General features: G+C 70.2%; 111 protein-coding genes and 2 pseudogenes (1 of these 113 only partly in view). 50 read left to right on the plus strand and 63 right to left on the minus strand.

The window, feature by feature from the left end; translation table 11 throughout:
- The first annotated feature begins 268 nt into the window (after positions 1-268).
- Positions 269-694, plus strand: a complete 426-nt coding sequence (locus GON04_RS00220; RefSeq protein WP_157395997.1) for a DUF6869 domain-containing protein — start codon at positions 269-271, stop codon at positions 692-694.
- Positions 695-1161: 467 nt separating this feature from the next.
- Positions 1162-2209, plus strand: a pseudogene (locus GON04_RS00225) (IS30 family transposase).
- Between the two features lie 77 nt (positions 2210-2286).
- On the opposite strand, the gene GON04_RS00230 reads toward GON04_RS00225, so the two are convergent.
- The 7 genes from GON04_RS00230 to GON04_RS00260 form a co-directional block, all read right to left on the minus strand.
- Positions 2287-2712: a hypothetical protein gene (locus GON04_RS00230; RefSeq protein WP_157395998.1), complete on the minus strand. Its 426-nt coding sequence runs from the start codon at positions 2710-2712 to the stop codon at positions 2287-2289.
- A complete protein-coding gene (locus GON04_RS00235; RefSeq protein WP_157395999.1) occupies positions 2691-3293 on the minus strand; it encodes a LysR family transcriptional regulator in 603 nt (200 codons plus the stop codon). Before GON04_RS00235 ends, GON04_RS00230 begins: the two co-directional genes overlap by 22 nt.
- Before the next feature lie 190 nt (positions 3294-3483).
- Positions 3484-3807 carry a hypothetical protein gene (locus GON04_RS00240; RefSeq protein WP_157396000.1) on the minus strand — a complete coding sequence of 108 codons (324 nt, stop codon included), beginning with the start codon at positions 3805-3807 and terminating at the stop codon, positions 3484-3486.
- Positions 3808-4246: 439 nt separating this feature from the next.
- Complete coding sequence (locus GON04_RS00245) at positions 4247-5350, minus strand: hypothetical protein (RefSeq protein WP_157396001.1); 1104 nt, start codon at positions 5348-5350, stop codon at positions 4247-4249.
- 25 nt (positions 5351-5375) lie between these two features.
- On the minus strand, positions 5376-6263 hold the full coding sequence (locus tag GON04_RS00250) for a hypothetical protein (RefSeq protein ID WP_157396002.1): 888 nt from the start codon (positions 6261-6263) through the stop codon (positions 5376-5378).
- A gap of 31 nt (positions 6264-6294) precedes the next feature.
- On the minus strand, positions 6295-7140 hold the full coding sequence (locus tag GON04_RS00255; RefSeq protein WP_157396003.1) for a thioredoxin fold domain-containing protein: 846 nt from the start codon (positions 7138-7140) through the stop codon (positions 6295-6297).
- Positions 7141-7770: 630 nt separating this feature from the next.
- Positions 7771-8721: a MerR family transcriptional regulator gene (locus GON04_RS00260; protein WP_157396004.1), complete on the minus strand. Its 951-nt coding sequence runs from the start codon at positions 8719-8721 to the stop codon at positions 7771-7773.
- Positions 8722-8821: 100 nt separating this feature from the next.
- Between GON04_RS00260 and GON04_RS00265 the strand changes: the two genes are divergently transcribed.
- Together GON04_RS00265 and GON04_RS00270 are read left to right on the plus strand one after the other, a co-directional pair.
- Complete coding sequence (locus tag GON04_RS00265; RefSeq protein ID WP_157396005.1) at positions 8822-9322, plus strand: fasciclin domain-containing protein; 501 nt, start codon at positions 8822-8824, stop codon at positions 9320-9322.
- A gap of 34 nt (positions 9323-9356) precedes the next feature.
- Positions 9357-9812, plus strand: a complete 456-nt coding sequence (locus GON04_RS00270; protein WP_157396006.1) for a fasciclin domain-containing protein — start codon at positions 9357-9359, stop codon at positions 9810-9812.
- A gap of 321 nt (positions 9813-10133) precedes the next feature.
- Here GON04_RS00270 and GON04_RS00275 read toward each other — a convergent pair whose 3' ends face one another.
- Together GON04_RS00275 and GON04_RS26650 are read right to left on the minus strand one after the other, a co-directional pair.
- The gene (locus GON04_RS00275; protein ID WP_157396007.1) at positions 10134-11132 is read right to left on the minus strand and encodes a protein NO VEIN domain-containing protein; all 999 of its coding nucleotides are present in this window, start codon (positions 11130-11132) and stop codon (positions 10134-10136) included.
- A 109-nt stretch (positions 11133-11241) separates the two neighbouring features.
- Positions 11242-11438 (minus strand): annotated as a pseudogene (locus GON04_RS26650) (IS30 family transposase); the annotation flags it as partial.
- Between the two features lie 995 nt (positions 11439-12433).
- On the opposite strand from GON04_RS26650, the gene GON04_RS00280 reads away from it, so the two are divergent.
- The 3 genes from GON04_RS00280 (at position 12434) to GON04_RS00290 (ending at position 13462) form a co-directional block, all read left to right on the plus strand.
- Positions 12434-12619, plus strand: coding sequence for a hypothetical protein (locus tag GON04_RS00280; protein WP_157396008.1), 186 nt, complete (start codon positions 12434-12436; stop codon positions 12617-12619).
- 73 nt (positions 12620-12692) lie between these two features.
- Positions 12693-13112 carry a response regulator transcription factor gene (locus GON04_RS00285; protein WP_338050858.1) on the plus strand — a complete coding sequence of 140 codons (420 nt, stop codon included), beginning with the start codon at positions 12693-12695 and terminating at the stop codon, positions 13110-13112.
- Between the two features lie 119 nt (positions 13113-13231).
- Positions 13232-13462, plus strand: coding sequence for a hypothetical protein (locus GON04_RS00290; RefSeq protein ID WP_157396009.1), 231 nt, complete (start codon positions 13232-13234; stop codon positions 13460-13462).
- A 138-nt stretch (positions 13463-13600) separates the two neighbouring features.
- Here GON04_RS00290 and GON04_RS00295 read toward each other — a convergent pair whose 3' ends face one another.
- Both GON04_RS00295 and GON04_RS00300 read right to left on the minus strand, forming a co-directional pair.
- On the minus strand, positions 13601-14146 hold the full coding sequence (locus GON04_RS00295) for a DNA-deoxyinosine glycosylase (RefSeq protein ID WP_157396010.1): 546 nt from the start codon (positions 14144-14146) through the stop codon (positions 13601-13603).
- An 82-nt stretch (positions 14147-14228) separates the two neighbouring features.
- Positions 14229-14396: a hypothetical protein gene (locus GON04_RS00300; RefSeq protein WP_157396011.1), complete on the minus strand. Its 168-nt coding sequence runs from the start codon at positions 14394-14396 to the stop codon at positions 14229-14231.
- Between the two features lie 246 nt (positions 14397-14642).
- Here GON04_RS00300 and GON04_RS00305 point away from each other — a divergent pair, with 246 nt between their 5' ends.
- On the plus strand, positions 14643-16103 hold the full coding sequence (locus GON04_RS00305; RefSeq protein WP_157396012.1) for a recombinase family protein: 1461 nt from the start codon (positions 14643-14645) through the stop codon (positions 16101-16103).
- A 125-nt stretch (positions 16104-16228) separates the two neighbouring features.
- On the opposite strand, the gene GON04_RS00310 is transcribed toward GON04_RS00305, so the two are convergent.
- Complete coding sequence (locus GON04_RS00310) at positions 16229-16501, minus strand: hypothetical protein (RefSeq protein WP_181653562.1); 273 nt, start codon at positions 16499-16501, stop codon at positions 16229-16231.
- A 313-nt stretch (positions 16502-16814) separates the two neighbouring features.
- Here GON04_RS00310 and GON04_RS00315 point away from each other — a divergent pair, with 313 nt between their 5' ends.
- On the plus strand, positions 16815-17354 hold the full coding sequence (locus tag GON04_RS00315; protein WP_157396014.1) for an MASE1 domain-containing protein: 540 nt from the start codon (positions 16815-16817) through the stop codon (positions 17352-17354).
- A 527-nt stretch (positions 17355-17881) separates the two neighbouring features.
- On the plus strand, positions 17882-18628 hold the full coding sequence (locus GON04_RS00320) for a helix-turn-helix domain-containing protein (protein ID WP_157396015.1): 747 nt from the start codon (positions 17882-17884) through the stop codon (positions 18626-18628).
- Positions 18629-19133: 505 nt separating this feature from the next.
- On the opposite strand, the gene GON04_RS00325 is transcribed toward GON04_RS00320, so the two are convergent.
- Positions 19134-19931: a DUF2182 domain-containing protein gene (locus GON04_RS00325; protein ID WP_232532907.1), complete on the minus strand. Its 798-nt coding sequence runs from the start codon at positions 19929-19931 to the stop codon at positions 19134-19136.
- A 50-nt stretch (positions 19932-19981) separates the two neighbouring features.
- Between GON04_RS00325 and GON04_RS00330 the strand changes: the two genes are divergently transcribed.
- Complete coding sequence (locus tag GON04_RS00330; protein WP_157396016.1) at positions 19982-20587, plus strand: DUF1326 domain-containing protein; 606 nt, start codon at positions 19982-19984, stop codon at positions 20585-20587.
- Positions 20588-20636: 49 nt separating this feature from the next.
- Here the strand turns inward: GON04_RS00330 and GON04_RS00335 are convergent, their stop codons facing one another.
- Positions 20637-24458, minus strand: a complete 3822-nt coding sequence (locus GON04_RS00335; RefSeq protein ID WP_157396017.1) for a DUF3427 domain-containing protein — start codon at positions 24456-24458, stop codon at positions 20637-20639.
- A 184-nt stretch (positions 24459-24642) separates the two neighbouring features.
- Positions 24643-25515, minus strand: coding sequence for a hypothetical protein (locus tag GON04_RS00340; protein ID WP_157396018.1), 873 nt, complete (start codon positions 25513-25515; stop codon positions 24643-24645).
- A 279-nt stretch (positions 25516-25794) separates the two neighbouring features.
- Here GON04_RS00340 and GON04_RS00345 point away from each other — a divergent pair, with 279 nt between their 5' ends.
- The 4 genes from GON04_RS00345 to GON04_RS00360 are packed head-to-tail and all read left to right on the plus strand — an operon-like array spanning position 25795 to position 30275.
- Positions 25795-26769, plus strand: a complete 975-nt coding sequence (locus GON04_RS00345; protein WP_157396019.1) for an HlyD family secretion protein — start codon at positions 25795-25797, stop codon at positions 26767-26769.
- A complete protein-coding gene (locus GON04_RS00350; RefSeq protein WP_157396020.1) occupies positions 26766-27710 on the plus strand; it encodes an ABC transporter ATP-binding protein in 945 nt (314 codons plus the stop codon). Before GON04_RS00345 ends, GON04_RS00350 begins: the two co-directional genes overlap by 4 nt.
- Complete coding sequence (locus GON04_RS00355; protein WP_157396021.1) at positions 27710-28837, plus strand: ABC transporter permease; 1128 nt, start codon at positions 27710-27712, stop codon at positions 28835-28837. Before GON04_RS00350 ends, GON04_RS00355 begins: the two co-directional genes overlap by 1 nt.
- A gap of 1 nt (position 28838) precedes the next feature.
- Positions 28839-30275 (plus strand): efflux transporter outer membrane subunit, encoded by a 1437-nt coding sequence (locus GON04_RS00360; protein WP_157396022.1) that lies wholly within the window; start codon positions 28839-28841, stop codon positions 30273-30275.
- Here GON04_RS00360 and GON04_RS00365 read toward each other — a convergent pair.
- Both GON04_RS00365 and queC read right to left on the minus strand, forming a co-directional pair.
- Positions 30272-30625 (minus strand): DUF1428 domain-containing protein, encoded by a 354-nt coding sequence (locus GON04_RS00365; protein WP_157396023.1) that lies wholly within the window; start codon positions 30623-30625, stop codon positions 30272-30274. The two genes, GON04_RS00360 and GON04_RS00365, sit on opposite strands and share 4 nt — an antisense overlap.
- Positions 30626-30716: 91 nt before the next feature.
- Positions 30717-31415 carry a 7-cyano-7-deazaguanine synthase QueC gene (gene queC / locus GON04_RS00370; RefSeq protein ID WP_157396024.1) on the minus strand — a complete coding sequence of 233 codons (699 nt, stop codon included), beginning with the start codon at positions 31413-31415 and terminating at the stop codon, positions 30717-30719.
- A gap of 219 nt (positions 31416-31634) precedes the next feature.
- Between queC and GON04_RS00375 the strand changes: the two genes are divergently transcribed.
- Entirely contained in the window at positions 31635-32309 is a 675-nt protein-coding gene (locus GON04_RS00375) for a glutathione S-transferase family protein (RefSeq protein ID WP_157396025.1), read from the plus strand.
- Positions 32310-32351: 42 nt separating this feature from the next.
- Here GON04_RS00375 and GON04_RS00380 read toward each other — a convergent pair whose 3' ends face one another.
- Positions 32352-33341 carry a Bug family tripartite tricarboxylate transporter substrate binding protein gene (locus GON04_RS00380; protein WP_157396026.1) on the minus strand — a complete coding sequence of 330 codons (990 nt, stop codon included), beginning with the start codon at positions 33339-33341 and terminating at the stop codon, positions 32352-32354.
- A gap of 133 nt (positions 33342-33474) precedes the next feature.
- Positions 33475-35712, minus strand: a complete 2238-nt coding sequence (locus GON04_RS00385; RefSeq protein ID WP_157396027.1) for an ATP-binding protein — start codon at positions 35710-35712, stop codon at positions 33475-33477.
- A 198-nt stretch (positions 35713-35910) separates the two neighbouring features.
- Here GON04_RS00385 and GON04_RS00390 point away from each other — a divergent pair, with 198 nt between their 5' ends.
- The 3 genes from GON04_RS00390 to GON04_RS00400 all read left to right on the plus strand — a co-directional run bounded on the left by GON04_RS00390 (position 35911) and on the right by GON04_RS00400 (position 39035).
- Entirely contained in the window at positions 35911-36378 is a 468-nt protein-coding gene (locus GON04_RS00390; protein WP_157396028.1) for a response regulator transcription factor, read from the plus strand.
- A gap of 598 nt (positions 36379-36976) precedes the next feature.
- Positions 36977-37591 carry an exonuclease domain-containing protein gene (locus tag GON04_RS00395; protein ID WP_181653577.1) on the plus strand — a complete coding sequence of 205 codons (615 nt, stop codon included), beginning with the start codon at positions 36977-36979 and terminating at the stop codon, positions 37589-37591.
- 61 nt (positions 37592-37652) lie between these two features.
- Positions 37653-39035, plus strand: a complete 1383-nt coding sequence (locus GON04_RS00400; RefSeq protein ID WP_157396030.1) for an amidase — start codon at positions 37653-37655, stop codon at positions 39033-39035.
- Positions 39036-39406: 371 nt separating this feature from the next.
- On the opposite strand, the gene GON04_RS00405 is transcribed toward GON04_RS00400, so the two are convergent.
- The 7 genes from GON04_RS00405 to GON04_RS00435 all read right to left on the minus strand — a co-directional run bounded on the left by GON04_RS00405 (position 39407) and on the right by GON04_RS00435 (position 45997).
- Entirely contained in the window at positions 39407-40177 is a 771-nt protein-coding gene (locus tag GON04_RS00405; protein ID WP_157396031.1) for an ABC transporter permease, read from the minus strand.
- A complete protein-coding gene (locus GON04_RS00410; protein WP_157396032.1) occupies positions 40174-41028 on the minus strand; it encodes an ABC transporter ATP-binding protein in 855 nt (284 codons plus the stop codon). The genes GON04_RS00405 and GON04_RS00410 overlap by 4 nt, the downstream gene beginning before the upstream one ends.
- 38 nt (positions 41029-41066) lie before the next feature.
- The gene (locus GON04_RS00415) at positions 41067-42035 is read right to left on the minus strand and encodes an ABC transporter substrate-binding protein (protein ID WP_157396033.1); all 969 of its coding nucleotides are present in this window, start codon (positions 42033-42035) and stop codon (positions 41067-41069) included.
- 8 nt (positions 42036-42043) lie between these two features.
- Positions 42044-42541 (minus strand): VOC family protein, encoded by a 498-nt coding sequence (locus GON04_RS00420; protein WP_157396034.1) that lies wholly within the window; start codon positions 42539-42541, stop codon positions 42044-42046.
- Entirely contained in the window at positions 42538-43788 is a 1251-nt protein-coding gene (locus GON04_RS00425) for an FAD-dependent oxidoreductase (protein ID WP_157396035.1), read from the minus strand. Before GON04_RS00425 ends, GON04_RS00420 begins: the two co-directional genes overlap by 4 nt.
- Positions 43785-44897 (minus strand): cyanuric acid amidohydrolase, encoded by a 1113-nt coding sequence (gene atzD / locus GON04_RS00430; RefSeq protein ID WP_157396036.1) that lies wholly within the window; start codon positions 44895-44897, stop codon positions 43785-43787. Before atzD ends, GON04_RS00425 begins: the two co-directional genes overlap by 4 nt.
- Before the next feature lie 77 nt (positions 44898-44974).
- On the minus strand, positions 44975-45997 hold the full coding sequence (locus GON04_RS00435) for a LysR family transcriptional regulator (protein WP_157396037.1): 1023 nt from the start codon (positions 45995-45997) through the stop codon (positions 44975-44977).
- A 78-nt stretch (positions 45998-46075) separates the two neighbouring features.
- Here GON04_RS00435 and GON04_RS00440 point away from each other — a divergent pair, with 78 nt between their 5' ends.
- Positions 46076-47287, plus strand: a complete 1212-nt coding sequence (locus tag GON04_RS00440; protein ID WP_232532908.1) for an MFS transporter — start codon at positions 46076-46078, stop codon at positions 47285-47287.
- 56 nt (positions 47288-47343) lie between these two features.
- Positions 47344-47925, plus strand: coding sequence for an NnrU family protein (locus GON04_RS00445; protein WP_157396038.1), 582 nt, complete (start codon positions 47344-47346; stop codon positions 47923-47925).
- Between the two features lie 353 nt (positions 47926-48278).
- Here GON04_RS00445 and GON04_RS00450 read toward each other — a convergent pair whose 3' ends face one another.
- Positions 48279-48569: a GIY-YIG nuclease family protein gene (locus GON04_RS00450; RefSeq protein ID WP_181653563.1), complete on the minus strand. Its 291-nt coding sequence runs from the start codon at positions 48567-48569 to the stop codon at positions 48279-48281.
- 288 nt (positions 48570-48857) lie between these two features.
- On the opposite strand from GON04_RS00450, the gene GON04_RS00455 reads away from it, so the two are divergent.
- Positions 48858-49175, plus strand: a complete 318-nt coding sequence (locus GON04_RS00455; protein WP_232532909.1) for a hypothetical protein — start codon at positions 48858-48860, stop codon at positions 49173-49175.
- A gap of 27 nt (positions 49176-49202) precedes the next feature.
- On the opposite strand, the gene GON04_RS00460 is transcribed toward GON04_RS00455, so the two are convergent.
- The 4 genes from GON04_RS00460 to minC form a co-directional block, all read right to left on the minus strand.
- Positions 49203-49670: an SRPBCC family protein gene (locus GON04_RS00460; RefSeq protein ID WP_157396039.1), complete on the minus strand. Its 468-nt coding sequence runs from the start codon at positions 49668-49670 to the stop codon at positions 49203-49205.
- A gap of 93 nt (positions 49671-49763) precedes the next feature.
- Positions 49764-50030 carry a cell division topological specificity factor MinE gene (gene minE, locus GON04_RS00465; RefSeq protein WP_157396040.1) on the minus strand — a complete coding sequence of 89 codons (267 nt, stop codon included), beginning with the start codon at positions 50028-50030 and terminating at the stop codon, positions 49764-49766.
- 3 nt (positions 50031-50033) lie between these two features.
- On the minus strand, positions 50034-50849 hold the full coding sequence (minD, locus tag GON04_RS00470) for a septum site-determining protein MinD (protein ID WP_157396041.1): 816 nt from the start codon (positions 50847-50849) through the stop codon (positions 50034-50036).
- Between the two features lie 14 nt (positions 50850-50863).
- Positions 50864-51610: a septum site-determining protein MinC gene (minC, locus tag GON04_RS00475; protein ID WP_157396042.1), complete on the minus strand. Its 747-nt coding sequence runs from the start codon at positions 51608-51610 to the stop codon at positions 50864-50866.
- Between the two features lie 175 nt (positions 51611-51785).
- On the opposite strand from minC, the gene GON04_RS00480 reads away from it, so the two are divergent.
- Complete coding sequence (locus GON04_RS00480; RefSeq protein ID WP_157396043.1) at positions 51786-52280, plus strand: hypothetical protein; 495 nt, start codon at positions 51786-51788, stop codon at positions 52278-52280.
- A 51-nt stretch (positions 52281-52331) separates the two neighbouring features.
- On the opposite strand, the gene GON04_RS00485 is transcribed toward GON04_RS00480, so the two are convergent.
- From GON04_RS00485 to GON04_RS00505, 5 genes are read right to left on the minus strand one after another with little or no spacing between them, the layout of a single operon-like run.
- A complete protein-coding gene (locus GON04_RS00485; protein WP_338050860.1) occupies positions 52332-53813 on the minus strand; it encodes a UdgX family uracil-DNA binding protein in 1482 nt (493 codons plus the stop codon).
- Positions 53810-54247 carry a polyhydroxyalkanoate granule-associated phasin gene (locus GON04_RS00490; protein WP_157396045.1) on the minus strand — a complete coding sequence of 146 codons (438 nt, stop codon included), beginning with the start codon at positions 54245-54247 and terminating at the stop codon, positions 53810-53812. Before GON04_RS00490 ends, GON04_RS00485 begins: the two co-directional genes overlap by 4 nt.
- 20 nt (positions 54248-54267) lie before the next feature.
- Positions 54268-55326: a lysylphosphatidylglycerol synthase domain-containing protein gene (locus GON04_RS00495; protein ID WP_157396046.1), complete on the minus strand. Its 1059-nt coding sequence runs from the start codon at positions 55324-55326 to the stop codon at positions 54268-54270.
- The gene (gene clsB / locus GON04_RS00500; protein WP_157396047.1) at positions 55323-56567 is read right to left on the minus strand and encodes a cardiolipin synthase ClsB; all 1245 of its coding nucleotides are present in this window, start codon (positions 56565-56567) and stop codon (positions 55323-55325) included. Before clsB ends, GON04_RS00495 begins: the two co-directional genes overlap by 4 nt.
- Before the next feature lie 9 nt (positions 56568-56576).
- Complete coding sequence (locus GON04_RS00505; protein WP_157396048.1) at positions 56577-57344, minus strand: endonuclease/exonuclease/phosphatase family protein; 768 nt, start codon at positions 57342-57344, stop codon at positions 56577-56579.
- Positions 57345-57512: 168 nt separating this feature from the next.
- Between GON04_RS00505 and GON04_RS00510 the strand changes: the two genes are divergently transcribed.
- The gene (locus GON04_RS00510) at positions 57513-58073 is read left to right on the plus strand and encodes an acyloxyacyl hydrolase (protein WP_157396049.1); all 561 of its coding nucleotides are present in this window, start codon (positions 57513-57515) and stop codon (positions 58071-58073) included.
- Positions 58074-58236: 163 nt separating this feature from the next.
- The gene (locus GON04_RS00515; RefSeq protein WP_157396050.1) at positions 58237-58749 is read left to right on the plus strand and encodes a hypothetical protein; all 513 of its coding nucleotides are present in this window, start codon (positions 58237-58239) and stop codon (positions 58747-58749) included.
- Between the two features lie 84 nt (positions 58750-58833).
- On the opposite strand, the gene GON04_RS00520 is transcribed toward GON04_RS00515, so the two are convergent.
- The gene (locus tag GON04_RS00520) at positions 58834-59298 is read right to left on the minus strand and encodes a Spy/CpxP family protein refolding chaperone (RefSeq protein ID WP_157396051.1); all 465 of its coding nucleotides are present in this window, start codon (positions 59296-59298) and stop codon (positions 58834-58836) included.
- Between the two features lie 233 nt (positions 59299-59531).
- Between GON04_RS00520 and GON04_RS00525 the strand changes: the two genes are divergently transcribed.
- On the plus strand, positions 59532-59915 hold the full coding sequence (locus tag GON04_RS00525; RefSeq protein WP_157396052.1) for a hypothetical protein: 384 nt from the start codon (positions 59532-59534) through the stop codon (positions 59913-59915).
- 32 nt (positions 59916-59947) lie between these two features.
- Here the strand turns inward: GON04_RS00525 and GON04_RS00530 are convergent, their stop codons facing one another.
- The gene (locus tag GON04_RS00530; protein WP_157396053.1) at positions 59948-61063 is read right to left on the minus strand and encodes an alkene reductase; all 1116 of its coding nucleotides are present in this window, start codon (positions 61061-61063) and stop codon (positions 59948-59950) included.
- Between the two features lie 146 nt (positions 61064-61209).
- Between GON04_RS00530 and GON04_RS00535 the strand changes: the two genes are divergently transcribed.
- On the plus strand, positions 61210-62427 hold the full coding sequence (locus GON04_RS00535; protein ID WP_157396054.1) for a YbfB/YjiJ family MFS transporter: 1218 nt from the start codon (positions 61210-61212) through the stop codon (positions 62425-62427).
- Here the strand turns inward: GON04_RS00535 and gstA are convergent.
- On the minus strand, positions 62420-63028 hold the full coding sequence (gene gstA, locus GON04_RS00540) for a glutathione transferase GstA (RefSeq protein WP_157396055.1): 609 nt from the start codon (positions 63026-63028) through the stop codon (positions 62420-62422). The two genes, GON04_RS00535 and gstA, sit on opposite strands and share 8 nt — an antisense overlap.
- Before the next feature lie 85 nt (positions 63029-63113).
- Here gstA and GON04_RS00545 point away from each other — a divergent pair, with 85 nt between their 5' ends.
- Positions 63114-64307 (plus strand): AsmA family protein, encoded by a 1194-nt coding sequence (locus GON04_RS00545; RefSeq protein ID WP_157396056.1) that lies wholly within the window; start codon positions 63114-63116, stop codon positions 64305-64307.
- 99 nt (positions 64308-64406) lie between these two features.
- Complete coding sequence (locus GON04_RS00550; protein WP_157396057.1) at positions 64407-65243, plus strand: transglutaminase-like domain-containing protein; 837 nt, start codon at positions 64407-64409, stop codon at positions 65241-65243.
- 7 nt (positions 65244-65250) lie between these two features.
- Here GON04_RS00550 and GON04_RS00555 read toward each other — a convergent pair whose 3' ends face one another.
- The 3 genes from GON04_RS00555 to GON04_RS00565 all read right to left on the minus strand — a co-directional run bounded on the left by GON04_RS00555 (position 65251) and on the right by GON04_RS00565 (position 67878).
- Positions 65251-66006 carry a class II aldolase/adducin family protein gene (locus GON04_RS00555; RefSeq protein ID WP_157396058.1) on the minus strand — a complete coding sequence of 252 codons (756 nt, stop codon included), beginning with the start codon at positions 66004-66006 and terminating at the stop codon, positions 65251-65253.
- Positions 66007-66095: 89 nt separating this feature from the next.
- Positions 66096-66383 carry a YkgJ family cysteine cluster protein gene (locus tag GON04_RS00560; protein WP_198349183.1) on the minus strand — a complete coding sequence of 96 codons (288 nt, stop codon included), beginning with the start codon at positions 66381-66383 and terminating at the stop codon, positions 66096-66098.
- Between the two features lie 913 nt (positions 66384-67296).
- The gene (locus tag GON04_RS00565) at positions 67297-67878 is read right to left on the minus strand and encodes an NADPH-dependent FMN reductase (protein WP_157396060.1); all 582 of its coding nucleotides are present in this window, start codon (positions 67876-67878) and stop codon (positions 67297-67299) included.
- 130 nt (positions 67879-68008) lie between these two features.
- Here GON04_RS00565 and GON04_RS00570 point away from each other — a divergent pair, with 130 nt between their 5' ends.
- From GON04_RS00570 to GON04_RS00605, 8 genes are all read left to right on the plus strand, one after another.
- A complete protein-coding gene (locus GON04_RS00570; RefSeq protein WP_157396061.1) occupies positions 68009-68263 on the plus strand; it encodes a type II toxin-antitoxin system Phd/YefM family antitoxin in 255 nt (84 codons plus the stop codon).
- Positions 68260-68682 carry a PIN domain-containing protein gene (locus GON04_RS00575; protein ID WP_157396062.1) on the plus strand — a complete coding sequence of 141 codons (423 nt, stop codon included), beginning with the start codon at positions 68260-68262 and terminating at the stop codon, positions 68680-68682. The genes GON04_RS00570 and GON04_RS00575 overlap by 4 nt, the downstream gene beginning before the upstream one ends.
- A 2-nt stretch (positions 68683-68684) precedes the next feature.
- The gene (gene mnmG, locus GON04_RS00580) at positions 68685-70634 is read left to right on the plus strand and encodes a tRNA uridine-5-carboxymethylaminomethyl(34) synthesis enzyme MnmG (protein WP_157396063.1); all 1950 of its coding nucleotides are present in this window, start codon (positions 68685-68687) and stop codon (positions 70632-70634) included.
- On the plus strand, positions 70631-71278 hold the full coding sequence (gene rsmG / locus GON04_RS00585; protein WP_157396064.1) for a 16S rRNA (guanine(527)-N(7))-methyltransferase RsmG: 648 nt from the start codon (positions 70631-70633) through the stop codon (positions 71276-71278). The genes mnmG and rsmG overlap by 4 nt, the downstream gene beginning before the upstream one ends.
- A gap of 44 nt (positions 71279-71322) precedes the next feature.
- Positions 71323-71937, plus strand: coding sequence for a LysE family translocator (locus GON04_RS00590; RefSeq protein WP_157396065.1), 615 nt, complete (start codon positions 71323-71325; stop codon positions 71935-71937).
- A complete protein-coding gene (locus tag GON04_RS00595) occupies positions 71934-72746 on the plus strand; it encodes a ParA family protein (RefSeq protein ID WP_157396066.1) in 813 nt (270 codons plus the stop codon). Before GON04_RS00590 ends, GON04_RS00595 begins: the two co-directional genes overlap by 4 nt.
- Positions 72747-72799: 53 nt before the next feature.
- Positions 72800-73339, plus strand: a complete 540-nt coding sequence (locus tag GON04_RS00600; protein WP_157396067.1) for an RBBP9/YdeN family alpha/beta hydrolase — start codon at positions 72800-72802, stop codon at positions 73337-73339.
- A 105-nt stretch (positions 73340-73444) separates the two neighbouring features.
- On the plus strand, positions 73445-74368 hold the full coding sequence (locus GON04_RS00605) for a ParB/RepB/Spo0J family partition protein (protein WP_157396068.1): 924 nt from the start codon (positions 73445-73447) through the stop codon (positions 74366-74368).
- A gap of 40 nt (positions 74369-74408) precedes the next feature.
- Here GON04_RS00605 and GON04_RS00610 read toward each other — a convergent pair whose 3' ends face one another.
- On the minus strand, positions 74409-75833 hold the full coding sequence (locus GON04_RS00610; RefSeq protein ID WP_157396069.1) for an FAD-binding oxidoreductase: 1425 nt from the start codon (positions 75831-75833) through the stop codon (positions 74409-74411).
- Between the two features lie 73 nt (positions 75834-75906).
- Positions 75907-76737 (minus strand): EF-hand domain-containing protein, encoded by an 831-nt coding sequence (locus tag GON04_RS00615; RefSeq protein ID WP_157396070.1) that lies wholly within the window; start codon positions 76735-76737, stop codon positions 75907-75909.
- A 137-nt stretch (positions 76738-76874) separates the two neighbouring features.
- Between GON04_RS00615 and GON04_RS00620 the strand changes: the two genes are divergently transcribed.
- Positions 76875-77441 carry a cob(I)yrinic acid a,c-diamide adenosyltransferase gene (locus GON04_RS00620; protein WP_157396071.1) on the plus strand — a complete coding sequence of 189 codons (567 nt, stop codon included), beginning with the start codon at positions 76875-76877 and terminating at the stop codon, positions 77439-77441.
- Between the two features lie 18 nt (positions 77442-77459).
- Here GON04_RS00620 and GON04_RS00625 read toward each other — a convergent pair whose 3' ends face one another.
- From GON04_RS00625 to GON04_RS00675, 11 genes are all read right to left on the minus strand, one after another.
- Positions 77460-77894, minus strand: coding sequence for a hotdog fold thioesterase (locus GON04_RS00625; protein WP_157396072.1), 435 nt, complete (start codon positions 77892-77894; stop codon positions 77460-77462).
- Complete coding sequence (locus GON04_RS00630; RefSeq protein WP_157396073.1) at positions 77894-79270, minus strand: solute carrier family 23 protein; 1377 nt, start codon at positions 79268-79270, stop codon at positions 77894-77896. Before GON04_RS00630 ends, GON04_RS00625 begins: the two co-directional genes overlap by 1 nt.
- Before the next feature lie 67 nt (positions 79271-79337).
- Positions 79338-80279, minus strand: a complete 942-nt coding sequence (locus GON04_RS00635) for an alpha/beta fold hydrolase (protein ID WP_157396074.1) — start codon at positions 80277-80279, stop codon at positions 79338-79340.
- 194 nt (positions 80280-80473) lie between these two features.
- Complete coding sequence (locus tag GON04_RS00640) at positions 80474-81076, minus strand: TetR/AcrR family transcriptional regulator (protein ID WP_157396075.1); 603 nt, start codon at positions 81074-81076, stop codon at positions 80474-80476.
- A 257-nt stretch (positions 81077-81333) separates the two neighbouring features.
- Positions 81334-82653, minus strand: a complete 1320-nt coding sequence (gene fahA, locus GON04_RS00645; protein WP_157396076.1) for a fumarylacetoacetase — start codon at positions 82651-82653, stop codon at positions 81334-81336.
- A 10-nt stretch (positions 82654-82663) separates the two neighbouring features.
- On the minus strand, positions 82664-83470 hold the full coding sequence (locus tag GON04_RS00650; RefSeq protein ID WP_157396077.1) for a cyclase family protein: 807 nt from the start codon (positions 83468-83470) through the stop codon (positions 82664-82666).
- Positions 83471-83502: 32 nt separating this feature from the next.
- On the minus strand, positions 83503-84258 hold the full coding sequence (locus tag GON04_RS00655; RefSeq protein WP_338050863.1) for an ABC transporter permease: 756 nt from the start codon (positions 84256-84258) through the stop codon (positions 83503-83505).
- Positions 84255-85007 (minus strand): ABC transporter permease, encoded by a 753-nt coding sequence (locus GON04_RS00660; protein ID WP_157396079.1) that lies wholly within the window; start codon positions 85005-85007, stop codon positions 84255-84257. The genes GON04_RS00655 and GON04_RS00660 overlap by 4 nt, the downstream gene beginning before the upstream one ends.
- Positions 85007-85777 (minus strand): ABC transporter ATP-binding protein, encoded by a 771-nt coding sequence (locus tag GON04_RS00665; protein ID WP_157396080.1) that lies wholly within the window; start codon positions 85775-85777, stop codon positions 85007-85009. Before GON04_RS00665 ends, GON04_RS00660 begins: the two co-directional genes overlap by 1 nt.
- Positions 85777-86721 carry an ABC transporter substrate-binding protein gene (locus GON04_RS00670; RefSeq protein WP_157396081.1) on the minus strand — a complete coding sequence of 315 codons (945 nt, stop codon included), beginning with the start codon at positions 86719-86721 and terminating at the stop codon, positions 85777-85779. The genes GON04_RS00665 and GON04_RS00670 overlap by 1 nt, the downstream gene beginning before the upstream one ends.
- Entirely contained in the window at positions 86718-87389 is a 672-nt protein-coding gene (locus GON04_RS00675) for a TetR/AcrR family transcriptional regulator (RefSeq protein WP_157396082.1), read from the minus strand. Before GON04_RS00675 ends, GON04_RS00670 begins: the two co-directional genes overlap by 4 nt.
- 150 nt (positions 87390-87539) lie before the next feature.
- Here GON04_RS00675 and GON04_RS00680 point away from each other — a divergent pair, with 150 nt between their 5' ends.
- A complete protein-coding gene (locus tag GON04_RS00680; RefSeq protein ID WP_157396083.1) occupies positions 87540-89579 on the plus strand; it encodes an acetoacetate--CoA ligase in 2040 nt (679 codons plus the stop codon).
- Positions 89580-89581: 2 nt separating this feature from the next.
- Here the strand turns inward: GON04_RS00680 and GON04_RS00685 are convergent, their stop codons facing one another.
- Complete coding sequence (locus tag GON04_RS00685; protein WP_157396084.1) at positions 89582-90490, minus strand: LysR family transcriptional regulator; 909 nt, start codon at positions 90488-90490, stop codon at positions 89582-89584.
- 89 nt (positions 90491-90579) lie between these two features.
- Here GON04_RS00685 and GON04_RS00690 point away from each other — a divergent pair, with 89 nt between their 5' ends.
- Genes GON04_RS00690 through GON04_RS00705 form a run of 4 tightly spaced genes read left to right on the plus strand, consistent with a single transcriptional unit; the run spans position 90580 to position 94448 of the window.
- Complete coding sequence (locus GON04_RS00690) at positions 90580-91692, plus strand: aromatic ring-hydroxylating oxygenase subunit alpha (RefSeq protein WP_157396085.1); 1113 nt, start codon at positions 90580-90582, stop codon at positions 91690-91692.
- Positions 91689-92645 (plus strand): PDR/VanB family oxidoreductase, encoded by a 957-nt coding sequence (locus GON04_RS00695; RefSeq protein ID WP_157396086.1) that lies wholly within the window; start codon positions 91689-91691, stop codon positions 92643-92645. Before GON04_RS00690 ends, GON04_RS00695 begins: the two co-directional genes overlap by 4 nt.
- Positions 92646-92677: 32 nt before the next feature.
- Positions 92678-93661 carry a Bug family tripartite tricarboxylate transporter substrate binding protein gene (locus tag GON04_RS00700; RefSeq protein WP_157396087.1) on the plus strand — a complete coding sequence of 328 codons (984 nt, stop codon included), beginning with the start codon at positions 92678-92680 and terminating at the stop codon, positions 93659-93661.
- Between the two features lie 4 nt (positions 93662-93665).
- Positions 93666-94448, plus strand: a complete 783-nt coding sequence (locus tag GON04_RS00705) for a class II aldolase/adducin family protein (protein ID WP_232532910.1) — start codon at positions 93666-93668, stop codon at positions 94446-94448.
- Here GON04_RS00705 and GON04_RS00710 read toward each other — a convergent pair.
- From GON04_RS00710 to GON04_RS00720, 3 genes are read right to left on the minus strand one after another with little or no spacing between them, the layout of a single operon-like run.
- Entirely contained in the window at positions 94445-95347 is a 903-nt protein-coding gene (locus tag GON04_RS00710; protein ID WP_157396088.1) for a DMT family transporter, read from the minus strand. The genes GON04_RS00705 and GON04_RS00710 overlap by 4 nt on opposite strands.
- A gap of 34 nt (positions 95348-95381) precedes the next feature.
- Positions 95382-95810, minus strand: coding sequence for a MarR family winged helix-turn-helix transcriptional regulator (locus GON04_RS00715; RefSeq protein ID WP_232532911.1), 429 nt, complete (start codon positions 95808-95810; stop codon positions 95382-95384).
- On the minus strand, positions 95810-96319 hold the full coding sequence (locus tag GON04_RS00720) for a flavin reductase family protein (protein ID WP_157396184.1): 510 nt from the start codon (positions 96317-96319) through the stop codon (positions 95810-95812). Before GON04_RS00720 ends, GON04_RS00715 begins: the two co-directional genes overlap by 1 nt.
- A 50-nt stretch (positions 96320-96369) precedes the next feature.
- On the opposite strand from GON04_RS00720, the gene GON04_RS00725 reads away from it, so the two are divergent.
- Positions 96370-97413, plus strand: a complete 1044-nt coding sequence (locus GON04_RS00725; protein ID WP_157396089.1) for a 2,5-dihydroxypyridine 5,6-dioxygenase NicX family protein — start codon at positions 96370-96372, stop codon at positions 97411-97413.
- Between the two features lie 31 nt (positions 97414-97444).
- Positions 97445-98230, plus strand: coding sequence for an alpha/beta fold hydrolase (locus GON04_RS00730; protein WP_157396090.1), 786 nt, complete (start codon positions 97445-97447; stop codon positions 98228-98230).
- Between the two features lie 43 nt (positions 98231-98273).
- Here the strand turns inward: GON04_RS00730 and GON04_RS00735 are convergent, their stop codons facing one another.
- A complete protein-coding gene (locus GON04_RS00735) occupies positions 98274-99164 on the minus strand; it encodes an amidohydrolase family protein (RefSeq protein WP_232532912.1) in 891 nt (296 codons plus the stop codon).
- Positions 99165-99167: 3 nt separating this feature from the next.
- Entirely contained in the window at positions 99168-100145 is a 978-nt protein-coding gene (locus GON04_RS00740) for a tripartite tricarboxylate transporter substrate binding protein (RefSeq protein WP_157396091.1), read from the minus strand.
- A gap of 116 nt (positions 100146-100261) precedes the next feature.
- Here GON04_RS00740 and GON04_RS00745 point away from each other — a divergent pair, with 116 nt between their 5' ends.
- From GON04_RS00745 to GON04_RS00755, 3 genes are read left to right on the plus strand one after another with little or no spacing between them, the layout of a single operon-like run.
- On the plus strand, positions 100262-101521 hold the full coding sequence (locus GON04_RS00745) for an acyl-CoA dehydrogenase family protein (RefSeq protein WP_157396092.1): 1260 nt from the start codon (positions 100262-100264) through the stop codon (positions 101519-101521).
- 10 nt (positions 101522-101531) lie between these two features.
- Entirely contained in the window at positions 101532-102410 is an 879-nt protein-coding gene (locus GON04_RS00750; protein WP_181653564.1) for a M14 family zinc carboxypeptidase, read from the plus strand.
- Between the two features lie 59 nt (positions 102411-102469).
- Positions 102470-104812 (plus strand): xanthine dehydrogenase family protein molybdopterin-binding subunit, encoded by a 2343-nt coding sequence (locus GON04_RS00755; RefSeq protein WP_157396093.1) that lies wholly within the window; start codon positions 102470-102472, stop codon positions 104810-104812.
- A gap of 27 nt (positions 104813-104839) precedes the next feature.
- Here GON04_RS00755 and GON04_RS00760 read toward each other — a convergent pair whose 3' ends face one another.
- Positions 104840-106129: a D-amino acid dehydrogenase gene (locus tag GON04_RS00760; protein WP_157396094.1), complete on the minus strand. Its 1290-nt coding sequence runs from the start codon at positions 106127-106129 to the stop codon at positions 104840-104842.
- Positions 106130-106218: 89 nt separating this feature from the next.
- Here GON04_RS00760 and GON04_RS00765 point away from each other — a divergent pair, with 89 nt between their 5' ends.
- A complete protein-coding gene (locus GON04_RS00765) occupies positions 106219-106830 on the plus strand; it encodes a TetR/AcrR family transcriptional regulator (protein WP_232532913.1) in 612 nt (203 codons plus the stop codon).
- Here the strand turns inward: GON04_RS00765 and GON04_RS00770 are convergent.
- Positions 106827-107630: a metallophosphoesterase gene (locus GON04_RS00770; protein ID WP_181653565.1), complete on the minus strand. Its 804-nt coding sequence runs from the start codon at positions 107628-107630 to the stop codon at positions 106827-106829. The genes GON04_RS00765 and GON04_RS00770 overlap by 4 nt on opposite strands.
- A gap of 210 nt (positions 107631-107840) precedes the next feature.
- Between GON04_RS00770 and GON04_RS00775 the strand changes: the two genes are divergently transcribed.
- Positions 107841-107979 carry the 5' portion of a hypothetical protein gene (locus GON04_RS00775; protein WP_157396095.1) on the plus strand. It continues 35 nt past the right edge of the window, so 139 of the gene's 174 nt are visible here — the first part of the coding sequence; it begins with the start codon at positions 107841-107843; the stop codon falls past the right edge of the window.

Consider the following 107979-nt stretch of genomic DNA (forward strand, 5'->3'; position numbering starts at 1 on the left):
GGCAGCGCAATGAGCGCACGACGCACGCAAGACCAGTGGCAAGGCGGCATTCAGCCTGCTGAGGTGCGGTTGCCACGCCTGGTATGGAATGTGCAACTCGCACATTCATAGGAGACGTCGCGTGCGAACCCACTCAACTACCCGCCGCCGTTTCGTGCTGGCCCACGCCAGCCACGTCGCGTGCCTGGCACCACCGATTTCCGCGCCAATTGCGCCCGCCGCCGTCCCGAGCTGCTGCGACCGCACCGCGGAAGATGCAGCCGCTGTCGTGGAACTGGAGCCCGCCGAGATCGTCGACTGGGCGCGCGCCTACTGCCTGGCCCAGCAGGACCCCGACCTGCTGACCTTCGACTCCCATCCCCTGTGGTGGGCGGTCGAACGCTTCATGCTGTTCTCGGAGGCGGGCCGCCTCGAGGATTGCTGGCGCGCCATCCTGGCGGTGCTGTGCGTCACTGCCGATCCGGACGTGCTGGGGGTGCTGGCTGCGGGGCCGCTGGAGGACCTGATCGAGCGGGCCGGTACGGACCTCGCGGACCGCATCGTCTGGCAGGCCTGGACCGATCCCGCCTTCCGCCGCCTGCTCGATGGCGCATGGGAGTGCGGGCGGCCGGAAGTCTGGACGCGCATCGCCGCCGTGCGATCCCAGGCCGGGCAGCTGGTGGTGCCGACCGCGCCGATGCACCAGATGAACTGACGGGGGGCCAGCCGAGGTGCCGGATGGACCTCGTCACAAAAACCACGGACGCTGCAGCAACTGCGGCGCGGAGAGCCGCACAAGAGGCTGAGCGGGCCGCCGCGGCGGAGCAAATCAAACCACCCACCGTAAGCCCTTCGTTTCCCCCATCGTAATCTCGGCTCCTGCGCGTACTTCGCATGCGCTCCGCCAAGCCGTCCAACAACCGCGCAGAGCGAGCCCACCGGTATGCATCAGTGCTGCGCCGCTGAAATCGCCGCAGCCTTCAGGAAGGAGGCGGGGCTCATCTCGCTGTAGCTGGCGTCGTTTAGTGGGCACCATTGCCTGACAAGTTGCAGCAGACATCGCTGGTGTGGGGGGTACCGCTGCACAGCGCGCGAGCCATTCTGCGAGACGGCAGCTTCGGGTGGCGGATTCAACTGATCGACGCAACACACTAGCCAGCGCAAGCAGAAGGGGAGTGTGGATTGCGGAGAAGATCAAGAACCAAGTACACGGAAACGCAGAAGGCGCTGATGTGGGAGCGATGGAAAAAGGGGAAGACCCTTCACCAGATCGCTCGCCTTTTCGACCGCCCTCATACCTCGATCTGGCAGATCCTGGCGGAATCGGGTGGCATCCGCCCTCCTGAGCGCCGCCGTTCCAAGTTGGCTTTGACCCTGGCCGAGCGAGAGGAAATTTCCCGCGCCTTGGTGGCCGGCGAGTCCATACGCGCTGTCGCCGTCCGGCTCGCGCGCGCTCCCTCCACCATCAGCCGGGAAATCGCCCGAAACGGTGGCGCCTCTTGCTATCGAGCTGCTCAGGCCGACCAAGCGGCTTGGCAGGGGGCACATCGGCCCAAACAGTGCAAGCTGGCTCAGAGCGCCAAGTTGGCCCGCCTGGTGACGCACAAACTCCAGCGCCAGTGGTCGCCCGAGCAGATCGCGGGCTGGCTAAAGCATACTTATCCAGGCGACGAGAGCCTGCAGGTGTCACACGAAGCCATTTACCGAAGCCTCTTCATCCAGGCGCGAGGTGCTCTGAAGAAGGAACTGCTCGAGCATCTGAGGCGAACGCGTGGAATGCGCCGCCCACGCCACCATACGCAGAAGGCCGCGGTGCACGGCAAGATCTCTGACGCGATCTCGATCAGCGAGCGTCCTGCTGCGGTCGAAGATCGAGCAGTGCCAGGACATTGGGAAGGCGATCTGTTCTTCGGCAGTGGCAACAGCCAGATCGCGACCCTTGTGGAGAGGCAGACACGATACGTGATGCTGGTGAAGGTGGGTGGCAAGGACACGCAGACTGTAGTCGATGCACTTGTGCGCCACGCCCGAGAGCCCATGGCAGCGCGGCTCGAATGGGAACACCAATGGGCTGCTCAGGCAGTACCTGCCCAAGGGCCTGGACATCTCAGGCTACTCGCAGACCAGCTTGGATGCGATCGCACGAAAATTGAATGAGCGTCCGAGGAAGACTCTGGGCTTCAGGACGCCGGCTGAGATGTTCGACGAATGCGTTGCGTCGACCGGTTGAATCCGCCACCCAAAGCAGCCATGGCGTACCGAGGGGCTCCCGCTGCGATGCTTTCGCGCATGCGTCAACCCGCCCGCCTATCCCTTCAATATCGCTTCGACAACGGTCTGCACGTCCAACGCTTCCTGCACAGTGGCCAGGTGATGCGTGTCCCCATGCGTCATCCGCTCTACTCCCTCAAGTTGCCATCGCAGCACGAGCGAGCGCATCCGTTCATTCGGCATCGCCGCTTGATCAGGCACCCACGCCCCATCGACCAACCGCTCTGCTATCGACCAGTCGCGCAACCGAATTGCGCCTCGATCGCCCCACAACGTCCAGGTGTTGTGGTCGTCCTTCAGCGTAGTCCCCACACCTCCCGTCAACATTGCTGGCAACCCTCCTGCAGTCAGCTGCGCTGCAATCGCTCGCTCACTGGTATTGGGCGATTCAAATCGCGCCCGTCCCGCCTGCAAAACCATCGCCCCGCACAGCCGCCGCGTCAGGAAGAGGAAGTGCGACACCACTTCCCTTTGGGCGCGAGCATCGGGAAGAACATACAGTCGTGCTTTTCCAGGTCCTCGATCCGGCGCGGCGTGCCGCGCTTCGCCAGATATGCAGGCGAGGCGACCAGGACGAGCCGGCTGACCGCGAGCTTTCGTGCGACCAGGTTCGGCGCCGGGGGCGACGACCGGATGCCGAGGTCGAAGCCCTCGGCGCCCAAGTCCACCGCGCGATTGCTGCAGGAGAGCTTGACCTGGATCTTCGGATACTGCTTCTGGAATTCGACGATTGCCGGCAACACGTGCCGCACGGCGAACGCCGGGATCGCGGTAATCTTCACGATTCCGGCCGGCTCGGACTGGGCCTGCGTCACGCGCCGCTCGGCAAGTTCCGCTTCGTGCAGGATGTTCACGCAGTGCTCGTACACGATGCTGCCGGCTTCGGTCAGGCTGAGCTTGCGCGTCGAACGGTTCAGCAGCTTCACCGCCAGCGAGCGCTCCAGCGCGCTGACCTCCCGGCTTGCGAGCGATTTTGAGATGCCGAGCTTGTCGGCGGCGGCGGAAAAACTCTTCGCGCCCATCACCTCCGCGAACACGTTCATGCCGGCCAGCCTGTTCAGCGACAGGATGGTCCCAGCCGCCGCAGCGACCCCTGCAATCCACGTACGCGTTTCCCTGCACGTTTACGTTGTTCACGCTCGTGCTGCTGACGTCGGTGCTGCGCGCATCGACCCGCGTGCTTCCGACCTGGCCTCTCCTGCGCCGGAATCACGTGGCTTATTTCGCTCGCCTTTACTTCAGCGGCAGTGGTGGTAGCGCAATGCCTCCTTCGCGCAAGGCCTCCTCCCAGTACGACTGGACCATCAACTTGCGGTGCTCGGGATCCAGAAACGGGTGAGACGGTGGCGCGTGCTTCGCGAGTTCGCCCACGAAAGCGTTCATCGCCTTGGTGTACGCCGCCTTGCCCGCCGCCTGGAACCGAAGCTGCCGACCGAGTTCGGCGCTGTATTCGATGAGTCGTAGACCGTATTCCTGCTCGCAGCGCACGTCTCGCCGCAACTGCTCGACCTGAGCGCTCCTCAGTGCCTCCCTAGCTTCCGTAAGGCGCTGGCTCATGGGTTTCGCCTTGGGCTGAACGTGCGGCATCGGGGGTGTGGCAGGTATCGCGGGCGCCCAGTGCTGGTGCGCATCCGTGTCGCCCTGCGCAGTGATGCCGCCGGTCCCCTGGCACTGCTCGCACCTGCGGCTCACCGGCACGTACTGCGTGCCCTGTCCACCGCAAAGCGCGCACTGCACTTGCCCGCTGTACGCCGGCGCGTCCTGGCCGAACGACTGCCGGCTCGCCTCGACCGCGCCGCTGCCCCCGCAACCGGCGCAGGGCTCGTGCGCATGTCCATGAAACCAGCCGGTTCCGCCACATCCAGAGCAATTCAAGGTAGCCCTCGCTCGCCATCTGTGAAACACCAGTCGTGAGCGCACATGACAGGTCTGGGTTCAGCGCCGGACGTTGGACGATCAACCGGGGACCGACTGTTGCGGCCATGCCAGCGGCACTTCACCGCGCGACGGCCAACGAGCCGGCCTCGAACGTGGGCGAGTTCTTTAGGTCTGGGCACCACTGGTTGGGTAGACTCGGGTCGGCGCCCCGCTTGAGGAGCCAAGCCTCCAGCTCCGAATCGCGCATCAACTTCGCAAGCTCCAGCGGACGGAGCGTGGCCATCATGCAGTTCGGTTTGCCGACGACATCGGGGGCGCCTGCCCGGACCGCGCCGTCCTCCAGTCCGCCGGACCACAGCACACGCGCTGCCTTGGCGTCGACGGTGTCAAGCGTCCTGGTCGCAACATACAGGTCGATGATGTCGAACCGGTTCGGGTTCCGTTCCCGAATCAGGATTCGCAGTGCTGGTCCGAGGGCGGATGGCAGCCGATCCCCGTCGGCGAGCATCTTCTCAATCACTGAGCGCCTCGCCCCCATGGCGATCGCGCAGTTCAAATCACGGCAGGCGTCGGCGGCCGCTTGCTGTGGTTCCTCCAGCTTGGACAGGATCTTTGCCGTGTCGCGACTCGTTTGCGCCGACGTCTGCCGCGATTCTTCGACCTGTCTGGTGAGTGTGGAGACGCCCTCCTTGACCTGCGCGGTAGACTGAGCGTTGCGCCTCGAGTCTTCTAGCAGCAGCTGCGTGTTGGCCCGGGTGGCCTTCACGTCCACGGCAGTCGAATCAAGCTTGTCTTGCAGGTTCAGGAGGGAACTCTGGATCGCAGCGATCGAGGGCGCCTTGGATGCGATGAAGCCCGTGCGTCCATGCGCAAGCGATAGGCTTCCGCAGCCAGCGATGGTGAGGAAAAACATCCCCCAAAGCACCAGCTTGTATCGCCGCAGCGCAGCCGTGACCTTCTCACGCTTCCCAGTTGACTCTTCGGTCGGGCTCCGATCGAAGTTCTTGAAAATGGTCGTCAATGCTGCCGCCACCAATAGGCCGCCGGCAGCGACTGCCCCGGCCACCGTGAGTGCCGCCGTGTACGGTCTTGCAGCCGGCGCGACGAGATCGAGCGCCGCCATCAGTGAAACACCAAGCCCCATAAGCGCGTTGGCCGGGATCAGGTAATCCTTGATCCAGGCCCGCGTGCCCTTGAAAGGATCGATTTCAGTCTCGGACATCAGCAACCTCTCGGCCGGAGAGACGCTACAGCTTGACTGGCGCGTCCGGCTTCTTCGGCGGGGGCTGCGGCGCGGCCGCCTGTTGCGCCTGGATCTCCTTCATCAGGATCGTGTGATCGGCCGCGCCAATCAGGAATTTTCCGCTGCGTCCCTTTTGCATGCCGGATCCCTCCGCCGTAACCCAGATCGACAAGCCGCAACTGGCGTTCGAGTGGCGCGGCGGAGTCAGGGCATCTCCCGGCGGACAGTTCGCAGTCGGCAGCCGCTCTCCCTTCGGCGAGTAGACCAAGCCGCCCCACAGGTTGCCGCCGTCATTCCGGATGTCCTTTGCGCCGATGAAGGGGGCGCCGTACTTCTTCTTGAGACCGTCCACCACGGCTTGCTGAGCGGAGTCCTCGTTGTTCAGCACGAAGCGAACGATCGAGTAAGCCTGCTTCGTGGACTGGCCGAAGTGCACCGTGATCTGTTCGCGACAGGGATTCTTCTGATCCGCGATGCAGCCCTTGACCGCAGCGATGCCGCCGCCGCGCAGGCCTGGCTGCTCCTTGAAGGTCGCCTCGTCGGTGATCACGATTCGCGCATCGTGGGCCTTCAACGCCGCCTTCGCTTCGTCGACAGTCATGCCGAAGCGCACTCCTACGACGTCGAACTGATCCGGCTTTGTCGGCTCCGCGTGCACCGCGAAGGACGCGGTGGCGATGAACAGGCCGCCAATGGCCCCGAAGATGGAGTGAGTCACAAGTTGCCTTTGCGTGGTTGTTTTTGAGAGATCGAGGGCGCGCGACGTGGCCCAGATGGCCTTGATGCCACGGCTGTCACAGCCGGCTTGTCTTGCAGTTCCGGGAGAGGGTGCTCTGGAATGGGAGAGATCGGGGCGCTTTGAATGCGCGATCCCCCCTTCGGCTGCGCTCACGCTTGCGAAAAGCCGGTCGCAGAGCAGTTGGTCATGCCGGCGCGACTCGGGATTTCATTGCCGCCCAATTTCCGCGCTCGCCGGAATCGAGAATCAGGGTCGGCGTCGGCTTGACGATCTGCCCGGGTGCAGGCGAATGGCCAACCGAAAGCGCATCGGAAACCGCGACGCTGTAGTAGTCCTGGTCGCACGAAGCTGACGAACCGATGGACTTCCGCGCCATCGCTTGCAGCCAGCTGGCCGGCTTGTTGGAGCTGCACCAGATCTGGTTGGCCACCATGCTGCTTTTCGCAAGCATGGTTGGCAGGTAGTAGAGCTCGTACTGCAGCTTCTTGTCAGCCCCCGAAGCCAGTTCGAGCTCCATCTGTTGGCAGAAGGGGCAGTCAGGTGCCGACCAGACCAACGCCTTGCGCGGTGCGCCAGCACCCCACACCGGTCCCACGAGCATGTCCCAACTCAGGCGGGATAGGACATCTTGGCGCACACGGTCTTGTTCGGCAGCGGGCAACTCGGTCCCAGACGGCTGATTGGCAGGCCAGCTGAACCACTTCCTGGCGCCGAAGAACGTGGCCATCGAGTTCAAGAACACCGGCTCGAAGCCGGGCGGTGTCCGGATCAATCCGAGCCCGCGGATAGGGCTCTGGATGGCACGCGAGCCACGGATGTTGAAGTTCTTGCTGAATACCTGGAAGTAGGCGTCTGGGGAGACCACACCGCCATCGAAGCGCGAAGGGAATTGCGGCACGACTGGAGCGCTCTGCCGACCGGCGTTCTGTGCAGCCTCCAGCTGGCCCTTGAGCGTTCCGAGTAAATCATTCGCCCATGCAGCTTGCCCGCTTGCATAGATGGCTGCCCCTAGCACGTGCCGTCTGTTCATCGCGTCTCCTCTCTTGCCCCGCGCAGTCCCCGGCAAATTGCCGGCGGACGCATCCCTCGAACGCCCCTAGCAGACCGCGCAAGCTGTCGTCGCAACGAGAGCACCGCCGACCGCACCGCGCCGGTGTGCAGTGGGGTTTGCGCGAACAGCAGGTGTTCTTCGAAGCTCCTGACCGCCCGGTCGGGCGCTACCCTCGCGCCATTGCTAGATCTGTTGTCCATCTGGCGATCTGAACTTTGCTGTCCAAACGTCAGCGATCAGATGCCCATGGCAATGCCAGATCACACCGATGTTAATCCGAACCCAATCGCTCCGACCTCATCATTGCGGCTGAAGTCATCTCGCTGATGACATTAAGGGATGCAGCTGTATTGCTGCCTGCACCCGGAGGGCGCGGCAGCCGTGCACAGCAAACTGCCCGCTGGCGCCGTGCCGCGATGATGCGGGAACGATCGCAGCATTCATTCTGTCTGGGTTTGGCTCCTCGTTTTGGGAGCGGTACTGATCCTGTGCCGTGGCCCAATCCCGATCGAACACCGGCTACCGCCGCTAGTTGGTCTCGCCCGACTGGGCGACGTACGCGACCAAAGTCTGCTTCCGGCCAGAAGCGGTCCTCGCGACGCTGATGAATCAGCGGGTCGGTCTTGCGCGCTCTTGGGCCTGCATAGGCCGCTGTTCCGCGGCGGGCACACAGGCGTCCAGGGCCGACAGCGCTTCATCCATCGAGCCCAGCAAGTCCACGCCTTCGATCGCGCGGAGGCGGCACACGGCCGCCCCGGCCGCCCACAGCCGGACCGGCCTTGGCAACGAGCCTCGTAATCGATGCAGCAGTTCCGGGATGCGACGCGTCGTGAACCCGGACGAAAAGGACAGCGCCACGACGTCCGCACCATAGGCGCCCGCTGCGCGCGCGATGTCCATCAAGGGCACCTGCGTGCCGAGGTTGATGCAGTGCGCGCCGCGCAGCGACAGCATGGCCTCCCCCATCAGCAAGCCCAGGCTGTGCGCCTCCTCGGGCACCGTGGTGAGCAGCACGACGGGCCCCTGCCCGGGCGGCACGGCCGCGATGCCCTGCCGCAGTAGGCGGGTGGCCACCTCGGTGAACAGGTGCTCCTCGAAAACCTCCATGTCGCCACGAGCCCATTCCTCCCCCACGCGCGTAGCCAGGGGAGCAATTGCGTCCTGGACAAAAGAAGCCAGGCCGATTTGTGCCAGCCGCTGCTGCAAGGCCCGGTACAACCCTGCCGCGTCGTGCGCGCGCAGGCAGCCCAGCAACTCTCCCGCGTCGTCCGGACCTTCGCGCAAGGGCGACGGATTAGCTTGCATGGCGCCGGAGGCGAGCGCTTCCAGCTCTTCGGCCGTCCCGCCGAGCAGGCGGCCGGGCCGCAGACCCTGGTCCAGCAGGCGCTTGATCAGGCGGAGGCGTCGGACCTGCTCGGGTGGGTAGAGCCGCTCACCGTGCGCGTCACGCATCGGGGACGGAAAACCGTAGCGCCGCTCCCAGACGCGCAGCACGTCTTTCGATAGTCCGACTTCCCGTTCGACGGCCGTGATGGTCAGACCCGAAACGGATTCTTTCATGTTTGTCCAGGACAAATGGTTGACGGCCTTCGGGGCCGCACCTATTCTCGCGGACATCTCATGCCTGTCCTAGACAAATTCGCTGGAAGGAACTCTCGCCATGCTTGACTGGTTCCGGCGCTTGAGCGCCATTGCCTCGGTCGCTCTTGTTGCTGGCTGCGGCGGCAGCGACGGTGAGAACCGTAATCTCGTCGAGACGGCGCAAGCCGACGCACGCTTCTCGATCCTGGTCGAAGCCGTGACCGCGACGGACCTTGCAGGCACGCTTTCGGGGGCCGGGCCTTTCACGGTCTTCGCGCCAACGAACGACGCATTCGGCGCCCTGCTGGGCGAAACGGGGCTCACCAAGGACCAGCTGCTGGCGGACAAAGCCTTGCTCACGCAGGTGCTCACCTACCACGTCGTCGCCGGGCGGGTGCTTCGCGCCGGAGTGCCAGTGGGCTCGCCCATCACCACCGTGCAAGGGCAGACGTTCACCATCGACTCCAACCTGGTCATCACTGACCAGCGCGGCCGGACCGCCCGCATCGTGCAGACCGACGTGCCGTCGAGCAATGGCGTGATCCACGCGATCGACCGCGTGCTGCTGCCCCGCCCCTGATTTCCTCCACCCCTCCACTTCGAAGGAGTTCACCATGAAGAGAGCCATATTGATCACCGCCGCCATGGCCCTGGCGGCTGCAAGCGTCCAGGCCAAGGACATTGTCGACACGGCCGTGTCCGCGGGGGATTTCAAGACGCTGGCCGCAGCGCTGCAAAAGGCCGGCCTAGTCGACACCCTCAAAGGCCCCGGCCCGTTCACCGTCTTCGCGCCGACTGACGCGGCGTTCGCCAAGGTGCCGAAGGATCAGCTGGAGGCGCTGCTGGCGGACAAGGACAAGCTCACCCAGGTGCTGACCTACCACGTCGTTCCCGGCAAGGTGCTGGCCAAGGACGTCAAGGCCGGCCCGGTCAAGACCGTGCAGGGCAGGCCACTGACCGTCAGCACCTCCGGTGGCGTGAAGGTCGACGATGCCAACGTCATCAAGACCGACATCGTGGCGGACAACGGCGTGATCCACGTGATCGACAGCATCGTGCTACCGAAGTAGAACGTTTCGGGCCCAACGCGCTCGCGAACAGGGATCGCGGCGCGTAAATACTGCATCGGCGGCACGCCAAACAGCCGGCGGAATGCACTGGTGCTTTGACGGGCGCGGGACCCTTCAGCAGGTGAATTCGCGTCTCATGATGGATGCCAATCCCCGAGCTAGCCCGATACGAATCCGCCGTCGTCGCGATCCTCGCCGCGGGCGAGGGCTGCTTCTGGCCGATTGCGGCCGTCCGCCGGATGGAGGGAGGCTGAGCAGAGGGGGAAAGAATTGGCGCTTACTCCACGCCATTCTTGGAGTTCGTGCAATCGAACTTGGAGCTTAGTCCGGACCGCGGTCCTCTTCGGAGAGAGCGCCGGCGAGCTTCGGCGTGCAGTGCCAAACCAGGGGATCCATTCCGAACCGGTCGAGCGCCTCTTTAGCCGTCAGCACTTCCATCTCAGGCACTGTCAATGCGGAGGTGACGAGCGCTAGGTGCCACGCCGACAGGGAGGTGGCCGCCTTCAATTCGTTCCGCGTCAAGAAGAACGCCTGCGTGTACATGGAGGTGCCCTTGACCTCGACGTACGTCACTGCACCGCCTGACGCACCGCGGACGACCAAGTCGTAGCCCAGGTTCTCCGGACTCACATCTTCCACGGTGAAGCCTCGGGCCCTGTAGTACTTGGTCGCGACGGCCATGGAGATTGCCTCCACCTGATCGCGGTGCTGTTGGTCGGGGAATCGCAGGCGAATCTGATCCGAGGGATCCGGTGCCGTGGACTCTTCAAGGCGTGCATCCGGTTCCGCGGAGCCGTCGATTTCTTCCAGGGTGGGATTCCAACCCTCGCCACGAACAAGGACGGCTCGCTGCCCCTCTTCGTCCCAGAGGGCCACGCGCCACTGGTACTCGTCCTTCACGCGGACGCCGACCTGCGCCGCTGCGCTCTGTTCGAGCAGATCGATCGGAACCCGGTTGATCTGGAGCAGGCTGATGAACTTCGTGCGCTTGTCGAAGGCCTCACGCAAGACAGCGACCCGGGTTTTGGTCCGGGCGACCTGATCGTCATTCCTCAGACCGCCACCGCGGCGGTGGCGGATGTTCAAGCTTTCGACGTAGAACCAGTGGCCGGTTCTCGGGTGTACGCGGATGTCTTCGGACCAGAGGGCGACGGCGGAGCCGCCAGCGGGCAGCCGCCAGGCGTACTCGAACTTAACCTCGGGGCTTCTGGTGTTGCGTACACCGAGTTTCTCGATGACCTCTGTGATCCCCAGCCTTGGCGTGTTAGCTCGGATCCGGTCCACGACCTTGAACACCCGGATATCGACTTCGTTTTCCATGCGCCTCCAAGCGAGCCCTGTCGCCCCACCACGAGGAGCTGAATGGACGGGCCGATGGGAAATGTATCAAGCCCGCAAAGAAAAATGCCCCCGTCCGGGAAGCGGCCCCGTCAACGATGGTAAGAGCCAACCTGGAGCGGCGACGCTCAGGAGGACGAATGCCACCCGTTCGGCCAGGACCGAGCGGATCGAGGCATGCGGACGATCGAAGCCGCGCGATCTGATGAAGAGCTTCTCCCTTCTTCCACCGCTCCCACATCGGGCTTTCTGAGTCTCTGTGTACTTCGTTCTTGGGCTTGTCCGCATCCGCACTCTTTCTGCTTTCGCAGATTGGCGTGTTGCATTGACCGGTTGAATCCGCAGCCGAAAAGCAGACATGTTCAAGATATGCCGGCGGCATGAAGTGAACGTGAACAGAGTCTCACCGCAGTGAGGAGTGTCAAACCCGAAAGCGCATGGGCCGCATGAACTGCTTGTCGATGCCTTAGGCTTTGATTGGGAGGGTGCGAGTGATGGCCCTCGTCGTCCCCAGACCGTCGCCAGAAAACAGTACCACGTGCGCGCGCAAGATGGCTACATCCACTCCAGGAATACCAGGATTGGTTTGGATTGCAGCCGCTTCTTCCCGGGAACCGTGTACCTGACCAGTCCGCCACCTACGAAATGGATCGTGGCCACCTCGGTGTTCGGACCCGCGCCTGTGCGCAACGGCACCCTCATTCCGACTTTGAGTTCCTCAGCTCGTACCATGTTCAGGCGTTGCCTCGAGCTTGCCGTCAGCTGATCGGTAAGCTCGCTCGCCAGTTGCACCTTGTGTGGCACGCTCGAATCTGCTCCCATAGTTTGCTGCCCCCCACTCTCCCGGGCGGGCGCCACTACCAGGGTCTGCAAGAATCCTGCCATACACACTCCGTGTCGAGCTTCGTCTTCCGCATCTTCGCCTTGATTTGGATCCGTTTCTAGCGAATTTGGCTGCGGCCCTCATACGCATTAAGTACGCAAAGGAACCTTCATCCGCCGTAGCGCGACCGAGGGAAGGGCCCCTTCATTTGCCGAATGTGGTTCGCGGGAATGAATACTTTCATATTCGCTTAAGGACGCTGCGATCACCACCGGGCTGATCGCGAGGGGCTGTCGGATGGTTGGAACGCGCTGTCCTTCTACGAGCTAACTGCCGACGGTCGGAAAAATTTGTCTGCGGACGCCGTCTTCGGCAAGATTCCTATCGCGTCACGCTTGGCAGTAGGCGCGGCCACAGTATCAGAGTCCTGATGGCTGCCTAGCCAGGCTTGCACCAGCCGATGGACAACGAAGAACAACCCGACCAGCACGACAATCCGCGGATGGACGCCAGTTACACCGCCGGCGACGCGACAGCGCTCTTCACGTTCTGGTGCTCACGAGGAATGCGGACGGAAGACGTTCCTTTCGAGTGGCGCGAGCCGTACGTCGCCTGGCTGCGCACACAGCCCCTGTCGCCGTTTTAGAGGCCGGGCCCGTCCCCATGACCCGCCGCCACTCCGATCAACGAAAAAGATAAGAGCAGCTGAGGTATCGGTCGTGCGGTCCTACTGCGTTCTTCTGTCCGACGATGACGTCGAACTCGAGGCCCAGCTCGCGCGTCTGCTACGGCTTCATGACTACGTGCAGCAGCCTCAGGGTACCGGTGACGGAGCATTGTCCCCGATCGCTTTGTTCCAAAGGGACCTAACGGTATGGATCAGCGATGGCACTGACCTCGACTCCGTGTCGGTTGTCCACCAGGAGCGAGAAGGCATTCAGGCGCGGCTGGCGTCGCTGACCGAGCGCGAGCAGCAGGTACTCTCGGGCGTTGTGGCGGGCCGATTGAACAAGCAGATCGCCTCGGAAATGGGCATTGCAGAGAGGACCGTGAAGATCCACCGCGGCCGCGTGATGGCTAAGATGGCCGCCGCATCGCTGGCCGAACTGGTGCGCCTCTGCGAACGAGTGGGTCGATGAGGCGCGCGCTCGGCCTCATCTGACGCGAGTTCCACTGGCGTGGAACGTTGAGCCGGCCTTTTTGACCATCACTGAGAGGAGCGACGGCACCGTTTTGGGGATGGCTGCCTACTGCAAGCATGAAGAAGCTCGAGTGGCTTGGCGCCCGGCTCGTGCCTGCTCTCGTCTGGCCTGCTCCATTCGACTCCGCCCCCAAGGCGCCGCAAGCCACGCTGCGAGTGCCGCACTATCAAGTGTTTCTCGCGCTCGCAACGGACTCGCGTGTGTACGGCATCACCGAAGCCGGAAGGAAGTACGCGCCGGCGTCGACGCAAAGCCTTCCGGCCGCGCAGCGGGCGCCCGCCCCGTAGGGCGAGCTTGCCAGGCCAGCTGACCAACGCCGCACCGCGGTTCACTAACCTGGCTGATCCCGCCTGCGGGCCCTACTGAAGCGGCAGGCTGCTTGCTGGTGAGGCGGGAGGGAAGCTCTCGGCCAACTCCTGCCGTAGCTATGGCGACGTGTTCAGGAGCGCGTGGGCCCACACGCGTCGCTTCTCTTCGAACGGTATGGCGGCGTTAGCTGGACTGGTTGAAGGCAGGGTTACCCACTCGCATCGCAATTCAGTGGGAAGACTGCCGCGCACCAGGCGGAGGAAAAGCTTTGCCGCCTGCTGCCCGTTGAAGCAGACCCGGACGATTTCAGGGTGCTCGGCGAAAAAGGCAGAAAAGTCATTGGACACCACGGTCGCTGTGCGGATGCTCGTGTCCAGGCTGCCAGGCCGCTCGGCTGCGGCGCAGACATCCCAGAGAGCGATCCGGTGATCCAGAATCTGCATCACGCGCTCTTCATACGGCCCGAGGGGGTCGAACCCGAGGACGTCGCCCACGATGCTCCAGAACCGGTTCTGCGGGTGCGCGTAGTACTCGCCACACGCGAGAGAGCGCTCTCCAGGCAGAGTCCCAAGCACCAAAACTCGAGCGTCGGGTCGCGAGATCGAATGAAAGCTGCGAGAACTGCGGCTTTCCCCTGCATCGCTGGTGTCCGTCCGTCCCATCCTCGCATTGTCCGCTCCCGGCCAAAAGCGGCCCCGCTCGCGCCCGAATCACTTCCTTCCGAGGCAAAGGTGCCAAGGCGCCTCAGTACGCCGCGTCGGGCATATGGCCGGCAATGAATCTCCGCACGGCCCCGATGTCTCGGGCAACGAATGACATGAGCTGCTCCAGGTCATCGAGGAGTTCGCGAGACGCAACTCCAGTCGCCAATGCTTCGATGTAGACCAACGTCAGCTCGCGTTGCTGCGTCATCAGTGTTCGCCAATCGCGGGCCAGTTGGGCCGCGAGGTCTTGTCCTCTTGTACTCACGGGACGATGTTAGGACCAGCGCAGAGGTCCTTGCCAACCAGTCGTCGGAACTCCTCGTCGGCCTTGCGGAGGCGGGCCAAAGCACCGCCAGACCTATCCCCGCGAACTCGGCTATTCGCACCACCCGTGGCACCTAGCGGCGCCTAGGACTAGCGTGACTGCTCCCCATCAACTTTAAAGGAGCGACTCATGCAGACCCCCGCCCAGCCTGTGGCCCAGTACATCCGAATGTCCACGGATCGCCAGGACCTTTCGCCGCTCGTGCAAAGAGACGCTATCAGAGCCTTCGCCGGCACGAACGGATTTGACATCGTCCGCACCTATCAGGATGACGGCAAAAGTGGTCTCCAGTTGGCAAATCGGCCTGGACTGCGTCAGTTGCTCAAGGATGTAGTCGATGCCGCTCCTTTTCGAGCAATCCTGGTCTACGACGTGAGTCGCTGGGGACGGTTCCAGGATGCGGACGCATCCGCGTACTACGAATACCACTGCCGCATGCACGGCGTCCAAGTCATTTACGTTAGTGAATCATTCGCCAATGATCAGACCCCCACCACGGTGCTTCTCAAGAGCATGCGACGCGTCATGGCAGCCGAGTACAGCCGGGACATTGCATTCAAGGCGCGCGCCGGTCAGCAGCGTGTTGTCTCGATGGGCTTCCAAATGGGCCCGCTTCCTGCTCTCGGGTACCGGCGGTGTTCAGTGTCCGCGGATGGCTCTCGCAGGGTCATGTTGCAGCACGGCCAGCGCAAACTAGCTCTGACGGACCGGATCGAATGGGTGCTTGGGCCCGAAGCGGAAGTAGATCTGGTTCGGCGAATGGCGGTGGCCTACTCCAACGGGTTCGAGCTGGAGGAAATTGCCGGCCTTGCCAACGCTGAAGGCTGGCGAACCGACAAGGGACGGAAGCTCTCCGCGCAGAGTCTGAAACTCCTCCTCACGAATGAAGCGCTCATCGGAAATTTCGTCTGGGGAATCAAGAGCAAGGGAGGCAAAGTGATCAAGCATGAGCCGACCCGAATGAACGGCAGCATTCCCAGGATCCTTGATGATCGAACATGGACTGTCATGCAGACACGGTTCAAGGACGCCGCGGAAGTACTGAAACGTCGAAGCGGGACAACCGCGCCGATCACAAGCGTTCCTCGAATGGCCAAAGAGCCAAGGCAGCTCAGTCTGCCACTGGAACGTACCGGAAGGGACCGCGGCTACAGAGGAACTTTCGGTACGCCGCAGCAGCTTCGCGAACACACTAAGGAGTTGGGGCGGGCACTGTGCGGGAGGCTGTTGTCACGCGGACTTCCGACCACGTTCGATCCCCGGAGCAACGTACTGACCTTCTGGACGTCACGTGTGCGTGTGAGGTTGATGTGGCCGGCCAGTCCGACCCGGTGGATGCTGGATCGAAAGCGCGGTCATCTTGGGGAAGAGACTCTGCTCCTGACGCGGATGGAAGGCCTTTATCGGCCCCTCGATTTCTTCATTTTGCCGGCCGAGATGGTGCCAGGAATCTTTTCGAAGCTGGTTGAACTGGAGGTGCCGCGGTCTTTGCATCGCTACTGGTGCCCCCCAGGTGATGAACTGATCTCGCGTCTCTTGAATTCACCGACGACCGTGTCAATCAGGTCGGCTTCAGCCCCCAAAACCTAGCTGCTTCCGACCATTTGCTGCCAACACCGGTCGACGCCCGTGTGGTGGGCGTTCGCAAGTCACAGCTTGTCTCGGGGCGCGCGCCCCCGCCAGGCCGCACACATTCGGCGGGCGAGCATTCGGCTTTAGCCGCCGCCGTCAGGGATCGGCACGCAGAACCAGGCTTGCCGCACCTCTCGAACAATCGGCAGCGCGTCCGCGTTGATCCTGTATCCGATCACGAGCATCCCGGCGTCCAGCGTCTGCACGCGCACGTCCGAGAGCGGGAACAGCACTTGGAAACGGCGGTCGACGTCCGGGCGATCGAGGTGGGCAACGTAGCCGCAGTTGGCCAGCGCGATGGTGAGTTCGCCCTCCACGGGAGCGGTCCAATCCCGCCGCTTGAGTCGCTCGCCCAACGGACCTCTGCACTCCTGAACTCGGCACCACATACTGTATAAATATACAGTTGCGGCCGGGTGGCCGTTGAAAAAAGAACCCCGGCCGGAGCCGGGGCTAGGGACGGGCGGATGATGGGAGGATGCGCCCGGCGGGATGTCGCCCGCGGCGGCATCGTAGCGCCGAGACCAGCTAGGCGCCTCATCACAAACGAGGAGGCGCGGCCTTGCCGTGTCGACAGTTCGGCGATGCTGCTTCAGCGGAGCACATCTAGTTCAAGTCCGGCCCCCGCTTGAATGGCGCAAGATTCGACTTTCGCGGGGAAGTGATGACATGGAAGAACGTACGGACGGGCTTGCGCACGTCGCGGTGACGATTCTTGCGTTCTTGGTGGCGTTTGCCATCAACCATTGGCTTTTCGCTTCTCTGGAGTTTGCGCCGGGTATCAACTTCGTCTACCTGCCAGCCGGTATTCGGCTGCTCGCCACTCTCCTGTTCGCCGAGGCTGGCGCGATCGGGCTGCTGATAGTCTCCTGGCTGGTCAGTTTCTACCTCTTCCCCAATGACCACGCCCGCGCATTCGCAGGCGGAATCATCGCTTCGATTGCTCCGTATCTCGTTTATCTCGGCGCTAGGCACTTTTATGGCGTTGACCGTGGCATCGACCAACTGAAGCTTGAGCAGCTCTTGACGCTGAGTCTGGCCTACTCGGTCGCAAGTCCCCTGCTTCATCACCTGTGGTTCGCGTCGCGAGGTCAAAGTGACGTGTTGCCGGGCTTCTCGGTAATGTTCATCGGCGACCTAGTTGGCACCCTAGTCGTGGTCTTCGCATTCAAAGGAGGTCAGCTGCTTCTGCGGCAGCGCAACAGATGAGGGGGAGGGGAGAGCAGCGTTGGGGACTTTGGGCGCGCCGGCAGCAAGTCGATCCCAAATCCAATGTTCAGGCCAGTTTTCAAAGACGTCCGCTGTGGTCGGAAGCAGACGCGTGCGGCGACCTATCGCTGCGCGTGCGCTTTCTCTCGTATGCCCACAGGACCTGGCAACTCGCGGTGAGCGTCCAGGGATCCCATCTTGACCCGAGGAGTACGAGGCTACCGAGGCGCCAGGTCGGTGCGGATGGGTGCCCTTTCATGGTTTATCACGGCGAATGACAATTGTCATTTCACAAAACAAGTCATGAAAACTGCGGCCAGGAGCCGGGCGCGCTGGCGGTCTCATAGCCACAGATACAAATGAGAGCCGCTAGCGCCGGGGGGCCCTACAAGTGGTTCGACACGGACACGCATCGGAACTGCGCTGCGGTGCGTGTGGATAAGGCCAACGCATCGCTTCCACCATCAAATTAGTGATGAGTTGGTGACTGGGATAGCATTTACATCCTCTCGACCCTCGCCTAACAGATGCCAAACATCGCTTCAGCTCTCAAGGAAGAAATTGCTCGTGTCGCACGCAAAGTAGCCAAACCGGGGAGCGAAGAACTTAGGAAACAAGTGACGCAGCAGCGCGGTGCGCTTGCAGCGTTGAAGCGCCGGATAGATGCGCTCGAGCGCTCGCTCGCCAGCGTGGCGAAGGGCGGGCGGGCCAGGACACGCCGAGTGGCGGATGAAGGCGGCGACGAGAACCAATCTGAGCGCCATCGTTTCAGTGCCAAGGGGTTTGCCAAACAGCGGGAGCGTCTCGGTATTTCTGCCGCCGCAATGGGACAGCTTTTGGGCGTCTCCTCGCTCAGCGTCTACAAGTGGGAGAGCGGCAAGACGCGGCCGCGCGCGAAGCAGATTGAGAAGATCGCCTCCGTGCGCGGCCTCGGCAAAAAGGAGGCGGCGGCGAGGCTTGCTGAAGGCGGCACCATTTCTCCTGCGGCGCAGGCCGGGATTTTTGCCGACTCCCGCCAGGCGGCTACTAGCGTAGGTAGCGCGGATCAACTCGCAAAAGAGGGGCGAATGGCGGGGAAGAGGCCGAGCACGAAGACCCCTGCGTTGAAGAAGGTGAGCCGCAGGAAGGCTGCGCCAAAGGGAGCCTCTTCTGTGAAGGCGGCGGCAAAGAAGACGCCTACGAAGATGCCGGCAGCCAAGAAGCCGCGGCCGCAGAAAGCGCCGGCGACGAAGTCGACCACCGCCAAGCGACCCGTTAGGCGGGCTGCGGCCTAAAGGCCGTGTACGGCCGCGAGCCCGTTGCTGCGGCCGAGGCTGGACGCGCTGCAGGTTTCTGCGGAAAGTAGTCCGCGGCGCGTCGCTACGTTGGCGAGGCGCAGACGCAGCAGCCGGCCGTGGTTCGCTCCGTTTCGCCGACAGCCGCGGCGCTCTACCCGGCCCGATCACCACGCCCTTGCCGCCGACGAAATGGGATATTCCTGGATCAGGGGTTCGGGGAGCCCCTTCGCCCCGAATAGCAGCTCAACGGTGTGATGACAAGACTCGAACCATCGTCCATAATCGCAACGTTTCCGGAAGCCCATGCTGTGTTTCCGGAAACGGACTGATTTGGGCGCGGCAAATGTTCCGCGAGTTGGCAAGGCCCCCGGCAAATCTTTCCACGCGGTAGCGGCACAACTTTCGCTGAGCTACGCCCCTAAGTTCCTGATTCTTCAGATGGTGACCGGCAAAGCTTTGCGGCCCTCGACATGAGTAGTGAGTGAGTGAGGGTCGCGCCAGGCTAGCCCAGCACGATCCTCACCAGCCCGGCGGCAATGAGCGCCAGCCCCAGCAGCGCCCCCAACCGCTCGCCATGCGGCGCCATCTTCTCGATGGCCACGGCCACCGACAGCGCCGCCACCCAGGCAATGTTCATCGCACCGCCGACGAACAGCAGAGCCATCAATGCCCAGCAGCAGCCCGCGCACAGGACGCCATGGCGCAGACCCATGGTCCACGCGCCGGCCACGTGCGGCCTCCACTCGCCGAGCAGGAAACCGACCGGGGTGCGGCACTTGGCCAGGCACATCCGCTTGAGGGGCGAGAACTGATAGACACCTGCGATCAGGAGCAGGGCCGCATTCAGCCCCGCTGAGGTGCTGACGATCATGGGGTCCACCCAGTCGAGCCACTGCAGCGCCCATTGCAGCGCGGTTGCCAGCGCGCTGAACGCGCACCACACGATCAGGTAGGCGGCCACGAAGGCATGAGCGCGTCCGTTGCGCCCCGGCTCGCGGTGCAGCCGAACGAAGGCGAGCAGCATCGGAAGTGCCGAGGGCAGCATCATCGCGGCCATCATCACGGACCACATCAGGAAGATGGCCACGATGTTGGACAGCGACCAGTCGGCAGCGCCCGGCATCGTGAGCTGCACCAGCGGATGCCCCATGTCGAGCGCCATCCAGGCCAGCAATCCCCAAGCCGCCAGCGCCGCGACGAGGATGGAGCCGGCTCCGACCAACGGGCGCGCAGACTGATGCATGGGATCCCAACGATGGGCGCGGCGACCACAGCTGTCAACCGGGCTTGAAAGACCCATGCGCCGGTCTATCCTGATGGGGACTGACAACCATGCGTCAGGAGGGTCCTATGGCCTGGCAGATCTCCGGTCAGTACATGGAGACGTGCAACTGCACGTTCCTGTGCCCCTGCGTCGTCACCAACATCCAGGGCATGCCCACCGAAGGTGCCTGCAAGGCCGCACTCGCGATGCACATCGAGAAGGGCAACAAGGACGGCGTCGCACTCGACGGCATTGACTTCATCGCCATCCTCGAATCCAAGGGACCAATGGGCGCCGGCAACATGACCGTGGGCCTGATCGTGGACTCAGCCGCGAGCGAAGCCCAGGCGGAAGCGGTCACTGCGATCGCCAGCGGGTCGGCCGGAGGGCCGATGGCCATGATGGCCCCTCTGGTCGGCAAGTTCGCCGGCGTGGAACGAGCGAAGGTGTCGATCACCCGCGACGGCGAGAAGTGGACCGCGCGCGCCGGCGACTTCGTGGATCAGACCTGCGAGGGCGTGCTGAACATGGAGGGCAAGCCCCTCGTGATCGACAACGCATCGCACCCCGTCAGCCCTCGCATCGCCCTCGCCAAGGCCGTGCGCAGCGTCTTCAACGTGTTCGGCATCCAGTGGAAGGACGAGACCGGCACGCGCAACGGGCACTATGCGCCGTTTTCGTGGTCGGGGTAGGTCCGGAGGGGGCGCTTAGGTACTTTGCAACGTCCGGCGCGTAGCGCCTTCAGAGGCGAAACACGACGCTCATGGGCGCGCTTCCTTGATGTGACTCGTACGTCACCCTACCGTAGTACCTGAACCGAGCCGCCTTGCCACCGGAGAGCTTGCTCTCCCGGACAAACAGATGGATCGCGATTCCCCGAGCTGCGTGTTCGATGATCTCTCGACCTCGCTTGCTTTCAGGCGCGGTCGCATTTTGGCTTTGCCAATGGAAGCGGTCCTCGTCGATCCAGTGGTCTAGGTAGCGGTGCTCTTCCGCCTTCCCTTGCTTGTTCAAAGTGACCAGCAGGACGTGTGCACGCTTCTCGCTCAAAGGTACATGGCCTGCATGCCAGCTCCCAGGGTTGAACTCCTCGCCGAAAAGAGGGGGAATCTCCTCACGCAAAAAGGTCTGGCCAACAGCTAGGTCCAGCGGGTCCACGATGGCTCGCAGACGGGCCAAGGTCCTCATGTCGTCGGTGGCCAGCAGGTCCTCGTAGTCGGGGTTGTTCGCCTTCAGGACATAGTGGCCGTCTTTCTTATTGACGACTCGAAGGAGGTACTGACTGTCACCACCCTCGTCTTGTCGCTCAATCGCGACCACCGCGCCCGTGATCGAGCCAGCGCTTGTTGGGCTAATCAGTTCAAGAAGTAGATGGTCTCCATCCTTCACAGGATTCTTGCCGCCATCCATCGAGTTTCCCGTGGCACGTGCGATGAAGTGCCGACTGGGATCGAGCAACCCATAAGTAGGTGGCAGAGAGCGAAGCTCTTCCGAATCGGTCCGGCCCACCTTGAAGTGTCCGCAGGCAATTTTCAAGTTGGGGAAATACGGGAGTTCCACCGAGCCGCGATTCCGCGTCGGGAAGGGCACGACATTGCTATCACTTGCCGGCATGAGGCGAACCTCGTAGCTCGCGAGTCGGTAGTCGACCAGCTCCTGCAAGAGCGATCCGAGTGGCATCGTCATCTCTGGCGGGACCTGCTGTGCAAGCTCAAACAAATCGCCCGTCACCTTGAACAAAGCGCTCTGTTCCCGTTGCCGATTTCCTCCGATCCATGCGTTGATCGGGTTGTCCCGCCAGTACCTGGCCCAGGCGGCGGAGTCGCCCTGGGTGCCTGACATGTCAGCCGGCAAGTCTGCCAGTAGCTTGCGCCGACGGTCGAGGACTGCGCGCGAGCGTTGATTCAACTCGTTGAGTTTTGTGGGCTCGCGCAGGCCATCGAGCTCAAGAAATGCCTCGAGCAAAACCATCTTGTAGCTCTTGGTCATCGCAGTGACTTCTACTTCGCGAAGCAGACCTTGACACTGTGAGGCAATTGCCACTTCGTCCGCATCCAGATCCCCCATCGTGCGTACCAGCTCAAACCAGTGGCCAGCTTGCTGACGCATGGCGGTGATGCTGGACCCGGAATTGAAGAACTCAGTCAAGGTCGGGCGGCGGCCCAGCACATCGCGCAACGCTTGGTAATCCTTCTGCGGGCCAGAACTATCAAGAGATTTCAGGAAGTCGATGATCGCCAAGTCATAGTTGACATAGCACCCCTCCGGCAATTCGAGCGTCTTCTGCTCAACTCGCCGAGCGAATTCAGCCAAAGCCTTGTACGTGGATCCGATGTCGAACAGCGCCTGCGGCTTCTGCAGAAAGCTGTGGTGATTTCCGATGAAATCCAGTACGACCAGGTATTCCTTGCCCTCGCTGCGTCGGAGGCCTCGCCCCAACTGCTGGAGGAAAAGGACCTTCGACTCAGTCGGCCGCAGCATCATCACGGTGTCGATGCTCGGCAGGTCGACACCTTCGTTGAAGAGGTCCACGGAGAACAGGACTTGCAAGGTGCCAGATTCGAGCTGATCCAACGCTTGTGCGCGACCGAGCGAAGAACCGGAATACACGGCTGCAGCCGCAACTCCCGCGCGGCTGAACTGCTCCGCCATGAACTCAGCATGTTTCAGCGAAACGCAGAAGGCGAGGGTGCGTCTCTGCCCTCGACCGCGCCACTCGCGCAATGCATGGCGCGCTCGCGCCAACGTCGCGAGCTTGTTCGACAACTGCTCCGGATCGAAGCGCCCGTTTCGCCATGGCACTTCACGGTAATCAACAGATTGGTCTTGAATGCCGTAGTAGTGAAACGGAACAAGAAGACCCGCTTCGACCCCTTCGAACAAGTGGCACGTGTAGACGAGGTTGTCGTCGCAGAGCGAAAGGATGTCGGACTGATCCGTCCGGTCAGGAGTCGCTGTGAGTCCGAGAAGGAATGACGGTGCGAAATGTGACAGCAGGCGTCGGTACGTGCTTGCTGCAGCGTGATGAAACTCGTCGACCACCACATAGTCGAAATGCTGCGGAGCAAACCGCTCTAGGTGTTCTGCCTTCGCCAAGGTCTGGATCGAGGCACACAGCACATCCACCTCGGCGTCGCGACTCCGGCCCGTGTAGTACCCGACTCTCGCGGTCGGACGAATCCGCAAGTAGGTAGATGCGGCCTGGGTCAGGATCTCCTCTCGGTGGGCGACGAAGAGAACACGGCGGGCGCCAACGGCAGCGGAATCGAAGGCCGCGAGCCACGTCTTGCCCAACCCCGTCGCCAGCACAACGAGCCCGCGTCTAAAGCCGTCTTGGCGCGTCGCTTCCAGCGCAGCAAGGGCTTTGAGTTGGACCGGTGTCGGCTCCGGCGGCTCCTCCTGCTCGTGACTTCCGGGAGCCACCGCGCGCGAAGGCGGTAGACGGCGCTGCTCATAGGCCTCGATCCAAGCGTCTGAAAGCTGCACGGTTCTCGGATCGGCGAATAGTTCGTCGAATCGGCGAGCAGCTTCCATGAAGCCCGGATCGGCGGGATACACGACACGGTAGTTCCACTCCAGACCCTCCTGCAGGGCTTGCCGGCTGATGTTGCTGGATCCGATGAAGGCTGTTCCAGCAACGGTGACCTCTTTCTCAACTTTCGCGAAGATGTAGGCCTTCAAATGAAAGCTGCTCGCTTGCGTCGTGTAGACACGAACTTCCGCGCCTTGCTGCTGAAGGAGCAGCAGCAGCCGAAGGGCCTGTGGATCGGTGATGTCCAGATAGTCGCTTGTGAGGATTCGCAAGCGTCGATTCGCACCGGCCCTTAGAAGAGACTGAAGATCGGGCAACAGCAGTCGCAAACCCGTCGCCTTGACGAAGGCCACGGCGAGCGCGACTTCGGTCGCCCATGTGAAAGCCTCGGACAGATGTGGCAGGAAGTGATCGGCGCCACCCGTGACAAGTCGACTGCTCTCGGCGTGCTGCTTCCAAACCAGGGCGTTGCTCCAGCGCTGTACGCGCTCGGCTCGTTGGTCATCGGTGAGCCACACCTCAACATCACGAGCCCCCGAAAGGCGACCGAACCATAGCCGAATGAGGGCGTCGTCTGCATCGGTGAATCGGCGCCCTTCGTGCTCCCGCTCACCTGTTCCGTGCTTGAAGCTGACGTACATCGTGCCGCCCGGTTTCAACGCATTCCACAGGCGCTCCAGCACTTCCTGCATTGCGTTCGCCGCGATGTGCAGCAGGCTCGCGCAGCACCAAATGCCGTCGTATTGAGCGATTTCCTCCAAATCTTCGAAACGACGGGCGTGGATCTCGAATCCACAATGTTGCGTTGCGAGCTGTGCAAGCTCCGGTGATGCATCGAATGCAACGACTTTGAACCCTGCGTCTGCGAAGGCTTTTGCATCGCGACCAGAGCCGCAGCCCGCGTCAAGGATCGAGGCGCCTGGCTGCAGGCGCGCCAGAAAGCGGCCGTGAAGCGCCGTCATGTCGACAGCGACAGTGCTGCTAAAGAACTCGGCTGCAAACCGGTTGTAGTAGTGAACAGTCTCGGTCATCCCTGGCTGACGTGCATCGACCTCATCGATGGGTCGGCAGCGTACCAGGTTGACGCTGAGCTAAAACTTCAGCACGAGGACGGATTGCACGTTGAGCATCTTCCGGCGCGAACGTCGCGCCGCGGCTTCGCGGTCCATGTGGGTGACCAAGCGGCTTGTCCGGCAGGGCAGCACGTACTCGCCTTCAAGACCTCCCCTTGCCCATCCTCTGCAAATCCATCCTCTTGTACTTGAGGTATTCCGCCTCGCTGACGTCGTTCAACTGGCGCGGATACTTCTGCGTCGCGGCATGCCACAGCGCCAGCCGCTTCTCCACATCCTCCGGCGCCTTCGTGTAGGCGTCCACCGCCAGGAAGTAGCGCATCGCGTTGCGCTCGATCAGGCCCAGCGTGCCGCCAATGAGTTCCGGCTCTCCGGATGGCTGCTTGCCGACGGTCGTGAAGCCGACCTTGCCGCGCCCCAGGGTGGCCAGGTAGGTGCGCACGGCGGTGCGGGTCGCGCCGCTCTGCTCGTAGGCATAGCTGAAGTGGATGAACGACGTGCCGGTCTCCAGCGGGATGCCCTGCAGCGAGATCAGGTAGTTGCGGGTGCCGAACGGTCCCTTGCCGGAGGTCAGTTTGGCGTCAAAGTAATCGGGCGTGGCGCTGGTGATGTGCACGTCGAACGTCAGCTCGAACGCCTGGTCGAGGGCACCGTCGTAGCTGCGCACGATGCTCAGGGTCAGCGTCTGCTTGGCCTCGTCGACGCGGCAGGCGCGGTTGTTGAGGTGGAGCATCAGCATGTCGCACCAGCGCCCGGGCTTGTCCAGGGCGGCACTGACCTGGGCCAGCGGCTGCTCCAGGATGCCGTGCACCTCGCCCTTCAGGACATTCCCCGTTTCGGTGGACGTCAGCACCATCGGCCGCCCCAGCGGGCTGTTCGCCAGCTCGGGGGCCAGTTTGTCGTGGGTGGCGCGCAAGGCCGCGGCGCCGTCCTGCGCGGCGGCCGACGGCGCCCACGCGAAGCAGGCAGCGGCAAGGGCCACGGTCAGGATGGAGACAAGACCTCGCACGGGCATGGCGGACACCTCCTGGGGCAGGACGAGCGCCGGCCCGTGTGCCGAACAACGACCATACAGCCGAACTTTCCGGCTGAGCTGATCGCATGCGCCCAAGGTCCAACCCCAGCGCGGCGCGCAAACGCCACCCTCGTGCAACACATCGATCGCTAGCGCGCGCGGCATCTGGCTGCCGGCTGCTGGAGGTCCGCTCCGCACGTTGCGTTCCGCGGGAATGTGCTGACGGTCGCGCAGGGGAGAGCGGATAGATTGCGCACAACTGCCTCCGCCACGCATCCCATGTCGCTCCTTCGCCGCCATCGGTGCACCGCCCTTCGCCTGCTCGTGCCGGCCCTGGGCGCGCTGCTCGCCGGCTGTTCCGGCAGCAAGGCGGCCGGCTACCAGGGCTATGTGGAAGGCGAGTACGTGAACGTCGCCTCGCCGGTGGCGGGCCGGCTCGACAGGCTGCTGGTGCAGCGCGGGCAGATGGTCGACGCGAAGGCGCCGCTGTTCAGCCTGGAATCGGAGCAGGAAGTCGCAGCCAAGCAGCAGGCCGACGAGCAGTTCAATTCCGCGCAGGCGCAACTCGCCGACCTGAAGGTGGGGCGCCGCCGGCCCGAGGTGGCGGTCACGCAGGCGCAGCTCGCCCAGGCCCGGGCCGCACTGGCCCAGGCGACGCTGCAGCTCCAGCGCGACGAGGCGCAGTTCGACGCCGGCGGCATCGCGCGCGGCCAGGTCGAGGATGCGCGCGCCAACCAGGCCATCAAGGCCGCACGGGTGCGCGAGCTCGAGGGGCTGCTCGACGTGAACCGGCTGCCGGCGCGCGACGACCAGATCCGCGCCCAGAGCGCGCAGGTCGCGGCGGCCCGTGCCGTGCAGAGCCAGGCGGCCTGGCGCCTGGATCAGAAGCGCCCGGCCGCGGGCCAGCAGGCCCTGGTCTCCGATACGTTGTACCGAGAAGGCGAGTGGGTGCCGGCGGGCAGCCCGGTGGTGCGGCTGCTGCCGCCCGGCAACGTGAAGCTGCGCTTCTTCGTCCCGGAACCGGCCGCCGGCGACCTGCGGCCGGGCCGCAGCGTCAATGTCGGCTGCGATGGCTGCGGCACCGGCCTCAGCGCCGTGGTGAGCTACGTCGCCAACGAAGCGGAGTACACGCCGCCCGTCATCTACAGCAACGAGACGCGCGCCAAGCTGGTGTTCCTGGTCGAGGCGCGGCCCACGCCGGAGAGCGCGGCGCGGCTGCGGCCCGGGCAACCCGTGTCGGTGACGCTGCCATGAGCACGCCCGCCACCGACTGGGCGATCGACGTCCGGGGCCTGAACAAGCACTTCGGCAGCAAGCATGTCGTCAACGACCTGTCGATGCAGGTCGGCCGCGGCGAGATCTTCGGCTTCCTGGGGCCCAACGGCAGCGGCAAGACCACCTCGATCCGCATCATGTGCGGGCTGCTGACACCCGACTCCGGCTCCGGCACCTGCCTGGGCTACGACATCGTCAGGCAGAGCGGCGAGATCAAGCGGCGCGTGGGCTACATGACGCAGCGCTTCTCGTTCTGGGACGACCTGTCGATCCGCGAGAACCTCGACTTCGTCGCCCGCATGTACGGCATGGCGGATCGCCGCGCCGCGGTCGACCGGGCGATCGACGGCCTGGGTCTCGGCGGCCGCGCGGCGCAGCTGGCCGGCGCGCTGTCGGGCGGCTGGAAGCAGCGCATGGCGCTGGCCGCCTGCATGCTGCACGAGCCCGAACTGCTGCTGCTGGACGAACCGACCGCCGGCGTCGACCCCGGCGCGCGGCGCGACTTCTGGGAGGAGCTGCATGCCCTGGCGGCGCGCGGCATCTCGGTGCTGGTCAGCACGCACTACATGGACGAGGCCGAGCGTTGCCACAAGCTGGCCTACATCGCCTACGGCCGTCTGATGGCCCAGGGGACGGCCGAGGACATCATCGCGAGCCAGCAGCTCACGACCTGGGAAGTGGCGGGCGGCGACCTGGCGGCCGTCGCCGAACGGCTGCGCGGCCGGCCGGGGGTCGAGCAGGTGGCCGCCTTCGGCTCCGCGCTGCACGTGACCGGACGCGATCCGGCGGCGCTGCAGGCCGCGCTGCAGCAGGCCCTGGCCGGCAGCGACTGCCGCGCCCAGCCGGCGGCCACCGGGCTGGAGGACGTGTTCATCCACCTCACCGAGCAATCGGTCGACAACTTCGGGCCGCCGGCGTGATGTTCTCGTTCACCCGCTGGTGGGCCATCGTGCAGAAGGAGTTCCTGCAGCTCAAGCGCGACCGCATCACCTTCGGCATGGTGCTGGGCATCCCGATCATCCAGATCGTGCTGTTCGGCTATGCCATCAACACCGATCCCCGGCACCTGCCCACCGCCGTGGTGATGGCCGACCGCAGCGAGTTCACGCGCAGCTTCCTGGCGGCGATGAAGACCAGCGGCTACTTCGCCCTGGTCGACGAATTGCCGGACGAGGCGGCCGCCCACGCCGCCCTGGAACGCGGCGACGTCCAGTTCGTCGTCAACTTCCCGAGCGACTTCAGCCGCCGCCTGCTGCGCGGCGAGCGGCCGGCGCTGCTGGTCGAGGCCGATGCCACCGACCCGGCCGCCACCGGCGCCGCCCTGGCCTCCGTGCGCGAGCTGGCGGCGGTGGTCGCCCGGCACGATCTCACCGGCGCGCTGGCGCCGCTGGCCGGCACGCCGGCGCCGTTCGAGGTGCGCGTGCACCGGCTGTACAACCCGGAAGGCATTGCCCAGCAGAACATCGTGCCGGGGCTGATGGGCGTCATCCTGACGATGACCATGGTGATGATGACGGGGCTGGCGATGACCCGCGAGCGCGAACGCGGCACGATGGAGAACCTGCTCGCCATGCCGGCGCAGCCGCTGGAGGTGATGACGGGCAAGATCGTGCCCTACATCTTCATCGGGCTGGTGCAGGCCACCATCATCCTGCTGGCCGCGCTGTTCCTGTTCGGCGTGCCGTTCGTGGGCAGCGCGGTCGCGCTGTACGCGGTGTCGCTGCTGTTCATCGCCGCCAACCTCACGGTCGGCATCACGATCTCCTCGGTCGCGCAGAACCAGCTGCAGGCGATGCAGCTGACGTTCTTCTTCTTCCTGCCGACGATGCTGCTGTCGGGCTTCATGTTCCCGTTCCGCGGCATGCCGGGCTGGGCGCAGGCGGTCGGCAACCTGCTGCCGGCCACCTGGTTCCACCGCCTGGTGCGCGGCATCCTGCTCAAGGGCAACGGCTGGGCGGACCTGTGGCCCAACATCTGGCCGCTGGTCGTGTTCACCGTCGTGATGATGGGCATCGCGCTGGTCTTCTACCGCAAGACGCTGGACTAGCATGCGGCGCGCCCTCGGCTCCCTGGCGCTGGCGGCGCTCGCGGCCTGCAGCAGCGAGCCGCTGCGCCCGCCGGCGGTCCCGGTGGTGGCGCAGTACACGGCCGGCGCCGTCGCCGAGGACCGGCTGGCACCGGGCCGGGACATCCCGGCGCAGTGGTGGACGCTGTTCCGCTCGCCTGCGCTCGACGCCCTGGTGCGCCGCTCGCTCGACAACAGCCCGACGCTGGCGCGGGTCCAGGCCCGGCTGCGGCAGGCCGAGGAGGACCTGGGCGCGCGCAGCGGCGCGACGCTGCCACGGGTCGACGCCAGGCTGTCCGCCAACCGCATCGATGTCGATCCGCAGTCGGTCGGTGTGCCCCTTCCGGTGGCCATGCCGCTGGACCTGTATCTCGCCTCGGTCAGCGTGTCCTACACCTTCGACTTCGCCGGCGGCACGCGGCGCGAACTGGAAGGCCTGCGGGCCGAGGTCGACCACCAGGCCTACGAGCTGGAGGCGGCCCGCCTGATGCTGGCCGGCAATGTCGTCACCACGGCCATCCGGGAAGCGTCGCTGCGCGAGCAACTCGCGCAGGGCGAAGCCATCGTGGCGCTGCAGGCACGCCAGCTCGTGATCGCCCAGCGCATGGAGGAACTGGGCGGGGCGGCCCGCCTCGACGTGCTGGCGCAGCAGCGCGAGCTGGCGCAGGCGCGCGCGACCCTGCCCGACCTGCGGCGCGACCTGGAGCGGATGCGGCACCGGCTGGCCGTCTACGCGGGCCTGCCGCCCGCCGCGCCCGACCTGCCGGTGTTCCGCCTGTCCGAGCTGCAGCTGCCGGACCCATTGCCGCTCAGCCTGCCGTCGCAGCTGGCGCGCCAGCGGCCCGACATCCGCGCCGCCGAGGCCGTCCTCGCCCGCGCCGGCGCGCAGGTCGGTGTGGCCACCGCGCACCTGTACCCGCAGCTCACGCTGTCGGCCCAGCTGGGCACGCTGAGCACGAGCGGCGATGGCCTGTTCGGCGCCGGCACGGGTTTCTCCATCCTCGGCGCCTCGCTGGTGCAGCCGCTCTTTCGCGGCGGCGAGTTGCAGGCGCGCCGGCGCGCGGCCATCGCGGCCTACGAACAGGCCGGCGCCGCCTACCAGGAGGCGGTGCTGCAAGGGTTCCAGAACGTGGCCGACGCGCTGCGCGCGCTGGAAGCCGACGCGGCCCGCTTCAGCGAGCGCACCGATGCGGTCGGCCGCGCCCGCGGCTACTGCGACATCCTGGCCGCGCGGCTGCAGGCGGGCGGGGTCAGCCAGGCGGCCTTGCTCGAGGCCACGCGGCACTACCACCGCGCCCTGCAGGAACAGGCCCAGGCCGCGGCCGACCGCTACGCGGACTCGGCCGCGCTGCTGCAGGCCCTGGGCGGCGGCTGGTGGCAGCAGGCCGAGCGCGATCGGTCTCGCCCGGTGCTCCCCTAGGCCTGCACGATCACCTCGAAGCCGCCGAAGATCATCCGCTGCCCATCGAAGGGCATGGGGTCCATGCCTTCCTTGAGCCGCGGGTCCTCCATGGCCTTCTTCATGCCGACGTCGCGCACCGCCCTGGACGGCCAGACGATCCACGAAAACACCACCGTCTCGTCCGGCTTGCGCTGCACGGCCATGGGGAACGAGGTCACCTTGCCTTCCGGCACGTCGTCGCCCCAGCATTCGACGACCGACAGGGCGCCGTTGTCCTTGAAGACGGTGGACGCCTTCTGGGCGACGCCGCGGTAGTGCTCCTTCTTGGCCGTGGGCACGGCGATGACGGATCCATCCACGTAGTTCATGCAAGGTCTCCTTGTCGACGAGGCTGCGACGCGCAGCCCACAGGACGATGACGAACGATTGGCTGCAGTCTCGACACGCGTGTGTAACGACTCATGGCTCCGCCGAGAACTGCTCCCATCCGCGCGACCGCAGCTTGCAGGCCGGACACTCGCCACAGCCGTAGCCCCACTCGTGCCACTGCGTGTGGTTGCCCACGTAGCAGCTGTGCGTCTCCTCCTTGATCAGCTCCACCAGCGGCTCGCCACCCAGGCGCTGGGCCATCCGCCACGTCCCCGCCTTGTCGATCCACATCAGCGGCGTCTCGATCACCACGCGCGAATCCAGCCCCAGCCCCAGGGCGATCTGCAGCGCCTTGAGCGTGTCGTCGCGGCAGTCGGGGTAGCCGCTGTAGTCGGTCTCGCACATGCCGCCCACCAGCACCGGCAGTTCGCGGCGGTAGGCCACCGCGGCGGCGAAGGTGAAGAAGAGCAGGTTGCGGCCGGGCACGAAGGTGTTGGGCAGGCCACCCTTCTCGTACGCGATCGCCTTGTCGGCCGTCAGCGCCGTGTCGCTGATCTGGCCCAGCAGGCCCAGGTCCAGCACATGGTCGTGGCCGAGTTTGGCGGCCCAGGGCGAGAACTCGGATTTCAGGCGCTGCAGGAAGGTGGTGCGGCACTGCAGTTCGACGTGGTGCCGCTGCCCGTAGTCGAAGCCGATGGTCTCCACGTGGGCGTAGCGGTCCAGCGCCCACGCGAGGCAGGTGGCGGAGTCCTGGCCGCCGGAGAAGAGGACGAGGGCGCGGGTGTGCATGGTGGGCGCTCCGGGTGATCGACAGGATTGTGCGGAGCCGGCAAGACCCGCGCGGGATTCCGGTCGATCGAATCGAATCGAAGAGGGCGCGGCGGGGCGGGGCGCTCAGGCGCGCGCGGGACCACGCGCCATGGCTGTGTTGTCGCGGTGGAAGCCGGCGCCGATTTGGAGTACACCCCCAGCCTTCCGCACCCCGCGTGCCCTTGAGGAGACTGCGCCATGAAGCTGTACTGCCATCCGGGTTCCACCACCTCGCGTGCCGTCATGTTGTTCGCGGCCGAGGCGCGCATCCCGGTCGAGCTGCAAGTGGTCGACCTGTTCACCGGCGAGCAGTACCAGCCTGCGTACGAGTCGATCAACCCCAACCACCTGGTGCCCGTGCTGGAGGACGGGAGCTTCCGGCTGACGGAGAGCTCGGCCATCCTGAAGTACCTGGCGGAGAAGACCGGCTCGGCCGCCTACCCGGCCGACCTGCAGCAGCGGGCGCGCGTCAACGAGGCGATGGACTGGGTCAACACGCAGCTGAACCGCGACTTCTGCTACGGCTTCGTCTACCCGCAGATCTTTTCCTTCCACAAGCGGCGCAGCGACGAGGCGCACCAGGCGCAGCTGGCCTGGGGACGCGAACGCGCCCAGGGCTGGCTGAAGGTGCTGGACAGCCACTTCCTCGGCGGCGGCAAGGCCTACCTGTGCGGCGACAAGATCACCCTGGCCGACTACTTCGCGGCGCCCTTCGTGCACGTGGGCGAGCTGACCGGCAGCGACCTGGCGGCCTACCCGAATGTGCGCGCCTGGCTGGGCCGGCTGAAGGCCCTGCCGACCTGGAGCAAGACCTTCGAGGCCATCACGGCCTACGGCGCCTCGCTCCAGGGGCAGCCGCTGGTGGCGGTGTGAATGGGGCGGCGGGGTCGGTCCCGCCGCCACGTCGCGCGGCGCTCAGTCCGCCGTCGCGCCCGACTGCTTGACCACCACGGCCCAGCGCTGGATGTCGGCCTTGAGCATGCCGGCCAGTTCCTGCGGGCTGGTCATGTGCACCTCGGCGCCCTGGGCGGCGAACTTCTCGACGGTGTCCTTCTCCTTCAGGATCTCGTTGATGTCGGCGTTGATCTTCTGCACCACGGTAGCCGGCGTGCCGCCGGTGGCGAAGATCGCGAACCAGGGGCTGACGTTGAAGGCCGGGTAGCCCAGTTCGGCGAAGGTGGGGATGTCCTTGAACGCCGGCGAGCGCTGCTTGCCGGTGACGGCCAGGCCCTTGAGCGTGCCGCTCTTGATGTGCTGTGCCACCGAGGGCAGGCTGGTGAACACCACCTGGATCTGGCCCGAGATCAGGTCCGTCAGGGCCGGCGCGGCGCCCTTGTACGGGATGTGGCTCATCTTCACGTTGGCGGCGCTGTTGAACATCTCGCCCAGCAGGTGGTTCACCGAGCCGTTGCCGGCCGAGCCGAACGACACCTGGCCCTTGCCGCTGCCCACGTAGGTCGCCAGGTCCTTGATGTTGTTGATCGGCAGCTTGGGGTTGGCCACGGCGACGAAGGGCACCTGGGCCAGGTTGGCCACGGCCGCGAAGTCGGCCTCGGGGTCGAACGGCAGCTTCTTGTAGATGCTGGGGTTGATGGCGTGCGAGCCCACGTACGACATCAGCAGCGTGTAGCCGTCGGGCGCGGCCTTGGCCACCGCGTCCATGCCGATGTTGCCGCCGGCCCCGGCGCGGTTGTCCACCACCACCGGCTGGCCCCACTTCTCGGTCAGCTTCTGCGCCACGATGCGGGCCAGCGCGTCGCTGGCGCCGCCGGGCGTCTGCGGCACGACCAGGCGCACCGGCTTGTTGGGATAGGCCTGCTGGGCGTGCAGCGGGGCGGCGACGAGGAAGGGCGCGGCGAGGGCGGCCAGCAGGGCCGCCGGGCGGAAGCGGGGAGTGAGCGTCATGGGTTTCTGGAAAGTGCTGGCGCGACCGCGCCGACAGGGGCGATTGTCCGCTGGCGGCGGTGGCGCGGAATCGGGCTTGTCCCGAGCGCGAAAGCTCCTGTTGGCCGCGACCGGGCGGGACGCGCAGGTCGCGCTAGGCCGACGCCGCGGCCGCTGTCGTCTGCAGCTGCGGCAGCGTGAACACGAACACCACGCACGGCGCCCGGTACTCGTAGACCAGCGTGCCGCCGTGCCCGCGCGCGATCTCGCGGGCGATGTACAGCCCCAGGCCCAGCCCGCCGGGGTTGCGGCTGTTGTCCAGCGACTCGGGCTTGAACGGGTCGAACATGCGCTCGCGCGACGCGGCCGGGATCGGCGGGGCGTGGTTGGCCACCGCCAGCGTGACCTGCGCGTCGCCCGCTTCCAAAGTGAGGTGGATCGGGCGGCCCGCTTCGCCGTGCTGGCGCGCGTTGCCCAGCAGGTTGTCCAGCAGCTGCCGCACGCGCGCCACGTCCACCGGCACCTGCAGGGCCAGCGGCGCTTCGACGGCGACCTCCACGCCGGGGTGACCCAGCATCAGGTCCTGTGCGACCTCCCGCACCAGGCCGGCCAGGTCGGCCGGCTGCGGGTTGACTGCCAGGCCCATGCCGCCTTGCAGGCGCGACAGGTCGAGCAGGTCGCCGATCAGCCGCGCCATGTGCGTGCTGGAGCGGCTGATGCGCGGGCCCATGGTGGCGCCGTCCGCACCGCGGGCCAGCAGTTGCGACGCCATGGTGATGGTCTGCAGCGGATTGCGCAGGTCGTGGCCCAGCACCGCCAGCATCTGGTCGCGCGCCCGCGTCACCTGCGCGCGGCGCGCGCCGCCGGCGCGGTGCAGCCCGGCCTGCAGCCCGCGCGCGATCTCCAGCTCGGTGGCGCTCCAGGGCACCGCGACACCGCGCACGATCTCGCGCCAGACGTCGAACGATCCGCGCGGCGTCAGCCGCATGCCGAGCGGGCCCGGCTGGTAGTTCTTCTCCGGCTTGCCGCCCCAGGCCACCGTCTCCACCTGCTCCTGGCGCAGCAGCACCAGCCATTCGTGCCGGCTGTCATCCATCTGCAGCGCCAGGATGCCGCACCAGGCGCCGAGCGACGCCGACAGCGGCGCCGGCAGCCGGGCCCGCGCGGACAGGGCCAGGACGCCCTCGGGCGGCCCGTTGGCGCGCAGCCAGCGCAGCAGTTCGGCACCGGCCGAGGCACTCACGCCGCCGTGGACGATGGTGCCCGTGCCCTCGGACGCCACCAGGGCCTGGGCGCCGAAGATCGCGCACAGCGCCGGCACCGAGGGGCGCACGGCCTCGAGCAGCCCGTCGGCGGCGACGAACGCTTCCAGCAGCTTGACGCGCACGGTGCTCGCCGCGTCGATGCGCTCGGCGCGGTCGGCCGCCAGCAGGGTCTGCACGTTGCTGGCCAGCAGCTGCGCCAGCACGTCGCACGCCATGCGCTTGCCGTACGGCACCACCAGCGGCGTGAGGTGGTGGCAGGCGATCATTCCCCACAGGTCGCCGCCGATGACGATGGACACGCTCATCGACGCGGCCACGCCCATGTTGGTGAGGTACTCGATGTGGATCGGCGACACGCTGCGCAGCGTGGCCCAGCTCATGTCGAGCGGCTCGTCCCCGAGGTTGCGCACCGGCACCGGCACGGCGCCGACATCGGCGATCAGCCGCAGGGTGTTGATGACGTACAGGCGCCGCGCCTGCACCGGGATGTCACCGGCGGGGTAGCGCCGGTGCAGGAACGGCTCGAGGTCGGCGCGGCGGTCCTCGGCCACGATGTCGCCGCTGGCGTCGTGACGGAAACGGTAGGCCATCACGCGATCGAAGCCGGTCAGCGCCCGGACCTCCGCCACGGCCACGTTCAGCAGATCGTCGATCGTGCGCTGCAGCCGCAGCCGCCCCAGGGCGCCGTTGGCCAGCGTGGTGAACGGGCGGATCTCGCGGTCGGCCGGCTGGCGCTGCTCGAATTCCGCCACCACCAGGCGGCCGTTGGCATGCAGGATCAGGTCGAAGGTGCGCTCGCCGACCTGCAGCTCCGAGCGCTCGGCCAGGCCGCTGGCGCCGTGGCTCCTGCGCGCGAAGTCGCCGATGGCCCGTGCCACGTCGGGGTGGGCGGCGAACTCGGGGGCGTCCAGGCCGGCGCCCAACGGGGGCAGCGCGAAGCCCAGCATCTGCTGGGCGTTGTCGCTCTGGCTGACGAGCCGTCGCGCCGCGTCGAAGGCGAGCAGGGTGCCGTGCGGCTGGATGTGGCCCGGCACATGGATCGGCTCGCGATCGCAGTTGTCGAGGCTGACAGGGTCGGTCGCCGGCAGCTGGTCGGGCTGGGGGGTGGCGGAGGGGGGAGACTGCATGCGGGCACGGATGGCCCGTCCAGGTGATGCGCAGCCAACCGCGGCCAGTTTAGCGGAGGGCTGCGCCGGATATGGCTCGCCAGCCAGCGCTGACAACGCGACGGCGCACTGGCAGGCCGCGGGCCCGCGCGCAGGAGGCGACAGTGGTCGTGCGCGTCGGGGATGGCGCGCTTACACGGACAACAACCAACCATGCCAATGCACCTGCCGACCGGCTCCTTGTTCTCGGGCGGCGACGCCGGCCCCGAGGGGACCGGCCCGACCGACTGGGAACCCCAGCACCTGTTCTCCCCCGCGCGCGGCCGCTACACCGTGCTGGTCGTCGACGACCAGGCGGCCAAGCGCTATGCCATCGCCCGCGCGCTGCGCGCGGCCGGCTACGCGGTGGACGAGGCGCCGAGCGGGGCCGCGGCCCTGCAGGCCTTCGGCCACCACGCCGCCGTCGTGCTCGACGTCTACCTGCCGGACCTCGACGGCTTCGCGGTCTGCCGCGCGCTGCGCCTGCGTGCGCCCGCCCTGCCGATCGTGCAGGTGTCCTCGGTGCTGGTCGACGCCCAGTACCAGCAGGCCGGCCGCGCCGCCGGCGCCAGTGCCTACCTGGCCGACCCCGAGCTCACCGCGCTGGTGGCCACGGTCGACCAGCTGCTGGGCGTGCGCATCGAGTGATCGGGCAGGGCGGCGGTCGGCCATCACGAAGCGGGGCCGGGAATCCGGCGCCGCGGCGAGGGCGCGACGGACGGTGATCGGCCACGCTCTCGTCATTGCGGGCTTGACCCGCCGTCCATCTCCCAAGCGCGGATCAGGAGCGGGCTGGTTCCGGAGATGGATGCCGGGTCGAGCCCGGCATGACGACTCTCGGGGGAGTTCGGCGTATCCCTCCCCGTCATGGCGGGCTTGACCCGCCGAACGTGGTTCGGATGCGGTCTCGTGCTGGCGATGGATCCCGGCTCCAGCCTCGCATGACGCCCCTCAGGGGAGCACGGAGTACCGCTTCTCCGTCATTGCGGGCTTGACCCGCAATCCATCTCCCGGACGCGGTTCGGGCGCGGTCTCGTGCCGGCGATGGATGCCGGGTCCAGCCCGGCATGACGACCTCAGAAGCGCCGCATGACAACCTTCGGGGGCAACGCGACGCGTCGCCACTTGGAATCGAGCGCGGCGCGGCGCCCTTCGACGCAACACCGGCATGCGCTCTTCCCGTCCTGGCGGACATGGCTCACCAGGACGGGGGTCGGCGCACGGTCCAGCCGGTATGCTTGAGCTTGTGTCCCTCACCGCCGTCATCGACTTCGAGACCACCGGCCTGTCGCCCACGCAGGGCGACCGCGCCACCGAGGTGGCCATCGTGCTGCTGGAAGGCGACCAGGTGGTCGACCGGTTCCAGAGCCTGATGAACGCCGGGGTGCGCATCCCGGCCTTCATCGAGGCCTACACCGGCATCACCAACGCCATGGTCGCCAGCGCGCCGCCGGCCGAGGCGGTGATGGCCGATGCCGCGCGCTTCGTCGGCGACGCGCCCATGGTGGCGCACAACGCGGCGTTCGACCGCCGCTTCTGGGCCGCCGAACTGGAACGCGCCGACCGCCCCGCCACCCAGCCGTTCGCCTGCACCTTGCTGCTGTCGCGCCGGCTGTACCCGCAGGCGCCCAGCCACAAGCTGGGCTCGCTGGCCGCCTTCCACGCCTTGCCGTCGTCTGGACGCGCGCACCGGGCCCTGGCCGACGCCGAGGTGGCGGCCGCGCTGCTGTCGCAGATCCGGCACGACCTGCGCCGGCAGTACGGCGTGGGCGAGTGCCGCCACGACCTGCTGGTCCAGGTGCAGGGCAGCGCACGCAAGGCGGTGCCCAAGGTCATCGCCCGGTACCTCGAAGGCGGTTGAGCGGCCGCGGGCTGGCGCGGAAGCTGCTGGGGATGCGCTCCCTGCCTCGTCCCTTCGCCGCATGACCCCGCTCCGCTACTGCTCCGCCGTCGACCTGCAAGCCGCCTACGCATGCGGCGCCACCACGCCAGCCGCCGTGCTGGAGGAGGCCTTGCGCGCCGCCGACGAGGGAATGGTCGGCGCCGTGCTGGTCGGCAGCGATCGCGCCGCAGCGCGGCAGGCGGCGCAGGCCAGCGGCCGCCGCTGGCGGGACGGCCGGCCGCTGTCGCCGCTGGACGGCGTCCCGTTCACCATCAAGGACAACATCCCCGTCGCCGGCCTGCCGTGCACCTGGGGCAGCGCGCTGTACCGCGGCTACGTGCCGGCGGCCGACGAGCTGCCGGTGGCGCGCCTGCGCGCGGCCGGCGCCGTCGTGGTCGGCAAGACCAACTGCCCCGAGTTCACGCTGCACGGCTACACCGCCAATGCGCTGTTCGGCGTGACCGGCAATCCGTGGAACCCGGCGCTCACGCCGGGCGGCTCGAGCGGCGGCGCGGTCGCGGCCGTGGCTCTGGGCATCGGCCCGCTCGCACTGGGCACCGATGGCGGCGGCTCGCTGCGCCGGCCGGCCGGCTACACCGGGGTCGTGGCGCTCAAGCCCACGGTCGGACGGGTCGAGCGGCGCGACGGCTTGGCGGCCCTGCTGGGCGAGTTCGAGGTGATCGGGCCGATCGCCCGCAGCGTCGCCGACCTGCAGCTGGCCATGCCCTTGCTCGCACCGGATTTCGCGCCGCGGGCCAGCGTGCCGCGGCTGCGCATCCTGCGCATCCGGGCGATCGGCGGCGGGCCGGTGGCCGCGGTGATCCAGTCCGCCATGGACACCGTGGTGGCCCGGCTGCAGGCGCTGGGCCACACGGTGGACGAGCAGGACGACCTGCCGCTGGCCGACCTGCTCAATCGCGAGGTCTGGCCCGTCGTCAGTGCGGCGGGCCTGGCCTGGGTGCTGCGCGCACATCCGGGCTGGCGCGACCACGTCGGGGCCGCGCTGCGGCCGCTGGCGGAGACCGGTGAACAGCTGGCGGCCGCCGACCTGGTGCAGGCCTTCGACCACCTGCGCAGCTGCCGCGAGCAGCTGCACGACCTGCAGCGCGACTGGGACGTCATCCTCACGCCGACCGCGGCCGCCATGCCCTGGCCGGCCGACCAGCCGCACCCGCCGACCATCGACGGCCACCCCGTCGGCCCGCGCGGCCACGCGGTGTTCACCGCCTGGGTGAACGGCACCGGCGTGCCGGCCCTCGCCCTGCCGGCGCCGCGCGCCCCGGACGGCCTGCCGATCGGGTTCCAGCTGGTCGGGCGGCACGGGGCGGACGACCTGCTGTGCGCGCTGGGCGCGCAGTACGAGGCGGCGCATCCGTGGGGACGCGAAGGGCCGGCGGCGGCGCCCACTGCGTCGGCGAACTAGCGTTTCGTCCTTGCGGGGTCGACCCGCGACCCATCTTCGGTTGCACGATCGCGCCCGAAAGACGTGCAGGAGATGGATGCCGGGTCGAGCCCGGCATGACGGGTCTTGGGGATTGCGTCGGGTCCTGGGTAACCGTCATTGCGGACGGCCTGGCCCGACGAATGCCCTTGTGGTTCGTCATTGCGGGCTCGACCCGCAATCCATCTCCGGTTCCACGCTCGCGCCCGAACCGCGTCCAGGCGATGGATGCCGGGTCGAGCCCGGCATGACGGGTCTTGGGAAGTGCGCCCGGTCGTGGGTAACGCGCCATCGCGGACGGCGCTGGCCCCTGTGCTTCGTCATTGCGGGCTCGACCCGCAATCCATCTCCGGTCAGCGGCCCGACCAGTGCACGAACCGGCGCTCCATCACGATGAACAGCAGGTTCAGCACATAGCCCAGCAGGCCGGCGGTGAAGATGGCCGCGTACATGGTGGGCATCTCGAACACCATCTGCGCGTTCACCACCCGGTGCCCCAGGCCGTCGGTCGAGCCGATGAACATCTCGGCGACGATGACGATCACCAGCGCCAGCGAGATGCCCGAGCGGATGCCGACGAAGGTCTGCGGCAGGCTCTCCCAGACGGTGACGTCGACCATCACCTGCAGCGGGCTGGCACCCATGACGCGGGCCGCCAGCAGCCGCTGCTTGCGCGCGTTCATCACGCCGTAGGCGACGTTGAACAGAATGACCAGCGCGGCGCCGAACGCGGCGACGGCGATCTTGGTCTTCTCGCCGGTGCCGAACAGCACCAGGAACAGCGGGAACACCACGCTGGCCGGGGTCGAGCGGAAGAAGTCGATCACGAACTCGATGCTGCGGTAGATGCGGTCGCTGGCGCCCAGCACGATGCCCAGCGGCACGCCGATGGAAAGCGCGATCGCGAACGAATACAGCGTGCGCAGCACGGTGGTCCAGGCGTCGTGCGCCAGCGTGCCGCCGGCCAAGCCCTGCCACAGCTCGCGGAAGGTCTCGCCGGGGCTGGGCAGCAGCACCGGGTCGGCGATCTTCAGCGTGTGGGCGATCGACCAGATGCCCACCAGCACCAGCACGCCGATGGCCGGGGTGAGCACGCGCAGGCGCTCGGTGAAGGGTTTGGTCATGCGGGAACACCTCCGCGCACCGCCTGCTGGAACACCGCCAGGCAGTGGCGCTTGAGCGCGACGAAGGCGTCGCTGGTGAGCATGCCGGTGTCGCGCGGGCGCGGCAGCGGGACGTCGACGAAATCGGCGATGGTGGTGGGACGGCGCGTGAGCAGCAGCACCTTGTCGGCCATGTAGACGGCCTCCTCGAGGTCGTGTGACACCAGCAGCGTGGTGACCTTGCGTTCGTGCAGCACCTTCTGCAGGCGCTCGCGCATCAGCAAGGTCAGCTCGTAGTCGAGCGCCGAGAAGGGCTCGTCCATGAACAGCACCTCGGGCTCGACCACCAGCGCCCGCATGATGGACACCAGCTGCTGCTGGCCGCCCGACAGCTCGTAGGGGTAGCGGTGCAGGTCGACGCGGACATCGAACTCCTGCACCAGCTGCTCGATGCGCTCCAGGCCCTCGGCGCGCGAGACGCCGATGAACTTCAGCGGGTACAGGATGTTGTCCAGCGCGCGGCGCCACGGGAACAGCGCCTCGCGGTAGTTCTGGAACACGTAGCCGATGCGGGTGTCCTGGACGGTCTTGCCGTCGAACAGGACCTGCCCGCCCTCGTGCGGCAGGATGCCCGCCATCATGTTGATCAGCGTGCTCTTGCCGCAGCCGTTGGGGCCGAACACGGAGGTGAGCTGGGCCCGCGGCAGCGCCAGCTCGAAACCCTGGTAGACCGGCTGGCCGGCGAAGGACTTGGTCAGGCCCTCGATGGTGATGTGGGTGCCGGGCGGAAAGCGCGGCGGGCGCCGCGCCAGCGGCGGCAGCGCGCCGGCCGGGGCTGCCAGGTCGGCTTCGGGTTGGAGGACGGCGGCCATGGGCTGGGCTTTCTCGTGTGGGGCGGCGGGGGCGGCCGTCAGAACGCCTTCACCATGGACTTGGTGTCCACGGCGCCCTTGACCACGCCCTGCGCCACGCCGATGTCGACGAACTTCTGGAAGTCGGTCAGGTCCTGCGCCTTGAGGTCCTTGACCATCACGATCTTGGCCAGCGGCACCGTGGGCGCGATCTCGGCGCTGGTGTTCATGTACTTGGGCAGCAGGTCGCGCACCTTGGGGTCGGTGTCGACATCCTTCACCGCCTTGGCCCAGGCGGCGGCGTAGCGCGCGGCCACCGCCGGCTGCTTGGCCAGGAACTCGCCCGACAGCGCGCCGCCGGCGGCGAAGGCCAGCGCCTCCTTGCGGCCCAGCAGGTAGGTGGAGATCACGCCCGCCTCCAGCCGGCGCGCCGCGCCGTTCCTGATCGCCACGCTGGCCACCGGCTCCAGCGTGTAGCCGGCGTCGAAGGTGCCGGCCTGCAGCGCGCCCACGTGCACGCCCATCTGCTGCTCCTGGATCGAGTAGTCCTTGCCCTCCTCGAGGCCCGCGGCCTTGAGCACGGCCTTGGCGGCGCCCAGGTTGGCGGGGCCGGGGGCCGACAGGATCTTCGCGCCCTTGAGGTCGGCCAGCGTCTTCGCCGTGCTGCCGTTCTTCACGATGAACTGCTCGGTGATGTACTGGGCGTTCTGGCCGTTGAGCGAGATGTAGCTCAGCGTGCCGGGACGGCGCTGGTTGATGTTGGCGCCTTCCAGCGTCACCAGATTCGCGGCGGCCTGCACGTCGCCGGTGACCAGCGCCTGCACCGTCAGCGGGTGGGCGTTGAACACCACCGCCTCGGGCTCGATGCCCGCTTCCTTGAAGTAGCCGCGCTCCAGCGCGACGTAGAACGGCAGCGCGGAACTGGACGGGAAGACGCCGACCTTGATCTTGTCCTGCGCCAGGGCGGCAAGCGGGACAGCGGCGGCCAGGGCGACCACGAGGGCGCGGCGGAGGGACGAGGTCTTCATGGGACGGGCTAGCCTTTCAGTGCTTGGTAAGCGGTGGGATCGAAGAAGCCGCGGCCGGCCTGGTAGGCGCGGCCCTCGGACAGGTCGGGCGGGGCGCCGGCTTCGGCGCTGCCCTGGAAGGTGAGCTCGAGCTGCACGCCGCTGGGGTCGTAGACGAACAGCTGCCACAGGGTGGTGCCGGGCACCAGGAACTCGCGCCACGGCAGGCCGAACTGCTGGAAGCGGGCGCGGAAGTCGTGGAAGCCGCTGCAGGCCAGCGAGAGGTGGTCGATGGCGGCGCTGCCCACCGGCACGCGGCCGCCTTCGCCGAGGGCGGGGCCGCCGGCGTAGATGTGCAGGATGGCCTGCGGGCCGGCGGCCCGGGTGGCCAGCCAGGCGCCGGGGTAGCCGAAGTCGGGCCGCGGCGCCTCGCACAGGCCGAGCACACGGGTGTAGAAGGCCAGGGTGGCCGGCAGGTCGGCGGTCTTCACCGCGACGTGGAACAGGCCCTGGACGAGTGCGCTCATGCGGTGCCTTCTCGCAAGATCCGAGCCGGTTCGGCGACGGACCAGAGGCGCGTCAGCGAGCCCTGCCATTCGGGATCGCGCAGGCGGCCCATGTCGCGCCGCGGCTCGCCGTCCGGCAGCATGGCCTTGGTGGCCTCGAGCGAGAGCGCCATCACCCATTCGATGCGCTGCAGCCGGCGGCGCGAGATCTCGGCGGTAATGGCGTGCAGGTCGACCGGGGGCCCTGCCACGGCGGCGCGCGCCGCCAGCGCGTCCCGGATCACCGCCGCCGCCACGCAGGCGTCCTCGACCGCCTGCGTCGCGCCCTGGCCCAGCGTGGGCACCATGCCGTGCGCCGAGTCGCCCAGGAACAGCACGGCGTCGTGCGGCGCGGCGAACAGCGGCGGCGTCTCCTGTAGCCGGGCCCAGTGGATCTGGTCGTGCTGGTCGGTGAGCTGCTCCACCATCCAGGCCACCTCGGGGCAGGGCCTGGCAGCCTCCGGATAGAAGTGGCGCGCCATCGCATCGGGCGCCTTGTCGGCGGCCGGGATCTCGGCGCCCGGCTGCGGCAGCGGGAACGAGCCGGCGATGTAGACCTGGCCGGGCGGCACCTTGAACGCCAGCAGCCGCCGGTTGCCGTTGAACCACCAGGCGTAGTCGCCCATCAGGCCGCCGCTGGTGTCGGGCACCAGCAGGCGGAAGATGCACGAGGCCACGTGGCGCGGCGTCCAGGCGCCGGCGAACTGCGGCCGCAGCGCGCTGTAGCGGCCGTCGGTGGCCACCACCAGGTCGAAGCCGTCGTCGCGCCGCGCCACGCCGTCGGCAGCGCGGTAGTCGACGGCGTAGGTGGCGGGGCGGGCGGGGTCGCGGGCCACGCCCAGCACCTGGGTGCCGAAGCGGGCCACGCCGGCCAGCGGCGCGCGCAGCACCCGGTACAGCTCCGACCAGCGGATGCGGATGCCGGGTCGGTCGGCGCAGTCGGACAGCGGGAAGTCGAAGATGGTCCGGCCGGCGGTGTCGCTGCAGGTCCAGTGCAGCCAGTCGTAGCTGGCGGCCACCACCTGGCGCGCGAGCTCGGGCTCGAGGGCATCGAGCATCTTGATGGCGTTGGGGCCGACGTTCAGGCCGGTGCCGGCCTCGCTGTGGTCGTCGGGCGTGGCGCGCTCATAGCAGACCACCTCGACGTCGGGGCGGCGCGACAGGCTGTAGCCCAGCACCGAGCCGGCGACGCCGCAGCCGACGATGGCGACCTTCAGGCGCGCGCTCATGCCAAGGCCTCCGCGATCACGGCGACCAGGCCGCCGCCGTCCGGGCCCTGGTGCTCGGCGCCGCCGGAGACGAACAGGCGGCCGTCGCCCAGCACGCCGGCCACCAGCCCGCCGACGGCGCCGCGGATGTGGCGCTGGGCGTTGATGTCGGTGTCGTCCAGCATGGTGTGGCGCTGGCCGCGCACGCTGCCGCGCCGGTCCGGCTCGCACTTGACCAGCACCCCGGCCACGCGCGCCCGGGCCGCCGGCGTGAGCTGGTGCTGGCGCAGCTCCAGCCCGAGGTCGCGGCAGGTGTCGTAGACGGCGCCGATGTCCAGCGCGTCGCGCATCGGCCGGCAGGCGATGCGCAGCGGGCCGCGCCAGGCGCGGCTGGCGCCCAGCACGATGACCTCGTTGCAGCGCACCTCGACGCCGGAGGAGATGCTGGCCTTGTCGCTGTATTGGCCGAAGTCGGCCAGGCCGGCCAGGCTGAGCGCCTCGGCATCGTGGTCGAGCTCGCCCAGCGCCTGGGCGACGCCGAACGCGCCGGCCACCCGGGCGTGGGCCATCGCGCGGTTGGGGTCCTGGCTGACCACCGTGCGGCCGCGCGCCGCCGCGTCCTGGGCGCCGGCCACGGTGACCGTGGGGCACTTGACCTGCACCAGCTGCACGTCGGCCGGCGAGGCGATCCGGGCATCCGCCATCGCGCGGCGCACGGCGGCGGCCACGCTGCGGATGTGGCCGCCGCGGCCGATGTCCTCCGGCTGCAGCGGCTCGCTCATGGCGACGCCGATCGCCAGCGCCGGCGGGCCGTCGCCGCCGGCCGCCTCCCCGCGGCGGCTGAACACCAGGTAGTGCGGGCTGAGCACGCCTTCGCAGCCGCCCGACAGCACGCAGGGGATGCGGCCGGCCAGCGCGGCGGCATCCTCGCCGGTGCGGCGCGCCAGCAGCGCCAGCAGCGACTGGGTGAAGTAGCCGCGGGTGAAATCGTTGACGCCGCCGTTGCCCTCGGTCTTGCCGATGACGGCGACGACGTCGGCCGGGCGCAGCGCGCCGGCGTGGAACAGGGCCTCGAGTTCGGAGACGTCGCCGGGGTGGCGCATCGACAGGCGGTGGACGGCAGCTTGCATAAGGTGAAGCCCAGTCTAGGAACCGGTCGCGAGCGCGGATAGGTCAGTTTTTGCCCCGGGGTGGTGCCTTTTTGCGCTCACACCGCACCGGCAAGGGACGCCTTGAGCACCTCGGCAAAGCGCAGGGCGGCGATCGGCAGGGTGCGGCCGCGGCGCGCCGCCAGCACCAGGCGGGCGCGGCCGAAGGCGCGATCGGTCAGCGGCAGCGCCAGCAGGTCGCCGCGCCGCACCTCGTGGCGGGTGCCGACCGCGAACTGGAACGAGATGGCGCCGGTCTGGCGCGTATAGGCCGCCATGCTCTGCACCGACGAGGCGACCAGCGTGACGTTGAGCTTCAGGCGGGTGGCGGCCAGCACCCGGTCGATCAGGCGCCGGCCGCCGAAGGTCGCCTCGCCCAGTGCCACCGGGTAGGGCGCGCAGTCGGCCAGCCGGATGGCGTCGCGGCCGGCCAGGGGGTGGTCGGGCCGCAGCAGCGCGCACAGCGGCTGCGGCACCTCGGCCAGCCGGTCCAGGGCCTCGCTCTCGGGCGGGTCGTGCGCCAGCAGCAGGTCGCAGGCGTCGCTCAGCAGGTGCTCCAGCAGCGCCTCGGTGCCGCCCGAGCGGACCCGGAAGCCCACCCCCGGATGGCGGGCCTGGAAGGCCGCCATGGCCTGCGGCAGCAGGTCCAGCGTGACCGATTCGGCGGCGGCGATCTGCACCTCGCCGCGCACCAGCCCGCGCAACTGCTCGATGCGCGAGACCGCCGAGGACAGGTCGCTCAGGCTGCTGCGCACGTAGGCCATGAAGATCTCGCCGGCGGCGCTCAGGCGCACGCCCGAGGGCAGGCGCTCGAACACCGGCGTGCCGAGCTCCTCTTCCAGGTTGAGGATGCGGCGGTTCAGCGCGGTGGAGGCCACGTGCAGGCCCTCGGCGGCCTTGCGGATCGAGCCGGCGCGCGCCACCGCGTCCAGGTAGACCAGCAGGGCCGGCGGGTGCACGCGGGCGGCGCTGCCGGCCGGCGCGGCAAGGCGGGCGGCGGCGCCGGCGCGGGTGGTGGGCTGGGCGGCGGAACGGGCGGTCGGACCGGAAGCGGGGCGGGTGATGGGACGGGTGGCGGGCATGGGCCGGTTGCGCAAGGGGCGTGCCACAAGCGGCGGTGCGGCGTGCCGGCGCGGCCCGGCCGGGCACACTGCAGGCTTTTGCCCTTCGCCCGCGTGCCGTCCCCTGCCGCCACCGCTCCCTCCCACGCCGCCGGCGACACGCTGTGGTCGGCGTTCCGGCCGCTGCTGCCGCTGATGGCGGCCGTCTACGCCAGCTTCTTCGCCGCCGGGATGGCGCTGCCGGTGCTGCCGCGCCACCTGCACGACACCCTGGGCCAGGGCCCGCTGTGGGTGGGCATCGTGATGGGGGCGCAGTACCTGGCGTCGATCGCGCTCGGCCGGCGCTGGGCCGGCCAGCGGCTCGATGCCCTCGGGCCGCGGCCGGTGATGGTGGCCGGCGCCCTGGGCATCGCCGCCGTCGGCGTCGTGTACGGGCTGGCGCTGCTGCCGGCCGCCCCGCGGGCGGCCACCCTGGTGCTGGTGGCGGCGCGCCTGCTCACCGGCGTGGCCGAGGCCTTCGTGATGACCGCCGCGCTCGGCTGGGGCGTGGCCCGGCTCGGCCCGGCGCACGCCGGCAAGGTGTTCGGCTGGATCGGGGTGGCCCTGTTCGGCGGCTTCGGCAGCGGCGCGCCGGCCGGCAGCTGGCTGCACGCGCAGGTCGGCTTCGCCGGCATCGCGCTGGCCACCGCGGGGGCGCCGCTGCTCACTGCGGCGCTGGCGGCCCGCCTGGCCACGCCGCCGCCGGCCGGCGGGATCCGGCCGGGATTCCTGCGCGTGCTGCGCAGCGTGCGGCTGCCGGGCCTGGCGCTCACGCTGTCCTCGCTCGGCTACGCGGCGCTGAACGCCTTCATCGCGCTGCTGTTCGACCTGCGCGGCTGGGGCAGCGCGGCGTTCGCCTTCACCTGCTTCGGCATCGGCTTCATCGCCGCCCGCCTGTGGCTGGGCCACCTGCCGGACCGCATCGGCGGCGCCCGGGTGGCGATGCCCTGCGTGGCCGCCGAAGCCATCGGCCAGCTGCTGATCTGGGCCGCGCCGACCCCGCTGCTGGCCTGGCTGGGCGCCGGCCTGACCGGGGCCGGCTACGCGCTGGCGTTCCAGGGCTTCGGCGTCGAGGCGGTGCGGCGCGCGCCGCCGCAGGCCCGCGGGGCGGCGATGGCCGGCTACGTGGTGTTCCAGGACCTGTCGATGGGGCTGGCGGGCCCGCTGGGCGGCTGGCTGGCCGGGACGGCCGGGCTGCCCGCGGTGTACCTGGCCGGCGCCCTGGGCGCGGCCGGCGCGGTGCTGCTGGCCGCCTGGCTGCAACGTCGCTGAGCCGGCACGGCCCGGCGGCGTGACAATCGCCGTCCCACGACACGATGGAGACGGACATGGCGATCCTGCTGCTGGGCTTGGTGCTGTTCCTGGGCGTGCATTCGACCCGCATCGTGGCCGACGGCTGGCGCGCCGGCATGCTGGCCCGCCTGGGCGAGAACGGCTGGAAGGGCCTGTACTCGCTGCTGTCGCTGGCCGGCTTCGCGCTGGTCGTGTGGGGCTACGGGCTGGCGCGCCAGGCGCCGCAGGTGCTGTGGACGCCGCCGCGCGGCATGAACCACCTGGCGGCGCTGCTGATGGTGGCCTCGTTCATCCTGCTGGCCGCCGCCTACGTGCCGCGCAACGGCATCCGCGCCCGCCTGCACCATCCGATGCTGCTGGGCGTGAAGACCTGGGCGCTGGCCCACCTGCTGGCCAACGGCAACCTCGCCGACGTGGTGCTGTTCGGGGCCTTCCTGGCCTGGGCCGTGCTGGACTTCCGCTCCGCCCGCCGGCGCGACCGCGCGGCCGCCACCGTCTACCCGCCCGGCACCACCGCCGGCACGGTGGCCGCCGTCATGGTCGGCCTGGCCGCCTGGGCCGTGTTCGTGCTGGGCGCCCACACATGGCTGATCGGGGTGAGTCCGCTGGGGCTCTGAGGCGCGACTAAGGGGCCGCTGCCGGGGGCCTGCCATCGCGGTGCGGGGTGGTGGAACGGTCCGGAGATGGATGGCGGGTCAAGCCCGCCATGACGGGAGACGGGATGGGCGGCTGGAGTCGTGGGCCGAGTCCGCCTTGAGCGGCGCGGCGGACGGTGACGGCGCATCGCCAGTCGCCGTTCGAGGACGTTCACCGGCCCTGCCCCCCTGTCGTCATGCCGGGCTTGACCCGGCATCCAGCTCCCGGTCGGTCCTCGACCCGGCGCGTTTCAGCGTGCCGGGGTGGCGCGCGGGGACAGGAGATGGATTGCGGGTCGAGCCCGCAATGACGCAAGACAGGTGGAACGGAGCGCTCAACCCAACAGCCGCGGGTACAGGTCGCGCCAGGTCGGGTTCGCCGCTTCGATCAGCGCGACCTTCCACGCCCGCTTCCAGTTCTTCAGCTGCTTCTCGCGCGCGATCGCCGCCAGGATCGACGGCGTGGTTTCGAACCAGACCAGCTGCGTGGTGCGGTACCGCGCGCTGAAGCCGGCGGTGACGCTGGTGCGGTGCTGGTGCACGCGCCGCACGAGATCGCTGGTGACGCCCGCATACAGCGTCCCGTGGCGCCGGTTGGCGAGCAGGTAGACATAGGCTTGCTCCACCCCGCGCACGATGCCGCGGCCGCGCGCTGCCGGCGTCCTCTGGGTGGGGGAGCTGCGGCTGGCGAGACGACAGCGACTGAACCCCAGAAACCTCGTCCTGCCGGGCTCGACCCGGCATCCACAGCCCTCAGCGCGACACCACCGTCTCGCCAAGCCGGCTGCGCCGGCGTTGCGCCCGCTTGCACCGCGTCACACCCGTCACCTGCGCCCGGCGGTGTCCGACACCATGGCCGAGGGTCGCGTTCCGACAATGGCCTCCATCCCCATCGGACCGCACGAGGAGCACCCATGAGCAAGAAGCAGGACTTCCTTCGCAGCGAACAGAGCCGCGACAAGCATCCCGAGCGGATGGTCAAGGGCAGCGCCGCCGAGGTCGCGGCGCGCAGCCAGGCCAAGGGCAATCCGGCCGACCACCAGCTGCCGCACACGCCCAAGCTGGGCAACGACCACAACAAGGTGGGGAACCAGGAGCCGACGCAGACCAACCAGGGCCAGCGCACGCCGCAGAGCCGGCACGAGCGCGAGGCGCTGGCCGGCTCCCACAACGAGGTGCAGGCGCGCACCGGCGGCAGGGGCACCGGGCGCGGTCCGCGCGGGGCCGGCTGACCCGGCGTCCGGGCCGGCGCGGCGCGCTCAGGCGGTGGCCTTCAGGGCCTCGTCCAGCGCCGCCAGCATGCGGGTCCAGCCATCCTCGGCGCGCTCCAGCATTTCGGCGGCATCCTCGGCCAGCCCGAGGTCGTGGCGCAGCGTCAGCTCGCAGCCGTCGCCCTGCGGCTCGATGTCCAGGATGACGGCGGTCTCGTGCGCCTGGTACTGCGGCAGCAGGAAGGTGAAGGAGATGCGGCGCGGCCGGTCGAGCTGCAGGAAGCGGCCGCTGTGCTCGACCTCGATCGCGCTCGACGGATCGGCCTCCAGCGGCCGCCGGTCGACCACGGTGAAGCTGCCGTTGACGCCCGGGTCGATGTCGCAGCGGGTGATGGTGCCGCCGGGGGTGGCGAACAGGAAGCGGCGCGCCACCGCGGGGTCGAGCCAGGCGTCGTAGACGGCCTCGGCCGGGCAGGCATAGGCGCGTTGCACGCGCACGATGGTGGAAGTGACCATGCGCCCGTTATCGCCGCGCAGCGACCGGTGCGTCAAGCTGGAGCACGCCGGCACCGCGTGTCGGACCGCGCCGGCGCCGGCGCGGCCTGGCCGCTAGAAGCGCGACTCCGGCAGCTCGATCTTGACCTCCAGCACCTCCAGGTTGTCCTGGCGCTCCAGGTGCACCTTGATGTCATGCGGGTCGATCTTGATGTACTTGCCGATCACCGCCACCAGCTCGCGCTGCAGGTCGGGCAGGTAGTCGGGCTCGGCGGCGTTGCGGCCGCTGCGCTCGTGCGCCAGGATGATCTGCAGCCGCTCCTTGGCGACGCTGGCGGTCTTCTTCTTTTCGCCCAGCAGGAACGAGAGGAACGAGGCCATCGGTCAGCGGCTCCCGAACAGGCGCTTGAGGAAGCCCTGCTTCTGCGGATCGACGAAGCGCAGCGCCTTGTCCTGGCCGAGGAAGCGGTCGACGACGTCCTTGTAGGCCTCGGACACGTCGCTGCCCTTGAGGTGCACCGCCGGCGTGCCCTGGTTGCTGGCCTGCAGCACGCTCTCGCTCTCGGGGATCACGCCGATCAGCTTGATGCGCAGGATGTCCTGGATGTCCTCCAGCGACAGCATCTGGCCCTGGTCGACGCGGTTCGGGTTGTAGCGCGTGATCAGCAGGTGCTCCTTGATCGGCTCCTTGCCCTCGATCGCGCGCTTGGTCTTGGACGACAGCATGCCCAGGATGCGGTCGGAGTCGCGCACCGACGACACCTCGGGGTTGGTCACCACCAGCGCCTCGTCGGCGAAGTGCATGGCCATCAGCGCGCCGGTCTCGATGCCGGCCGGCGAGTCGCACACGATGCACTCGAAGCCCATCGCGTCGAGGTCGTGCAGCACCTTCTCCACGCCCTCGCGCGTCAGCGCATCCTTGTCGCGCGTCTGCGAGGCCGCCAGCACGAACAGGTTGTCGCAGTGCTTGTCCTTGATCAGCGCCTGGTTCAGCGTGGCTTCGCCCTGGATCACGTTGATCAGGTCGTACACCACGCGCCGCTCGCAACCCATGATGAGGTCCAGGTTGCGCAGGCCGACGTCGAAGTCGATGACGGCGGTCTTGTGGCCGGCCAGGGCCAGCCCGGAGGCGAAGCTGGCGCTGGTGGTGGTCTTGCCGACCCCGCCCTTGCCGGAAGTGACGACGATGATTCTTGCCATGGGTGTTCGGTTCCTCAGCGGATGTCCAATGGATCCATCACCAGCCGGCCCTCGGTGCCGCCGTCCAGGCGGATCTGGGTCGGCTTGCCCAGCACGGCGGCGGGCAGCGGCACGTCGCTGGTGCGGTACACGCCGGCGATGGAGACGAGTTCGGGTTCGAGGCACAGCGTCACGATGCGCGCCTCGGCATGCCCGCGCGCGCCGGCCATGGCCTTGCCGCGCAGCGGTGCGTACACGTGGATGCTGCCGTCGGCCACCACTTCGGCGCCGGCATTGACCATGGCCATCACCACCAGGTCGCGCCCGCGCGCATAGACCTGCTGGCCCGAGCGCAGCGGCCGGTCGACGATCAGCGCCCCGGGCGGGGCGGCCGGCGCCGGGGCCGCGGCCGGCGCGCTGCGCACCGGCTCCTGCACCACCCGCGGCGACTGCAGCAGCAGGTCATCGGCGCGCGCCAGGCCGGCGGCACGCGCCGCCACCACCTGCTCGGCCGAGCCGCCGCGCACGGCCACCGGATGCACGCGGTGGCTGGCCAGCAGCGCAACCAGGGCAGCGAAGTCGACCGCCAGGCCGGCCACCGGCGTGAGGTCGATGACCAGCGCGTCGTGGTCGAAGAAATCGGGCTTGTCGCCGAAGCGCACCTGCAGCTCCCGCGACAGGGCGGCGAGATCAGGGGACTTCAGCAGCAGCGAGACCAGCGGCAGGGTCGCGCTCTTGATCTCGAATGTGGCGGGGGTGCGGCCAGCGAGGGCGACGGACATCGGGGAGTGAGGGGGTACTGCGGCTTCGGACTGCTGCTGGAGCGGCTGAGCGTCGGCGCATCTTAGCAGTGGGTGGTGAGCGCCGTCCTACACTTTCTGTTGCTGAATGCGGCTGCAGCCGGCGCGATCGCACGCCCACACTGGGTTCGAGCCGCTTGGTTCGAAGGAGCCAATCATGCGCATGCCCCACACCACCTGGCACTGGTTCACGGTCGCCGCGATTTTGGTGCTCGCTTTGTTCACCCTCAGTGACGCCCATGGCCAGAGCACCGGACCGAACGCGGCCTTCGAGGGCCGCCCGGCCATGGCCGGCCCGCAATCGGGGCTGGGCCCGCAGGCCGGTCCGCCGCAGGGCGGCATCAGCCCGCAAAGCCGCGACGACCCGGGCGGCGGCGTGGTGCTGCAGAAGCCCTCGGGGCTGGACGGCGCAGCGCCGGTGGTGCCGCGCGATCCCGGCGTCGGGCGGCCGAGCAACAGCGACCTGGCCCGTCCGGGCGGCAGCGACGTGACGCCACCGCGCGACCGCGACAACGGCATCGTCAAGCGCGAGCGGGACAGCGGCGGCGCGACCGAGCAGGGACGCTCGGCCAGCAAGGCCAAGCGCGCCGCCAAGCGCACCGTCGAGAGATCGCGCCACGGCGTCGGCGGCTTCGACAGCGTCGGCGACTGACCGCTGCAGCGCGCGTGCGTGCCGCGGCCGCCGGCGGCCCGCACGCCCGGCTCAGGCCGCCAGCACCACGCTGGCCTTCTTCAGGTCCTGCACGAAGGCGGCGAACGCTGCCTCGCGCTCGTCGGCCTGCAGGCGCAGCAGCGCCGACGGGTGCAGCGTGATCAGCACGCGCAGGCCGTCCTCGCGTTCCAGCCAGTGGCCGCGCTCGGCCATCACCGGCACCGCGTGGCCCACCAGCGCCCGGGCGGCGGTGGCGCCCAGCGCCACCAGGGCCTGCGGCTGGACCAGCGCGATCTCGTCCTCCAGCCAGTGCTGGCAGGCCGCCTGCTCGCGCTGGGTGGGGCTCTTGTGGATGCGCCGCTGGCCGCGCAGCTCGAACTTGAAATGCTTGACCGCGTTGCTGACGAACACCGCCTCGCGGTCGATGCCGGCCGCGGCCAGCGCGCGATCGAGCAGCTGCCCGGCCGGACCGACGAAGGGGTGGCCGCGCAGGTCCTCCTGCTCGCCGGGCTGCTCGCCCACCAGCATCAGCGGCGCGTGCAGCCGCCCCTCGCCGGTGACCGACTGGGTGGCGAACTCGCCGATCGGGCACTCGCGGCAGCGCATGGTGGCGGCCTTGAGTTCGGCCAGCGAGTGGATGTGGTCGGCGTGCACGGTGACGACGGGGTCGCCGTCGAGCGCGCGCGGCAGGCGCCGGCGCGTCGGCTGGGCCGGTTCATCGAGCATGGTGGCGCTGCGTTGGGCCGCGTCGGCCGCCAGCCGGTCGATCAGCTGCGCCTCGGGCAGGTCGGGCCAGTACTGGCGCGGCAGCTCGTGCCGCATCGCCTGCAGCTTCAGCCGCGCCGGGTCGAAGATGCTCTGGTAGTAGGTGAGCCACGGCTGCTCGCCCTGGTCGGGACGCGGCGCATCCTCGCGCCGGCCGCCGGGCCCGAACAGCAGCTGGCCGCCGTCCCAGCGGACCGAGCGCTCGGGCGTGAGGATCGCCCAGTACAGGTTGCCGAAGCGGCGCGCGAACCAGGGCGCCACCGCCTCGGTGATGTGGTGCACCGGCTCGAACCAGGCCACGTGCAGCAGCTCGCCCGGCCGCTCGTCGTCGGCCACCGGCCGGAAGCGCACGAAGGCCTTCATCTTGTGGATGTCGCGCCGCACCGCCTGCGCCATCTGCTGCGCCAGCAGCATGTCGGGGTCGATCGGGTCGTTGCGCAGCGCCGGCTCGTGCACCAGCCGCCACAGCAGCCGGTACAGCAGGTCGAAGCGGCCGGCTTCGCGGTGCAGCACCACCACCTCGCACAGGCGCAGGAACGAGGCCGGCACCAGCGCGGTGGCCGCCTTCGAGATGCTGCGCAGCGGCGCCTCCTCGCTGTCGGCGGGGCCGGTGAACAGCTCGGGCGCGGTCTCGTGCAGCGTGAGCCAGTGCACCTCGTCGGGCGGCACCTGGTGCGCCAGCAGCGCGTGCGAGGCGTCCCGGAAGCCCGCCAGGTCGATCTCGCTGCACAGCTGCGCGTCCATGGCCACCCCGCTCGGACCGGTCACCAGCGCGCCGCGCCGGCGGGGCTTTTGGGCCGGGTGAGCCGCTTGGCATTGGCGCGCGAGGCGGCGTGCACCGGCGCCAGGGCGGCGCTGCCCAGGCGGGCCAGATCGCTGCTGGTGCGCTGCCACGTCGCCGGCGCACCCCACGGCTGCCAGCCCGCCGACGTGAACCAGGGGCGCCAGGCCTGCGCCAGCCACTGCAGCTGCATCGCCTGCAGCTTCAGGCCGACCGCCAGCAGCGACTCGGTGCCGGCCTGCAGCTTCTCCGGCGCCATGCGGGCGAACTCCTTTCGGTCGCGCGCACTGGGCTGGTGGCCGGCCGCCGCCATGCGGCCGAGCCGGATCGGGATCACCTGGCCGGAGGCCCACAGCATCTCGCCGGTGCGCAGGGCCAGCTGGATCCACTGCAGGAAGGGGTTGGCGGTCGACGTGCGCATGGGGAGTCCTCGGTGGGGTGTCAGGCCGGCGCGATGCGGGCCCGTTTCTTCAGGCGCCGGGCCTTGAGTTCCATCGCCAGGTACATGACGGTGGCAATGGCCAGCGGGCCGATGTAGTAGACCGCCCGGTAGCCGAGCAGGGCGGCCAGCAGCTGGCCTTCGGAGATGCGGTGCCCCAGCAGCGCGAGGAACACCGCCTCGAACACGCCCAGCCCGGCCGGCACGTGCAGGATGACCCCGGCGATGGCGCCCACCAGCAGCACCGTGAGCACGTCGGTGTAGGGGAGCTTCTGCTGCAGCAGCACCCAGATGATGGTGGCCATCACCGCCCAGTTCAGGCACGAGATCGACAACTGCAGCACCGCCATGCGCCAGGGCGGCAGGAACAGCTCGTGGCCGCGCCAGTCCCAGGTGTGGTCGCCGGCGCGCCAGCAGGCGACGATGTAGCCGAGCGAGATGGCCACCAGCACGGCGCCGATCCACTGCAGCCCGTGGTTGCCCATGTGCCAGGACGGCGGCAGCGCCAGCGGGTGCAGCAGGAACAGGCAGCCGGCCAGCAGCATGTAGCCCAGCCAGTTGGTCAGCATGCTCATCGACACGACGCGGGTGATGACGCCGGTCTTGAGCCCCAGCCGCGAGTACAGCCGGTAGCGGAAGCCCACCCCGCCGACCAGCGAGCCGATGCACAGGTTGAAGGCGTAGCTGACGAAGTTGACCGCCATCACCACGCCGGTCTTGAGCGTGTGGCCGGTGTAGCGGCGGCCGATCAGGTCGAAGCAGCTGTACAGCAGGTGGCTGGCCACCGCCAGCCCGACCGCCAGCCCCAGCGCCGGCACCGGCAGCGCCTGCAGCGAGTCCCGCACGTCGTCCCAGTCGATGCGGCGCGCATAGGCCACCAGCAGCCAGGCGACCGCGACGAAGAAGGCCAGCGACAGCAGGCGGCGCAGCCACGGCCACCACGGCCGCCGGGTGGCCGGCGCTTCCAGCGGCTCCTCCGGCACGATGAAGTCGCTGTCGCGCTCGATCACCGAATCGTTGGCGGCCTGGTGCAGGCCCTGCGGCAGGGCCCGGGTGGTCATCGGGCGTCCTCCGCCGGCGTCGGGCAGGCATGGACCAGGTCGTCCGGCATCGCCGGCGCCAGCCGCGGCCGGTGCCGCGGCAGCAGGCCGACCACGGTGGGGTACAGGCGCACCAGGTGGAAGGCGATGAAGCTGCGCAGCACGTCGAACAGGCCGCCGCGCGCCAGCTCCTGCGGCTCGATCTGCTGGCAGCTGTGCTGCATCAGATGCTCCAGCCGCCCCAGCAGGTCGGCGTTGAAGGTGCGGTCGCGGATGACGACGTTGGCCTCGAGATTCAGCGACAGGCTCAGCGGGTCGAGGTTGCTCGAGCCGATGGTGGCCCACTCGTCGTCGACCAGCGCCACCTTGCCGTGCAGCGGCCGGTCGCAGTACTCGAAGATGCGCACGCCGGCCTTGGCCAGCGTGCTGTACAGGGCGCTGGCGCCGATCTTGACGATGGCCATGTCGGGCGTGCCCTGCAGGACCAGGCGCACGTCGACGCCGCGGCGGGCCGCCCGGCGCAGGTCGCGGATCAGCCGGTAGCCGGGGAAGAAGTAGGCGTTGGCGATCACGATGCGGCGGCGTGCGCCGCGGATCGCCAGCCGGTACTGGTGCTCGATGTCGGTGGTGTGCGAGCCGTTGTCGCGCGACACCAGCAGGGCCCGGGCGCTGCCCGCGCGCGGCAGCTGCTCGGGCGGCGGACGGGCCTCGCGCCGCCAGCGCCACCAGCGCCGGTGCGCCGAGTGGCGCGAGCCGGCCGCCAGCGCGGCATGCGCGAAGCGGTGGATCTCGGCCACGACGGGGCCGCGCACCTCGACCGACCAGTCCTGCTTGGCCTCCGGGCCGAAGTCGGCCAGGTGGTCGGCCGAGTAGTTGATGCCGCCGATGAAGGCCACCTGGCCGTCCACCACCACGATCTTGCGGTGCAGCCGGCGCAGCGCCTTGGGCCGCAGCCCGAACGGCCGCGGGCCCGGGTCGAACACGTGCAGCCGCACGCCGGCCTCGCACAGCGTGCGCACGAAACCGGTCGACAGGTCGGGCGAGCCCCAGCCGTCGATGGTCACGTCGACCTGCACGCCGCGCCGCGCGGCCGCCACCAGGGCCGCCTGCAGTTGCAGGCCGACCTTGTCCTCGAACAGGATGAAGGTCTCCAGCACCACCTCGCGCTGCGCGCCGGCAATGCAGCCGAACACGCGCGGGTAGAACTGCTCCCCGTTCTCCAGCAGGGTGAAGGCGTTGCCCTCGGTCCAGCGCGCGGCCATGGCGTCAGCTCACAGATGGATCTCGGCCACCAGCGGTGCGTGGTCGGACAGGTGCGACCAGGGCCGGCGCGGCAGCACGACCGGCAGGTGCACCGAGGCGTTGCGCACGTAGATGCGGTCCAGGCACAGGAGCGGGAAGCGCGAGGGGAAGGTGCGCGCCGGCTCGCCGTAGGTGTGCACGAAGACCTCGCGCAGCCCGACCTCGCGCTCCAGGACGGCGTTGGCGCGGCGGCGCCAGTCGTTGAAGTCGCCGGCCACGATCAGCGGGGCGTTGTCGGGCACCTCGCTGCGCACCATCTCGCACAGCAGGTCGAGCTGCTGCACGCGGTGCGACTCCGACAGCCCCAGGTGCACGCAGATGCAGTGCACGTCCAGCGGCTGGCCCGGCACCCGCAGCACGCAGTGCAGCAGGCCGCGCTTCTCCGGCCCCGGCAGCGAAACGTCGTGGTTCTGGAACGACACGATGGGAAACTTGGACATCACGGCATTGCCGTGGTCGCCCTTGGGATAGACAACGTTGCGCCCGTAGGCGTACTGCGGCCAGATCGAATCGGCCAGGAACTCGTAGTGCGGCGCGTCGGGCCAGTCGGCGATCTTCTTGCCCTTCTCCTCGTGCGTGCCCTGCACCTCCTGCAGGAACACGACGTCGGCGCCGATCTTGCGCACCGCATCGCGCAGCTCGGGCAGGATGAAGCGCCGGTTGAAGGCCGTGAATCCCTTGTGGATGTTGACCGTCATCACGGTGAGCGGAGGCACGGGGGAGGTGGTCTCGGACATTGCCGGCGGCAGGAGGGAAGCGGAGACCTTTGTTGTATCGACGGGCTCTCTGCCGGGCTGTAGGACGCAAGGCGCTGTCGCTGCCCGCAGCGAGCCCGCAGGCTGCGGGCAGCGCGGGCTTTGCCCCACAATGCCGCCACCTCTGGTTCATCCGCAACGACACGCACCATGCCGTTCACCAGCCCCACCCGCCTCCTCCTTGTGGCCGCCACCTCGGCGGTCCTGGCCGCACCGGCCGCCGCCCAGGGCCTGCGCCCCTCGGCCGCGTTCTTCCAGACCGGCGGCGGCGACGACGGCGTGAGCGCCACGGCCTCGCTGGGCGCGTCCTGGGACTGGGCCTGGCGCCAGGCCGCCCTGGGGGGCGAGTTCAGCGCCGCCACCGAGCTGGTGGCCACGCTGCTGCAGGCCGACCGTGTGGGCGGTGGCCAGCGCACCTACGTGCAGCTGGGTCTGGTGCCCGTGCTGCGCTACCGCTTCGGCGCCGGCCGCTCGCCCTGGTTCGTCGAGGGCGGCATCGGCCTGTCGGTGATGGACCGCAAGCTCGAGACGCCCGAGAAGTCGCAGGGCAGCGCCTGGAACTTCAGCGACAACCTGGCGGTTGGCCGCAACTTCGGCGCGCGCAACGAACATGAACTGAGCCTGCGCTGGCAGCACACTTCCAATGCCGGCATCCAGGAGCCCAACCCGGGCTTCGACATGTTCTTCGTGCGCTACGCGGCGCGCTTCTGACGACGCAGCTCTCCCATTCAGGACGGCCGGCCTGCCACGGCACGTCCTACAGGATGCGTCACGCGCGTCCGGCAGCCCGGCCACGGGCCGGCCCCTAAGGTTGCTCCACGCCCCGCCTGTCGGGGTGCTGCTGTCAACAACATCAACCTAGGAAGGAATCGTGATGACCAACAAGACCCTGCCCCTGCTCCTGGCCGGCCTGCTCGCCACCGCGGGCGCATTCGCCCAGTCCGCCGGCGGCTCCAGCGGCGACAGCTCGATGTCGTCCCAGCCCGGCTCGCCCTCGCAATCGCTGAATTCCAGCGGCAGCCGCACGACCACGCCGAGCGCCACCACCATGGACAGCCTGCCGGGCACCCGCGGTGCGGCCTCGCCTTCGTCGTCCTCGACGATGGGTGCTTCGCCGTCCACCGTCGCACCGGCGACCGAGGCACCGGCCACCGTCGCGCCGGCCACCGGCACCATGGGCGCTGCCCCGGCGCCGGACGTGGTGATCGTGCAGCCGGCCGTCGCGGTGCCGGTGGCCGTGCCGGTGCTCGTGCAGCGCGATGCGCGCAGCGAGCGCTGGACCGGCAACCGGGCCGTCGACACCGGCAACGGCCAGCTGGAATCGAACATGGGCCCGTACGACCGCACCTGGACCAACCCGAACCACAGCCGCGCCGGCAGCTACTGAGCACGCGCGCCGCTGCCATGACAAAGCCTGCGCGGGCAACCGCGCAGGCTTTTTTCATGGGCCCGGGATCGGACCCACTGCCCGTCAGCCGTGGTGGCGGCCGCCGTGGCCGCCGCGGCCCTGGAACAGGCGCGCGGTCTCGGCATCGAAGGTCTTCTTCTGCTCGGCGGAGAGCTGGGCATAGAAGGCCTTGGTGGCATCGGCGCGCCGGTCCATCTCGGCGTTGCGCTGGTTGCGCAGCGCGCGCATCTGGTCGAGGCGGTCGGGCGTCGACAGGTTGGCCAGGGCCTGGCGGTCGGGCCGCGGCGCGCCGGCCGCGGGCTGCATCGCGTTGGAGAAGCTGGTCCAGGCCGGCTCCTGGGTCGGCGTCAGCTGCAGCTTCTGCTTCAGGTCGGCCAGGTGCTTGTTCACGCGCTCGGCCATGCGGGCCGGATCGTGGCGGCCGTTCGGCGCCGGGGCGGCGCCGGGAGCCGGCTGGGCTTGCGCGGCGACCGCCATGGCGGCCAGCAGCGCGCCGGTGAAGAGGTGCTTGCGACGGGACGGTTGCATGGGGGAAGTCCTTTCGGTGGTTGGACCCGGGCGGGGAAGGCGTCCAGGTTGGAAAGGAGTGTGGAACCGCCGTGTCAAAGGCCGGTGGCGGCCGCGTCACGGCCGTGTAAAGCCTTTCCCCGGCCGTGCTGCCGCCGTGCGGGGTGTCCTACGGCGAGAACGCATGCGCGGCCACAGCCAGGATGCAGGGTGCCGACCAGAGTGAAGGCACACAGCGTCCGAAGGAGACCGCCATGCCAGTCCTGACCTCAAGCCCCTGGGCCCTCCTGGTGCTGGGCGGTGCGCTGGCCGGGCCCGCCATGGCCCAGCTGGCGCCGGGGACCGACACCGACACCCGGCCGCATCCCGTGCCGGGCCAGGTGCTCAGCGATGCCGAAATGCTGCCGGCCGAGAGCCGCGACAGCACCGGCGCCGTGCTGCTGCACCAGTCGCCGGTGCGCGCCCAGCAGCAGCAGCGCAACGCCTACTCCGACAGCGCCGCCCGCACCGGTGTCAACACCACCATCGGCCGCAACGTGCAGCGCATCGTCGACCGCGCGCGCGGCTGGGACGAGCCAGCCGAGGCCGACGTGGCACCGCCGCTGCGCGACGCGCCGCCCGGTCCCGCCACCGACTGAACGCGCACCGACGGCGTCGCCCTGCGGCGCGCTCAGGCGCGCTGGCGGTCCAGCGTCGGGTAGTCGGTGTAGCCCTGGGCCCCGCCGCCGTAGAAGGTGGTGCGGTCGGGCGTGTTGAGCGCGGCACCGCTGCGCAGCCGCTCCACCAGGTCGGGGTTGGCGATGTAGCTGCGGCCGAAGGCCACCAGGTCGGCGCCCTGGTCCAGCGCCTGCTCGGCCAGGCCGCGCTCGTAGCCGTTGTTGACCATCCAGGCGCCGCGGCCGCCGGCCGCGCGGTAGGCCCGCTGCAGGGCCGCGTAGTCGAACGGCCGCTCGGCCAGTTCGCGCGGGCCGCCGGTGGCGCCCTCGATCACATGCACGTAGGCCAGGCCGAGCGGCGCCAGCTCGCGCAGCACATGCTCGAACAGCGGCTGCGGGTCGGGGTCGTGGATGTCGTTGGCCGGCGTGACGGGCGACAGCCGCACGCCGGTAACGCCGCCGCCGACCGCATCGACCACCGCGCGCAGCACCTCCAGCAGCAGCCGGGCGCGGTTCTCGATCGAGCCGCCGTAGGCGTCGGCGCGCTGGTTGGCACCGCGCTTGAGGAACTGGTCGAGCAGGTAGCCGTTGGCCGCGTGCACCTCGACGCCGTCGAAGCCCGCCGTGTCGCGCGCCTGCCGCGCCGCGCGGGCGAAGTCGTCCACGATGCCGGGCAGTTCGGCGGCCGCGAGCGCGCGCGGCACCGAGGTCTCGACGAAGGCACCGGCGCCGTCCCGCACCAGGTAGGTCTTGGTCTTGGCCGCGATCGCCGACGGCGCCACCGGCGGCTGGCCGCCCGGCTGCAGGTCGACGTGCGAGACCCGGCCCACGTGCCACAGCTGCGTGACGATGCGCCCGCCGCGTTGGTGCACGGCGTCGGTGACGCCGCGCCAGGCCTGCAGCTGTTCGCGCCCGTACAGGCCCGGGACGTCGGCGTAGCCCTGGCCCTGCTGGCTGACGGCCGTGCCTTCGGACACCAGCAGGCCGGCGCTGGCGCGCTGGGCGTAGTACTGCGCCATCAGCGGCGTGGGCACGGCGTTGGGCGCCCGGTTGCGCGTGAGCGGCGCCATCACGATGCGGTTGGGAAGCTGCAGGTCACCGGCGCGGACGGGATCGAAGAGGCTGGGCATGGCGTGGGGCAGGTGGGGGAAGGAAGCGGAGGATCGGGAGGTCGGGGCCGGCCAGCGTAGTGCGGTCGCGAAGTCCCTGCCGCTGCACGCCCTCGCGATCTGCGCTATGCCGCCGCCGGCCGAGGGCTGGACCACAATGGCGCCCGATGGCCGACCCCCGAGACGATCGCCTGCCGCACGTCGCGCTCGCCCTGGCACTGTCGCTCGGCGCCGCGGTCTCGCTGGGCATCACGCGCTTCGCCTACGGCCTGCTGCTGCCGCCGATGCGGGCCGACCTGCAGTGGTCGTACACGCTGGCCGGGGCGATGAACACCGCCAACGCGGTCGGCTACCTGCTCGGCGCCCTGGCCACGCCGGCGCTGCTGGCGCGGCTCGGACCGGTGCGGCTGGTGCTGGGCGGGGCCGCCCTGGCCAGCGTCTTCATGGGCCTGTCGGGGTTCTTCACCGGCGCCGCGCCGCTGCTGCTGCAGCGGGTGCTGGCCGGCGTGGCCAGCGCCTTCCTGTTCATCGCCGGTGGCCTGCTGGCGGCGCGCCTGGGCGCGCAGCAGCCGCGCCGGGCCGGCTTCCTGCTCGGGCTGTACTACGGCGGCACCGGCCTGGGCATCGCGCTGTCGGCGCTGCTGGTGCCGGCGGTGCTGGCCGCCGCCCAGCCGCGCCCCCATGCCTGGGCCTGGGTCTGGTGGGCGCTGGCGCTGGCCTGCCTGGCCGCGACGGCGGTGCTGGCCTGGCCGGCCCGGGTGCTGGGGCGCCAGGCCGCGGCAGCGCCAGCGGCGGGGCCGGCTTCGTCGGCGCTGCGCTTTGCCTGGCGCGACTTCGCGCCCGGACTGGCCGGCTACGCCATGTTCGGCGTCGGCTACATCGGCTACATGACCTTCGTGATCGCGCTGCTGCGCGAGCAAGGGGTGACGCCGGCGCGCATCACGCTGTTCTACGCCCTGCTCGGCGTGGCGGTGGTGGCCTCGGCGCGGATCTGGGCCGGGCTGCTGGATCGCTACCGCGCCGGCCAGCCGCTGGCGCTGCTCAATGGCCTGCTGGGCGTGGCCACCGTGCTGCCGGCGCTGACCTCGGCCTGGCCGGCGGTGCTGGCCTCGGGCCTGCTGTTCGGCGCCGTGTTCCTGTCGGTGGTGGCCTCCACCACCGCGCTGGTGCGCCACAACCTGCCGGCGCCGCAATGGGCGGCCGGCATCAGCGCCTTCACCACCGTGTTCGCGGCCGGCCAGATCGTCGGTCCCACGGTGGTGGGCTGGATCGCCGACGGTGCCGGCGGGCTGGCACGCGGCCTGGCGGTGTCGGCCGGCGCGCTCTGGATCGGGGCCCTGCTGGCCTCGCGCCAGCGCGCGCTGGCGCCGCCGCTGGCTACTTGACCAGGCCCTCGGCCTTCATCGCCTCCTGCACCGCCGGCCGGGCCGCGACGCGGTCGGCGTGGGCCTTGACGTTGGGCGTCTGCGCCAGGTCGATGCCCATCGGCTTGGTCCAGCGCCCGACGGCGAACAGGTAGGCGTCGGCCACCGTGAACTGCTCGCCCATCAGGTAGTCCTTGCCGGCCAGCTGGCCGTCCAGCCACTGGAACCGGTTCACGAGCTTGTCGCGGAAGATGGCCTTGCCGGCGTCGGGCATGTTGGGATTGAACAGCGGCGAGAACTGCTTGTGCACCTCGGTGCCGATGAAGGTCAGCCACTCCTGCAGCCGGTAGCGCGACAGCGTGCCGTTGGCCGGCGCCAGCTTCTTGTCCGGTACCTGGTCGGCGATGTACTGCACGATGGCCGGGCCTTCGCGCAGCCGCATGCCGTCGTCGAGTTCCAGCAGCGGCACGTAGCCCAGCGGGTTGATGCCGTAGTAGTCGCTGCCGTCGGCCAGCTGGTGGGTCTTGGTGCTGGCCAGCACCAGCTCGAAGGCCAGGCCGGACTCGCGCAGCACGATGTGGGGCGACAGCGAGCAGACGCCGGGAGAGTAGTAAAGCTTCATGGCGGGTGTCAGGTCCTTGTTGCAGGGAACCGGATGCTAGCGGGGTGGTGATTTCCGGTGCGCGCGTGGCTCAAAATCCGCACCCATGCGCAAATCGGTGAAATGGCTGCTGGTCGGGGTGTTCGGGTTCGTGGTCCTGCTGGTGGTGGCGCTGGCCGGCCTGTCGCGCTGGGCCGGCAGCGATGATTTCCGCACCATGGCGCAGCAGCGGGCGAGCACCGCGCTGGGGGTGCCGGTGCAGCTGGGACGCATCGAGCTGACGCTCTGGCCCAAGCCCGGCGTCGCGCTGCGCGACGTGCACATCGCCACCCGGCCGGCGCTGACGCTGGAGCAGCTCGACGCCCGGCCGATGTGGCTGTCGCTGCTGGTGGGCCGGCCGGTGCTCGACGCACTGGTGCTGCGCAATGCGGTGCTGCCGCAGGGCGGCCTGCTGGCGCTGGTGGCCAACCTGCAGAAGGGCGCGGCCAAGTCACCGTCGGCGACGCCGCCCCCGCTGCCGCGCCGCATCCTGCTGGAGAAGGTGAGCTGGATCGACACCGCCGGCCAGAAGCTGACCGTGGACGCCGAGGTCGCCTTCGAGCACGGGCCGCTGCCGGAACTGGCGCGCTTCGACGTCGTGGCCGGCCGCTACGCCGGCGCCAAGGCGGTGCTGGAGCGCCAGGCCGAGGCCTGGCAGCTGCGCGCCGAGATCGGCGGCGGCACCATCACCGGCCCGCTGCGGCTGCAGCCGCAGAAGGGCGGCGGCTGGCGGCTCAGCGGCGACATCGTCACCGACAAGGTGGAGGTGTCGGCGCTCACCGCGCCCTCGCGCACCATGACCGGCCGCGTCGAGGCACGCACCAGCCTGCAGGCCGACTTCCGGGAAGCGTCGGAGCTGGCCGACATGCTGCGCAGCCAGACCCGCTTCACGGTGCGCCACGCGGTGCTGCACGGCATCGACCTGGCGCAGGCGGTGCGCACGCTGGGCATCAGCCGCGGCGGCCAGACCGCGCTGGACACGCTGACCGGCAGCGTCGTGACGCAGGGCAAGGTGGTGCACCTGAACAACCTGGTGGCCAGCTCGGGCCTGCTGTCGGCCACCGGCAACGTGACCCTGGCGGCCGACCGCACGCTGGACGGCAAGGTGACGGCCGCGCTGGGCGGCGCGCTGGGCGTGCCGCTGAAGGTGGCCGGCACGCTGGATGCGCCCTCGGTCTCGCCCACCGGCGTGGCGCTGCCGGCCGCGGCCGACCTGGGCAGCCGGATCGGCGGCGGCATCAAGGGCCTGTTCGGCAAGTGAACTGCCCGTGCCGGCCTACAGCGGGGCGCGCCGGCGGCTGATCGGCAAGGGCCGGCCGGCGCCCTAGCATGGCTGAGCCGGGCAAGGGGCCGGCGCCGCATGCACCTGTCCACCGTCGAAGCACGCCTCGAATACAACGTCCGCCAGCCCTCGCACCTGCTGTTCAACGTCGAGGCGGCGCACTGGTCCACCCAGGTGATCGTCGCCGAGCGGCTGGAGGTCACGCCGCCGGTGAGCCTGCACGCCTACGAGGACGCCGCCAGCGGCAACCGCTTCGTGCGCTTCGACGCCCGGCCCGGGCCGCTGGTGGTGGCCTACAAGGCCGACGTCGAGGTGCATGCGCCGGTGCTGGACGACGCCCGGCTGGTCGAGGTGCCGGTCAACCAGGTGCCCGACGCGGTGCTGCGCCACCTGCTGCCCACGCGCTTCTGTGAATCGGACCTGCTGGCGGCGTTCGCGCGCGAGCGCTTCGGCGCCCTGCCACCCGGGGTCGAGCGGGTCCGGGCCATCGTGCGCTGGGTGCGCGAGACCATCGCCTACCGGCCCGGCAGCAGTTGCTCGACGACCACCGCGCAGGAGGTGATCGCGCAGCGCGCCGGCGTCTGCCGCGATTTCGCCCACGTGGCCATCACGCTGTGCCGCGCGCTCAACATCCCGGCCCGGCTGGTGGCCGGCTATGTCTGGTTCGACGAGCCGCCGCAGGACTTCCACGCCATCTTCGAGGCCTGGCTGGGCGGGCGCTGGGTGCTGTTCGATCCCACCGGCATGGCGCCGGTGGAACGGCTGGTGCGCATCGGTACCGGCCGCGACGCCAAGGACGTGGCCTTCAGCACCAGCTTCGGCGACATCCAGATGGTGGCCAAGCTGGTCACGGTGCTGGAACACGACGCCCGGGCGCCGCTGGCCGCATCGGCGCGCGAGCGGGCCGACGCCTGAGGCAGCCTCAGGTCTTGTACGAGGGATCCTCGCGATCGAGCTTGCGCAGCAGCGCCGGCCAGGCGATGTTGGGGCCCAGGCCGGCGGTGGCGGTCTTCATCACCTGCGCCAGGCCCTGCAGGATGGCGGGATCGACCGTCACCAGCTCGCCGCCGGCCTGGGCATCGATCTGGATCCGGCAGGTGTTCTCGAAGGTGTACATCGACAGGAAGGCGTCGGCGATGCTCTTGCCCACGGTCAGCAGGCCGTGGTTGCGCAGCATCAGGTAGTTCCGGCTCCCCAGGTCGGCCACCAGCCGCGGCTGCTCGTCCTCGCGCAGCGCCACCCCCTCGTAGGCGTGGTAAGCCAGCGAGGCCAGCACGAAGGTGCTCTGCTGGCTGATCGGCAGCACGCCGTTCTTCTGCGCACTGACGGCCACGCCGGCGCGGGTGTGGGTGTGCAGGACGCACTGGGCGTCCGCGCGGGCGGCGTGGATGCAGCTGTGGATGACGAAGCCGGCCGGGTTGACCGGGAACGGCGAGTCCAGCAGCTTGTTGCAGCGGGCGTCGACCTTGACCAGCGAGGAGGCGGTGATCTCCTCGAACAGCAGCCCGTAGGGATTGATCAGGAAGTGGTGCTCGGGGCCGGGCAGGCGCGCGCTGACATGGGTGAAGACCAGGTCGCTCCAGCCGTAGGCGGCGACCAGCCGGTAGCAGGCAGCGAGGTCGACCCGCAGCTGCCACTCCTCTTCGCTGACGAGTTCTCGGACGGACGGGATGTGCATGGCGTCTCCTGTGGACCGCGCGGCTGCGGCGCGGGCTTGCACTCTAGTGCGTCGCGGCCGCCGCGCCCAGTCGCCGCCCGGACAGGCGGTCAGCCGGCGGCGGTGAGCCGTTCCAGCCGGGCGAGGTAGGCCAGGGCCTGGGCGGCGCTGTCGCCGCACATCTCGCGCTGCGGCTGCAGGCTGGCGCAGACGGCCGGTCGCTCCGGGCGGCCGAACAGGCGGCAGCGGTTGGCCTCGTCCAGCTGGATGCAGCGCACGCCGGCCGGCTTGCCGCCGGGCATGCCGGGGATGGGCGAGCTGATCGAGGGTGCGATGCAGCAGGCGGCGCAGCCTGCACGGCAGGCAAGGGGAGGGCTGGCGGGGGTCACAGGGGGCAGCAGGGCAGGGCAGTGGGGGACCCGGGAGGACGGGCTCGGGTCACCGAGCGCGGGCCAGGGTAGCACCTGGAGTCGGGCGCGGCGCGGTGCCTGTTCTTATCTTCTTTGTTTTCTATATCTCATTAGTAGAAGTAGTTAAGGGCCGGGCCCTTCTGTGGACAAGCGGCTTTTGTCCTTGCGGATCAGCCACTTGCTGCGCGGCTGAGCCTGTGCGTGACCGTGCGTCCGGGCTGTCGCGCCGGCAGGGACAAGTTCCGGATGCGGGTCCGCTCTGTGGACAACCCTGCCGTTGTGCCGGAACTGTCCACAGGATTGTCCCGGAACGGCCGCGATCGGCCGCAGGACCGTCCGGGCGCCGTGGAGGCAGGGGTCCCGTCGGATGGCCAGTCGGCGGCCATGGGAGGGCCTGTTAGCGGCCCGGGCGCCGCGTCCGGACCGTCGGCAGGGGAAGCACCTCGACCCGGCCGATGCGACCGATGCCACCACAAAGCGGCGCCGGCGCGACCCGAAGTAGTTCTGCGGGGCGTCGGCCGGCCGGGCCGGGGTCGCTGCCGAACTCGGGCGCGGCGCCGATCTGTCTTTCTCTTCTATATCTTCTATTTTTAATTAGTAGTAGTAGATAAGGGATGAGCTCAACTGTGGACAAGCTGCTTTTTCCCTTGCCGATCAGCAACTTGCGGTGCGGCGGACCCTGTGCGCGACCGTGCGTCCGTGCTGTCGCGCCAACAGGGACAAGTTCCGGGTTCCGGTCATGCCTGTGGATAACCATGGCGTTGTGCCGGAACTCTCCACAGGGTTGTCCGGGGCGGCCGAAAGCCCTGCCGGACACACGGCGGCGCCGCGCCGGCAAGGCGCCTGCGTGGGGGGAGGGGAGGTCAGCGCCCGGGCGGGCTGGCTGCGGGCCGGAGGCCGTTCAGGGCTGCTGGAAGCGGCTGGCGGCCCACAGCACCTGGTCGATGACGGCCTGGACGTTCTGGCGCGCCGCATCGGCCACCAGCTGGCCGTCGGCGTCGAAGGCGTCGGCGGCGCGGCCGAGGGCGAAGTTCTTCGGTGCCACCCAGCACTGCAGGTTGAGCAGCAGCGGCGCCAGGTGGCCTTGCGAGCGCAGGCCGCCGAGGGCGCCGGGCGAGGCGCTGAGCATGCCCACCACCTTGCCGCGCGAGCTCCTGAAGCCGTCGGTCCAGGCCGGGTCGGCCTTCACCGGGCTGGACACCCAGTCGAGCGTGTTCTTCAGCAGGGCCGGGTAGCTGGCGTTGTATTCGGGCGCGCAGATGATCCAGGCCGGATGGTCGAAGCACAGCTGCTTCAGGCGGATGACGTCGGCCGGCGTGCCGCGCGCCTCGAGGTCGGCGTTGTACATCGGGATGTCGAGCTCGCCCAGTTCGAGATGGGTCACCTCGGCGCCGCTGGTACGCGCCAGGGCGGCGGTGGCCGCGGCCAGCCGGCGGTTGTAGGAACCCTGGCGGGTGCTGCCGGCAAAGACGAGGAGGCGCATCGGAGTCCGGGAGGAGGGCGGAAGCGGTGACTCGGCGGCAGCGACTGGCTTGGGAGGGGTCGCCAATGGCCGCATTGGAGCACGGGCAGGACCGGCCCGGTAGAATGTACAGATTCCACGGATTGTACAAATGCAGACCTTGTCGCTCAGCGAATTCCGCGCCCATGCCAGCGAGATGCTCGACCTGGTGGAAAAGGGCGAGACCGTGCGCATCCTGCGCCACGGCAAGCCCGTGGCCGAATTGGTGCCGGTGCGCGGCGCCGCCGAGCGGGCCCAGGAGCCGCCGCCGGCCTGGAAGCAGCCATTCGAGCCGCTGCGGGTGGTGCGCCCGGACGGCAAGACCGGCGCCCAGCTGATCATCGAGGAACGGGAGGGCGGCTGGTGAACCGGCTCCTGATGGACACCTCGGCGCTCTACAAGCGCTACAACGACGAGCGCGGCAGCGACCGGGTCCGGGCCCTGGTCGATGGAGCCAGCGAGATGGTGGTGGCGGCGCACTGCAAGGCCGAGGTCGCCTCGGCCATCAACCGCCAGCGCCAGGACGGCCTGGTGTCGGCCGACGATTACCAGCGCATCATGGCCGTGGTGCAGCAGCACTTCGGCGCCTTCAGCCGCATCGACCTCGACCGCCGGGTCGAGGCCCTGGCCATCGCGGCGATGGAGCGCAGCCGCCTGCGCGCGGCCGATGCGCTGCACATCGCCACCGCCCAGGCTGCCGGCGTCGACGTCTTCGTCACCGCCGACCGCCGCCAGGCCAGCGCCGCCCAGGCGGCCGGACTGCCCACTGAACTCATCGAAGCCTGACCATGCTCTACCCTGAAACCTTCGATGTCATCGTCGTCGGCGGCGGCCATGCCGGCACCGAGGCGGCGCTGGCCGCTGCCCGCATGGGCTGCAGGACGCTGCTGCTCACCCACAACATCGAGACCCTCGGCCAGATGAGCTGCAATCCCTCGATCGGCGGCATCGGCAAGGGCCACCTGGTCAAGGAGGTCGATGCCCTGGGCGGCGCGATGGCCATCGCGACCGACGAGGCGGGGATCCAGTTCCGCATCCTCAACAGTTCCAAGGGGCCGGCGGTGCGCGCCACCCGGGCCCAGGCCGACCGCATCCTTTACAAGGCGGCGATCCGGCGCCGGCTGGAGAACCAGCCCAACCTCACCCTGTTCCAGCAGGCGGTGGACGACCTGCTGGTGGAGGGCGACCGGGTGGTGGGCGCCGTCACCCAGGTCGGCATCCGGTTCTGCTCGCGCACGGTGGTGCTGACGGCCGGCACCTTCCTGGACGGCAAGATCCACGTCGGGCTGAACAACTACGCCGCCGGCCGGGCCGGCGATCCGCCGGCGGTGTCGCTGTCGGCGCGGCTGAAGGAGCTGAAGCTGCCGCAGGGGCGGCTCAAGACCGGGACCCCACCGCGCATCGACGGCCGCACCATCGACTTCTCCCGGACCGAACAGCAGCCGGGCGACCTGGACCCGGTGCCGGTGTTCAGCTTCATGGGCACGGCGGCGCTGCACCCGCGCCAGGTGCCGTGCTGGATCACCCACACCAACGAGCGCACCCACGCCATCATCCGGACCGGTTTCGACCGCAGTCCGATGTTCACCGGCAAGATCGAGGGCGTGGGGCCGCGCTACTGCCCCAGCGTCGAGGACAAGATCAACCGGTTCGCCGACAAGGACAGCCACCAGGTGTTCCTGGAGCCGGAGGGCCTGACCACCAACGAGGTCTATCCCAACGGCATCTCGACCAGCCTGCCGTTCGACGTCCAGTACCAGCTGGTGCGCTCGCTGCCGGGACTGGAGCAGGCCCACATCCTGCGGCCGGGCTATGCAATCGAATACGACTACTTCGACCCGCGCTCGCTCAGGAGCAGCTTCGAGACCCGGCAGATCGGCGGGCTGTTCTTCGCCGGCCAGATCAACGGCACCACCGGCTACGAGGAGGCGGCGGCCCAGGGCCTGTTCGCCGGCATCAATGCCGCCCTGCAGTGCCGGGACGAGGCAGCCTGGCTGCCACGGCGCGACGAGGCCTACCTGGGCGTGCTGGTCGACGACCTGATCACCAAGGGTGTGACCGAGCCGTACCGCATGTTCACCAGCCGCGCCGAGTTCCGGCTGCAGCTGCGCGAGGACAACGCCGACATGCGCCTGACCGAGGCCGGGCGCCAGCTAGGCCTGGTGACGGACGAGCGCTGGGACGCCTTCAACCGCAAGCGCGATGCTGTTTCACGTGAAACAGAGCGGCTGCGCTCGGTCTGGGTGAACCCGCGCAACCTGCCGGCGACCGAGTCGGAGCGGGTGCTGGGCAAGGCCATCGACCACGAGCACAACCTGGCCGACCTGCTGCGGCGTCCGAACATCGGCTATGAAGCGCTGCTGTCGCTCGACGGCGGCAAGTACGCGTCGCCCGCTGTTTCACGTGAAACACTCGGAGCGCTGTACCACCCCGTGGTCGAGCAGCTCGAGATCGGCGCCAAGTACGCCGGCTACATCGAGCGCCAGAAGGACGAGGTCGAGCGGGCCGCCCACTACGAGAACCTGCGCCTGCCGGCCGAGCTGGACTACCTGCAGGTCCCGGCGCTGTCGATCGAGGTGCGGCAGAAGCTGGCCACGCACCGGCCGGAGACCCTGGGCATGGCCTCGCGCATCTCGGGCGTGACGCCGGCGGCCATCTCGCTGCTGCTGGTGCACCTGAAGAAGCAGAAGTTCACCGGCTTCGCCGAGGCCGCCAACCAGGCCCAGCAGGCGGCATGAGCCTGGACGTGGAACTGCGCGCCGGGGCGCAGGCGCTCGGCCTGGCGCTGGACGATGGCCAGCTGCGCCAGCTGCTCGACTACCTGGCCCTGCTGGCCAAGTGGAACAAGGTCTACAACCTGACGGCGCTGCGCGACGAGCGCCAGATGCTCAGCCACCACCTGCTCGACAGCCTGGCGGTGGTGGCGCCGCTGCGGCGCCAGCAGGGCGGGGCGGGGCGGCTGCTCGATGTCGGCTCCGGCGCCGGCCTGCCGGGCGTGGTGCTGGCGATCTGCTGTCCGGCCCTGCACGTCGACTGCCTCGACGCCGTGGCCAAGAAGGCGGCCTTCGTGCAGCAGGTCGCCGTGGCGCTGGGGCTGCCGCGCCTGCGTGGCCTGCACGCCCGGGTGGAGACGGTGGCCGACGGCTACGACGTGGTGAGCGCACGCGCCTTTTCCTCGCTCGCCGACTTTGTCCAGGGGTCGCGCCAGGCCCTGGCACCCGATGGCGTCTGGCTGGCCATGAAGGGCAGGCACCCGGCCGACGAGATCGCCGCCCTGCCGCCGGGGGTGGCTCAGGTGTTTCACGTGGAACAGCTGACGGTCCCGGGGCTGGACGCCGAGCGCTGCATCGTCTGGATGCGGCGGGAACCGCCGGGTCACTGACTTAAACTCGACGCTCCACAGCAGCACCTTCTCCGGGGGGATCCATGTTCGGCGTGACCGACTACGGCGCATTCGTCGCCGCGATCATCATCTTTCTCGCCATCCCCGGCCCCGGCAACCTGGCCCTGATCACCTCGACCGGCAAGGGCGGCATCCGCGGCGGCCTGGCCGCCACGCTGGGCATCATTGCCGGCGACCAGGTGCTGATGTGGGCCGCGGTGGCGGGCGTGGCGGCGCTGCTGATCGCCTACCCGGCCGCCTTCCACGCGGTGCAGTGGCTGGGCGCCGCCTACCTGGCCTGGCTCGGCGCCCGGATGCTGCTAGCCAAGCCCGGCAGCGCCCCGGTCCTGAACATCCGGCCGCGCCAGTACTTCCGCCAGGCCGCCCTCATCACCCTGCTCAATCCCAAGGCCATCGTGTTCTACATGGCCTTCTTCCCGCTGTTCGTCGATCCGCAGCGCCACCAGGGCATGGCCACCTTCGGTGCCATGGCCGCCACGATCGCCGGGCTCACCTTCCTGTACGGCCTGGGCGCCACCCTGCTGACGCACTTCCTGGCCGAGCGCATGCGTGCCAACCCGGCGATCGGCCGGGCGCTGGAGAAGCTGGCCGGGGTGTTCCTGATCGGCTTCGGCGTCAAGCTGGCGGTGAGCCGATGAGCGCCGCCGGACCGGAGCAGGGCGCGCCCGCCCGCACGGGCGCCAGGATCTTCTGCGTCGCCAACCAGAAGGGCGGCGTCGGCAAGACCACCACCACGGTCAACCTGGCCGCCGGGCTGGCCAAGGTCGGCCAGCGCGTGCTCATGGTCGACCTCGATCCCCAGGGCAATGCCACCATGGGATCGGGCGTCGACAAGCGCAAGCTCGAACTCACCATCTACGACGTGCTGCTGGAATCGGCCTCGGTGGCCGAGGCGCGGGTGCACAGCGACAAGTGCGGCTTCGACGTGCTGGGGGCCAACCGCGACCTGGCCGGCGCCGAGGTGGAACTGGTCGACCTCGAGCGGCGCGAGCGGCGCCTGCGCGAGGCGCTGGGGCAGGTGGCGGACAGCTACGACTTCGTGCTGATCGACTGCCCGCCCTCGCTGTCCATGCTCACGCTCAACGGCCTGTGCTCGGCCCATGGCGTCATCGTGCCCATGCAGTGCGAATACTTCGCCCTCGAGGGGCTGACCGACCTGGTCAACACCATCAAGCAGGTGCACGCCAACCTGAACAAGGACCTGCAGATCATCGGCCTGCTGCGCGTGATGTTCGACCCGCGCATCACGCTGCAGCAGCAGGTGAGCGACCAGCTGAAGGCGCACTTCCACGACAAGGTGTTCAATACCGTGATCCCGCGCAACGTGCGGCTGGCCGAGGCCCCCAGCTACGGCCTGCCGGGCGTGGTGTTCGATCCGGCGGCGCGCGGCAGCCAGGCCTACGTGGAGTTCGCGCACGAGATGGTGGACCGCATCAAGACGATGTGATCGCAGAAAAGTCCGCGTCAGTTCTGGCGGTATAGCTCCCGAATTCATAGCATATGAAGCCCTCCAACGTCCTCGTCCTGCCCGGCTGGCAGAACAGCGGGCCGACCCACTGGCAGTCGCGCTGGGAGCAGCGGCACGGCTACCGGCGGGTCGAGCAGCATGACTGGCAGCAGCCGCTGCGCGGCGACTGGATCGCCCGGCTGGAGGACGTGGTGCTGGGTTGCGACGAGCCGGCAGTGCTGGTGGCGCACAGCCTGGGCTGCATGCTGGTGGCGGCCTGGGCCGCGAGCTCGCGCAACACCGCCCGGGTCAAGGCCGCCCTGCTGGTGGCGCCCGGCGACGTCGAACGGCAGGCGCTGCGGGTGCAGCTGCCCACCTGGGCGCCGGTGCCGCTGCAGCGGCTGCCGTTCCGCAGCGTGCTGGTGGCCAGCCGCAACGACCCGCATTGCAGCTACGAGCGCGCCAGCGCCTTCGCCCGGGCCTGGGGCAGCCAGTGCATCGACCATGGCCACAGCGGCCACATCAACGCCGACTCCGGCCTGGCGAGCTGGCCCGAAGGCCACCTGCTGCTGGACGACCTGCTCCATGACTAGCGTCCCCGCAGCGCCGGCCCGGCCGGCCGGCGGCGCGGCGACCCCGGCCTGCACCGCGCGCCTGCGTGGTCCGGGCCCAACGATCGAATCGAAAGTGATGAACCGATGGTGACCAAGAAACCCAAGGGCCTGGGCCGCGGCCTGGAAGCGCTGCTCGGGCCGACGCTGGGCGAGGGCGCTGCCGCCGCCGAGGCGCCGGTTGCCAACCCGGGCCTGCCGGCCTCGCTGCGGCTGGACGACATGGTCCCCGGCATGTACCAGCCGCGCACGCGGATGGACGAGGGCGCGCTCTACGAGCTGGCCGAGTCCATCAAGGCACAGGGGATCATGCAACCGATCCTGGTGCGCAAGCTGGGGGAGGGCGCGAACGCCGGCAAGTTCGAAATCATCGCCGGCGAGCGCCGCTTCCGCGCCGCCCGGCTGGCCGGCCTGGACAGCGTGCCGGTGCTGGTGCGCGACGTGCCGAACGAGGCCGCCGCCGCGATGGCGCTGATCGAGAACATCCAGCGCGAGGACCTCAACCCGCTGGAGGAGGCGCAGGGCCTGCAGCGGCTGGTCCGCGACTTCGGCCTCACCCACGAACAGGCCGCGCAGGCCGTCGGCCGCTCGCGCAGCGCGGCGTCCAACCTGCTGCGCCTGCTGAACCTGGCCGACCCGGTGCAGACCATGCTGATGGCCGGCGACCTCGACATGGGCCATGCGCGCGCGCTGCTGGCGCTGGACCGCGCGGCCCAGATCACGGCCGCCAACCAGATCAGCGCCAGGAAGCTGTCGGTGCGCGAGGCCGAGTCGCTGGTCAAGCGCCTGGGCGCCGAATTCACGCTGACCTCGCCCAAGCCCAAGGCCGAGAAGTCACGCGACCTGCGCCGGCTCGAGGAGGAACTGTCGGACCTGCTCACCGCCGAAGTCGAGGTCCGGGTGAAAAAGCGCGCCAAGCGCAACGGCCGCGTCGAGGAACTGGGCGAGGTGGCGATCCAGTTCGGCTCGCTCGACGAACTGAACGGGCTGCTGGATCGGCTGCGGGGGTAGGGCGTGAAGGCGGGAGTGCGCTGTCGCGCTCCCGTGGTCCTCAGAGCGAGAAGATCTTCCCCGGGTTGAGGATGTTCTTGGGGTCGAGCGCGCGCTTGATGGTGCGCATCATGTCGACCGCGCCGGTGCCGGCCTCGGTGACCAGGAAGCCCATCTTGTGCAGGCCGACGCCGTGCTCGCCGGTGCAGGTGCCGCCCAGGCCCAGGGCGCGCGTCACCAGCTTGTGGTTCAGGTCCTCGGCCACCTGGCGCTCGCGCGGATCGTTGGGGTCCAGCAGGTAGCCGAAGTGGAAGTTGCCGTCGCCCACGTGGCCGACCAGGAAGTAGGGGATGCCGCTGGCGTCGGCCTCGGCCACCGAGTCGAGCAGGCAGTCGGCCAGGCGCGAGATCGGCACGCAGGTGTCGGTGGAGATGGCGCGGCAGCCCGGGCGCGACTGGATGGCGGCGAAGTAGGCGTTGTGCCGCGCGGTCCACAGGCGGGTGCGCTCCTCCGGCGTGCTGGCCCACGCGAAGGCCTGGCCGCCGTGCTCGCTGGCGATCTCCTGCACCGTCTCGGCCTGCTCCTTCACGCTGCTGGGCGAGCCGTGGAATTCCATCAGCAGCATCGGCTCCTCGCGCAGGCCCAGCTTGCTGTGCGCGTTGACCATCCGCACGGTGTGGTGGTCGATCAGTTCCACGCGGGCGATCGGCACGCCCAGCTGGATGACCTGGATCACGCTGCGCACCGCGGCCTCGATGCTGGGGAAGGAGCAGATCGCCGCCGAAATCGCCTCCGGGATCGGGTACAGCCGCAGCGACACCTCGGTGATGATGCCCAGCGTGCCTTCGCTGCCCACCAGCAGGCGCGTGAGGTCGTAGCCGGCCGACGATTTCTTGGCCCGGGTGCCGGTGCGGATGACGTCGCCGGAGGCGGTGACCACCTCCAGCCCCAGCACGTTCTCGCGCATGGTGCCGTAGCGCACGGCGTTCGTGCCCGAGGCGCGGGTGGCGCTCATGCCGCCGAGCGTGGCGTCGGCACCGGGGTCGATCGGGAAGAACAGGCCGGTGCTCCTGATCTCGTCGTTCAGCTGCTTGCGCGTGACGCCGGCCTGCACGGTGACGGTGAGGTCCTCGGGGTTGACGGCCAGCACCTTGTTCATGCGGCCGAGGTCGATGCTGATGCCGCCCTGCACGGCCAGCAGGTGGCCTTCGAGCGAGGAGCCGACGCCGAACGGGATCACCGGCACGTCGTGCGCGGCTGCCAGCGCCACCGCATCGGCCACGTCCCGGGTCGATTCGGCGAACACCACCGCGGCCGGCGGCGGCGCCTCGAACGAGGACTCGTCGCGGCCGTGCTGCTCGCGCACCACCATCGCCGTCGAGCACTGGGCGCCGAAGCGCGCGGCCAGCGCGTCGAGCAGCGCCTGCGGCACCGCGCGCTGGGCGATCTCGGGGACGAGGTGGGTGAGGGTGGTGGGGGCGTTCATGGACGGTGTCTCCTGGCGATCGTCCATCTTAGCGGCTGGGTCCCGGGCGCGCCCCGGGGCCGTGGCCGCCTGGCTAGCGCAGGCTGGCGTCGTACTCCGAGGGGGACAGCGAGCCGTCGCGGTTGGTGTCCATGTCCTCGAAGCTCATGGTCACCACGGGCAGGCGCAGCGCCTCCGCCCGGCTGAGCAGGCCGTCGCCGTTGCTGTCGGCCTGCTGGAAGAACTGCATGACCTGCAGCGCCGTCATCGGGCCGCGCGCCACCATGCCGTTGGCGCTGACCGAGGGCACGCCGTTGGACAGGCCGGCCGGCGGGCCGGCGGGGAAGGTGGTGATGGCGGCGCCGGCGCTGACGGTGCCGACGGCGGCGGCGGTCCCGGTCGTGCCGGTGGCCGCCGTCGTGCCGGTGGCAGGAACGGTGGCGATGCCGCCGGTGGTGCCCTGCGGGGTGAAGGTGCCGGTGGCGGCGACCCCGCCGACGGCCGCGTTCGGGTCGGTCGGCACCACCACCACGCCGCGCGTGCTGCCGCCGGTGGTGGTGGCGGTGGTGTCGGCCGTGGTGCCGACGCGGTTGGTGGTCGTGCCGGTGCCGCCGGTGGTGCCGCTGGTCAGGCCCGATTGCGCCGGCAGGTTGGTGCCCAGCACCGGGCTGCTGCCGCTGGTGAGGCCGCTGCCGGCGGGGGTGCCGGTGGTCAGGCCGGGCGCCGCGCCGCTGGTCAGGCCCGAGGGAGCCGGCGTGCCGGCCGGCAGGCCGCTGGCCTGGGTGGCCGTGGTCGGTGCGGCGCGCTGCAGGGTGCGGGTCTGGGCCAGCGCGGCGGCGGTGACGCACAGGCACAGCACGATCGCCGCCAGGATGGTGAGCGGGCGCGGACGGAAGTCCAGGTGCGGAAGGCGCGGACGTTGCATGGCGGTTCTCCTGCTCGCTCCATCCTGGCTGGTCAGCCGCATTGCGCAGTGGCGCGGCAGCGGGTCTCGCCGTAGGACGCGGCCGCAGTCCGCCGGGTGGGAGAATCGGCCGTCTTCACCGAACGGAGCAGCACACCATGGGCAAGCGCCTGACCCAGATCGCCACCCGCACCGGCGACGACGGCACCACCGGCCTGGGCGACAACACCCGGGTGGCCAAGAGCAGCCGGCGCGTGCAGGCGATGGGCGACGTCGACGAGCTCAACTCGCAGATCGGCCTGCTGCTGTGCGAGACCCTGCCGGACGGCGTGCGGGCGCTGCTGGTGGAGGTGCAGCACGAACTCTTCAACCTGGGCGGCGAGCTGTCCATTCCCGGCTACGAACTGCTCAAGCCCGAGGCGCTGGCCGTGCTGGACGCCGCCCTGGCCGAGCACAACGGCCGCCTGCCCAGGCTGGAGGAATTCATCCTGCCGGCCGGCACCCGGGCCGCGTCCCTCGCCCATGTCTGCCGCACCGTGGCACGGCGGGCCGAGCGCGCCGTGGTGGCGCTCGGCGAGGGCGAGCCGGTGAACGACACCCCGCGCCGCTACCTCAACCGGTTGTCGGACCTGCTGTTCGTGCTGGCGCGGGTGCTCAACCGCCTGGACGGCGGCGACGACGTGTACTGGAAGAGCGAGCGGCTGCGGCGCGGCGACGCCGACTGAGCGGCTGCGCGCCGGCGCTCAGCCCCTGGGCGCCAGGATCGCCATCGTGATGCGTGACACGCAGGTGGGGCGGCCGGCATCGTCGACCAGGTCGATCTGCCACACCTGGGTGGTGCGGCCGATGTGCACCGGCCGCGTGGTGCCGGTGACCCAGCCCTCGGTGGCGCCGCGCAGGTGGTTGGCGTTGATGTCCAGGCCCACCGCGCGGTGCCCCGGCGGGCAGCTGTAGGCCGCGCCGCAGGAGCCCAGCGTCTCGGCCAGCACCACGCTCACACCGCCGTGCAGCAGGCCGTAGGGCTGGCGGGTGCGGCCGTCCACCGGCACCCGGGCGCGGATGAAGTCGTCGCCGACGGCGAGGAACTCGATGCCCAGCCGGTCCACCGCGGTGTCGTGGTGGATGCCGGCCAGCAGGTCGACCGAGATCGGCCGGGTCCAGATCGGGGTGGTGGCCATCAGCGCGGGGTGGTGCGGGCGGTGGCGCGCGGCGGCTCCGCGGTGGGCGTGAGCGGGGCGCCGGTGGGGGCGGGGGCCGGCGCGGCCCGCCGGCCGCCGCGGCTGAGCAGGGCGTTCAGCAGGATGGCGCCGAAGGTGGCGGTGCCGATGCCGCCGAGTGCGAAGCCGCCGAACTTGAGTGTGAAATCGCCGGTGCCCAGCACCAGCGTCACGGCGGCCACGATCAGGTTGCGGTTGTCGGAGAAGTCGACCCGGTTGTCGACCCAGATCTTGGCGCCGGCGGCGGCGATCAGGCCGAACACCACGATCGACACGCCGCCCATCACCGGCAGCGGGATGGCCTGGATGACGGCGCCGAACTTGGGCGAGAAGCCCAGCACGATGGCGATGGCGGCGGCCACCACGAACACCGCGGTCGAATAGATCTTGGTGGCCGCCATCACGCCGATGTTCTCGGCATAGGTGGTCACGCCGGTGCCGCCGGCGGCACCGCTCACCATGGTGGCGATGCCGTCGCCGATGAAGGCGCGGCCCATGTAGGCGTCGAGGTTGCGGCCGGTCATCGCCGTCACCGCCTTGATGTGGCCCAGGTTCTCGGCCACCAGGATGATGGCCACCGGCGCGATCAGCAGCAGCGCCGGCGCGCTGAACACCGGCGCGGCGAAGGCCGGCGCGCCGACCCAGGCCGCGGCGGCGATGCCCGACAGGTCCACCGGCTTGCCCAGCCCCAGGCCGTTGGTGAGCACGGCGTAGACCAGGCTGGCCAGCAGCAGGCCGACCAGGATCAGCAGCCGCTGCACCATGCCGCCGGCGAACACCGCCACCAGCGCCACGCAGACGAAGGTGACGGCCTGCATCCAGGCGTCGAAGTTGCCGGCCGCCATGTTCTTGACCGGGATGCCGGCCAGGTTCAGGCCGATGACCGCCACCACCGCGCCGGTGACCACCGGCGGCATGAAGCGCTCGATCCAGCCGGTGCCCACCGCCTGCACGATGGCGCCGATCAGCGTGTAGAGCGCACCGCAGGCGATGATGCCGCCCAGCGCCACGCCGATGTTGGCGTTGGGGCCCTTGCCGGCGTACGCGGTGGCCGCGATCACCACGCCGATGAAGGCGAAGCTCGAGCCCAGGTAGCTGGGCACCTTGCCGCCGGTGATGAGGAAGAACAGCATGGTGCCGATGCCGCTCATCAGGATGGCCAGGTTGGGATCGAAGCCCATGAGGATGGGGGCCAGCACGGTGGCGCCGAACATCGCGATCACGTGCTGCACGCCCATGGCCGCCGTCTGCGGCCACGGCAGCCGCTCCTCCGGGCCGATCACGCCGCCTTGCTGCAGCACCTGGGCGGGCCGCTCGGCCCATTGGAAGAAGGACATTCGCGCTCCTCTGCTGGAATGGCGCCGATGCTAGGTCCTGCGCGGGAGCGGTGCAAGGCGGCCGGCTTCAGTCCGGCGCGCGGGCGGCGCTGGCGCCGGGGCCGGCACTGGCCGCGTCCGGGGCCAGGAAGGCGGCGACGGCCTGCAGCACGGCCGCATCGTGCAGGACCTTGCGGTGGCCCAGGCCGCTGGTGGCCAGCAGCCGGGCGCCGGCGATGTGGGCGGCGAACGCCTCGCCGTGCGCGAACGGGTTGATGCGGTCGCCGCGGTCGTGCACCACCAAGGACGGCGCGCCGATGCGCGGGCCGACGGCGGGCGGCTCGAAGTCGGCCATGAGGGCGCCCTCGCGCGCCTCGATGCGTGCCTGCAGCGCGGCTCGGGTGGCTTCCGACAGGCCGAACACGTGGGCGAACAGGCCGGTGTAGTCGCGCGGCGAGGCCGGCGGCGCCAGCAGCACCAGATGCCGGGCGATGCCGTCGCGGCTGGTGGCCAGGGCGGCCGCGTTGGCGCCCAGCGAATGGGCCACCAGCGCGTGCAGCGCCTGGCCCTGGGCGCGCAGCCGCGCCGTGGCGTAGCCGATGGCGCGGGCGAACTGCGGCAGGTTGCTGCGCGTGCCGGCGCTGCGGCCGTGCGCCGGCAGGTCGAGCAGCACCGGCTGCAGGCCGGCCGCCGCCAGCGCGTCGGCCAGCGGCAGCATCTGGCCGGCCTCGCCGCCCCAGCCGTGCACCAGCAGCACCAGCGGGCCGGCGGCCGCGCCGGGGCGGGTGTACAGCGTCAGCGTGCCGTCCTCGAACGGCCAGCGCTCGTGCTGCCAGCCGCGGTCCCAGCCGCTGCGGCGCTGCAGCCAGCGCGGCGGCAGCGGGGTGCCGAAGATGCGCAGGGCAACCCGCACCGCCAGCGCCGGCCACAGGCGCTGGGTGGCGGCCAGGGCCAGGCGCAGCCAGCGCAGGCCGGGGCTGGCGGCATAGAAGGTGGAGGTGGCCTGGAGGGCGCTGGCGGGGCTGCTCATGGCACCGCTCACCAGAACACCAGGTCGTCGTTGGCGCGCGGCAGGGCGCGCAGCGTGGCCAGGGCGGCGCGCAGCGCGCGCCAGCCGCCGTAGGCAGCGACAAGGGCCAGGAGGATCAGCATGGCAGCTCCTTTCTACGCACGGTTGTGCGAAATCGGTTCGAACGGACGGGCAAGACGGGTCTCCGTCGGGGCTCAGGCGCGGTAGCTGGCCAGCAGGCGTTGCCAGCTGGCCTGGGCGCGGTCGGCCGCGCGCGGGTCGCGCAGGAAGCGGGTGTCGTGCACCTGGCCGAGCGTCAGGGCGTAGATCTCGCCGACCAGCTGCTCGGGCTCGGTCCCGCCCTTCAGGTGGCCGGCCTCCACCGCCTGCAGCACGGTGCGGCGCAGGGCCCCGCGCCATTTGGTCACCCCGGCGTGCAGCGTCTCGCGCAGCGGCCCCTCGCGGTCGTCCAGCTCGAACGCGCCGGCCGAGTAGATGCAGCCGGTGCGCGCCTCGACGTCGCGGGTGCGCACGATCCAGCGCTGCACGATGGCATCCAGCCGCGGCAGGCCCTTGGGCTGCTGCATCGCCGGCACGAACACCTCCTCGATGAAGCGGCGCCCGAACTCCTCGATCACCGCCTTCTGCAGGGTCTCGCGCGAGCCGACGCGCGAGAACACGCCGCTCTTGGACAGGCCGATGCGGTCGGCCACCGCCTGCAGGGTGATGGACTCCAGCCCCTCGCTCGCGGCCAGGTCCAGCGCCGCGCCGACGATGGCGGCGCGGGTGAGCTCGGCTTTCTGGGTCTTGGCGTCCATGGGAATGTCCGTGCGGCGCACTTTAGCACGGTCGTCCGAAAAGACAAGCGACCACCGCCAGGGCGGGTTTTGACCGGGGTGGCGGAATGGGCCGGGCTGTCCTCGTCATGGCGGGCTCGACCGGATCGACCCGCGATCCGTCGCCCGAACCCGGTTCGGGTGCGGCGTGGAACCGCAGCTGGATGCCGGGTCGAGCCCGGCAGGACGAGCCCAGGGAAGGGGACGGGCCCGCAGCTCCCGTTCAGTCCGGTGCCAGCTCAGTCCAGCGCCGGCAGGATGGTCCCGCGGCACTCGCCAAAGCCGATGCGGGCCGCGCCGGGCTTCTCGCACCAGCCCTGGAGGATGACGCAGTCGCCGTCCTCCAGGAAGCGGCGCACCTCGCCGGTCGAGGGCAGCGGCACGTCCCGGGTGCCGCCCACGCTCAGTTCGACGATGGCGCCGGCTTCGCCCGCGGTCGGGCCGGAGATGGTGCCGGTGCCCATCAGGTCGCCGCTGCAGACGTTGCAGCCGCCGACCGTGTGCTGGGCCAGCATCTGGGCCACGGTCCAGTACTGGTGGCGGAAGCTGGTGGCGGTGATGCGGTCGCCGTCGCGGCCCTGGGCGCGGTGCTTGTGCGACTGCAGCCGCACCTCGAGCTGGATGTCCAGGCTGCCCTGCGCCCGGTCGCTCGCGTCGTCCAGGTAGGCCAGCGGCTGCGGGTCGCCGGCCGGGCGGGCGAACGGCACCCGGAAGGGCGCCAGCGCCTCCATCGTCACCACCCAGGGCGAGATGCTGGTGCAGAAGTTCTTGCCCAGGAAGGGGCCGAGCGGGTTCATCTCCCAGAACTGGTGGTCGCGCGCCGACCAGTCGTTGAGCAGGCACATGCCGAAGATGTGGTCGGCCGCCTCGGCCAGCGGGATGGGCTGTCCCAGCACGGTGTCGGGGCCGACGAAGAAGCCCATCTCCAGTTCGAAGTCGAGCCGCCGGCAGGGACCGTACACCGGCGCCGCGGCGCCCGGCGCCATGGCCTGGCCCCTGGGGCGGTGGTAGGCGGTGCCGCTGGCCACCACGCTGGAGGCGCGCCCGTGGTAGGCGATCGGCAGCCACTTGAAGTTGGGCGTGAGCGGATCGTCGGGACGCACGACCTTGCCGACGTTGGTGGCGTGGTGCACCGAGGTGTAGAAGTCGGTGTAGTTGCGCACCTCCACCGGCAGCTTCATCTCGGCCTGCGCCAGCGGCACCAGGCAGGCCTTCAGCCGCTCCTGGGTGGCGGCGTCGGCCTGGTCCGAGAGCAGGCGGAACAGCGCGCGCCGCAGCGAGCGCCAGGCCGGCAGGCCCAGGCCCATGTAGGCGTTGAGCGTCTCGCGCGCGGCGACCTCGCAGGCGACCTGCGGCTCGCCCTGCAGCACGCCGGTGGCGGCCAGCCGCGCCAGGTCGAGCACCTGGTCGCCGATGGCGACGCCGCCGCGCGGCGGCTCGTGGCGGCCGATGCGGGCGAACACGCCGTGCGGCAGGTTCTGCAGCGGGAAGTCGCAGCCGGCGGCCTGGGCCGCGGCGACCCAGCTGCGCGCCTGCGGATCGTGGGTGAAGTCCAGCATGGGAGTCCTTTCAGGCGGTGGCCAGCAGGGCGTCGTCGAAGATCGCGACCGCGCGCGTCCAGCCGGCCGAGGCGCCGCGGATCTTGTGCGGGAAGCAGCTGATGAAGAAGCCGGTGGGCGGCAGCGCCTCCAGGTTGTGCAGCTTCTCGATGTGGCAGTAGCCGATGTCGCGGCCGGCCTTGTGGCCCTCCCAGATCAGGCTGGCGTCGCCGGTCTCGCCGTACTTCTTCGCGGTGTGCACGAAGGGCGCGTCCCAGCTCCAGGCGTCGGTGCCGGTCAGGCGCACGCCGCGCTCCAGCAGGTACATGGTGGCCTCGTAGCCCATGCCGCAGCCGCTCGAGACGTAGTCGGGGTGGCCGTAGCGCGAGCCGGCGCGCGTGTTCACCACCACGATCTCCAGCGGCTGGAGCGTGTGGCCGATGCGCTGCAGCTCCGCCTCGACGTCGGCCGCGGTGACCACGTAGCCGTCGGCGAAGTGGCGGAAGTCCAGCTTCACGCCCGGCTGGAAGCACCACTCCAGCGGCACCTCGTGGATGGCGATGGCCGGCTTGCGGGCGCCCAGCGCCTTGTCCATCGTCGAGTGGAAGTGGTAGGGCGCGTCGAGGTGGGTGCCGTTGTGGGTCGACAGGTTGACCAGCTCCACCGCCCAGCCCTCGCCGTCGGGCAGGTCCTCCTTCTTCAGCCCCGGGAAGAAGGGCGCGATCTGCTCGTAGGTGTTCTCGTGCGTGAAGTACTGGATCTTGGGCGCGAACGCCGGCGGATCGGACAGGACGTCGTTCTCGAGGAAGATGGACAGGTCGACGAACGTGCGGGGCATGGGGGAGGGCTCCAGGGGATGGGGGCGGGGACTCAGGGGTGCTGCCACCGTAGCAGGCGGCGCTCGGCCACGGCAAGCAGGGCATTGGAGAGGAAGCCGATCGCGCCCAGCAGGGCGATGCCGGCGAACAGCTCGCTGGCGCGGAAGGCGCGGGCGGCCAGCAGGATGGCCTGGCCCAGGCCCGGCTGCGAGGCCAGCATCTCGCCGACCACGGCGACGATCAGCGCGACCGTCATCGCCAGCCGCATGCCGGCCAGGATGTCGGGAAGCGCGTTCGGCAGCCCGACCTTGAACACGAACGCCGGCTGCGACAGCTGCAGCGCGCCGGCCACCTCGCGCAGCCGCGGGTGCACGCTGGCGAAGCCATGCACGGTGGCCAGCAGCACCGGCCACATGGCGCCGAACGCGACCACGGCCAGCACCATGGCGGGCGACAGGCCGAAGATCGAGATCGCCAGCGGCAGCACGGCCGAGGCCGGCAGCGGCCGCACGAACTCCAGCGTCGGCTGGATCCAGGCCCGCGCCGTGGCCGAGATGCCGATCAGGGCACCGAGCGCGATGCCGGCCGCGCAGGCCAGCCCCCAGCCGAGCAGCATGCGCAGCACGGTGGCGGCGGTGAAGCCGGCCAGCTCGCCGCCCACCAGGCCCTGCTGCAGGCTGGCCAGCATGCCTTCCGGGGTCGGCACGAACACCGGGCTGAGCCAGCGCGCATGGGCCGCCAGCCACCACAGGGCCAGCAGCGCCAGCAGCACGGCCAGCGACTCGGCCAGGGCGCGCCCGCGGCTCACGGCTGCTCCCCCATGCGGCGCGCCACGGCGCGCTGCAGCCATAGCGTGCCGACGTTGATGGCGTAGCCGACCACGCCGATCCAGCCCAGCCAGGCCAGCATCAGCGCCGGGTCCAGGCTCTGCTGCGCGATGATGAGCGCGTAGCCCATGCCGTGCGGGTTGGCGGCGATCTCGACCGTCACGGCCACCACCAGCGCGATGGCCACGCCCAGCCGCAGGGCGACGAACAGCCGCGGCACCATGGCCGGCAGCACGATCTTGGTGAAGCGCGCCGCCGGCCCCAGCTGCAGGGCGCTGGCGACTTCGAGCAGCCGCGGCTCGACCTGGCGCACCGCCGCCTGCGTGAGGATGAGCATCGGCCAGACGCTGGCGAAGGCGATCACCGCGATCTCCATCCGGAAGCCGAAACCCCAGGCCAGCATGACCAGCGGGATCAGGGCCACCGAGGGCACGGGCCGCAGCACCTCGATGGTCAGGAAGCCCATGCCGGCGGCGCGGCGCGACAGGCCCAGCAGCGTGCCGAGCAGGATGCCGAGCCCGCAGGCGACGCCCAGGCCGGCGGCCGCGCTGCCGAGCGTGAAGGCGGTGGCCTGCAGCAGCGAGCCATCGGTGAGGGCGGCGGCGAAGGCCTGCGCGGCCCTGGTGGGCGGCGCCAGCGCGTCGCTGTCCTTGCCGATGGTGCGGGTCCACCACTCCAGCGCGGCCAGCAGCAGCAGCGGGAACACGAACGGGCGCAGCGCACGCAGCATCAGTCGTGCCCCAGGTAGTGGTAGAGCTCGCGCCGCAGGCGCAGGAATTCGGGATGCTCGCGCGTTTCCAGCTGGTGGCGCGGGCGCGCGATCGGCACGTCGATCAGCGCCGCCAGGCTGGGCCGGTCGGCGGTCGGGTTGCTGCGCAGCGCCAGCACCCGGTCGCCGAGGTAGATGGCCTCTTCCAGGTCGTGGGTGACGAACAGCACCGTCAGGCCCTGCTCGCGCACCAGCCGCGCCAGTTCGTCCTGCAGGTTCTCGCGCGTCATCGCATCGAGCGCGCCGAACGGCTCGTCCATCATCAGCAGGGTGGGCTCCTGCGCCAGGCAGCGCGCGATCTGCACCCGCTGCTGCATGCCCCCGGACAGCTGGGCCGGGAACTTGGCCGCATGCGGCGCCAGCCCCACCGTCTGCAGCACGCGGTCGATGCGCGCCGGCCGTTCGGCGGCCGCGACCCCGGCCGCCTCCAGCGCCAGGCTGACGTTGCCGGCGACGCTGCGCCAGGGCAGCAGCGCCCGGCCGTAGTCCTGGAACACGAACGCCGCTGCGCGCGAGGGCCCCTGCACCGGCCGGCCGGCCAGCGCCACCGTGCCGGCCTGCGGGGCGACGAAGCCGGCCGCGGCCCGCAGCAGGGTCGTCTTGCCGCAGCCCGAGGGGCCGATGACGCAGACGAACTCGCCGCGCGCCACCCGCAGGTCGGTCGGCGACAGGATCTCGCGTCCACCCAGGTGGATCGCGACGCCCTCCATCCGCAGCAGCGCCTCCCCCATCACCTGGCGATCAGCGTCGCGACCTTGGGGTCGGTGCGCAGCATCTCCTGGTCCTTCATCAGCCCCACCCAGTAGTCGAGCTGCTTCTCGACGATCACCGGTCCCGGCGGCGAGATCTGCATCTTGGCCAGCACCTCTGGCGGCACCTTGATGTACTTGCCGATGATGGCGCGCAGGCGCGCCTCGTTGGCCGGCTTGTTGATGAAGGCGGCGGCTTCCACCAGCGCCTCGCGGAAGCCGCGCGCCGCCGCCTGGTTCTTCGCCACCCAGTCGCGCCGTGCCGTGTGCAGGATGGTGGGCATGCCCTCGGTGAGGAAGGTGCCGTAGTAGGAGGCGACGTAGCCGGCGCCGCTGTCCAGGATGCGGGCCATGAACGGGTCGGCCGTCACCACCGCGTCGAGCGAGCCGCCGCGCAGCAGGTCGCCGTGCTGCGGGAAGCTGGCCTCGATGAAGTTGACCTTCTTGTAGTCGACCCCGCTCTGCTTGAGCCAGCCGCGGAAGCCCACGTGCAGGAAGGCGCCCAGGCCCGGCACGCCGACCTTCTTGCCGACGAAGTCCTGTGCGCTCCGGATGCCGGTGCCGGCGCGGCCGACCACGGCGTAGCCGGTCTGGCTCTTGGCCGTCAGGCCGCCGCCGCCCACCACCACGTGGTCGAGGCCGCCGTCGACCGACTGCAGGTAGACCGAGGGCGTGGGGCCGCCGATCTGCAGCGAGTCGGACTGGATCGCCGCCGGGATGGTGGAGTTGAGCGGGATGAACTTGGGCTCGACCTCCAGGTTGCGCTTCTTGAAGTAGCCCTCCTCGACCGCCACGAACACCGAGGCGAAATCGGTGACGGCGGTGTAGCCGTAGACGATCCTGGTGGTGGCCTGGGCGCGCGCGGGCAGGGCCAGGGTGGCGGCGCCCGCGGCGAGCGGGGCCAGGACGAGGCGGCGGCGTTTCATGCGTGTCTCCTTGGGGTTCGGGATGCGGTGGGACGGGGCAGGGCGGCACGCAGGCCGCCGACGATGAAGTCGATGAGCAGCTGGCGCGCCGCGTCGTCGCGGCCGCGCACCTCGCCGCGCGACAGCCGCTCGATGCGGTTGTCGCTCATGTGGTGCAGCAGCGCGCCCAGCATGAACTGGTAGCACCAGGCCGCGCGGCCGCGGCTGGCGTGCGGCAGCAGCTCGTGCAGGGCGTCGATGAAGGCGTGCGCCAGCGGGTCGAACCAGGTGCGCAGCACGTGGTCGGTGTCCTCGCGCGCGTGGTACAGCTCGCGCGCCACCAGCAGCGCGTAGTACTCGCCCTCGGGGCTGGCGCGCATGCGCAGCACCGGCTCGACGAAGGCGGCCACCACGCGCTGCAGGCGCTGGCGCTCGGGCGCCTGCAGCGCCACCCGCAGGCCGGCCACCCGTTCCTCGATGGTGTCGCCCCAGTGGTCGAAGATGGCCTGGAAGAGCTCGTGCTTCTGGCCGTAGTAGTAGCCCACCAGCGCCAGCGGCACGCCGGCGCCGTCGGCAATCTGCCGCAGCGACACGCCGTGGTAGCCGTGCTCGGCGAACAGGCGCTCGGCGGCCAGCAGGATGGCCTGCTTGCGGTCGGGACGGTCGGCGGGCGGGGCGGGGCGCGGCATGGGAGGCGGGCGGGATGCGATTTGTACGACTGTCCTAAAGTGTTGGACAGGCGTACAAACCCTAGCGGCCGGCGCGTGCCGGCGTCCCGGCGCCGCCCCCGGGGCATCCCCGCTGGCCGGGCGGTGCGGGCGGCGCTACGCTGCCCGCCCATGACGTCCCGCCGCCCCGCCGTCCCCGCCCGCATCCCGCAGATCCGCCTGTACCAGGACTGGTTGCGCGACCACCGCGGGCTCACCTTCGACAGCTACGACGAGCTGTGGCGCTGGTCGGTCGACGACCTCGACGAGTTCTGGCAGAGCATCTGGGACTGCTTCGGCATCGACTCGCCGACGCCGCACGGCGCGGTGCTGGCGCGCGAGGCCATGCCCGGTGCGGTCTGGTTCCCGGGCGCGCAGGTGAACTACGCGCGCCAGGTGCTGCGCCATGCCGGGCCGGCGCACGCGGCGGGCTTTCCGGCCCTGGTCAGCCGCAACGAGCGCGGCCACCACCGCGAGCTGAGCTGGCCACAGCTGCGCCGCCAGTCGGCCGCGCTGGCGCTGCACCTGCAGGCCCAGGGGCTGCAGCCGGGCGACCGCGTCGCCGCCTACCTGCCCAACGTGCCGGAGGCCATCGTCGCCTTCCTGGCGGTGGTGAGCCTGGGCGCGGTGTGGAGCATCTGCGCGCCCGACATGGGCAGCAACGCGGTGCTGGACCGCTTCAGCCAGATCGAGCCCAAGGTGCTGATCGCCTGCGACGGCGTGACCTATGGCGGCAAGGACCACGACCGCAGCGCCGTGGTGGCCGACCTGCGCAGCCGCCTGCCCAGCGTGCGCCACGTGCTGGGGCTGCGCACCCTCGGCGGCACCGCGCTGCAGGCCGATGCCTGGCTGGAGGACGCGGTGGCGCGCGACGACGCCGCCGTCGCGGCCTTCGAGCCGCTCTGGGTGGCGTTCGACCACCCGCTGTGGATCGTCTATTCCAGCGGCACCACCGGCCTGCCCAAGCCGATCGTGCACGGCCATGGCGGCATCGTCACCGTGATGCTGGCCCACCTGGTGCTGCACAGCGACATCGGGTGCAGCTACCACCCCAACACCTGGGGCGAGCGCTTCCACTGGTACAGCTCCACCGGCTGGGTGATGTGGAACGCGCAGATGGCCGGCCTGCTCGGCGGCACCACCTGCTGCCTGTACGACGGCAATCCGGCCGGCAGCAAGGGCGCGCCCGACTGGACCACGCTGTGGCGCTTCGCCGCCGACCTGGGCGTCACCGTCTTCGGCGCCGGCGCGGCGTTCTTCGCCAACTGCATGAAGGCCGGCATCGACCTGGCTGCGCTGCCGGGGCTGCGCAGCGTGCGTGCCCTGGGCAGCACCGGCTCGCCGCTGTCCGAGGAGGTGCAGCGCTGGACCGGTGCGCAGTTCGAGCGGCTCGGCACGCGCGCCATCTGGTGGGCCAACATCTCGGGCGGCACCGACTTCGCCGGCGCCTTCATCGGCGGCAACCGCGAGCTGCCGCTGGTGCCCGGCCAGATGCAGTGCCGCCTGCTCGGCTGCGCGGTGCAGGCCTGGAACGAGCAGGGCCGGCCGGTGGTCGGCGCGGTCGGCGAGCTGGTGTGCACCCGGCCCATCCCGTCGATGCCGCTGTACCTGTGGAACGACCCCGACGGCCGGCGCTACCGGTCCTCCTACTTCGACACCTGGCCGGGCGTCTGGCGCCATGGCGACTGGCTCAAGGTCCTGCCGGACGGCGGCTGCATCATCTACGGCCGCAGCGACGCCACCATCAACCGCCACGGCCTGCGCATGGGCACCAGCGAGCTGTACAGCGCGGTGGAGGCGCTGCCCGAGGTCTTGGACTCGATGGTGGTCGACCTCGAGTACCTGGGGCGCGAAAGCTGGATGCCGCTGTTCGTGGTGCTGCGCCCCGGCGTGGCCCTGGACGCCGCGCTGCGCGGGCGCATCGCCGGCGCCATCCGCTCGGCGCTCAGCCCGCGCTTCGTGCCCGACCAGGTCTACCAGGTGGCCGAGATCCCGCGCACCCTGTCGGGCAAGAAGCAGGAGCTGCCGGTCAAGAAGCTGCTGCTCGGCCAGCAGGTGGACCAGGTGATCAACCGCGAGGCGATGGCCAACCCGGGCTGCCTGGACTGGTACGTGCGGCTGGCGCGCGAGCGCGGCAGCCGTTCACCGGATGAGCCCACCGCACGCGCCTGACGTCACGCCGCCGCGGTGGCGCCACCCTGCTGGGCGGCCTCGTCCTCCAGCCCGTCGAGGAACACCCGCACCTTGGCCGGCACCAGCCGGCGCCCCGGCAGCAGGGCATGGATGCGCAGCGGCGCGCACTGCCACTGCGGCAGCAGACGCACCAGCCGGCCCTGGGCCACGGCGGGGGCGCAGAAGGAGGCGGTGATGCGTGCCACGCCCAGCCCCGCCATTGCCGCCTGCAGCCGCACCTCGGCGTTGCCGCTGCGCAGCGGCGGATTGCGCACGTCCACCACCACGGTGCTGCCGTCGGCGCCGGTGAACGGCCAGTCGTGGTCCTCGCCGCCGGCCAGCAGGGGCAGCGCGTTGAGGTCGTCGGGGCCGGCGAAGGCGGGACAGCGGACCATCAGCTCCGGCGACGCGAACAGGCCGCGCTCGAGCGAGTAGACCCGCTTGGTCACCACGGTGGACGGCGCGACCCGGTGCTCCAGGGCGGAGAAGACGATGTCGTAGTGGCGCTCGAACAGCGCCACCCGGGCGTGCTCGACGTCGATCTGCACCTTCAGCGCCGGGTAGCGGGTCATCACCCGGCAGGCCACCGACGCCAGGTGGTGGGCGCCGAACTCGTACGGCGCCGCGATGCGCAGCGTGCCCTGCACCTGCGTGCCCTTGGCGAGGGCATCGACGGCCAGCTCGCGCAGCTGCGAGAACGGCTTGGAGATGTCGCGGTAGAGCGAGTCGCCGGCGTCGGTGAGGCGCAGGCGCCGGGTGGTGCGCTCCAGCAGGCGCGTGCCCAGCTGCTCCTCCAGGCGCGAGACCGAGGCGCTCAGGCTCGACTTGGGACGCTCCAGGGCGCGGGCGGCGGCGGTGAAGCCGCCGTGGTCCACCACCTGGCAGAAGGCATCAAAGTCGTCCCAGTTCATTGTTCAGGAATCGGAACACAGCGGACAGGAAGCCCGGTTGATCGGCGCCGCCGTGGTTCCTACGATTGTCCCATCGCCTGGAGACTCCGATGTTCCTGAAGAACTGCTGGTACGTGGCCGCCTGGGACCACGAGTTGATCGACGGCAAGCTGCTCGCGCGCACGCTGCTCGAGGAGGCCGTGCTGCTCTACAAGGGCGACAGCGGCCAGGTCGTCGCGCTGCAGGACCGCTGCTGCCACCGCGGCGTGCCGCTGCACCTGGGCCGGCGCGAGGGCGACTGCGTGCGCTGCATGTACCACGGGCTCAAGTTCGACGCCTCGGGCAAGTGCATCCAGATCCCCGGCCAGGAGGTGGTGCCGCCCAAGCTGGGCGTCAGGAGCTACCCGGTGGTCGAGAAGGACCACCTGGTGTGGATCTGGATGGGCGACCCCGCCCTGGCCGACCCGGCGCAGATCATCGACTTCCCCTACCTGCGCGACCCGCAGTGGAAGGGCGTGCCCGACTACATGCACTACGACGCCAACTGGCTGCTGATCGTGGACAACCTGTCGGACTTCGCCCACCTCGCGTTCGTGCACACCAAGACGCTGGGCGGCTCCGAGGAGTACGCCTACGTCACCAAGCCGGTGGCCATCGAGCGGCTGCCGCGCGGCTTCCGGGTCGAGCGCTGGCACATGGATGCCGCGCCGCCGCCGTTCCACCGCAAGGTGCTGCCGGCGGCCGAGAAGGACCGGCACGTCGACCGCCGCAACATCGGCCACATGCACATCCCCGGGATCTTCTTCCTGGAGTCGATGTTCTCGCCGGCCGGCAGCGGCTCCGAGAAGGGCAACCGCGAGGGCACGCGCGAGTACCGCAACTGCCAGTTCATGACGCCGGAGACGCGCCGCACGACGCACTTCTTCTGGACCTACCTGAACAACTACGAGGGCGACGACCACAACGTCTCGCGCTCGCTGCACCAGAGCCTGATCGAGGGGTTCCTGGAGGACAAGCACCTGATCGAGGCGCAGGAGAAGGTGCTCGATGCCGACCCCGGCTTCAAGATGCTCGCGGTGGCCGCCGACGCCGCGCTGTCGCACTTCCGCTGGACCTTCGACAAGCTGGTGGCCGCCGAGCGGGCCGACGAGGCGGCCCGGCAGGGCGCCGAGCCGAAGTCGATCCCGATCCGCGCGCCGCACCAGGCCGGGTTGGGCGCATGAGCGATCTGCGGCTGCGCGTCACCGCGGTGCGGACCGAGGCGCGTGACGTGCTGCGGCTGGAACTGCAGGATCCGCACGGCGCGCTGCTGCCCGCGTTCGCGCCGGGCGCGCACCTGACGCTGCACCTGCCCAACGGCCTGCAGCGCCAGTACTCGCTGGCCGGCGACAACCGCGAGCGGCACCGCTACGTGCTGGGCGTGGGCCGCGCGGCCGCCAGCCGCGGCGGCTCCGACTACGTGCACCGCATGCTGCGCGCCGGGGCCGAGGTCACCTGCAGCGCGCCGGCCAACAACTTCGAGCTGGTGCCCGATGCGCCGCGCTACCTGTTCATCGCCGGCGGCATCGGCATCACGCCGATCCTGTCCATGGTCCGCTGGTGCGAGGCCGCGGGCGAGCCCTGGACGCTGGTCTATGCGGCCCGCAGCCGCGTGCGCATGGGCTTCTACGAGGAGTTGCGCGCGTATGGCCGCCGCGTGCGCTTCCACTGCGACGACGAACAGGGCGCCCCGCTGGCGGTGGCGCCGCTGCTGGCCGACGTGGAGCCCGGCACCCAGGTGTACTGCTGCGGCCCGGCACCCCTGATGGCGGCGGTGCGCGAGCACGGCGCCCATCTGGGCGACGAGGCGCTCCATTTCGAATGGTTCTCGGCGCCGGCGGCCGACGCCCCACCGGCGGCGGCGGCGGCGGACGGCTTCTGGGTCGACCTGCGGCGCAGCGGCACCAGCCTGCACGTGCCGCCCGACCGCAGCGTCCTCGACGTGCTGGAAGCCAACGGCCATGACGTGCCCTTCGCCTGCCGCGAGGGCCTGTGCGGCACTTGCGAGACCGCCGTCTGCGAGGGCGAGCCGGAGCACCGCGACTACGTCTACCCGCCGTCGCAGCGCGACACGCTGCGCACGATGCTGGTGTGCGTGTCGCGCGCGAAGTCGGCCCGCCTCGTGCTCGATCTCTAGTCCTTTTCGCCCATTCCCACCCAGGAGATTCCATGGAGTCGTCGCGTCGCAAATTCGTCCAGGGCACAGCCGCCGGCCTCTTGCTGGGCGGCCTGCCCCAGGCCCGGTCGCAGGGGCTGGAGGCCGCCAAGGTGGTGATCGGCTTCGCCCCCGGGGGCACCATCGACGTCACCGGCCGCCGCGTCGCCGACAAGCTGGCGCCGGTCTTCGCGAAGACGGCGATCGCCGAGAACAGGACCGGTGCCGGCGGGCAGATCGCGGTGCAGGCGGTCAAGGCGGCGGCGCCGGACGGGGCGACCATCCTCCTGACGCCGGCCTCGCCGCTCGGGCTGCATCCCTTCACCTACCGCAAGCTGCCCTACGACCCGCTGGCCGACCTGGTGCCGGTGTCGGGCGCGGCGTCGTTCGACTACGCACTGGCCGTCGGTCCGCTGGTGCCCGCCGCCGTGCGCACCGTGCCGGAGTTCCTGGCCTGGTGCAAGGCCAACCCCGGCCAGGCCAGCTTCGGCTCGGCCGGCGCCGGGTCGGCGGCCAACTTCATCGGCGCCGCGCTGGGCAAGGCCGGCCAGGCCGACCTGCGCCACGTCGCCTACCGGGGCTCGCAGCCGGCGATGCTGGACCTGATCGGCGGCCAGCTGGCCGCCGTCGTCGGGCCCACCGGCGAGTTCATGGGCCAGTTGAAGGCCGGCAAGGTGCGCCTGCTGGCCACCAGCGGGCCGCGGCGTGGCAAGTTCACGCCCGAGACCCCGAGCTACGCCGAGCAGGGCTTCAAGGACCTGGCCTACCTCGGCTGGTTCGGCTTCTACCTGCCGGCGCGCACGCCGGGCGAGGTGGTGCTGCGGCTCAACGACGCCATCCGCACGGCGCTGTCGTCGCCGGACGTGGTGGACAGCCTGGCGGCGCTGTACCTGGAGCCCTATCCGACCAGCCCGCAGCAGCTGGCCGGGCTGCTCAAGACGGAGACCGACTTCTGGGCCGGCCTGGTCCGCACGGTCGGCTACACGCCGGAGGGCTGAGGCCATGGACCGGGCGGCGATGCGGGACGCGTTCGGGCAGCGCCGGCCGGCCGGCGTGGACGCCGGCGAGTGGCAGCTGCGCTGCGAGCTGGCGGCGGCCTACCGGCTGTTCGCCCACCTGGGCTGGCACGAGCTGATCTACAACCACCTCACGGTGCGCCTGCCGGGGACGGAGCATTTCCTGATCAACCCGTTCGGGCTGATGTACCGCGAGATTCGGGCCAGCACGCTGGTGAAGATCGACCTCGAGGGGCGCAAGGTCGACGCCAGTGCGTGGGCCGTGAACCCGGCCGGCTTCGTCGTCCACGCGGCGGTGCATGCCGCGCGGGCCGACGCGCACTGCGTGGTGCACACCCACACCACGGCGGGGCAGGTCGTGGCCTGCCAGGCGGGCGGCCTGCTGCCCCTGAGCTTCAATGCGCTGTTCTACGCGGGCCGGGTGGCGTACCACGACTTCGAGGGCATCACCCTCGACCGCCAGGAGTGCCAGCGGCTGGCCGCCGACCTCGGCGACCGCAACGTGATGATCCTGCGCAACCACGGCCTGCTGGTCTGCGGGCCGAGCATCGGCGACGCCTTCGCCGAGCACTACATGCTGCAGCGCGCCTGCGAGGTGCAGGTGGCGGCGCAGGCGACCGGGGCGGCGCTGGTGCAGCCGCTGGACGCGATCGCGCAGCGCGCGGCGGCCCAGTACGACCGCACCGCGCGCCAGGGCGACCAGAACGCGCTGCTGTGGGACGCGATGCTGCGCTGGGCCTGGGACCTCGACCCCGGCTTTGCCGGCTAGCGCGCCGCCGGCTTGCGGTTGACCAGCACGATGCCCACCGCCACGCCCACCAGCGCCAGCACCAGCTGCGCGGTCAGGTGCTCGCCCAGCAGCAGCACGCCGAACACCAGCGCGAACACCGGCGTGAGGAAGGTGAACGAGGCCATCTGCGTGGCCGGGTAGTGCCGCAGCAGCCACATCCACGCAAGGTAGCTGGCGAAGGCGCCGATCACCGTCTGCAGCCCGAGTGAACCCCAGGCCTGGGCCGAGTACTGCAGCGACCAGCTCTCGCCCAGCAGCAGCGACAGCAGCGGCGCCACGGCGGCGGTCACGGCCACCTGGTAGAACAGGGTCTTCTCGGCCGACGCGGTCGCCAGGCGCGAGCCGCGGATCACCAGTGTGGTCAGGCCCCACAGCGTGCCGGCCGCCAGCGCCAGCGCATCGCCGCGCAGCTGGCGCGCCGTGGTGGCACCGGCGAAGCCTTCGCTGAAGGCCACCGCCACGGCGGCGAAGGCGATCGCCAGCCCGGCCCATTGCAGCGGCCGCAGCCGCTCGGTCGGCACCAGCCGCGGCAGCAGCAGCGCCACCACGAACGGCGAGGTGTAGAGGAACACCGTCAGGCGCGAGGCGCTGGTGTCGCGCAGCCCCAGGTAGATGCAGGTGAACTCGGCGGCGAACAGCAGCCCGGCCAGCAGGCCGCTGGCCAGGCTGCCGTCGCGCGCGAACAGCGGCACCCCGCGCAGCGCGCACCACAGCCCGAGCAGCACGGTGGCGCCGGCGAAGCGCAGCGTCGCCTGCCACAGCGGCGGGACCTCGCCGACGGTGGTCTTGATCAGGATCTGCTGGAAGCCCCAGAACAGGCAGCACGCCAGCAGCAGCGTGATGGCGAAGGTGTCGAGGTGGTGTTTGCGGTCGGGCATCGGACCGGCATCCTAGCCGCCGGCGCCGCCGCCCTCAGGCGTGCTGGGCGATCTTCACCAGCAGCTTGCGCAGCGCCACCTTCTCGGTGGCGCCGAGCGGACGCAGGATGCGCGCCTCGTGCTGGCGCGCCGCCTCCACCAGCGGCTTGACCAGGCGGCGCCCGCCGGCGGTGGCCACCACCAGGGTGCGGCGCTGGTCGGCCGGGTCGGCCTGCAGGGCCACCCAGCCCTGCTCGGCCATGCGCTGGACCAGCTTGGTGACCGTGGGCTGCTTGGACAGCACCTCCTGCGCCAGCTGGCTGACGGTGAGCGGCTCGCTGTCCTGCAGCGTGGCCAGCACGCGCCACTCGACCGAACTGAGGCCGCGGGCGCGCACCTGGGCGTCGAACTCCTTGTAGAGCGCGTGGTTGGCCTGCCCGAGCAGGTAGCCGAGGTAGTTGTCGACGAAGCGTTCGCCGGCCATCAGATCGGCAGCTCGGTGTAGAACCGCCCGCCGTGGAACAGCAGCGGCATGGCGCCGGTGCGCCAGCTGCAGCGCTCGACCTCGCCGACGAAGATGACGTGGTCGCCTTCCTCGTAGCGGCTGCGGTTGAAGCATTCGAAGGTGGCGGCGGCGCCGGCCAGCAGCGGGGCGTCGCCGGCCCCGCCGGTGTAGTCGACCCCGCCCCAGCGGTCGCCACCCTTGACGGCGAAGCGCTCGGCCAGCGCCTTCTGGTCGGCCGCCAGGATGTTGATGGCGTAGTGCGAGCCGGTGCTGAAGGCCTGCAGCGAGCCGGCCGCGCGCGCCAGGCTCCACAGCACCAGCGGCGGGTCGAGCGAGACCGAGTTGAACGAGCTGGCCGTCAGGCCGATGGGCTGGCCTTCGGCGGTGACCGCGGTGACGATGGTGACGCCGGTGGCGAACATCCCCAGGGCGGAGCGGAACTCCTGCGACGAGAAGGTCGGTGGCAGGGCCTTGCGCGGCGGGCTCATCGGCAGGATTGCATGAATTTTCATGTAGTATGGACCAAAGCGGACGCCCCATGGTGCAGGAGACCCTCGAACCCGGCTGGCTGGATGCCTTCGACGGCGTGCTGCGCCGCTGTGCCCTGCAGCCCGGCGACATGGTCGCCGTGCTGTGCGAGAGCCAGAGCCGGCCGGTGCTGGTCCAGCTCGCGCAGCTGGCCGCGGCGCGCCGCCAGGCCCGCTGCTTCACCCTCACCCTGCCCACCCCGGTGCGCCACGGCCTGCCGCCGCTGCGCTCCACGGGCGCCTGCGACGCTCTGCAAAAGATAGCGCCGGTGGTCGCCGCGCTGGCCGGCAGCACGCTGGTCATCGACTGCACGGTGGAGGGGCTGATGCACGCGCCCGAACTGCCGGCCATCCTGGCGGGTGGCGCGCGCGTGGTCTACGTGAGCAACGAGCACCCCGAGACGCTGGCGCGGCTGGCCCCGACGGACGATGGCTCGTTGGAGCTATGCGTGAAGGAGCACGTGCGGCGGCTGCGCGCCGCGCGCCAGCTGCGCGTCACCTCGCCGGCCGGCAGCGACCTGGCGGTCTCGCTCGCCGGCGCGGTGGCCGGCGGCAACTGGGGCTACACCACCCGGCCCGGCACCCTGACGCACTGGCCCGGCGGGCTGGCGCTGGCCTTCCCCGCCGCCGGCACGGTGAACGGCCGGCTGGTGCTGGCCCCGGGCGACGTCAACCTCACCTTCAAGCGCTACATCGAGCAGGCCGTGACCCTGGTGATCGAGGACGACCACGTGGTGCGCATCGACGGCGCCGGCGTCGACGCCGAGCTCATGCGCAGTTACATCGCCGCCTGGGGCGACCGCTCGGCCTACGCCGTCAGCCATGTCGGCTGGGGCCTGAACCCCGCCGCGCGCTGGGACAGCATGGCGCTGCACGACAAGCGCGACTTCAACGGCACCGAGCTGCGCGCCTTCGCCGGCAACTTCCTCTTCAGCACCGGCGCCAACGAGGTCGCGGGCCGCCACACGCTCGGCCACTTCGACCTGCCGCTGCGCGGCTGCACGGTGGCGCTGGACGGCGTGCCGGTGGTGCGCGACGGGCAGGTGGTGGCATGAGCGGGCCGGCCGCCGCGGCGCAGGGGATGCGATGACGATCCGGCCCACCTTCACCACGCTGGGCGCCGGGCCCACGGTGCTGATGCTGCACGGCATCGGCGGCGGCCACCTGGCGTTCGCGCCCCAGGTCGAGACGCTCGCGTCCTGCGGCTACCGCGCCGTCGCCTGGGACATGCCCGGCTACGGCCACAGCCCGCCGATCGAGCCCTACACCTTCAAGGGCCTGGCCGCCAGCTGCATCACGCTGATCGAGAGCCTGCGCTGCGGCGACGTCACGCTGGTGGGCCACAGCATGGGCGGCATGGTGGCGCAGGAGGTGGTGGCGCGCCGGCCCGAGCTGGTGCGCCGGCTGGTGCTGTGCGGGACCTCGCCGGCGTTCGGCAAACCCGATGGCGACTGGCAGCGCGAGTTCATCGCGACCCGTACCGCGCCGCTGGACGCCGGCCAGAGCATGGCCGACCTGGCGCAGGTGCTGGTGCCGCAGATGATCGGCCCCGGCTCGCTGCCCGAGGGCGTGCGGCTGGCGCAGCACTGCATGGCGCAGGTCAATCCCTCCACCTACCGGCGCGCGCTGGAGGCGCTGGTCACCTTCGACCGCCGCGCCAACCTGCCGCACATCCACGTGCCGACGCTGCTGGTGGCCGGCGAGCACGATCGCAACGCGCCGCCGGCGGTGATGCGCAAGATGGCGCAGCAGATCGCCGGCAGCACCTACCTGGAGATGGCCGGCATCGGCCACCTGCAGAACCTGGAGGCGCCGGACGACTTCGACGCCGCGGTGCTGCGCTTCCTCGCGCTGCCGCGCCAGCTGCACTGAGATGCCGGCGCCGCGCGCTCGCGCCGCCGGCCGCGGCGACCGCTCAGGCCGGCGGCCAGCCGTACACGCTGCGCGGGTTGTCGACCAGGATGCGGGCGCGCACGTCGGCGTCGGGCACCCACTCGGCCAGCAGGTCGAACAGGTCGCCGTCGTTGGGCATGGCACGGCCGTTCATGTTCACGTGCGGCCAGTCGGTGCCCCACAGCAGCCGCTGCGGCGCCGCCGCCACCAGCGCGCGGGCCAGCGGCGTGACCGGCGCGTAGGGGTAGTCCCCGGGCGTGCAGCGCATCGGCCCGGACAGCTTGACCCAGAAGCGGCCGCTGTCCAGCAGCCGCAGCAGGCGCTGGAAGGCCGGCTGGCCGGTGCCGCCGGCGGCCGGGATGGCGGCGAAGTGGTCCAGCACCACCGGGCAGGGCAGGGCCGCCAGCGCGTCGGCGAACTGCAGCAGGTCGTCGCCGGCCGGATAGAACTGCACGTGCCAGCCCAGCTCGGCGACCCGGGCCGCCAGCCGCGGCGACAGGCGCGGCAGCGCGCCGCGGTGGCCCGGGCTGACGAAGCGGGCGCCGCGCACGCCCAGGCCGTCCAGCCGGCGCAGCTCGGCGTCGCTCACGTCGTCGGGCAGCAGGGCCACGCCGCGGAAGCGCCCGGGATGCTGCTCCAGCACCTCGGCCAGGTGGGCGTGGCTGATGCCGTAGCCGCCGCCGCTGACCACCACCGCGCCGGCCAGGCCCAGCGTGTCCTGCAGCGCGATGTGGGTGGCGGGCAGGGCGTCGGCCGAGACGTACTTGCTGTCCGGGTGGAAGGGATGGCGCTCCGCCGGCCCGAACAGGTGGATGTGGCAGTCGATCGCCCCGGGCGGGCAGGCGGTGCGCGGCCGGCGCGGCTGCGGGTCGGGCGGTTGCGTCAGCGGGGGCAGGGGGCGCGGCTGGACCATGCGTCACTCCGCCTTGATGTGGGAGGCCTTGACGACCTCGGCCCACTGGCGCAGCTCGTCGCGGATCTGCTTGCCGAAGCTGGCCGGGTCGCTGGCCACCACCTCGACGCCGCCGGCGTCCAGCTGGCGCAGGAACTCGGGCTGGCGGGCGATGGCGGCGATGGCCCGGTGCAGCTGCTCGAGGAGTTCGGGGCGCGTGCCGGCCGGCGCCAGGATGCCCATCCACAGGATGCCCTGGTAGCCCGGCACGCCCGACTCGGCAATGGTCGGCACCTCGGGCATCAGCGGCGAGCGGCGCAGGCCGGCGATGGCCAGCGGCTTGATGCGGCCGGCGCGGATGTGGGCCGCGGAGGTGGCGACGGTGTCCATCTTCACCGCCACCTGGCCGGCCAGCAGGTCGTTGAGCGCCGGCGCCGCGCCCTTGTAGGGCACGTGGGTGAGCTGGATGCCCAGGCGCTGCAGCAGCAGTTCCATGGTGACGTGCGGCAGCGTGCCGTTGCCGGCCGAGGCGTAGGTCAGCTGCCCGGGCTGGCTGCGCGCCGCCTTGACCAGGCCGGCCAGGTCGGAGAACGGCTGGCCGGCGCTGGCCACCAGCAGCTCGGGGATCTGCGCCACCAGCGAGACCGGCGCCAGGTTCTTCTCGGGATCGAACGGCAGCTTGTCGTTGAGCGCCGGGTTGATGGTGTGGTTGGGCGTGGTGAACAGCAGCGTGTAGCCGTCGGCCGGTGCCTTGGCCACGCGCTGGGTGGCGATGGCGCCGCCGGCGCCGGGCACGTTCTCCACCACCACCGTGGTCGCCAGCTGCCGGCCCAGCTGCTGGCCGACGGCGCGTGCCACCACGTCCACGGTCCCGCCGGCCGAGAACGGCACCACCAGCCGGATCGGCTTGTCGGGGTAGGCGGCGGCGGCAGGCGCCGCGGCGGCCAGGGCAGCCACGGCGGTGGTGGCGAGCAGCAACGATCGAAGCAGGACACGCGGCATGGGGAGCACTCCTTGCAAGGCGGCGCAGTACAGCACCGGGCCGCAGGCCCGTCCAATGAATTGTTTGGACCGGCCAATGAAGCGGATTCATCGCCCGGCCCCGTGAAAGGAGACCCATGGACCCCCACGCCCCGCTAGGCTTCACCCCGGCCGTCGGCGACACCGACCTCACCGCGCGCCAGCGCTCGCTGCTGGCGCTGGCGCGCGAGCTGGGCACCAGCCGCTTCGCCCCGCGCGCCGCCCAGTGGGACGACAGCGCGACCTTCCCGCAGGCCAACTACGACGACCTGCGCGAGCACGGCCTGCTGGCCCTGTGCGTGCCGGCCGACCAGGGCGGCGGCGGCGCCGACTTCGCCACCTACATGCTGGTGGCGGCCGAGATCGGCCGCCACTGCGGCGTCACGGCGCTGACCTGGAACATGCACATCTGCTCGACGCTGTGGACCGGCGTGCTGGCCGACGGCATCCCGATGACCGACGCGCAGCGCGAGGAGCACCACCGGCGGCGCGCGCTGCACTTCCGCCGCGTGGTGCAGGACGGCGCCATCTACGCCCAGCCGTTCTCCGAGGGCAGCGCGGCGGCCGCCGGGCGCGCGCCCTTCGGCACCACGGCGCGCAAGGTCGCGGGCGGCTGGGTCGTCAACGGCCGCAAGATCTTCGCCTCGCTGTCGGGGGCGGCCCACTACTACGGCATCCTGTGCACCGAGGACCGCGAGGGCGTCAAGCCGGACCCGCGCGACACCCTGTACCTGGCGGTGCCGGCGACCAGTCCGGGCGTCACCGTCAGCGGCGACTGGAACCCGCTCGGCATGCGCGGCACCGTCAGCCGCAACCTGACGTTCCAGGACGTGTTCGTCTCCGACGACGAGCAGCTGATGCCGCGCGGCGTCTACCACCAGGGCGCGCAGACCTGGCCGGCGATGTTCTTCACGCTCGCCCCCACCTACCTCGGGCTGGCCAACGCGGCCTACGACTTCACGGTGCAGTACCTGCGCGGCGAGGTGCCGGGCGAGCCGCCGGTCAAGCGCCGCATGTACCCGACCAAGCAGGTCGCGGTGGCGCAGATGCGCATCCAGCTGGAAAGCCTGCGCAGCCTGTTCCTGCGTGCCGTGCGCGAGGCCCGGCCGGCGCCCTCGAAGGACGAGCGCATGCGGCTGTACGCGGCGCAGTTCACGGTGATGGAGGGCGCCAACGACATCGCCCGGCTGGCCATCCGCACCTGCGGCGGCCAGAGCATGATGAAGCACCTGCCGCTGGAGCGCATCTACCGCGACAGCCGCTGCGGCTCGCTGATGCTGCCGTGGACGGCCGAACTGGTGCTCGACCGGATGGGGCGCGAGACGCTCTACGAGGCCGGCGAGCGCGACGAGGCCTGAACCGCCGGCCGTGGGGTTCCGCCCTGTCCTCCCGGCGCTGGCCGGCCTGCTGCTGGCCGGCGCCGCGTCGGCTGCAGTGCCCGCCGCCGCGCCGACGGGCCGGGTGCCGGCGGTGCCGGGCTGCCGCGAGTTCGCCGGGCGCTTGCCGAACCTGCCGCTGCGCCTGTGCGAGCAGGCCGGGCTGCAGGCCGGCAGCGCCACCTCGGCCCACGGCACGCCGTTGTACGTCCGCGACCTGCCGGCCACTGGCGCCCGGCTGCGGGTGCTGGTGGTGGGCGCCATCCACGGCGACGAGCTGTCGGCGGGCGCACTCGCCTTCCACTGGCTGGCGCTGGCGCGCGAGCGGCAGGGCGCGCCGCTGCCGCAGCCGGTGCACTGGCGCTTCATCCCCGTGCTCAACCCCGACGGCGCGCTGGCCCGGCCGCCGCGCCGCACCAATGCCAACGGCGTCGACCTCAACCGCAATTTCCCCACCCCGGACTGGGAACGCGCCGCCGCCAGCTACTGGGAGCAGCGCACCCGCCGCGACCCGCGCCGCTGGCCCGGCCCGCGCCCGCTGTCGGAGCCGGAGAGCCGGTTCCTGCACGAGCAGCTGGGGCGTTTCCGGCCGCACCTGATCGTCGCCATCCACGCGCCCTACGGCCTGCTCGATTTCGACGGCCCGTCGGTGCCGCCGGCCCACCTGGGGCGACTCCAGCTCGACCAGGTCGGCATCTTTCCCGGCTCGCTGGGCCACTACGGCGGCGTGCACCAGGGCGTGCCGGTGGTGACCATCGAGCTGCCCAACGCGCTGCGCACGCCGCTGGACGCCGAGATGCGCCAGATGTGGCTCGACCTGCTGCGCTGGATGGGCGACCGCCTGGTGGCCGGCGGGCTGCCCGCCCGCTGAGCGCACGCGGATCGCCGGCCGGCGGCACAATGGCCGCCCAGAAAAAGCGAAGGGATCCCATGAGCGCCGACACCCTCTCCCCCGATGTGCCCGCCCGGTTCGGCAGCGGCCGCTCGGTGCCCCGGATCGAGGACGAGGGCCTGCTCAAGGGCGTGGGCGTGTACGCCGACGACGTGCAGCCGGCCGGCCTGCTGCGGGTCGCGTTCGTGCGCTCGCCGCATCCGCACGCGCGCATCGTGTCCATCGATGCCGACAGCGCGCGCGGCCTGCCGGGGGTGGCGCTGGTCGCCACCGGTCCCGAGCTGGTCCGCTCGGGCGTGAAGACGCTGCCGGTCAGCGCCGACTTCAAGCGCGCCGGCGGCGCCGCCGGCGCCACCCCGCTGCGCCCGGTGCTGGCGCACGACAGGGTGCGCTTCGTCGGCGAGCCGGTGGCCATCGTCGTCGCCGAGACGCTGCAGCAGGCGCGCGACGCGGCCGAGGCGGTCTGGGTCGAGTACGAGGAGCTGCCGGCCGTGGTCGAGATCGAGCCGGCCCTGCAGGGCGGCGCGCCCCTGTGCGACGAGGCGCCGGACAACATCGCCGCCGAGGCCCGCTACGGCGACGCCGACCGCACCCGGCAGGCGTTCGCGGACGCCGCCCACGTGGTGCGGCTGGCGATCCGCAACCAGCGTGTCGCGGCGCTGGCGCTGGAGCCGCGCACGGTGCTGGCGGAGGTCGCCGACGACGGCCGGCTCACGTTGCGCATGAGTTCGCAGATGCCCTCGGGCGTGCGCACCACCCTGTGCGACGTGCTGGGACTGACGCGCGAGCAGGTGCGGGTGACGGTGGGCGACGTCGGCGGCGGCTTCGGCATGAAGACCGGCGCCTACCCGGAGGACGTCGCGATCGCCTGGTGCGCCTGGCAGCTGAAGCGGCCGCTGAAGTGGGCCGCCGACCGCAGCGAGGAGTTCCTGTCGTCGCACCACGGCCGCGACGTGCGCACCGAGGCCGAACTGGCGCTGGCGGCCGACGGCCGCATCCTGGCGCTGCGGCTGCACTCGCACGCCAATGTCGGCGCCTACGCCACCGGCACCGGGGTGGCGATCCAGCTGCTGATCGGTCCCTGGGTGCAGACCAGCGTCTACGACATCCCGCTGGTCGACTTCCACTTCCATGCGGTGCTCACCAACACCGCGCCCACCGGCGCCTACCGCGGCGCCGGCCGGCCGGAGGCCATCTACACCATGGAGCGGCTGATGGACGAGGCCGCGCGCCAGGCCGGCATCGACCGCGTGCAGCTGCGCCGGCGCAATTTCATCCGCCCCGAGCAGATGCCCTACCGCAACCCGATGGGGCAGACCTACGACGTCGGCCGCTTCGAGCACGTGATGGACCAGGCGCTGGCCCAGGCCGACTGGGACGGCTTCGAGGCGCGCCGCGCCCGCAGCCAGGTCGGCGGCCAGCTGCGCGGGCTGGGCATCGCCACCTTCCTGGAGTGGACCGGCGGCAACGCGCTGTCCGAGCGGGTGACGGTGAACGTGCGGGCCGACGATGGCGTGATCGAGGTGTTCTCGGCCGTCAACCAGATGGGGCAGGGCATCGCGACCACGCTGGCGCAGCTGGTGGTCGACGTGTTCGGCGTCCCGATCGAGCGCGTGCGCGTGGTGCTGGGCGACACCGACCGCGGCGACGGCTTCGGCAGCGCCGGCTCGCGCTCGCTGTTCACCGGCGGCTCGGCCCTGCGCCAGGGCGCCGTGCAGGCGCTGGAGGAGGCGCGCACCCTGGCCGCGCGCGACCTGGAGGCCAGCGCCCAGGACCTGGACTACACCGACGGGCGCTTCCGCGTGCGCGGCACTGACCTGTCGATCGGCCTGTTCGAGGTCGCCGGCAAGCAGCCCGGCCAGCGCATCTTCCTGGAGAGCAGCACCACCGTGGCCGGACCGAGCTGGCCGAACGGCTGCCATGTCTGCGAGGTGGAGGTCGACCCGGCCACCGGCGTCGTGCGGGTGGTGGCCTACAGCAGCGTCAACGACGTCGGCCGGGTGGTCAATCCCACCATCGTGCGCGGCCAGCTCGATGGCGGCGCGGTGCAGGGCCTGGGCCAGGCGCTGATGGAGCAGATGGTCTACGACCCGGCCAGCGGGCAGCCGATCACCGGCAGCCTGATGGACTACGCCGCTCCGCGCACCGACATCGTCGACTGCCCGTTCGTCACCAGCATGGACGAGTCCACGCCCTGCACCAACAACCCGCTGGGCGTGAAGGGCGTGGGCGAGCTCGGCACCATCGGGGCGACGCCCTGCGTGGTCAACGCCGTCGCCGACGCGCTGGCCCGTGGCGGCCATGCGGGCGCGGCGCCGCGGCTGGAGATGCCGCTGACGCCGGTGCGGCTGTGGACGCTGCTGCACGGCCCGGCCGCCTGAGCGGCGCCGGCCGCGCCCCCTGTCCTCTCACTCGCCGTAGAAGGCGAAGTCGGTCTCCGGCCGGCGACCGCTGATCAACTCGGCCAGCGCCTTGCCGGAACCGGCGCCGTGCGTCCAGCCCAGCGTGCCGTGGCCGGCATTGACCCACAGGCGGGCCAGCGGCGTGCGGCCGATGAAGGGGATGTTGGTCGGGGTGGCGGGCCGCAGGCCGGTCCACCAGCGCGGCTGCCCGCCCTCGGCCTCGGTGCGGGTGTCGCACACGCCCGGCAGCACCTGCTCGACCCGTTCGGCCAGCATGCGGCAGCGGGCCCGCGCGGTGGCGGTGGTCAGCGAGGTGTCGTAGCCGGCCAGCTCGATCGTGCCGGCCACCCGCAGCTCGTCGCCCAGGCGCGTCAGGGCGCACTTGACCTCGTCGTCGATGGTGCTGACCGAAGGCGCCGCCTCCGGCCGCAGCAGCGGGAAGGTGGCGCTGTAGCCCTTGCCGGGATAGATCGGCAGGTCGACGCCGACGTCGCGCAGCAGCGGGGCCGACCAGGACCCGCAGGCCACCACGGTGGCGTCGGCCGCCAGCCGCACGTGGCCGCCGGTGGCCAGCTCGCGCAGGTGGACGGCGGCGACGCCGCCGCCGGCGCGTTCCAGCCGTGTGACGGCGTGGCCGTACAGGAAGGCGGCACCGCGGCCGGCGCAGTGCGCCGCCAGGCCCTCGGTGAACAGGCGGGCATCGCCGCTCTCGTCGCTGGCCGTGTAGGTGCCGCCGACGATGCGGTGGCCGAAGGCCTGCAGGGCCGGCTCGATGGCCAGCAGCTCCTCGCGCGTGACCACCCGCCGCTCGACGCCGAAGCGGCGCATCAGGTCCGCGGCCTGCGCGCCGGCCTGCAGCGCCGCCGGGTCGGTGAAGAAGTGGGCGATGCCGCGTTCCAGGCGCTGGTAGGAGATGCCGGTGGCACGCACCACGTCCTTCAGCGCCGCGTGGCTGTATGCGCCCAGCGCCACCAGCTGGCGCACGTTGCGCTCGAACGCGCGGTCGCTGCACTGGGCCAGGAACTTCAGGCCCCAGCGCCACTGCTGCCAGTCCAGCTGGGGCCGGAACAGCAGCGGCGCGTCGTTGCGCAGCATCCAGCGCAGCAGCTTGACCGGGGTCTGGCGGCTGGCCCAGGGCTCGCAGTAGCTGACCGAGATCTGGCCGGCGTTGGCATAGCTGGTTTCGCGCGCCGCGGCCGGCTGGCGATCGACCACCGTGACCGCGTGGCCGCGCTCCAGCAGGTGCCAGGCGGTGCTGACGCCGATGATGCCGGCGCCCAGGACAAGAACGTGCATGGCCACAGTGTCCGGCATGCGGGCTGGCTCAGGCATTCGCTCACATCCGATGTGCACGCCATGTTACGGATCAGCATTAAAATCGGGCCATGAACCACCTCGCCCGGCCCTCGTTCAAGGAACAGATGCTGGCCGCGCGCGAAGAGGCGATCATCCAGAGCGTCAACCGCCTGCTGGCCGAGAAAGGCTTCGACGCCATGACGGTCGACGAGGTCGCTTCGGCGGTGGGCATCGCCAAGGCCAGCCTCTACAAGCATTTCCCCAGCAAGGAAGACCTGGCGGCCGCCGCCATGGTGCGCGTCATGCGGCGGGCCCAGCAGTTCCTGCAGGACATCGAGGCCGGGCTGTCGGTGTGCGACAAGCTCAAGGCGGTGGTGCGCTGGACCCTGCAGGTCCAGCTGGCCGGCCAGATGCCCGCGTTGCCGAGCCAGAACTCCAGCCTGCGCGTCGCCCTGCTGGGCAACCCCGACTACCTGGCGGCCCTGACCGCCATCAGCGGCGTGCTGGGCGCCTGGATCGAGGCCGGCCAGCGCGACGGCACGCTCGACCCCCGGTTGCCGGCGGTGGGCCTGCTGTACACGCTGTACGCGCGCGCCTGCGATCCGGTGGTCGACTTCCTGCGCGCCGGCGGCCAGCACAGCGACGAGCAGATCATCGACCTGGTGCTCAGCACCTGCTTCGACGGCCTCTGCGCCCGCTAGACCTGCAGCACCAGGTGCGGCAGGAAGGCGTCCTGCTCGCCCTTGCGCGCATAGCCGAGCGGGTTGGCCACCACCCGGCAATCCCCGACCCGGTAGTCCTGCGGACAGTGCAGGTGGCCGTGCAGCCACAGCTGCGCGCAGGGCAGTAGCTCGTCCAGTCCATTGCAGAACCCGGCCGTGCCCGGCGTCAGGCCGTAGCGTGGGTCGGCGCTGCGCAGGCTGGGCGCAAAGTGAGTGATCACCACCGTGGGCCCGGCATGCGGCTGCGCCAGCGCCGCGCGCAGCCAGGCCTGGCTCTCCAGCCCCAGCTCGCGCCAGCCCTCGGCCAGCAGCGGGGCGCCGCGCCGCATCGCCTTGGTCTTGGGCAGGTAGAACTCGGCGGCGCGGAACGCCTTGTGGCGCTGCCGCAGCGCGCGCGTGGTATCGGGCTCCTGGACGGCCAGGGCGTCGAAGTCGGTCCACAGGGTGGCGCCGACGAATCGCACCCCGTCCAGGACCAGCACCTCGCGCTCCAGCCAGGTGATGCCCAGCCGCTCGCAGGTGGCGCGCAGGCGCGCGTGGGTTGCGTCGAAGTCGAGGTTGTCGTACTCGTGGTTGCCGGGCACGTACAGCACCGGGACCGGCCAGCCGTGCCGCGGCGAGAAGCGCTGCAGGCCGAAGTCGTCGTCGGTCAGCAGGCTGCCGGGCTGGTAGGAGCCGACGTCGCCGGCCAGCACCAGCAGGTCGGCGCCGGGGGCCGGCGTGGGGCGCACCTCCGGCTGGGTCTCGAGATGGAGGTCGGACAGCAGCTGCAGCTTCACCGGCCCGATTGTCAGGCCGCGCGCCGGCCGGCGGGGCTAGGGGCGGAGGCGGGAGCCGGCTGGGCTTGGACTTGGCCAGACCCGGGCGGATGTGGCAGACCGGCAGCCGCCATGCCGAGTCGGCATGGAGAAAAACAATGGCTGAGATTGCAGATATGGGGTTAACCCTTAGTGTTCTGTCATCGCACAACGCACCCTCGGGCGCCCACCATGACCACCACGTTCCTTGCCCTGCTCACCCAGCTGCTCGCGCCCCCGGCCGAGCCGGGCGCCGACCCGGCCCGCCAGCTGCTGGAGCGCGCCGGCGCCCGCGCCGGCCACAGCCCGCGGCAGGCGCTGGAATTGCGCC

The organism is Ramlibacter pinisoli (assembly GCF_009758015.1).
Classification (GTDB): Bacteria; Pseudomonadota; Gammaproteobacteria; order Burkholderiales; family Burkholderiaceae_C; genus Ramlibacter; species Ramlibacter pinisoli.

What these genes read in the sequence shown, in the direction of transcription:
- GON04_RS00235 (WP_157395999.1), bottom strand. Translation starts at nt 3,293, where the DNA reads ATGAACGTGTTCGCGGAGGTGATGGGCGCGAAGAGTTTTTCCGCCGCC.
- GON04_RS00240 (WP_157396000.1), bottom strand. Translation starts at nt 3,807, where the DNA reads ATGAGCCAGCGCCTTACGGAAGCTAGGGAGGCACTGAGGAGCGCTCAG.
- GON04_RS00245 (WP_157396001.1), bottom strand. Translation starts at nt 5,350, where the DNA reads ATGTCCGAGACTGAAATCGATCCTTTCAAGGGCACGCGGGCCTGGATC.
- GON04_RS00255 (WP_157396003.1), bottom strand. Translation starts at nt 7,140, where the DNA reads ATGAACAGACGGCACGTGCTAGGGGCAGCCATCTATGCAAGCGGGCAA.
- GON04_RS00260 (WP_157396004.1), bottom strand. Translation starts at nt 8,721, where the DNA reads ATGAAAGAATCCGTTTCGGGTCTGACCATCACGGCCGTCGAACGGGAA.
- GON04_RS00265 (WP_157396005.1), top strand. Translation starts at nt 8,822, where the DNA reads ATGCTTGACTGGTTCCGGCGCTTGAGCGCCATTGCCTCGGTCGCTCTT.
- GON04_RS00270 (WP_157396006.1), top strand. Translation starts at nt 9,357, where the DNA reads ATGAAGAGAGCCATATTGATCACCGCCGCCATGGCCCTGGCGGCTGCA.
- GON04_RS00275 (WP_157396007.1), bottom strand. Translation starts at nt 11,132, where the DNA reads ATGGAAAACGAAGTCGATATCCGGGTGTTCAAGGTCGTGGACCGGATC.
- GON04_RS00280 (WP_157396008.1), top strand. Translation starts at nt 12,434, where the DNA reads ATGGACAACGAAGAACAACCCGACCAGCACGACAATCCGCGGATGGAC.
- GON04_RS00290 (WP_157396009.1), top strand. Translation starts at nt 13,232, where the DNA reads ATGAAGAAGCTCGAGTGGCTTGGCGCCCGGCTCGTGCCTGCTCTCGTC.
- GON04_RS00295 (WP_157396010.1), bottom strand. Translation starts at nt 14,146, where the DNA reads ATGGGACGGACGGACACCAGCGATGCAGGGGAAAGCCGCAGTTCTCGC.
- GON04_RS00300 (WP_157396011.1), bottom strand. Translation starts at nt 14,396, where the DNA reads ATGACGCAGCAACGCGAGCTGACGTTGGTCTACATCGAAGCATTGGCG.
- GON04_RS00305 (WP_157396012.1), top strand. Translation starts at nt 14,643, where the DNA reads ATGCAGACCCCCGCCCAGCCTGTGGCCCAGTACATCCGAATGTCCACG.
- GON04_RS00315 (WP_157396014.1), top strand. Translation starts at nt 16,815, where the DNA reads ATGGAAGAACGTACGGACGGGCTTGCGCACGTCGCGGTGACGATTCTT.
- GON04_RS00320 (WP_157396015.1), top strand. Translation starts at nt 17,882, where the DNA reads ATGCCAAACATCGCTTCAGCTCTCAAGGAAGAAATTGCTCGTGTCGCA.
- GON04_RS00325 (WP_232532907.1), bottom strand. Translation starts at nt 19,931, where the DNA reads ATGGGTCTTTCAAGCCCGGTTGACAGCTGTGGTCGCCGCGCCCATCGT.
- GON04_RS00330 (WP_157396016.1), top strand. Translation starts at nt 19,982, where the DNA reads ATGGCCTGGCAGATCTCCGGTCAGTACATGGAGACGTGCAACTGCACG.
- GON04_RS00335 (WP_157396017.1), bottom strand. Translation starts at nt 24,458, where the DNA reads ATGACCGAGACTGTTCACTACTACAACCGGTTTGCAGCCGAGTTCTTT.
- GON04_RS00340 (WP_157396018.1), bottom strand. Translation starts at nt 25,515, where the DNA reads ATGCCCGTGCGAGGTCTTGTCTCCATCCTGACCGTGGCCCTTGCCGCT.
- GON04_RS00345 (WP_157396019.1), top strand. Translation starts at nt 25,795, where the DNA reads ATGTCGCTCCTTCGCCGCCATCGGTGCACCGCCCTTCGCCTGCTCGTG.
- GON04_RS00350 (WP_157396020.1), top strand. Translation starts at nt 26,766, where the DNA reads ATGAGCACGCCCGCCACCGACTGGGCGATCGACGTCCGGGGCCTGAAC.
- GON04_RS00355 (WP_157396021.1), top strand. Translation starts at nt 27,710, where the DNA reads ATGTTCTCGTTCACCCGCTGGTGGGCCATCGTGCAGAAGGAGTTCCTG.
- GON04_RS00360 (WP_157396022.1), top strand. Translation starts at nt 28,839, where the DNA reads ATGCGGCGCGCCCTCGGCTCCCTGGCGCTGGCGGCGCTCGCGGCCTGC.
- GON04_RS00365 (WP_157396023.1), bottom strand. Translation starts at nt 30,625, where the DNA reads ATGAACTACGTGGATGGATCCGTCATCGCCGTGCCCACGGCCAAGAAG.
- queC (WP_157396024.1), bottom strand. Translation starts at nt 31,415, where the DNA reads ATGCACACCCGCGCCCTCGTCCTCTTCTCCGGCGGCCAGGACTCCGCC.
- GON04_RS00375 (WP_157396025.1), top strand. Translation starts at nt 31,635, where the DNA reads ATGAAGCTGTACTGCCATCCGGGTTCCACCACCTCGCGTGCCGTCATG.
- GON04_RS00380 (WP_157396026.1), bottom strand. Translation starts at nt 33,341, where the DNA reads ATGACGCTCACTCCCCGCTTCCGCCCGGCGGCCCTGCTGGCCGCCCTC.
- GON04_RS00385 (WP_157396027.1), bottom strand. Translation starts at nt 35,712, where the DNA reads ATGCAGTCTCCCCCCTCCGCCACCCCCCAGCCCGACCAGCTGCCGGCG.
- GON04_RS00390 (WP_157396028.1), top strand. Translation starts at nt 35,911, where the DNA reads ATGCACCTGCCGACCGGCTCCTTGTTCTCGGGCGGCGACGCCGGCCCC.
- GON04_RS00400 (WP_157396030.1), top strand. Translation starts at nt 37,653, where the DNA reads ATGACCCCGCTCCGCTACTGCTCCGCCGTCGACCTGCAAGCCGCCTAC.
- GON04_RS00405 (WP_157396031.1), bottom strand. Translation starts at nt 40,177, where the DNA reads ATGACCAAACCCTTCACCGAGCGCCTGCGCGTGCTCACCCCGGCCATC.
- GON04_RS00410 (WP_157396032.1), bottom strand. Translation starts at nt 41,028, where the DNA reads ATGGCCGCCGTCCTCCAACCCGAAGCCGACCTGGCAGCCCCGGCCGGC.
- GON04_RS00415 (WP_157396033.1), bottom strand. Translation starts at nt 42,035, where the DNA reads ATGAAGACCTCGTCCCTCCGCCGCGCCCTCGTGGTCGCCCTGGCCGCC.
- GON04_RS00420 (WP_157396034.1), bottom strand. Translation starts at nt 42,541, where the DNA reads ATGAGCGCACTCGTCCAGGGCCTGTTCCACGTCGCGGTGAAGACCGCC.
- GON04_RS00425 (WP_157396035.1), bottom strand. Translation starts at nt 43,788, where the DNA reads ATGAGCGCGCGCCTGAAGGTCGCCATCGTCGGCTGCGGCGTCGCCGGC.
- atzD (WP_157396036.1), bottom strand. Translation starts at nt 44,897, where the DNA reads ATGCAAGCTGCCGTCCACCGCCTGTCGATGCGCCACCCCGGCGACGTC.
- GON04_RS00435 (WP_157396037.1), bottom strand. Translation starts at nt 45,997, where the DNA reads ATGCCCGCCACCCGTCCCATCACCCGCCCCGCTTCCGGTCCGACCGCC.
- GON04_RS00445 (WP_157396038.1), top strand. Translation starts at nt 47,344, where the DNA reads ATGGCGATCCTGCTGCTGGGCTTGGTGCTGTTCCTGGGCGTGCATTCG.
- GON04_RS00455 (WP_232532909.1), top strand. Translation starts at nt 48,858, where the DNA reads ATGAGCAAGAAGCAGGACTTCCTTCGCAGCGAACAGAGCCGCGACAAG.
- GON04_RS00460 (WP_157396039.1), bottom strand. Translation starts at nt 49,670, where the DNA reads ATGGTCACTTCCACCATCGTGCGCGTGCAACGCGCCTATGCCTGCCCG.
- minE (WP_157396040.1), bottom strand. Translation starts at nt 50,030, where the DNA reads ATGGCCTCGTTCCTCTCGTTCCTGCTGGGCGAAAAGAAGAAGACCGCC.
- minD (WP_157396041.1), bottom strand. Translation starts at nt 50,849, where the DNA reads ATGGCAAGAATCATCGTCGTCACTTCCGGCAAGGGCGGGGTCGGCAAG.
- minC (WP_157396042.1), bottom strand. Translation starts at nt 51,610, where the DNA reads ATGTCCGTCGCCCTCGCTGGCCGCACCCCCGCCACATTCGAGATCAAG.
- GON04_RS00480 (WP_157396043.1), top strand. Translation starts at nt 51,786, where the DNA reads ATGCGCATGCCCCACACCACCTGGCACTGGTTCACGGTCGCCGCGATT.
- GON04_RS00490 (WP_157396045.1), bottom strand. Translation starts at nt 54,247, where the DNA reads ATGCGCACGTCGACCGCCAACCCCTTCCTGCAGTGGATCCAGCTGGCC.
- GON04_RS00495 (WP_157396046.1), bottom strand. Translation starts at nt 55,326, where the DNA reads ATGACCACCCGGGCCCTGCCGCAGGGCCTGCACCAGGCCGCCAACGAT.
- clsB (WP_157396047.1), bottom strand. Translation starts at nt 56,567, where the DNA reads ATGGCCGCGCGCTGGACCGAGGGCAACGCCTTCACCCTGCTGGAGAAC.
- GON04_RS00505 (WP_157396048.1), bottom strand. Translation starts at nt 57,344, where the DNA reads ATGTCCGAGACCACCTCCCCCGTGCCTCCGCTCACCGTGATGACGGTC.
- GON04_RS00510 (WP_157396049.1), top strand. Translation starts at nt 57,513, where the DNA reads ATGCCGTTCACCAGCCCCACCCGCCTCCTCCTTGTGGCCGCCACCTCG.
- GON04_RS00515 (WP_157396050.1), top strand. Translation starts at nt 58,237, where the DNA reads ATGACCAACAAGACCCTGCCCCTGCTCCTGGCCGGCCTGCTCGCCACC.
- GON04_RS00520 (WP_157396051.1), bottom strand. Translation starts at nt 59,298, where the DNA reads ATGCAACCGTCCCGTCGCAAGCACCTCTTCACCGGCGCGCTGCTGGCC.
- GON04_RS00525 (WP_157396052.1), top strand. Translation starts at nt 59,532, where the DNA reads ATGCCAGTCCTGACCTCAAGCCCCTGGGCCCTCCTGGTGCTGGGCGGT.
- GON04_RS00530 (WP_157396053.1), bottom strand. Translation starts at nt 61,063, where the DNA reads ATGCCCAGCCTCTTCGATCCCGTCCGCGCCGGTGACCTGCAGCTTCCC.
- GON04_RS00535 (WP_157396054.1), top strand. Translation starts at nt 61,210, where the DNA reads ATGGCCGACCCCCGAGACGATCGCCTGCCGCACGTCGCGCTCGCCCTG.
- gstA (WP_157396055.1), bottom strand. Translation starts at nt 63,028, where the DNA reads ATGAAGCTTTACTACTCTCCCGGCGTCTGCTCGCTGTCGCCCCACATC.
- GON04_RS00545 (WP_157396056.1), top strand. Translation starts at nt 63,114, where the DNA reads ATGCGCAAATCGGTGAAATGGCTGCTGGTCGGGGTGTTCGGGTTCGTG.
- GON04_RS00550 (WP_157396057.1), top strand. Translation starts at nt 64,407, where the DNA reads ATGCACCTGTCCACCGTCGAAGCACGCCTCGAATACAACGTCCGCCAG.
- GON04_RS00555 (WP_157396058.1), bottom strand. Translation starts at nt 66,006, where the DNA reads ATGCACATCCCGTCCGTCCGAGAACTCGTCAGCGAAGAGGAGTGGCAG.
- GON04_RS00565 (WP_157396060.1), bottom strand. Translation starts at nt 67,878, where the DNA reads ATGCGCCTCCTCGTCTTTGCCGGCAGCACCCGCCAGGGTTCCTACAAC.
- GON04_RS00570 (WP_157396061.1), top strand. Translation starts at nt 68,009, where the DNA reads ATGCAGACCTTGTCGCTCAGCGAATTCCGCGCCCATGCCAGCGAGATG.
- mnmG (WP_157396063.1), top strand. Translation starts at nt 68,685, where the DNA reads ATGCTCTACCCTGAAACCTTCGATGTCATCGTCGTCGGCGGCGGCCAT.
- rsmG (WP_157396064.1), top strand. Translation starts at nt 70,631, where the DNA reads ATGAGCCTGGACGTGGAACTGCGCGCCGGGGCGCAGGCGCTCGGCCTG.
- GON04_RS00590 (WP_157396065.1), top strand. Translation starts at nt 71,323, where the DNA reads ATGTTCGGCGTGACCGACTACGGCGCATTCGTCGCCGCGATCATCATC.
- GON04_RS00595 (WP_157396066.1), top strand. Translation starts at nt 71,934, where the DNA reads ATGAGCGCCGCCGGACCGGAGCAGGGCGCGCCCGCCCGCACGGGCGCC.
- GON04_RS00600 (WP_157396067.1), top strand. Translation starts at nt 72,800, where the DNA reads ATGAAGCCCTCCAACGTCCTCGTCCTGCCCGGCTGGCAGAACAGCGGG.
- GON04_RS00605 (WP_157396068.1), top strand. Translation starts at nt 73,445, where the DNA reads ATGGTGACCAAGAAACCCAAGGGCCTGGGCCGCGGCCTGGAAGCGCTG.
- GON04_RS00610 (WP_157396069.1), bottom strand. Translation starts at nt 75,833, where the DNA reads ATGAACGCCCCCACCACCCTCACCCACCTCGTCCCCGAGATCGCCCAG.
- GON04_RS00615 (WP_157396070.1), bottom strand. Translation starts at nt 76,737, where the DNA reads ATGCAACGTCCGCGCCTTCCGCACCTGGACTTCCGTCCGCGCCCGCTC.
- GON04_RS00620 (WP_157396071.1), top strand. Translation starts at nt 76,875, where the DNA reads ATGGGCAAGCGCCTGACCCAGATCGCCACCCGCACCGGCGACGACGGC.
- GON04_RS00625 (WP_157396072.1), bottom strand. Translation starts at nt 77,894, where the DNA reads ATGGCCACCACCCCGATCTGGACCCGGCCGATCTCGGTCGACCTGCTG.
- GON04_RS00630 (WP_157396073.1), bottom strand. Translation starts at nt 79,270, where the DNA reads ATGTCCTTCTTCCAATGGGCCGAGCGGCCCGCCCAGGTGCTGCAGCAA.
- GON04_RS00635 (WP_157396074.1), bottom strand. Translation starts at nt 80,279, where the DNA reads ATGAGCAGCCCCGCCAGCGCCCTCCAGGCCACCTCCACCTTCTATGCC.
- GON04_RS00640 (WP_157396075.1), bottom strand. Translation starts at nt 81,076, where the DNA reads ATGGACGCCAAGACCCAGAAAGCCGAGCTCACCCGCGCCGCCATCGTC.
- fahA (WP_157396076.1), bottom strand. Translation starts at nt 82,653, where the DNA reads ATGCTGGACTTCACCCACGATCCGCAGGCGCGCAGCTGGGTCGCCGCG.
- GON04_RS00650 (WP_157396077.1), bottom strand. Translation starts at nt 83,470, where the DNA reads ATGCCCCGCACGTTCGTCGACCTGTCCATCTTCCTCGAGAACGACGTC.
- GON04_RS00660 (WP_157396079.1), bottom strand. Translation starts at nt 85,007, where the DNA reads ATGCTGCGTGCGCTGCGCCCGTTCGTGTTCCCGCTGCTGCTGCTGGCC.
- GON04_RS00665 (WP_157396080.1), bottom strand. Translation starts at nt 85,777, where the DNA reads ATGGGGGAGGCGCTGCTGCGGATGGAGGGCGTCGCGATCCACCTGGGT.
- GON04_RS00670 (WP_157396081.1), bottom strand. Translation starts at nt 86,721, where the DNA reads ATGAAACGCCGCCGCCTCGTCCTGGCCCCGCTCGCCGCGGGCGCCGCC.
- GON04_RS00675 (WP_157396082.1), bottom strand. Translation starts at nt 87,389, where the DNA reads ATGCCGCGCCCCGCCCCGCCCGCCGACCGTCCCGACCGCAAGCAGGCC.
- GON04_RS00680 (WP_157396083.1), top strand. Translation starts at nt 87,540, where the DNA reads ATGACGTCCCGCCGCCCCGCCGTCCCCGCCCGCATCCCGCAGATCCGC.
- GON04_RS00685 (WP_157396084.1), bottom strand. Translation starts at nt 90,490, where the DNA reads ATGAACTGGGACGACTTTGATGCCTTCTGCCAGGTGGTGGACCACGGC.
- GON04_RS00690 (WP_157396085.1), top strand. Translation starts at nt 90,580, where the DNA reads ATGTTCCTGAAGAACTGCTGGTACGTGGCCGCCTGGGACCACGAGTTG.
- GON04_RS00695 (WP_157396086.1), top strand. Translation starts at nt 91,689, where the DNA reads ATGAGCGATCTGCGGCTGCGCGTCACCGCGGTGCGGACCGAGGCGCGT.
- GON04_RS00700 (WP_157396087.1), top strand. Translation starts at nt 92,678, where the DNA reads ATGGAGTCGTCGCGTCGCAAATTCGTCCAGGGCACAGCCGCCGGCCTC.
- GON04_RS00705 (WP_232532910.1), top strand. Translation starts at nt 93,666, where the DNA reads ATGGACCGGGCGGCGATGCGGGACGCGTTCGGGCAGCGCCGGCCGGCC.
- GON04_RS00710 (WP_157396088.1), bottom strand. Translation starts at nt 95,347, where the DNA reads ATGCCCGACCGCAAACACCACCTCGACACCTTCGCCATCACGCTGCTG.
- GON04_RS00715 (WP_232532911.1), bottom strand. Translation starts at nt 95,810, where the DNA reads ATGGCCGGCGAACGCTTCGTCGACAACTACCTCGGCTACCTGCTCGGG.
- GON04_RS00720 (WP_157396184.1), bottom strand. Translation starts at nt 96,319, where the DNA reads ATGAGCCCGCCGCGCAAGGCCCTGCCACCGACCTTCTCGTCGCAGGAG.
- GON04_RS00725 (WP_157396089.1), top strand. Translation starts at nt 96,370, where the DNA reads ATGGTGCAGGAGACCCTCGAACCCGGCTGGCTGGATGCCTTCGACGGC.
- GON04_RS00730 (WP_157396090.1), top strand. Translation starts at nt 97,445, where the DNA reads ATGACGATCCGGCCCACCTTCACCACGCTGGGCGCCGGGCCCACGGTG.
- GON04_RS00735 (WP_232532912.1), bottom strand. Translation starts at nt 99,164, where the DNA reads ATGGTCCAGCCGCGCCCCCTGCCCCCGCTGACGCAACCGCCCGACCCG.
- GON04_RS00740 (WP_157396091.1), bottom strand. Translation starts at nt 100,145, where the DNA reads ATGCCGCGTGTCCTGCTTCGATCGTTGCTGCTCGCCACCACCGCCGTG.
- GON04_RS00745 (WP_157396092.1), top strand. Translation starts at nt 100,262, where the DNA reads ATGGACCCCCACGCCCCGCTAGGCTTCACCCCGGCCGTCGGCGACACC.
- GON04_RS00755 (WP_157396093.1), top strand. Translation starts at nt 102,470, where the DNA reads ATGAGCGCCGACACCCTCTCCCCCGATGTGCCCGCCCGGTTCGGCAGC.
- GON04_RS00760 (WP_157396094.1), bottom strand. Translation starts at nt 106,129, where the DNA reads ATGCACGTTCTTGTCCTGGGCGCCGGCATCATCGGCGTCAGCACCGCC.
- GON04_RS00765 (WP_232532913.1), top strand. Translation starts at nt 106,219, where the DNA reads ATGAACCACCTCGCCCGGCCCTCGTTCAAGGAACAGATGCTGGCCGCG.